This is a genomic window from Nitrosomonas halophila (assembly GCF_900107165.1).
Taxonomy (GTDB): domain Bacteria; phylum Pseudomonadota; class Gammaproteobacteria; order Burkholderiales; family Nitrosomonadaceae; genus Nitrosomonas; species Nitrosomonas halophila.
On the sequence record NZ_FNOY01000001.1, the window covers coordinates 1 to 115,343 of the forward strand.

The following is a 115,343-nucleotide window of genomic DNA, read 5'->3' on the forward strand; positions in this document are numbered from 1 at the left end:
GCTGGAAATCGGCGCATGCCTCGGCATGAAGAACATCGGAAAGCCGTGTACGGGAGAACTGTACGCACGGTTTGATGAGGGAGGGCAGGCGCAAGCCTGTTCTCTACTCTACCCCTTGGGGATATACTTTCGCCGGATTAACCGGCTTCGGTATTCATCCCGCCTCAGACGCTCTACCAGCCGTTTGATGTTCTCTCCCAGGTTCTTTCCATACTGGGCGATGGTCACCTTGTCGACACCAGGCGCACCCCGTTTGTTCAGGTTGTGCCAGGCTTCATGCAGCAAGGATTCATTCAAACTGCCGTAGAGGTTTTGGAATCGGTGGGCTTTCGCAGTACCCGCCTTGATGGATAATGCCTGCAAGAAGGTTGGCTCGACGTGCTCCGGCCCGACTTTGTCCGGCGCGAGTTGCCTTTGCAGTCTTCGTATGATTGTCACCCCCTTCTCCATGTGATCGGCTCTACCGTCTCGGAGTACTATGAGGTGATCCGACTTCTCGAACGCCTTCAAGGCCATTTCTGTTTGTCGCAGTTCTGGACACTTTACCTCTCCTTAGGAGCATTCGGGATCTCCCGCGTTCATGACGCATCTCTTGTTACATGCCGTAGCTTGAGAACTCCGCCGGCTCTTTCCAGGCTCACCAATACGCCCAGTCCATTTAGGTTTCACGCACGTTACCACGCTGACCAATCCGGAACGACTTTTCGAAGCGATACCAACTCTAAGGGGCTGCGACCCCATCCGGCCTATAACATACCCTGTGTACGCTTCACCTCTTTTGTTCGCGCGTGCCGTAGCTTGCACCACAGTCACCGCTCCGCCAGAGGCGCAACACTCGGTAATGGTGGGTGGTTAACCCTTACCATGCCGGGACTTGCACCCGACCAGATACGCCACGCTTTGCGCGGCGCACTAACGACGAAGCTCACCGGCGGCGATGGGGCGCAGCGGAATTTCCGTCCGAGTGTAGCGCCTTATTCTGTGCCTCATGCATAGACAAGCCGGCGCCCTTTAGGTGCAGGAATGGGATCCCCAAATTCCCGTGCCGTATCAATCCATAGGTGCATGGCTTCTTGAGCATTCTCCAGCGCCTTTTCCGGAGAGGCGCCATGCGCCATACAACCCGGCAGCTCAGGCACATCTGCGACGAAAGATTGGTCTTCATCGCTCCAATAAATGATCGTTTCATACTTATACATGACTATTCACCTGCCAAGTGATATTTCAGTACTATCTCGCGAACCTGCCTTACCTGGTAGGGCTTGACCTTGTTTCCGGACCACTGGATGTTTATCTTCTCCTCAACGCCTTCCTTTCGGTAGATGTGATGGCTGCCGCGAATTCGTTCATCAAACCCTAAGTTAAGCAGCATTCCTCGAATATCATCAAATGCAATATTTGCATCTGATGTGCCTCGTAGGAGCTTCTCCATTATTTTATCGTATTTTCCCATCCCGGTTCCCTTGATGTTCTAGTACTCCGTTCCGCCAAACCGCTTACATGAAATCGCGCCTTCGCCTGTCATGCGTTGTTGCAAATCCTCGCCATGGCTACGGCTATGACTGCGGTTTGCGCCTAGCCTGGCAGGCGAATCCATCGATTTCATTTGTAAGCTAATTGACGGAACGGAGTGCTAGGCACCGAACGACTGAATTAAGCCGCGTTGCGAAGCGGCGTCGGCTTGAATGAATTGTGTACGCCCAGCATGGGCATGAACTAATGAGGTGAAAGTCCTCTGTAGGAAGGTCACCATCCTTAGCGGCTAATGCCGTTATTAGATGCCAACTACTAGCGAATGGCAAGGGCCAACAATTGACAGGGCCAACAATTGACAATGGCAGGACCGTCAAGAATTAAATTCCCTGGTGGTTTGTATCATTTAATCCCATGTTGTTTGCATAAGTGTTGGCACGTATTTTATTAGTCAGCATTTTTCATTAATGTGTTCTGACAAAAAAATATGACGATATGATTTTGTCTTTATGCCGCTAATTTTTTTCTGGTCAATCTTAATTGGCAGGCATGCCGGGCTAAAAATTGCTGATGAGGTGATTCATGCGTAACCCAGACGAAAAGAATGGCGAGCACACCCGCACCAAGAATACGCGTGATCGAATTGCCAAATGCATGATTTATGGCAGCCTTGCCGTTCTGTTGGTTCTGGCGGCCATGGCTATTTTAGTAGTGGCCATATTTGACCCAAATGCCCTAAAAGAGACGTCGCAGAATATCTTTAACGGTTTACTGCCGTTGTTTGGCGCCTGGGTTGGGGCTGTGCTGGCCTTCTATTTCTCAAAAGACAATTTTCAGACTGCCAGCGAATCTGTCCGGGATACAGTTCGAGAATTTAACCCACAACTTGAGAAACTGCGTCAACGCCAGGTCAAAGATGTCATGGTGCCCATCGGTGCTATCAAGTACAAAAAGTTGGAGCCGGAGCAGGGTGAAGAGAAGTTAATGATCAAAACACTGGTCGATTCCCTTAAAGAAGGCGAAGTGTCGCGCATACCGGTGCTCGACGAGAACAATGTGGTCCGCTATGTCCTCCATCAGAGCATGCTCTACAAGTTCATCGCCAAGAAGAGTATGGAACCGGGCGAAGGCTTTCAGTACGACAAAGCCACCTTGCAGGATTTTCTACGCGTTGAGGGAATGAAAAAGATGGTTGCAAGCACGTTGGCATTTGTGGCGATTGACCGCAACCTGGCCGATGCTAAGTCCTCAATATTCACCTTCCCCAAACAACGCGGCGATCCGAGATTGCGGGTGTAGCAGCACCGTCAGCAGCAAGTAGCATCAATTTCGTTAGTTTTACCCATCCTTGTGTCGCCGTTCGGGTGACGCAAGGATGGGGGCTGGATGTCTAAAGTTGAGTCATATAAAATAGCGGTCAAGCAAGATTCCCGGAATCATTGCTCGCCCGGCCGGTTGTTTTGTAACATTTCTGCCGCATGTGTGCGCGTGACCGAGGTGATTGTTTCACCCCCCAGCATGCGGGCGATTTCCTCGATTCTTGCTGGCGGGTCCAGATTCAGAATATGGGTGGTGGGTGAGGGTGCGGTTTGGGTGCCAGTGGCTTTGGACACTTGCCAGTGTTGATCGCCCATGGCAGCTACCGGGGCTAGATGGGTGATGCACATTACTTGACGCGATTGGCCTAATTGCCTGAGCAGCTTCCCGACCTTTTCCGCCGCTTGTCCGCCGATGCCTGCATCGACTTCATCAAAAATCAGCGTGGGTGTGATGCCGCTTTGGCTGGTGATGACCTGGATTGCAAGACTGATCCGGGAGAGTTCGCCGCCAGATGCTGCCTTGTTCAATGGGCGCAGGGGTAAGCCAGGGTGCGCCGATACCTGAAATTCGATTTGCTCCAGGCCATGTTGGCCGCCTTCTGGCAATGCTGTCAAGGCAACTTCAAAGCGGCCGCCGGCCATCGCCAGGGTTTGCATGATTTCTGTCACCGATCTGGATAGATGGCTGGCGGCGGCATGGCGCGCTTTGCTTAATGTGCCCGCGAGTTGTGCATATTCGTTCCAGGCAGCTTGTTCGGCATTGATGAGGGTTGCGCCGTCGACCACGCCTTCCAGTATCTGTAAGCGTTGTTGTGCAGTTGCCAGCAGCTCGGGTATGGCTTCGGGGCTGATGCGGTACTTGCGGGCCGTGCCGTGAATGGCTGCCATGCGGGTTTCCACTGCTTGCAAGTTTTGCGGGTCCAGATCCAGGCGCTGCTGGTAATGTTTTAGTTCATAGGCGGCTTCCTGCAGCTGAACCTGTGCTGATTCCAGCTGGGCGCAGATCGGTTCGAGGGTGTGATCGATGTCGATCAAGGCCTGTAGACGGCTGGTCACTGAGCTGATCTGGGACAATGCGGCTGTTTCTCCTTCGGACAAGGCTTCCAGGCTGTATTGTGCGGTTTCCAGCAAGCTTGCAGTATGCGCCAATCGGTTATGGTCGGCCTGAAGCGCCTGCCAGTCTTCTGCTGAGAAATTCAGGGAAGACAATTCCTGCACCTGCCATGTCAGGTGCTCATGTTCCTGCAGGCTTTGAGAACGGTGTTTTTCCCAGGCGAGTCTTTGGCGATGAAGCGCCTGCCAGTGCCGGTGAGCGGCGGCCACTTGTCGGGCGAGCTCGGTTTTGCCGGCCCAGGCATCAAGCAGTTCACACTGTTTCTGGTTTTGTAGCAATGATTGATGGGCATGCTGCCCATGGATATCGATTAGCCACTCGCTTATGGTACGCAGTTGCTGCAGGGTGACCGGGGTGCCATTGATAAAATTGCGTGACCGCCCATTGGCTTCAATCACCCGGCGGAGTATACAGCTGTCCGGTGTGGCATCGAGCGCATTGGCATGCAGCCAGGCTTGGGCGGCAGAGAGCGCGTGCAGGTCGAATTCTGCGGTGATTTCCGCGCGTTTGCAGCCATGCCGGATTTGTCCGGTTTCGGCCCGCCCACCCAATGTGAGTACTAAGGCATCAATCAGAATCGATTTGCCAGCACCGGTCTCGCCGGTGAGTACGGTAAAGCCGGGTTTGAAAACCAGCTCTATGCGGTCGACTATAATGAAATCACGGATAGACAGGCTCAGAAGCATGGTTGCTGATCAGCCGCCGTTTTTCTGCAGAATGCCGCTCCAGCCAAGCTTTTCTCGCAGCATGCGGTAATGGCTGTAATGGATGGAATGCATCAGCCTGACTGTTTCCGGGTAGCGCCGGACCACAACCCGGTCATGTTCACCGAGATCAAACCAGGAATGGCTGTCGGCGTAGATTTTGGTTTCGGTCGTGTAATGAACCTTGATATCAACCACTGCATCGGCGCCGACCACGATGGGGCGATTGCTCAGGGTATGTGGGCAGACCGGGACTAACGCCATCAGGTCTAGCCCAGGATGCAGGATCGGCCCGCCAGCCGAGAGGGCGTAGGCAGTTGAACCGGTGGGTGAGGCCACGATCAAGCCATCCGAGCGCAGCGAATACACATATTCATCGTTAATGCGCACTTCAAATTCAATCATGCCGCTACTCACGCCACGGTGCAGTACAACATCATTGAAAGCGAGTTCCTTGTAAACGCATTCCTCGTTGCGCATGACCTCGGTTGCCAGCAGCGTGCGGTTTTCCACAACGTACTGGCCTTCCAGCATCATAGCCAGCGTGTCGTACATGGTTTCGACAGTCAGATCTGTCAGAAATCCCAGTCGCCCTTGGTTGACTCCAATCAGGGGGACATTGTATGAAACCAGTGCACGGGCAATATTGAGCATTGTGCCGTCACCGCCGATTACGACCGCCAGATCTGCCTGTTTGCCAATTTGTTCCAGGGTCAAGGCTGGGTAGGCAAGATCCTCGATATGGGCGGCAGTCAGGACATCCAATACTACGTTGAGATCTCGCTCGGAGAGAAATTGTGCCAGACTTAGCAAAGGTGTCGTAATATCCGGGTTTTTGTGCTTGCCGATCAATGCAATTGTTTTGAATGGAATGGCCATCTGCCTTCGACTTTGAAATAAGTTCGTTTAATTAAATGAGTGGTCAGGAATTGCCCGTGGGCGGATTGTGGTGCGCATTTCCAAGTGGAGCACAAGTTTGAGAATATTAACGCAGCAGCTACTAAAGGTAAAAGTAAGTTGATAAATGTTAAATGTGCCCTTATCTGAAACTTGGGCAATTTTAACTTCGTGGCCACCCATCTGACGGCACCTATTGGTGTAGAATAAACCGATGCTCAATGAACGTGCAAAAATACTACTTAAAACTTTGGTTGAACGTTATATCCATGAGGGACAACCAGTTGGTTCGCGTTCACTCGCCAAATTTTCAGGTCTGGATCTCAGCCCGGCCACTATCCGTAATGTGATGACCGATCTCGAGGAGATGGGCTATGTCGCCAGCCCGCATACCTCTGCCGGGCGCATGCCGACAGCGCTTGGCTATCGTTTCTTTGTTGATTCCCTGCTGATCGTCAAGTCTTTGGATGAGACGCAGATCACTACCCTGGCCAATCAGATGCATCCGGACAATCCCTCGCGGCTGGCCAATGTGACTTCACAGTTGCTTTCAGATCTGACCCAGTTTGTTGGGGTGGTCATGACGCCCAGAAGAGCAGGTGGGGCAGTGTTCCGGCATATCGAGTTTATGGCATTGACCGAGAAACGCATCCTGCTGATTCTGGTGACGCCGGAAGGCGATGTTCAGAACAGGATTATTTTTACGGATTCGGTCTATAGCCAGTCTGATTTGATCGAGGCTGGGAATTTTCTCAACCAGAATTATGCGGGCTGCACCCTTGAAGAAATCCGGACCCGCATACAGCGCGAGCTGGTGCAATTGCGTCATGATATGACTCGCCTCATGAATGCGGCCATTGAGGCTGGCAGCGATGCTTTCCGCGAGAGCAGCGAGACGGTGATCATTTCCGGGGAACACAAGCTTCTGGATATCCGGGATTTGTCCGAGAATTTGGCAGGTCTGAAGAAGCTATTTGAATTGTTCGAGCGGAAATCAAAATTGCTGCAACTGATGGAGCTGAGCCGTCAGGCGCATGGCGTGAAAATCTTCATTGGCGGCGAGTCTGATGCCACGGTGCTGGAAGAAGTGAGCGTGGTGATGGCTCCGTACGAAATAGAAGGGGAAGTGGTGGGAACAGTGGGTGTGATTGGTCCGCGGCGCATGGCCTATGAACGTATTATTCCGATTGTTGATATCACAGCCAGGCTGTTTTCGAGTAATCTGGCGCAACATTGAAGATCGATTCTAATCATTATCGAAGCGAGCAAATAATGCAACCTGAACCCGCCTACCAACATGGCTCGATGAACCGGATCGGTGTCTTGCTGATCAATTTGGGCACACCCGATGCGCCGACAGCCAAGGCTTTGAGGCCCTATCTCAAGCAATTCCTCAGCGAACCGCGGATTATCGAGCTGCCACGCTGGTTGTGGTGGTTCGTCCTGAACGGCATCATCCTCAACACACGCCCCAGGAAATCGGCGGAGAAATATGCGCAGATTTGGATGCCGGAGGGCTCGCCACTGAAAGTACACACCGAGCGCCAGACTGAATTGCTGTTGCAATTACTGGAAGAGCGCATCAAACCGGCACCGGTGGTGGAATATGCCATGATGATCGGGGCGCCATCGATCGCAGAGAGATTGCAGCGGATGAAAGAAAGAGGATGTGATCGCATTCTGGTTTTGCCGCTGTTTCCGCAATATTCCGCCAGCAGCAGCGGCTGTGCAATGGACGGGGTATTTTCCGAGTTGCGTCGCATGCGGAACATTCCGGCTGTGCGTACAGTGAAACACTACCATGATGATGCCGGCTATATCGAAGCCCTGGCCCAGAATGTTCGTGAATATTGGGACAAGCATGGCCAGCCGGACAAGCTGATCATGAGCTTTCATGGCGTGCCGCGCAAGACGCTGGACCTGGGCGATCCATATCATTGTGAATGCCAGAAAACAGGCCGGCTGCTGGCGGAGGCATTGGCGCTCACGAGCGATCAATACCAGGTATGCTTTCAGTCGCGTTTTGGTTTTTCGGAATGGTTGGGTCCCTATACCTCGAAAACGCTCAAGGAGCTGGGCAAGCAAAAGCTCAAGCGGGTTGATGTCGTGTGTCCCGGCTTTGTGGCGGATTGTCTGGAAACTCTGGAAGAGATTGCTATCGAGGGAAAAGCGGCTTTCATCGAAGCGGGTGGTGAAGACTTTCATTATATTCCCTGTCTCAATGAGCATCCTGACTGGATCCAGGTTCTTGGCGACATCACTCACAGGCATCTTGCCGGCTGGCTGGAGCAACAGGTTTCCGAGGAAGCTGCCGAATTGTCCCGCAAGCTGGCGCTGGAGATGGGTGCGCAGGAATAGCCTGCAAATCTGAACCATGCTGGCCGAGCAGGAAGCCCTGATCCGGGCGGGATGCTTTCTCGGCATCTTGATCCTGATGGCATCCTGGGAAGTCTATGCGCCCAGGCGCAAGTTGACCATTTCCAAATGGCTGCGTTGGCGTAACAATTTGTCGCTGACGGTTTTGAATACCATTCTGATCAGGCTGGCTTTCCCTGTGGCAGGCACCGGCATGGCGGTTTATGCCGCGAGCAATCAATGGGGCTTGTTCAATCAGCTTGAATTGCCGGCCTGGCTCATGGTTGGCTTGAGCCTGGTGTTGCTTGATCTGGTCATATATGGCCAGCACCTCGTGATGCATAGCTATGCGCCTCTGTGGCGTTTGCATCGTGTGCATCATGCTGATCTGGATATCGATGTCACGACTGGCGCGCGTTTCCATCCGCTCGAAATGCTGCTTTCGATGCTGGTCAAATTCTGTGCCATCCTGCTTTTTGGTGTTTCTGCCTGGGGTGTGCTGCTCTTTGAAATCATTCTCAATGCGATGGCTATGTTCAATCATAGCAACATCCGCTTGCCTGGCGCGATAGATCGCCGCCTACGAATTTTGATTGTGACGCCCGATATGCATCGCGTCCATCATTCAACTGTGCCACACGAAATGCACAGTAATTTTGGCTTCAATCTCGCCATCTGGGACAGAATATTCGGCACCTATCGTGCCCAGCCACAGGCCGGTCACATCGGCATGACAATCGGTCTGGCTGAATGGCGCGATCCGGGTTTATGCAGCCGCTTGGCCAATATTCTCATGATGCCCTTCCGGCGCTGACCCGTTGCCTGCCCGGCGGGAAATTCATAATATTTGCTTGCTTTTTTATCCTTATATGATAGTTTTGATTACGCAAATAACCTGATTCGCTGGTACAAATAAAATGAAGCTATTCACTAATTTATGTTTGGCACTTATCCTGGCCGCTTGCGCGACATCGCCTACGGGCAGAGCGCAGTTCGCATTCATGCCGGATGCCGAATTGAATAGCATGGGGCTGCAGGCCTTTGAAACGCTCAAACGGGAAAATCCAGTGAGCCGCAACACGGCGCAGATCGAATTTGTCCGTTGTGTCACGGATGCGCTGACCAGGGAAGTCGGCGGCGAATGGGAGGTGGTCGTCTTCGAGGACCGTTCACTCAACGCATTCGCATTGCCGGGTGGAAAAATCGGTGTGCATGCGGGTTTAATTGACTTGGTAGACAACCAGCATCAGCTGGCCACCATCATCGGCCATGAAATCGGGCATGTTCTTGCCCGGCATAGCAACGAGCGGATGTCCCAGCAAGTGGGTACGAAAATGGGGCTCACCCTCATTCAAGCCGTGACCGCGCCACAGACTGCCATGGGGCAGACGGCTATCGGTCTGCTGGGAGTGGGCGCGCAGTATGGCATCATCATGCCGTTTAGCAGGCTGCACGAAAGCGAGGCCGACATGATCGGCCTAGATTTGATGGCCAAGGCAGGATTCAATCCGGCAGAAAGCATCACCCTCTGGCAAAAAATGACCCAAGCCAGTCAGGGGCCGCAACCCGTCGAATTTCTTTCCACCCATCCTTCTCACAACACGCGTATCCAGGATTTGCAAGCCCGCTTGCCGAGAGCGCTGCAGCTACAACAACAGGCGAATGCGGCAGGAAAGCATCCTCGCTGCTTCAAATAATCATGCTTGAGCGGCAGCATAGGCCTGTACCGGGCAATTATTCTTCTCTATTCTTTTCTCATCCGTAGTGGATAGTCGTTTATACCAGGAAAACCATAGGGTATAAATTCCTATTTTGTTCAAAGAGTTATAGAATACCTACCAAGAACGGCCTAAAAACAAGTATCATTCGCGCTACATTTATACGCAAAACCGTTAAACCAGTATTCTTAATTGATCTTATTATATTCAAGGAGATAGCAACAAATGTCGCAAAAGCACCCTGTTATCGCCGTGACCGGATCGTCCGGCGCTGGTACCTCCACAGTCAAAACCAGTTTTGAGCATATTTTTCGCCGCGAGCAATTGAAAGTGGCTGTTGTGGAAGGGGATAGTTTCCATCGCTACGACCGGGAGGCCATGAAGCAGGCGGTTGAGGCGTCAGAGAAAGGGGGCGGACGGCCAATCAGTCATTTCGGCCCGGAAGCGAATGAATTCGAGAAGCTGGAAACGCTCTTCAGAGAGTATGGCGAAACGGGTTCCGGTCAAACACGCTTGTATTTGCACAACGATCAGGAAGCTGCGCCCTACAACCAGAAGCCAGGCACCTTTACGCCCTGGAAATCGATCGAACCGGGCACGGATTTGCTGTTCTACGAGGGCCTGCATGGGGGTGTAAAAAGCGACACCGCCGATGTGGCGCAATTTGTGGATCTGCTGGTGGGTGTGGTGCCCATCGTCAACCTCGAATGGATCCAGAAGATTTATCGGGATACGGCGGCCAGAGGCTACTCTGCCGAAGCCGTGACCCATACCATTTTGCGCCGCATGCATGATTACGTGCATTACATCACGCCGCAGTTTTCGCGCACGCATGTCAATTTCCAGCGTGTGCCAACGGTAGATACTTCCAATCCTTTCATCGCGCGTGAAATTCCCTCATTGGATGAAAGCATGGTTGTCATTCGCTTCCGTGATTATCATGGCGTGGATTTTCCCTTCTTACTCAATATGATCGGCGATTCTTTCATGTCCCGTCCGAACACGATTGTCGTGCCGGGTGGCAAAATGGGCATGGCGATCGAACTGATTCTGACACCGCTGATTCTGGATCTGGTCACAAAAAGCAAAAAGTAACATTCATGATTTTCCTGTTTCACGCTGGTTGCTGTGCAGGAAATTCGAATATTGCTTCCATTCATATGACATCGTTACTTTCCGGCCTGAACCCGGAACAGCTCGAAGCCGTCACCTGGCCACACCATTCCGCATTGGTGCTGGCGGGTGCCGGTAGTGGCAAGACACGGGTACTGACCACTCGGATCGCTCATTTGCTCCAGACCGGTCAGGCGCATCCGCAAAACATCCTGGCTGTGACCTTCACCAACAAGGCCGCCCGGGAAATGATCACGCGCATTGCCGCCATGCTGCCTATCAATATACGCGGCATGTGGATCGGTACTTTCCATGGCTTGTGCAACCGGATGTTGCGCATGCATGCTGAGGATGCGGGGTTGCCCCAGGCTTTCCAGATACTGGACATGGCAGACCAGCTGGCAGTCATTCGGCGCATGTTGAAGGAACGTTCGCTGGATGAAAAATCTTTTCCACCCAGGCAGGTTCAGTGGTTTATCAACAGTGCCAAAGAGGAGGGCTTGCGCGCATCCCGGGTCGAGACACAGGACAGCTACCGGCGCAAGCTTGCCGAGTGTTATCAGATTTATGAAGGGATCTGCACCCGTGAGGGTATTGTCGATTTTGCCGAATTGCTGTTGCGCAGTTACGAGTTGCTGAGCCGCAACGAGCTTTTGCGCGATCATTACCGAGCGCGTTTCAATCATATTTTAGTCGACGAGTTTCAAGACACCAATCGTTTGCAATACAAATGGCTCAAATTGCTGGCGGGGGCAGATTCGCCACAGCGGGCGGCTATTTTCGCTGTTGGTGACGATGACCAGAGTATTTATGCATTCCGGGGTGCGCATGTCGGCAATATGAAAGATCTGGAGCGGGATTTTGCGATTTCCAAAGTCATTAAACTGGAACAGAATTATCGCTCACATGGCAATATTCTGGATGCAGCCAATATATTGATCAGCCATAACAATGGGCGCCTGGGCAAAAATCTATGGACTGCTGAGGGGCATGGCGAGCCGGTTCGTGTTTATCATGCGATCACGGATATTGAGGAAGCGGCCTTTATTGTGGATGAGATCAAGGCATTGCAGGCCGATGGCTTGGCGCTTTCGAATATTGCGCTCCTCTATCGTTCCAATGCTCAGTCACGGATTCTGGAGCACAGCCTGTTTAATGCATCGATTGCGTACCGGGTGTACGGTGGCATGCGCTTCTTTGACCGGCAAGAAATCAAATATGCGCTCGCCTATTTGCGTATGATTGCTTTCCCGGATGACGATCATGCATTGTTGCGCATCATTAATTTTCCGGCGCGAGGCATTGGTGCCCGGACACTGGAGCAGCTGCAGGAAGAGGCCGGTGCCGCAGGCAGCAGTCTATGGCAGGCAGCACTGAAGCGATGTGATGGAGCAGGAGACACAGCGGCGCGCCGGGCAAATGCATCTGGCAAGAGTGTCGCGGGTTTTGTGCATCTCATACAGACCATGCAGCAGGCCTGTGCCGGCCTGTCGTTGCCTGAAATCGTTCACCATGTGGGAGAGATGAGTGGCTTGATGGCGCATTATCAGGCCGAGCGCGAAGGCGCCGAACGCTTGGAAAATCTGAAGGAATTGATCAATGCGGCAACCAGTTTCGTGCACGAGTCTGAGGATGACAGTCTGCTGGCTTTTCTTTCCCATGCGTCCTTGGAAGGGGGGGAGCATCAGGCTGGTAGTTACCAGGATGCCGTTCAGCTGATGACAGTGCATGCAGCCAAGGGGCTGGAATTTCATTCAGTCTTCATCAGCGGCCTGGAAGAAGGGTTGTTTCCTCATGAAAATAGCCGTCATGAGGCAAATGGCCTGGAAGAGGAGCGGCGCCTCATGTATGTGGCGATGACGCGCGCGCAACGGCGCTTATATCTGAGTCACGCCCAGAGCCGCATGTTGCATGGGCAGACGCGGGTGAATGTGCCGTCACGATTTGTTGAAGAGATTCCCGGTGATTTGCTAAAGAGGCTGCGGCCAGATTCCAGAGCAGACATCGGGTCACAGCCATTTTTTATGAGTCCGGCAGATGATGCCAGACCTGTCCGCCGTGCGGCAGGAAGCACTGCGAGCAATGCATCCAGCCGATCCGTGGCCGCTATGGCTGCGCATGCGCCGGGCCTGCGGATCGGTCAGCAGGTCTCGCACACGAAATTCGGGCCGGGTACCATTATTGACTACGAGGGAAGTGGGGCGGATATGCGGGTGCAGGTATGTTTTAGCCATGCTGGCACCAAATGGCTTTCACTTGCGTATGCCAAACTGACGCCTCTGTGAGTATTGCCGGTCCTGGCTCCTGGATTGGCTGTTCCAACCCGCTGACTGAAGACAGGGTTAGGTCAACAGTTGCGTGCTTGTTGAACTAACCCTGTCTATAGCGGTATTCCCATCATCGGGATGCCGGTTTAGCGCTGTTCTATCTGACTGGTGTCCTCTTTGTTCTTATGCTCGTCTGGGGCGGAATCCGTGTTGCTATCCTCATCGTAGTGAAAGAGATCCTTGTAACTCACGTATACGGAGGCGAAGGTGACCGGGAACCATAAAATGAAGCCCAGTCCATAGGGGATTGATGCCAGAAAAGCGAGAAAAAGCAGCGTGATGAAATATATCTGGAAAGCAAAGATATTTCTCAGGCAAGCAAAAAAGCTTTTGCGCATGGCAATGACGGGCGGCATATTCTCGAACATTACCAGCATGGGGGCGAACCAGACGGCCATTAACAGCGGGATGATGAGCAGCAGGGCAAATAGAAAGGCGGACAAGGCATCATCCATCACCGCAGGCAACTCGCTCTCGTCGAAACGCTTGCCATAGAGCCACATGTCGACGACAGCATCTCCTCCAAGCAGCATGAAAACACCGATGATCAGGACATCGCCAATCAGATAGAGTCCACCTATCGTGATCAGTGCCGAGGTGTTCTTTTTGAAACCGACAAATAGGTATCCCAGGTCCAGCTTACCGGTCAGATCCAGTTGTCTGCACCCGACCATGATGCCGGCCACAAAGACCGGCATGGTCAGTGTGCCGACAAAACTTCCCAGCAGCGGGATAAGGCCGAGCGTGGCACCGATCAGCAGGTAAGTGAAGCATAGCAATATCCAGTTGAGGGGCGCCTGGCGAAAAAAATAGAAACCGCTTACTATCCACTGTAATCCCTGTTTGCCGCGTACATATCGCGCATCCATCTGTATGTTCCTCCTGTAATGTAAAACGACTCATCTGCGAGCATTGATAGGTGTCAGGACGAGCCGGTAAGCAGAATACCTAGAAACACAAATCATGTTTCTACCGTGTTTGAAAATCGGTTTCAGAGCTAGAGATGCGGCAACATGCTCGGGTTGGTCAAATGATATTCCAGAATTTTTCTAAAATGCACTGGGTCTTTTTTGTGTGTCAATTCACCCGGGCGGGGCAAATGATAATCATACAGGCGCGATATCCAGAAGCGCAGTGCTCCGGCACGTAACATCTGCGGCCAGGCATGGTGCTCTTCAGCATTTAATGGACGGATGGTGTGATAGGCCACTATAAATGCCCGGGTGCGTGCCTTATCCAGCATTTCATTTCCGAGCATGCACCAGTCATTGACGGTAATGGCGAGGTCGTAGAGCAGCGCATCGTTGCAAGCAAAATAGAAATCGATAATGCCACCGATGCCGGAAGATGTAAACAGAACGTTGTCGCGAAACAAATCTGCATGAATGATGCCTTGCGGGAGCCTGCCCGTGGGGTGTGCGGCCTGGTATTCCAATTCCGCCTCAAGCAGCTCATGCTCAGCCGGTGCCAGAAAAGGGCTGATGTCTTGGGCCGTTGCTTGCCACCAGTCCAGGCCACGTGGGTTTTCATTTCGATCTGAATAGGATAGGCCGGCCAAGTGCATTCTTGCCAGCAGCGCGCCGATCTGGGCGCACTGTTTCTCTGTGGGGTCAAGCATGGACCGGCCAGGCAGGAAAGTGACAATGCAGGCGGGTTTGCCGTTCAGCCAGCTGAATAAAGCGCGATTATGCGGCGCAACCGGTCTGGGGCAAGGAATGCCGTGACTGGACAGATGCGCCATGAGATTGAGGTAGAAGGGCAGCTCAGTATCGGTCAGTTTCTCAAACAGGGTGAGAATGTATTTTCCTTGTGTGGTCGTGACAAAGTAGTTGGTGTTTTCTATTCCTGATGAAATACCCTGTAAATCGATTAATGTGCCCAGTGAATAATTGTGCAGCCAATTGCTCAGTTGCGTTTGGGTGACGGGAGTAAAAACAGACATGAATGGAGCAATGAGAAAAGCGTTAGCAGGTTAAAAGCAGCCGGTTTGGAACAATTTGGAAAAGCTTGGATTATGTACGCAGGCCATTGAAGAGAATCAGAAGCGAAAAATTTCCCACATTGGCACACTGACATCGGAATCCATAATATCCCCCCGGTGGGGGCCGCCAACCGCACCCCGGCGGTTCAGCAGATAATAAGGCTTGCCGATTCGTGGCGTAATCTTGATCATGTAAAGATGGCCATTGATGCGATATTCTTCAATTGTTTCATCTTCGCCTTCGCGTATGGTGATTTCAGGCTCCAGGGATGGATCAAGTCCCAGATCGGGCAGCGGGATCTCCTCTTCAGAGGGGGGGTCGGGTAATTCCGGTAAAGGCACCAAATCATCGGGCTGTGGCCGGGGTTGCGCCTGGACCGATGAGGTCGCCCAGATCGAACTGGCAAGAAGCAGCAGGATGGTCACCGATCTCATGCAGGGCACTCCAAAATATAGAAAATCTAAACAGGTTGTGGGGAAAGAGATCTGAGCCTATCCTAAAGATTCAGCTGAATATCGCGCTCGGTTGCCGTGGGCTCAAACCCGGATGTTTCGTAGTAGCGGAAGATCGCATCGACCACCTGGGTGGGCTCGTCGATGATTTGGATGAGGTCCATGTCTTCTGGCGCGATAAAGTCTTCTGCAACCAGTACCTGACGAAACCAATCGACCACACCCTGCCAGAAATCCGAGCAGACAAGAATGATTGGCATCTTGCGGGTCTTGCCGGTTTGCACCAGCGTCAGCGCTTCCATCAATTCGTCGAGTGTGCCGAATCCGCCTGGCATGACGACATAGGCGGTGGCAAATTTGACGAACATATATTTGCGCGCAAAAAAGTGGCGAAAAGTTTGGCTGATGTCCTGGTAGACATTGCGGTGTTGTTCATGGGGCAGCTGAATGTTCAGCCCCACACTCGGCGATTTGCCAAAAAAAGCGCCTTTGTTGGCTGCCTCCATAATGCCCGGGCCGCCACCGGAGATGACCGAGAATCCGGCATCCGACAATTGTCTTGCAATCGCTTCGGTTAATTTATAATGTGGATGGTCGGGGTGCGTTCTTGCGCTGCCAAAAATGCTGACGGCCGGTTGGATGCATTCCAGTCGTTCTGTTCCCTCGACAAATTCCGCCATGATCCCGAAAACTCGCCATGATTCCTTGGCTGACCAGGGTTTTTCCAAGGTCAATGCATTAGCCAGTTTAGCTTGCAAGCTCATAAAGGTCCTTTTTGATGAAAATGCTTTTGTTGGTCGACGGCTCTTCTTACTTGTACCGCGCTTTCCACGCTTTACCGGATTTGCGCAATCGTCACAATGAACCCACCGGCGCGATTTATGGCGTGCTGAACATGTTGCGCCGCCTGCACAAGGAGTATCACCCCGATTATAGCGCGTGTGTGTTTGACGCAAAAGGTAAAACATTTCGAGATGAGATCTACCCGCAGTACAAGGCGCATCGTCCACCGATGCCGGAGGATTTGTCCAGGCAGATTGCACTCTTGCATGAATGTATACGCGCGATGGGTTGGCCGCTCTTGATGGAAGAGGGTGTTGAAGCCGATGATGTGATCGGCACGTTGGCCAGGCTGGCTGCCAATGAGCAAGTGCAATGCATTATTTCCACAGGTGATAAGGATATCGCTCAACTGGTGGGGCCGGGGATTCAATTGGTGAATACCATGAATAACGAGCGATTGGACGAATCGGGGGTGTTCGATAAATTTGGCGTGACCCCTGCCCAAATTATCGATTTCCTGGCGCTAGTGGGAGACAGTGTCGACAACATTCCTGGGGTCGAGAAAGTGGGGTCCAAGACAGCAGCCAAATGGCTAAAGAAGTATGGCACGCTGGATAATCTGATTGCCCATGCCGATGAGATCAGTGGGGTAGTGGGCCAGAATCTGCGCCAAAGCCTGCCCTGGCTGGAGACTTCGAGGAAGTTACTGGCTATCAAATGTGATGTGCCGCTGGAGATTGACTGGCATAACCTCGTGACGGACGCCATGGATACGGAAAAGCTGGCAGCACTCTACGAACGCCTTGAGTTCAAAAGCTGGCTGCGCGAGCTCAAGCAAACCCAGGCCACGAATGGCAGTGATCCTGCCATGCCTGATCTCGATCCTGCAGTCGTACAGCCAGCGCATACCGAATTGGATCTGGACTACCAGACCATCTTGACCGAATCCCAGCTGGAGGACTGGCTGCAGCAGTGTGAACATGCTCAGCTGGTCTCGGTGGATACCGAGACAACCAGCCTGAATCCCATGGAGGCAAGGCTTGTGGGGCTGTCACTTTGCATACAGCCGGGCCAGGCGGCCTACCTGCCGCTCGCACATCATTATCCGGGTGTGCCGCAGCAGCTGGACAGTAAGCGGGTGCTGGAACGGCTGCAGCCTTGGCTGGAGAACCCCGATCAAGCCAAGCTTGGCCAAAACCTGAAATATGACAAGCATGTGCTGGCCAATCATGGCATAGCGCTCAACGGGATAGTCCATGATACATTGCTGCAATCCTATGTGCTGGAATCGCATCAGTCGCATGATCTGGATAGCTTGGCTACCCGCCATCTGGGTGTGCAGACTATTCACTACGATGAGCTGACCGGCAAAGGCGCGAAACGCATTGGTTTTGAGCAGGTGGAAATTGACCGGGCTGCGCGTTATGCAGCCGAAGATGCGGATATTGCATTGCGTTTGCATCAGTTTTTGTATCCGTCCATCCGCAGCGATGACCATCTTGAGCAGATTTATCGGCAGATCGAGATGCCGCTGCTGGATATTCTGTTCCATATCGAGCGTCATGGCGTGTTGCTGGATGTCGACTTGCTGCGCGCGCAAGGCGGTGAGTTGGCCCGGCAACTGGCGGCGCTCGAACAGCAGGCCTATTCGATGGCCGGACATGCCTTCAATCTGAATTCGACCAAGCAGATACAGGAAATATTGTTTGGACAATTCAAACTGCCGGTCATCAAGAAGACGCCCAAGGGTGCGCCCTCTACCGATGAAGAGGTGCTTCAGCGGCTGGCCTTGGATTATCCTTTGCCCAAGATTCTGCTGGATTACCGCAGTCTGGCCAAACTCAAATCGACCTATGTCGACAAATTGCCGCAAATGGTGAACCGGCAAACCGGGCGTGTCCATACGCATTATGCCCAGGCTGTGGCAGTGACCGGGCGCCTGGCAAGCAACGACCCCAATCTGCAGAATATTCCCGTCCGTACGCCCGAAGGCCGGCGGATTCGTGAAGCATTTATCGCCCCTGTAGGTTGGCAGATCATTTCTGCCGATTATTCCCAAATCGAGTTGCGCATCATGGCGCATATTTCCCAGGATGCGGGGCTGCTGCAGGCTTTTTCTGAGGGGCAAGACATTCACCGTGTGACTGCCGCAGAAGTTTTTGGTGTGCCGGTCGAGCAGGTCAGTGCAGAACAGCGCCGTTACGCCAAGGTGATCAATTTTGGCCTGATCTACGGCATGTCGGAATTTGGATTGGCGGCACAGCTGGATATCGACCGCATGGCGGCACGTACTTTCATCGATCGATATTTTGCCCGTTATCCGGGCGTGGCCGATTACATGCAGCGCACGCGAACCGAAGCCAAGCAGAATGGATATGTAAAAACCGTGCTGGGGCGGCGATTGCAATTATCGGATATTCGCAGCAGTCAGCACAACCGGCGCATGGGTGCGGAACGTGCGGCAATCAATGCGCCCATGCAGGGTACGGCGGCCGATATCATCAAGCTTGCCATGATCGCCGTGCATGGATGGTTGGTGCAGGCGCAACTGCAGAGCAAGCTCATCATGCAAGTGCATGATGAGCTGGTGCTGGAGGTCCCCGTTGGCGAGGTTGCTCTGGTCAAGGAGAATCTGCCCAAACTAATGGAGAATGTCCTCGAACTGGATGTCCCACTGCGGGTCGAAGTAGGTGTGGGAAATAATTGGGATCAGGCACATTGATTCAATCTTATCAATTGTTTATAAAAAAATTATGAAATTCCTTGACTAATGGATGACATCTCTTTAGATTGATCTAGTTAGAAAGTGGAATTATTTAGGAGGGGTTATACCAAGATGGATATCGCATCGATATTATTAACCGGTTTAATTGACTTGCCGTGGTGGGGATATATTGTTACAACGCTGATATTTACCCATATCACTATCGCAAGCATCACCATATTTTTGCATCGCCACCAAGCGCACAGAGCATTGGATTTGCATCCGATACCCAGCCATTTCTTTCGTTTCTGGCTTTGGTTGACGACCGGTATGGTAACCAAGGAATGGGCCGCCGTTCACCGGAAGCATCACGCTAAATGTGAAAGCGCAGATGATCCGCATAGCCCGCAAATTTTCGGCATCCAAAAGGTGCTGGCCGAGGGCGCCGAGCTTTACAAAATTGAAAGTAAAAACAAAGAGACGCTGGAACGCTATGGGCATGGCACACCCGATGACTGGATGGAGCGTAACGTATATACCAAGCATAGCGTAGCGGGTATTGCGTCGATGCTGGTCATCAATGTACTGCTATTTGGTCCGATCGGACTGACTATTTGGGCGGTGCAAATGATGTGGACACCGGTGATGGCAGCCGGCGTGATCAACGGTATCGGTCATTTCTGGGGTTACCGCAATTTCCGTTCGGAGGATGCCAGCCGTAACATCGCGCCTTGGGGAATCCTGATTGGTGGCGAAGAGTTGCACAATAACCACCATGCCTATCCGACATCAGCCAGATTATCCAATAAGTGGTTTGAGTTCGATATCGGCTGGATGTATATCCGAATACTGGAAATAATGGGACTGGCCAAGGTCAAAAAAGTCGCACCCAAATTACAACTGAACAAAAGCAAGACCGAATGCGATCTGGAAACATTGCAGGCTGTCATTTCTCATCGCTATGAAGTGTTGGCCAAATATACTCAATCCATGAAGGCGGCCTTCAGTAAAGAGCTGGCACACTTGCAGGGGGTTGCTGCAGAACATGGTGTGGATGGCCCAACCTTGAAAAACTGGGTATTGGCCGATGCCAAGACCCTGAAGGAAGAAGAGCGGGATAAGCTGACGCAGGTGTTGAGTCATGCGCAGATGCTCGACAAGCTCTACCATATGCGAGAGGAGCTTTCGATGATATGGGAGCGTTCTGCTGCGACCAAGGATGAATTGCTCAAGCAATTGGAAGACTGGTGCCGCCGTGCAGAAGAAAGTGGTATCGATTTTCTGCAAAACTTTTCTCGCAGACTGCGCTGCTATGCATAACCATCGTCTTGCATGATACAAGACAATAAAAAACCCGCTTCGGCGGGTTTTTTATTGTCGGTTTTCTGACTCTGATGGACTGGCCTCTGATGGACTGGCTATTGGGGCGCAGGCTCAGGTTATTTCAGCTTGGTCTCTTTGTATGCCACATGCTTTCTTGCTACCGGGTCATATTTCTTGAGCTCCAGTTTTTCCGGATTGGCTCGTTTGTTTTTGGTCGTGGTGTAAAAATGACCTGTTCCAGCCGACGACTCTAGTTTTATCTTCTCACGCATAGCTTATGCCTTTTTCAAAACTTTGCAGCAATTAATCAGATGTGCTCTCCACGGGCGCGCATATCAGCCAACACTGCATCAATCCCGTTTTTATCGATGGTGCGCAGGGCAGCATTGCTCAGGCGCAGACGTATCCAGCGATTTTCGCTTTCCAGCCAGAAACGACGCGACTGGAGGTTGGGCAGGAAGCGACGTTTGGTTTTATTGTTGGCATGGGAAACATGATGGCCACTCATGGGCCGCTTACCTGTGACTTGACATACACGCGCCATGATACATACTCCTGTATTCTGAAAACTAAAGTCGGGCATTATAGCCTGATTTGCAATGATTTTTCAATTTAAATCAGGCCGCGTTCAGCAAATGATACGACTGCTTCGCTGCCTATGACAAAGTGATCCAGTACCCGTATGTCGACCAGCGCCAGCGCCTGCTTGAGCGATTGGGTCAGGGTTTCATCTGCTTGACTGGGTTCGGCGACCCCAGAGGGGTGGTTATGTGCAAAGATGATGGCTGCGGCATTATGAAATAAAGCCCGTTTGACCACCTCGCGGGGATATACGCTCGCCTGTGTCAGGGTGCCGCGGAAGAGTTCTTCGGTTGCAATGGTGCGATGCCGGGCATCCAGGAAAATTCCGACAAATATTTCGTGTGGCTTTCCGCCAAGGCTCAGACGCAAATAGTTGCGTACCGACTGAGGAGAATCCATGATGTCTCCACTCTTGATTTCCTCGGCGAGCGCACGCCGTGCCATTTCCATCACTGCCTGCAGTTGGGCAAATTTGGCTGGACCCATGCCGGGTAGCTGACTGAACGCATCTAAATCGGTGCTGCATAATTTTGTCAGGCTGCCAAAATGGGTGAGTAGCTCTCGTGCCAGTTCGACGGCATTTTTGCCGCTCACCCCCGTGCGCAGAAAAATGGCGAGCAACTCCGCGTCGGATAACGCTGGAGCACCTTTTTCAATCAGCTTCTCGCGTGGGCGTTCGGAGGCGGGCCAGTCTGAAATTGCCATGTGGAATTTAATCCTGTAAAAGAAGTCTCTTACCCTAACCACCTCAGTGGGTCGTGGTTTGGTATGGGTTGCTGTTAGGTTTATATGACACTGCATATGGGAACGGCTGATTTCTGAAAAAATGAATAGCGCCGCACTATCAATGCTATGTTTGGCGAAACAGGGAAGTGCGGGAGAAATAACCCGCTGCGGCAGATGGCTGGCACAAAGTGTGCTCTGTGTCGCGCTGGCAGAAGGCCGGGAAGAGGTGCAAGCCGGGACGCCTATGGCGGAAGCCGGTTTGCTGGCTTTAACGATTAGGATATTCGATAACTATATGATGAGACAGGTATGGCTTTAGCGCGTCCGCTTGCAGGGAGACGCCTGTTGCTGGGCATAACAGGGGGCATCGCCGCTTACAAGGCTGCGGAGTTGGCTAGATTGCTGGTGCAGGAAGAGATGCAGGTGCAAGTCGTGATGACCGAATCGGCCTGTCGTTTTGTGGGCGTGGCCACATTGCAGGGGTTGACGGGCAAGAAAGTCTACACCGAGCTATGGGATGACAGCGTTCCAAACAATATGGCACATATTGGCCTGTCACGTGAAGTGGATGCCATTCTGATCGCGCCAGCGAGCGCGGACTTTATTGCCAAGCTCGTGCATGGCCTGGCCGATGATTTGCTGTCGACCCTTTGCCTGGCACGCAGTTGTCCGCTGTGGGTGGCGCCAGCCATGAATTTGCAGATGTGGGAAAATCCTTCGACCCAGCGTAATCTTGCCAGACTGCAACAAGACAATATCGCTGTACTGGGGCCCGCCAGCGGCCAACAGGCATGCGGTGAGACCGGTGTGGGACGTATGCTGGAAGCCCGGGAACTGCTGACGGAAATTTATCGCCACTTTCAACCCAAATCCTTGAGCGGGAAACGGGTCTTGATCACGGCGGGGCCAACCTTTGAAGCGCTGGATGCCGTCAGGGGGCTGACCAATCTGAGTTCTGGCAAAATGGGGTTGGCGGTGGCGCAGGCTGCAGGTGATGCCGGTGCGCAGGTGACGCTGATCTGCGGCCCGGTTTGCTCGCCGCTGCCAGCGGTTCATCAATGCATCAGCATCGTCAGTGCAGCTGAAATGTTTGCCGCCGTGAAAGACGCGGTGCAGGATAACGATATTTTCATCAGTATCGCGGCTGTTGCCGACTACCGGCCAGCCGAATCTTTCGAGCACAAACTCAAAAAGACTGCTGCCGATCTGACATTAACTTTGGTGCCCAATCCGGATATTTTGCAGCATGTGGCCAGTCTGCCGAATGCACCTTTCTGCGTGGGGTTTGCGGCAGAAACCGAGGCCATCGAACAGCATGCCGCCGAAAAACGCAAAAAGAAAAAACTGCCTCTGATTGTCGCGAACGATGCGCGCTTGGCGATTGGATCAGATGACAATGCGTTGATTCTGCTGGACGACGCGGGCACCCACCATTTGCCGAAAGCCGGCAAGATGCAGCAGGCCCGGCTACTGATCGATCACATCGCACATTTATACAACCAACATACAAAGAAGCATGCATGCAATGAAGAACGTTGATATCAAATTACTGGACGCGCGCTTGCGTGATTATCTCCCCAGCTATGCCACACCCGGGTCGGCCGGACTGGATCTGCGCGCCTGTATCGATGACAAAATGGAAATTCGGGCGGGGGAGACATACTTGATTCCAGCCGGTATCGCGATTCACTTGGCTGATCCGGGATTGGCTGCCATGGTGTTGCCGCGTTCCGGCTTGGGACATAAGCATGGGATTGTGCTCGGGAACTTGGTGGGGTTGATCGATTCGGATTACCAGGGGCAAATCCTGGTTTCCTGCTGGAACCGTGGACAGTCGAGCTTCGAGCTCAATCCGCTGGAGCGGATCGCACAGCTGGTGATTGTGCCGGTTGTCCAGGCAAGTTTCACACTGGTGGAGAATTTTGATGCCAGTCAACGAGGCGAGCAAGGGTTTGGGAGCACGGGGAGATGCTGAAGCTTGTTGTGCCGGGTTTGTTGCTGCTTGCCAGCAGCTTGCTGTCGTTGAGCCACGCCGGTCAGGGCGTGCTACCCGTTATAGAACTTGAAATTGCGCAATATTCGATTACAGCCGAGGTCGCGAATACATCGGCCACGCGCGCAGCCGGGCTGATGCACCGTACCCATCTGCCCGAGGATCATGGCATGCTCTTCGTTTTTCCCACTGCTGCCATTTACAGCATGTGGATGCAAAATACCCCCTTGCCGCTGAGTGTGGCTTTTCTGGATGAGGCGGGTGCCATCATCAATATCGCCGAGATGGCTCCCAACACGCTGACGGCCCACCGGGCCGAGAAAGCGGCTAAATATGCATTGGAGATGAATGCCGGCTGGTTTGCCGCCAAGGGCATCCAAGCAGGAGATGCGGTGCGGGGAATCGAGGGTGCCGCGAACGCCCGCTAGGAAGCTGACCGGATCCTATGTCCTGGTTATGACCGTTGGGGGAGGCGTTCGGAGATGGCAGCTTCAGCTTCCTTCGCGAGGGGTTCCGGTCAAATGTCATGCCGCAAGGATAGGGGCCGCTGGCTTGCTGGTTTAGCGCATTTGCGGAAACATTCCCTTGACTGCGCGCATCATTTTGGACATGCCGCCTTTGTTCATCATCTTCATCATCTTGCGCGTTTGTTCAAACTGCGACAAGAGACGGTTGACTTCCTGTACAGAAACGCCCGAGCCGGTGGCAATTCGGCGCTTGCGCGAGGCCTTGATGATTTCTGGCTTGGTTCGTTCTTGTGGCGTCATGGCATTGATGATGCCTTCAGTGCGATTGATGATTTTTTCGTCTACGTTCATGTTCTGCGCGGCCTGGCTTAACTGATGGGGCAGTTTTTCCAGCATGGCGCCCATGCCACCCATTTTTTTCATTTGCTGAAATTGCTGTCTGAAATCATTGAGATCAAATCCCTTGCCTGATTTCATTTTTTTCATCAAACGCTCGGCTTCTTTCTTATCTGAAGTCCGTTGCGCTTCCTCGATCAACCCCAGCACATCCCCCATGCCCAGTATGCGTGAAGCCATGCGATCAGGATAAAAGGGTTCCAGTCCGCTCAGTTTTTCGGCTACCCCGGCGAATTTGATCGGTTTGCCGGTCACATGCCGGACCGATAGTGCCGCACCGCCGCGCGCATCGCCATCGAGTTTGGTGAGGATCACCCCGGTCAGGGGCAAGGCGTCCGAGAACGCCTTGGCAGTATTGACTGCATCCTGGCCTTGCATGGCATCGACGACAAACAGCGTTTCGACCGGTTTCAGCAATTGTTCCAATTGCGTGATTTCTTGCATCATCGCCTCGTCGATCCCCAGGCGTCCGGCGGTATCGACGATCACGACATCATGGTGATGGCGGCGGGCATAATCCAGCGCAGTGGTGCCGATTTGTGCTGGCTGCTGGCCAGTCTGTACCGGGAAAAATTCGGCGCCCGTCTGCTCGGCCAGTAGGGCCAACTGATCGATAGCAGCCGGGCGGTAAATATCGCAAGACACCAGCAATACTTTTTTCTTCTTTTCTTCCATCAGCCACTTGGCCAATTTGCCGCTGCTGGTGGTTTTACCCGCACCCTGCAACCCTGCCATTAGAATAACGGCAGGTGGGGCAACGTTCAGACTCAGTTCAGCCTTTTCTCCACCCATAATGGCAATCAATTCCTGATGGACAATGCCGATCAGAGCCTGTCCGGGTGTCAGGCTGTCCATGACCTCATGGCCAATGGCTCTTTGTTTGACTTGCTCGATGAATACCTTGATTGCTGGCAAGGCAACGTCTGCTTCGATCAAGGCCATGCGCACCTCGCGCAAAGCTTCTTGAATATTGCTCTCGGTCAGGCGTGCTTCGCCGCGCAATGTTTTGATTACGCCGGAAAGTCGTTCGGTTAAATTATCAAACATGCGTGCTCCTGGTTAAAATCCTGTCTTCAGACTGGTGGTAGTGACGGCTCTGGTTAGGGCTCGTTAATGAATAACTTGAGCATACGCTGGGGTTGTTGCGTATTCGGGCATCTGCGGCGTTGCGAGGCTTGCGAATGGAACGACCATTCGGCTGCGCCTCTCGCCTTGCATCTTTCCCGAATACGTAACAACGTATGCCCAAGTTATTCATTAACGAGCCCTTAAACTTTATAGAATAGCAAATTAGCGCTTCATGTTTATTCAATCGCAAGGTAGACTGCTATAGTCTTTGCCAACTAATCCTATTGATTATTAATGTCTAGCATTCTAACTTATCTCAGTGCTTCTTTGCTTTACGGGTTTGCCGGATGGTATTTCTGGCGAACCACCCAGAGGCATGGATTCGCCATGCATGACAATGAAGCTAGCGAAACCTCTGGTATGGCGTTGAGGCATACGATCATGCTTGCGCCGCTGGCATTTCATGGCCTGATTCTCCATCAGTCTATGTTCGAGAATGAGGCACTCAGCTTTGGAGTCGGAAATGCCGTGTCATCCATCGTCTGGCTCACTGCCCTGATCTACTGGATCTCGGGCTTTTTGTCATCCTTGCAGGGATTGCAGAATCTTATCGCGCCGATTTCGCTGACAGCAGCCATCGCTGTTTTGGCGCCATTGGTATTTCCTTCCGTGCATCCCCTAGCGCATACTGAAATGCCGGTTTTCAAGGCGCATTTGCTGGCGGCTATGCTGGCTTACAGTCTGTTTACGATTGCCGCCCTGCATGCATTGCTGATGACCATCCTGGAAAGGCGCCTGCATCATTCGGCGGTGTCTTCGCTCCTTACGCGGCTGCCACCTCTCCTGACCATGGAAAAAATGCTTTTCCGCTTGGTCTGGACTGGATTTATTCTGCTGAGCCTGACGCTATTCAGCGGTGTCGTATTCTCGCAAGAGTTGTTTGGTCAGTCGGTTCCGTTTACGCACAAGACATTGTTCGGTTTTATTTCCTGGGGAATTTTCGCAGCGCTTCTCGTGGGCAGGCATCTCTACGGCTGGCGGGGACGCATCGCGATTCGCTGGATGTTGACCGGCTTCGTGGTTCTGCTTCTGGCATATATCGGCAGTAAGTTCGTACTCGAAATCATCCTGGATCGCTGACAAGCGACTGACCAGATCTACCTGGGTATTTGAATTCAAGGTAATCGATGACAGCGGGTCAGCATAAAGCGCAATCGACCGTTCCGGAGCGCGATTACCAGGCAAGATTGATCATGCCGTTCGCAGTGCTGGGGATACGCATCGAAGAGGACTGGCTGACCGATATCGACTATTTGCCGTTGCACACCCCCGCGCTCAAGCCGGTCAGTCCGTTCGCAGCCGAGGTCTGTCGTCAATTGCTTGCCTATTTAGATGATCCCAAGTTCGTCTTTGATTTGTCCTTGCACATCGGCGGCACGCCGCATCAGCAACGGGTCTGGCAATGTATCCAGGCGATACCGCCCGGTGCCACCTGCAGTTATGCCGAGATCGCTCACAAGCTGCATTCCGCTCCGCGCGCTGTCGGCCAAGCCTGCGGCGCCAATCGTCTGCCCATCATCATTCCATGCCATCGTGTCATCGCCAAGAATGGCAAACTGGGGGGATTCATGCATGCCAGTGATGGCATGCCACTGACAATCAAGCAATGGCTGCTGCAGCATGAACGCGTCTGAAGCCAATGCCAAACTGCTGGATGAATTTGTCGACGCCTTATGGCTGGAAGACGGCTTGGCGCGCAATACGCTCGTCAGTTACCGTACGGATTTGGCAAAACTGAGCCACTGGCTGCTGCGGCAACAGCGGGCAGATGGCTTCTTGACCAGGGTGGCGCAAGCCGACCTGCTGGCTTTCCTCGCCCATAGAATCGCGCAAGGGATCAAGGCCAGCACAACTGGCAGAGAGCTTTCCTGCATGAAGCGGTTTTACCGATATTTGCTGCGGCAAGGGAAAATTGCGGTCGACCCCACGGTCAATATCGACAGTCCAAAAAATTCCCGGCAGCTGCCAATGAGCCTGACCGAGGCGGAAGTGGAAGCGTTGCTGGCTGCACCGGATATCCAGCAAGCACTCGGACTGCGTGATCGTGCCATGCTGGAAGCACTCTATGCTGCGGGTTTGCGGGTCTCGGAATTAATCGGTTTGAAGATTTCCCAGGTGCGGCAGGATATGGGGATCGTACATATCCTGGGCAAGGGCAGCAAAGAGCGCCTGGTGCCTTTGGGGGATGAGGCATTGCATTGGCTTAACCTGTATATGCAGCAGGCCCGGCCGGCAATACTTGCCGGCCGGCATAGCAGCATGGTATTTGTCACCGCGCGGGGGGATGCCATGACGCGCCAGGCCTGCTGGTATATGATCAAGCGCCAGGCCAGTCAGGCAGGCATTCGCAAACCATTGTCGCCGCATAGCCTGCGGCATGCATTTGCGACCCATTTGTTGAACCACGGTGCAGATTTGCGGGTGGTGCAGCTGCTGCTGGGCCATACGGATATCTCAACCACGCAAATCTATACCCATGTTGCGCGAGAGCGCCTCAAACGCCTGCACGCCGAGCATCATCCTCGAGGATGAAGGGTGCTAGGCAATGCGGCGTATGCTACATGTCTGGCATGCCAGGGAGTCCGAAGAACCCGGCGCGCCAGTGTTCGCTGGCATCATCCGGGATTTCTTGCTTTTCCGGCTGAACGGTTGCCGCGTGCGGTTTTCGGGGCACGGGGCCGTTGCGGCCTTGCCGCATCAGTCCTTGGTTTCAACCTGTATCAACGGTTCGGTGTTGTTGGCTTCCACATGCCGAACCCGTTTGCGCGGTCTTTTGGGAGGTGCCTGCACTGTCGGCGTATCGGATACTTTGTCAGCCGGGGTCTCAATCATAATCAGTCCGCTCTGGGAAAGATCAGGCAGCACCATTTCCTGGTGAGCCGCCGGCTTGGCCGGTTCGACGGCGTCCATTTGTTCGGCAGCAGGCTGTTCGATTTCAACAGATGCTTCCTGTTGCGGCTCAGCCGCTGCGGTTACGCTTTCTGCTGCCAAGAGTGGAATAGGGCTATCTGCTGGCGTCGGCTCTGGTATATCCACACTCTCGGCTGAGGCAGCTGCCGGAGCTGATACCGGTTGCTCGGCCAGGGCAGCGGGGGCTGCGATGGGTGTTGAGGGTTCGGTGACAGCATCGTCAGTGCTTGCCGGGGCAGCTTGATCAGACTCAGTCGTTTTGTTATTGAGACGCGCACGTTCTGCCCGGTCGCGATGCAGTCCTCCGCGGCGACGGCGCGGCCGTCCACGTTTCTCGCTCGTTTTTTCATTTGCCTGGTTGATGATGGCAGGTACTGCTTCTTCCCTGACAGGTTCTGATTCTAAATCAGCCGAAACTGCAGTAGCCGCCAGATCCTGCAATGCGTCGGGAGAGCTGACTGGCTGATGACGACGGGGCTTTTGTCCATTGCCGGAGACCTGGTCATCGGTTTGTTCGCGGAGCAATATGCCGCTCGCTTCCGATGGCGATGCACTCTCGGCCATTTGCTGCTCTGAGAGTTCGCTGGTCAACACAGCTTTGTTGCGTTTGCCACGGTTGCGATCGCGACGACTTTTGCTGCGCTCGGCCCGCGGGGGGCGTTCCGGTGTGGGATCCTGAGCGGGTTCTGCTTCAGGCAGCTGATTGTGAGCAGGCCTGAACAAACTGAAAAACTTGTCGAGAAACGAATTCTGCTCGCGCGGTTTGTCTTCGCGTATCGGCGCAGGCTGGTCGGGCTTGATGCCGGTGACGGCGGCCTTGGGGCGAGTCGCCTTGACTTCTTGGGAAGCTGCTGGTGGCAGAATTTCCTCCGAAATTTTTTCTACCATCTCGTAGCTGGGAGGCAATTCTGTTGACTTGATATCCTCATGGCGCAGTCGGGTGATGACGTAGTTAGGCGTTTCCATGTGGATATTGGGAACCAGAATAATGCCAACCTTGAGGCGTGCTTCGAGCAAGTGTATTTCCGATCGTTTCTCATTCAGCAGAAATGTCGCAACGTCGACCGGTAGCTGTACCTGGAGCAGGCTGGTATGCTCCTTCATCGCTTCTTCCTGAATGATCCTGAGAATGTGCAATGCTGAAGAATCGGTGCCCCGGATATGGCCGGTACCATGGCAGCGGGGGCAGGGAATGTAATTACCTTCGCCCAGGGAGGGCCGCAGGCGTTGCCGGGATAATTCCAGCAGGCCAAAGCGTGAAATCTTGCCGACCTGGACGCGTGCCCGATCCAACCGCAAGGCCTTGAGCAGGGTTGTTTCCACTTCCCGCTGGTTGCGGGTGACTTCCATATCGATAAAATCGATGACCACCAGTCCACCCAGGTCCCGTAAACGCAATTGCCGGGCGACCTCATCGGCTGCTTCCAGGTTGGTGTTGAGTGCAGTGGTTTCGATATCCGAGCCCCGAATGGCACGGGCTGAATTGACGTCGATGGAGACCAGTGCTTCGGTATGATCGATAACCACCGAGCCGCCCGAGGGTAGTGTCACCTGGCGAGAATAAGCGGTTTCAATTTGATGCTCGATCTGGAAGCGGGAAAACAAAGGAATATCATCTTGGTAGAGCTTGAGCCGGTCAACGTTGGCTGGCATCACATGTGCCATGAATTGATAGGCCTGCTCGAATATTTCGGGATTGTCGATCAGAATTTCCCCGATCTCGGAGTGGAAATAATCACGAATGGCGCGAATGACCAGGCTGCTTTCCTGATAAATCAGGAAAATGCCACTCTGATGATTGGCCGCTTCCTCGATTGCACGCCAGAGCTGAACCAGATAATTCAAATCCCATTGCAGTTCTTCCTCGCTGCGGCCAATACCAGCGGTGCGTGCGATAATGCTCATGCCGCTCGGCACGTTTAGGTGTGCAATCACTTCGCGCAGTTCAGCCCGCTCTTCAGCGCTGATGCGCCGCGAGACTCCGCCACCTTGGGGGTTGTTGGGCATCAGCACCAGATAGCGGCCTGCTAGTGAGATATAGGTGGTGAGCGCTGCCCCTTTGTTGCCACGCTCGTCCTTATCAACCTGTACGATCAGCTCTTGGCCTTCGCGCAATAATTCGGAGATACGGTGGTTTGCTGTCTCAGCACTTGCACCAAAACAGGTGGGAGCAATTTCTTTATAGGGCAGGAATCCGTGGCGTCCCGCGCCATAATTGACGAAGGCAGCTTCCAGACTGGGTTCAAGACGGGTGATGGTTGCTTTGTAAATATTGCTTTTTCGTTGTTCCTTGCCTACGGTTTCGATGTCGAGGTCGATCAGTTTCTGACCATCGACAATGGCGACGCGCAACTCTTCAGGTTGGGTCGCATTGAATAACATGCGTTTCATTTAGTGCCTCCCGCGCTCGGTTTTCACGGGCAGACCTTTCGTTCACTGTCAGTGTGGCATCCTAATAGTTTTCGCATATATGCGCTTTTTGTTCGGATAATTGGGCCATGATACGGATCATATATTGGTATCCTTGGGAAATTGACCAATCGATAGTTGCCACTCGGTGTTTTCACTCTCAGACCGATAGGGCCGATCATGCGAACGATACGGGGTATATCAGAACAAATGACCTCTATGCTGGAGCGTGGAACCAGGAACTTGAATCTATGTGTGCTTTGAGCGCGCAAAATTAATATATATAACTATCGCTACTTCACGTGGTGAGCGACATTAACCAGACAAAAACCGGTTTTTTCCAGCATTTGATATTCGAAAATTCGGGTCCACAACATTATTGACTGTGCAATCACGTCATGAAAAATAGATATAGGAATTCAGGTGTGAAAAGTATAGGTAAAAGCGGGGCATTCAGTAAAGCGATTATGCCAGATATTATGCCAAAACGTGTGGCTGTAGAACATATCGACGAAGCCTCGGATGGCCAGCGCATCGATAACTTTCTTTTCAGGCATCTGAAAGGCGTGCCCAAAAGTCATATTTACCAGCTGCTTCGTAGCGGACAGGTGCGCGTCAATAGCAAGCGTATCGATGCGAGCTACCGTTTGCAGTGCGCTGATAAAGTACGCATTCCGCCCGTCACCCGCACGGCCAGAAGCGTCGCTGGCAAACCGGAGCGATCGTTGAAGTCGTTTGATGTGCTTTATCAGGACGATTGGCTGCTGGTCATCAACAAACCAGCTGGCATGGCGGTGCATGGCGGCAGCGGAATCAGTCACGGTGTCATCGAGCAATTGCGCTTTCAGCATCCTGACTGGAAGTTTCTGGAGCTGGTGCACCGGTTGGACAGAGAAACTTCGGGGGTATTGCTGTTGGCCAGGAAACGGCATGCGCTGCTGGATCTGCATCGGCAAATCCGCGAGGGAACGGTTTGTAAACACTATTGGGTATTGGTCCGCGGCAAGTGGCGCAACCAAAAACAGAACGTTAAATTGCCACTGAACAAATATCTGACGGCCGAGGGGGAAAGACGCGTCGCCATTGCCACGGGCCAACCTAACCAGCATGCAGTACAGCAGGCACATACTGTGTTCACCCTGCAGCAAGCCTGGGAACACTTCAGTCTGTTGAAAGCGGAACTAAAGACCGGGCGTACCCATCAGATTCGCGTACACTTGGCGCACCTCGGTTTCCCGATTGCCGGGGATGATAAATATGGGGACTTTCAGTTGAATAAGCAATTGCTGAAAGGCTGGCAAGGATTGACCTTGAAGCGCATGTTTTTGCATGCCGCGACATTTTCATGTAGGCATCCAGCAACCGGAGAGTCCTTGCATCTGGAGGCGCCCTTAACCGGGGATTTGCAGCACTTTCTGGCGCAATTCGAGAAGAGTAAAGACTAAGATTGGCTGTAAACTTCACCCGCTGAGAAAATCAATAAAAAATGAAGTAATCAAACGGAACACCGGAATGGATCAACAGATTTTTGGAAAAATACAAAAATTGGAAGCAGTCGAGCGGAGGGTGCAGGCGCATGCTCAAATCATTTCATCAGGGGAGCAGAAAAACATCGCCAATGTTGAGCTGGTGGCCTATATCGAAGCGATCGAACGGCTTGCCTTGGTGTCAATTACTGACCGCAAAGGGCGCATCCTGCATGTCAATAATATTTTTTGCCGGGTCAGCGGTTATTCGTTCAGCGAGTTGTTGGGGCAGGATCACCGCATTCTGAACTCGGGTACCCACCCAAAAGCCTTTTTTGTCCATATGTGGCGCGAAATCGCGTACGGCCGCATCTGGCACCAGGAAATCTGCAACCGTACCAAGCTTGGGGAATTGTATTGGGTCGACTCGACGATTGTTCCAATCAAGAACGGCAACGATCACATTGACCGTTTTCTCTCGGTCAGGGTAGATATCACTGCGCGCAAGGAACGGGAAGCGTATCTGGAAAAACGCCTCAAGGCCAGAGACCATTTGTTCGAAATACGGCGTGAAATTTTGCGGGCACAAAATATTGAGTCGCTGATTGCAACGATTTTGTCGCGCACAGTATTGGCCATGCAATTTCCTCAAGCGGCCGTGAGTACGATTTATCTCGATGGAAAGCGCTATTCCTCCGATGTCACTGATCAGGTGCTGCCAAGCGGCCCGTCCGCCCTGCAAAACGAGATTTGTGTCAAGCGCAAGGTGCGTGGCTGGATTCAGGTCGCTTACCGTGAACCGAGACCATTTTTGTTGCCGGAAGAACGGGATCTGGTGCAGTCGGTTGCGGAAGATTTTGGCGCTTGGCTGGATCGTCAGGAAACCGAAGCCTATGTGCGCTATCAGGCAGACCACGATGGATTGACGCAATTACCCAACCGGCGCTATTTGAAGCGCAAACTCAAGAAGTTAATCGAAGCGCGGCGTCGGGTAATGGCAGAGCGGCGTCAGGAAGAGAGCCGCTTCGCGATCATGTTCATTGATCTGGACCATTTCAAAGCCATCAACGACACGCTCGGGCATGAAATGGGGGATTTGTTGCTCAAGGAGGTGGCTGCTCGATTGCTTGCCTGTATGCGCCATGAAGACATTGTGGTACGTCAAGGCGGGGATGAGTTCATCGTTCTGATTCAAAGAGTGCAAACACTTGTTGATGTGGAAATCATTGCCCAGAAACTGGTCGAGCAAATGATGCAGCCTTTCTGTATCGAGAACAAGATGTTGCGCGTCGGTGCGAGCGTGGGCATCGCCATGTTCCCTGAAGACGGCCAGGATGTCAAAATGCTGCTCCGGTGTGGTGACCTGGCCATGTATCAGGCAAAGCACGCCGGGCGAAATGGCTACCGGTTCTTTTCCCGGGAGCTGGACAAATTGATGGCCGAGCGGCACAGAACCGAAGTTGCTTTGCGCAGGGCGCTGGACAACAGCGAGCTCGTACTGCATTTCCAGCCGATTGTCGATGATATCAATGCCGGTATTGCATCCATGGAGGTGTTGTTGCGTTGGCAACATCCGGAAGATGGACTGGTGCCGCCTGCCAGATTCATTCCGCTGGCCGAGGAAACCGGGCTGATCGTGCCCATCGGAGCCTGGGTAATTCGAACCGCCTGTCTGCAGATCAAGACATGGCAGCAACAAGGGCTGATCGTACCCAGACTGACGATCAACCTGTCCGTGCGGCAGCTGGGCATGAAGGATTTTGCCGGCGATGTGATGGCCATCCTGCAAGAAACGGGTGTGGCAGCAAACCTGATCACGCTGGAAGTGACTGAAAGCATGCTGGTGGAGAATGTCAGCGAGCTCGCAGCTGTTTTGTGCAGCTTATCGGCTTTGGGTTGTAGAGTTGCGATTGATGATTTTGGAACCGGCTACTCCTGCATGAGTTCTCTCAAGCACTACCCGATTGATTTTCTAAAAATAGACCAGCATTTCGTCAGGGATATCTGTACGGACGAGAATGATGCTGCCATTGTGACCGCCATCATTGCAATGGCACATGGTCTGGGGATGGAAGTGGTGGCCGAGGGCGTGGAGTCAATTGAACAGCTCGATTTTCTGCGGAAAAAGCATTGCAGATTCTATCAGGGCTATCTGTTTTGCAAGCCGCTGCCTGCTGCTGAAATCATCCACTTGCTGCAGAAGCAAACACTTTTTTTAAATTGACTGGCATATTCCGTGGCCACGCTCGCCCCTGCCCTGGATTGGTCGCCAGCCTTGCCCGGCCGGATGCCGGGACAATTACTGAATCGTAACCGGGTCCGTTTCGGTGGCCGTTCCAGTTGTTGCGTGCTCTGTCTGGAGCGATTCCAGCAAGGGTGTCAGGACCGGCCAGACATTCTCAAGAATTTTTTGCTGCGCCTGGGCATTCGGGTGTATGCCATCGGCCAGAAAATACTCACGCTGGTCACCGAAGCCTTCGAGCAGGAAGGGAACCAGCGGCAGCTGATAATGTCTGGCTAAACGTAGGTAAATTTCACGAAACTTCCGTGTATGAGTTATGCCATAATTAGGCGGCAGTTGCATGCCGGCCAGTAGTGGGGCAGCATTATATTGTTTGCAGGCCAGGATAATCGCTTCCAAATTATCATAAATGGATCGAATCGATTTGCCCTGCAGTCCGTCGTTTCCACCCAGCGCAACGATGACGATGTCCGGCTGGTGAGTATTGAGCGCCTGTTCGATGCGTTTGCGTCCACCCAGGGTGATTTCTCCACTGATGCTGATATTGACAACCTCGTGATCAGGAGACTGCGTTTTCAATTGCTGCTTGAGCAAGGAGACCCATCCGGATTCCGGCGGCAATCCATAGCCTGTCGATAAACTGTCCCCCAGCACCATAACCGTCAAACCTGTTCCTGACCAGGCCGGATTAAAGGGAAAGGTAGCAAATAAACATAATACAATGAGCAAAAATTTTTTCATGGCAAAGCATCTCTCAACTGAGCAGTCAACGCTTACAAACAACAGTCAGCCTATCATACAAGCCTACGATCTGACCAGGGAGGTCGATACCGGCGAGACCATGCTGACCATTTTGCAGGATATCAACTTACAAGTCCGCGCAGGGGAATCGATCGCGGTGGTGGGCGCTTCGGGTTCCGGTAAATCGACCCTGCTTGGCTTGCTGGCAGGACTGGACGTGCCGACTCACGGCACGGTTTACTTGGATGGAGAAGATATCTTCAAGTTAGACGAAGATGAGCGTGCCGAGTTGCGCGGCAGGTTGCTGGGTTTCATGTTTCAGTCATTCCAGTTGCTGCCCTCGTTGACCGCGCTGGAGAACGTGATGTTGCCATTGGAACTGTCTGGCGCCAGCAATGCCCGCGAGGCCGCTCAGGTTTGGCTGACGCGGGTGGGGTTGGAGAATCGGGTCAAGCATTATCCCAAACAGCTTTCAGGGGGAGAGCAGCAGCGTGTGGCGATTGCGAGGGCATTTGTGACGCAACCCAAAATGCTGTTCGCCGACGAGCCGACCGGTAATCTGGATGCAGCCACAGGTGCGCAGATCATCGAGCTGATGTTCGAGATCAATCGCGAGCAGGGCACGACGCTGATATTGGTCACGCATGACGAGCATCTCTCCGCGCGCTGTTCGCGCATCATCAAACTGGTTGCCGGGCGGGCCGTCGATTGATGGCGTGGATGCTGCCAAGCATCTTGCATAATGAATATTTTTGTGAACAGTGAGTGGTTGCCAGCCAGCCAATGCCGGGAGCGCGGGCTTGCCTGTCAGCAAACCTGCGTGGCTGCAGACGCGTGCCATGTGGCGCGCAGTGCACTCTTCCAATCTGAGGTTTACTTGAAATGAATATGATCAGACTCTCCGCACGGATGTTGTTACGAGACTGGCGCGCGGGAGAATTGCATATCCTGACCCTGGCGCTTGTCATTGCTGTCAGTGGCGTCGCGACGGTTGGTTTTTTCTCCGACCGGGTGCAGAAGGCGTTGGTGCGCGAGAGCAACCAGTTACTGGGTGGCGACTTGCTGGTCACATCCGATAGCCCCTTGCTGCCCGCCTATGCCGAGCGGGCACGCAAGCTGGAGCTGGAAACGACCAGCCTGACCCGCTTCCCCAGCATGGTCAGCTTTGAAGACAATAACCTGTTGACGGGCATCAAGGCGGTGGCGCCCGGTTATCCGCTGCGGGGCGTATTGAAGCTGGCCGATCCGCCGACTGATGATACGGCCATCCGGCCAGTCCGGATGGCGCATGGCATTCCCCGGCCAGGCACAGTCTGGATCGACGAGAAAGTCATGACAGGGTTGAAAGTGACGGTGGGGGACAAGATCGAAGTGGGTGCCCTGGAAATGATGGTCACAGCCCTGGTGGCCAGCGAACCGGATCATTCGGTTGGATTCGTCAGCATGAACCCACGGTTACTGATGAACGAGGAGGATCTGGCAGCCACCCTGCTCATCCAGCCCGGCAGCCGTGTCAGCTATCAATTGCTGGTGGCCGGAGACGAGCATCGGGTGGCCAAGTTCAGACGCTGGATCGATGACAGGCTGGCGCCGAACGAACGGGTCGAAGGGATCCAGGACGCACGCCCGGAAATACGCTCGGCACTGGACCGTGCCAGCAAGTTCCTGAGTTTGGCTGCTCTGGCCAGTGTCGTGGTGGCGGCTGCTGCGGTCGCGTTGGCCACGCGCCGTTTTATTCAGCGTCATTTGGATGGTTGTGCCGTCATGCGCTGTCTGGGCGCAACCGAGTCGGATTTGATGCGCCTGTATTTATACTATTTTGTGATGCTGGGGACGGCCGCGAGCTTGCTGGGCTGCGTGTTTGCCGGATTGGCACAGGAGGTGCTTTCGCACTGGCTGGCTGAGTTGATCGGCATCCAGTTGCCGCTGCCAACGGCATTGCCCGCCATGCAAGGCATGCTGACCGGCCTGGTGTTGCTGCTGGGTTTTTCCCTGCCTCCGCTGCTGAATTTGCGGCAGGTGCCGGCCTTGCGCGTGATCCGGCGTGATCTGGAATTGACCAATGTACATAGCCTGGCCGGCTATGGATTCGGGCTGGCCATGCTGTCGACATTGTTCATCTGGAAGGCGGGCTCGCTCATGCTTGGCATCATGATCATGCTGGGCTTTCTGCTGGCGATAGTTCTGTTCGGACTGTTCGGTTTGTTGCTGATCAGACTGTTCTTGCTGGCCCGCCCGCAGGGATCGAGCCCCTGGAGCTATGGCCTGGCCAATATCCGCCGGCGGGCGATTCCCAGTCTGGTGCAGGCGACTGCATTGGGACTGGGGTTGATGGCCTTGCTGACGTTGACGCTGACGCGCAATGATTTATTGCAGGACTGGCAGTCCCGGCTGCCGGAGGAGGCGCCCAACCGCTTCCTGGTGAACATTCAGCCGGATCAGCAGGCAGCGTTGATGACATTTTTCGATGAGCACGCGATTGTGCGGCCGGAAATTTTTCCGATGGTGCGCGCGCGCTTGATGAAAATCAACGACCAGGCTGTCAGCCTCGATGATTATCCCGATCCGCGCGCCAAACAAATGGTCAACCGGGAGTTCAATCTATCCTGGACGGATACGCTGCAACAGGACAATGAAATTGTGGCGGGCCATTGGTGGAAGGCAGACGTTATTTCATCCGAGCCGGAGCTGTCGATGGAAGTGGAGTTTGCCAAGACCCTCGGCCTCAAACTCGGTGACCGACTGACATTCTATACCGGCGGGGGAGATTTCTCAGCCACGATCACGAGTTTGCGCACGGTGGACTGGGATACCTTTCATGTCAATTTCTTTGCCGTGGTGCGCCCCGGGGTGCTGGATAACTATCCGGCCAGCTATGTCACCAGTTTCTATCTGCCGTCCGAGCGGGCAAGAATCCTGCAGGATCTGGTACGCGCGTTTCCAAATATTCTGATTATCGATGTCGCGACCGTGATCGAGCGGGTGCAAAGCATGATCGAGCAGGTCACGCGCGCAATCGAGTTTGTGTTTCTATTCACCTTGCTGGCGGGGTTCGCTGTCATGTATGCCGCGATCGCCTCGACACAGGATGAGCGCATTTATGAAGCGGCAATTTTCCGCACGCTTGGGGCAAGAAAACAGCAGCTTGCGCGCGCCTGGGCGGTGGAATTCGCGATTCTGGGCGCGCTGGCCGGAATTTTTGCAGCGGCGGGCGCGAGTGTGCTCGGCTACCTGATCGGTAAATATGCCTTGCATATCACCTATACCCCCAATATCTGGATAGGGCTGGTCGGCATACTGGTCGGTGTGGTGGGTGTGACCGTGGTGGGCCTGCTGGGCACGCGTGCCACGCTCTCCGAACCACCGTTGCTGACGTTGAAGAAAATCGCCTGAGGCACTTATGCTGGAAACCTGCTCCAGCTGTAGAAGGTACAGCTGGAGCAGGAGATCATTCAAGACATACGATCAAGAGAACTGCCCTGCACGGGGTTCTCGCTGCGTCTGCCGGATTTGGATTGCATCAGTAATTGAAATTCGGCAAATCACCGATACCACCCATATCATTTGGATCAATGAATTGTCCACCAATATTGATCCAGGTTTGGCCGGTATAGGCATCGTGAATCGATATGGCTTCGGTCTGGAAGCAATCAGGCACCCGATCATTGCGCATGGTGGTTTGGGTGGCATGGGTGATGCTCGAATCAGTAATAGTGATTCCGGGATCGCTTGCGAAATCTTCCATCACTTCGTCAGTCACGTCCAGGCAAATATCTGTGTTGATTGTTAACGGAGCCTGGTCAGGTGACGCATTGATGACACAAACTGCAGTATTGCCCGAAAATGAATCGGGAATATTGCCAGGCCCATTGTTAAATGTGACGCCCCCCCATTCGGATTTCAGAACATCGACCGTAGTCAAAATTGAAATGCCGGTCGGTGCCGCTACTTCTTCCTCAGGCGCTTCGCAGAAATCGGTGTCTGGCGGCAGCTTGATGCATTGGCCATTGGTCGTGATGTTCACGGTATTGCCGCTCTGGGTATAAACAAAACCAGCCGGGATATCGTCGGTCTTGCAGGCGGGGATGCTGCCATCGCCACCGGATTGGGTGATGTCGGCCAGAAGAGTCGATACCGGGCTGATTTGGGTTGGGTTGTCATAGCCCCAGGGGCCGCCCAATACATACACATTCTGATCTTGCGTATTGATGCCGGCGTAAATATTGGTCTGCGGATAATAGCGGAACCGCCAGGGATCGAGTGAGTGGGTGGCCTGGTGGGTGGGGAACAAATGCGGGAATGTTCTCTCTGCCCAGTTGAGCAGGGTTTCGGTATCGCTGCTGAGATCGGCGAATGCGCTGGAGGTTTGTCCAATCAGTACGCTGGCGCAGGCGGCGATGAGAGATGCCTTGATTGTTTGCTTCATGTTGATGGTCTCCATCGGTAGTTAAAAATAGTATATCGACAACGAACTTGTCGCTTGGCTGGAAAAAAGCGTATGGTGACAGGTTCCCGGCAGCAACAGTGTGGGATATATACTATGTTTCGGGTTTTATTTCCAGATTATGAAACCAGAGGAGGCTGACATGACGGCAAACAATGATGCGATGCGCGAAGCCATTATCGAAACCGCGATGGTGCTGGCGGCACGTTCATCCTGGGAGGCATTGCGCCTGCACGAGGTGGCGGAGCAGCTGGCGATTTCGCTGGATGATATCCGCTGCTGTTTTCGTGAAAAGGATGAGCTGATCGATGCCTGGTTCGACCGGGCCGATAGCCATATGCTCAGGGAAGCCGAGTCGGCCGGATTTCTCGAACTGGCGCCGGCCGAACGGGTTCAGCATCTGATCATGGCCTGGTTGAATGCTCTGGCCGTGCAGCGCAGGGTTACCCGGCAAATGATCGCTTCCAAACTGGAAATTGGCCATATCCATATCCAGGTGCCCGCCATCATGCGCGTCAGCCGGACCGTGCAATGGATCCGTGAAGCCGCTCACCGCGATGCCACGTTTGTCTGGCGCGCGCTTGAGGAAAGCGCGCTGACCAGCATATATCTCATGACCTTTTTTTTCTGGATGCGGGACGAATCCGAAGATGCGCGCTATACCAGCCAGTTTCTGCAGCGTCACCTATCGATGCTTCCTTGGCTGGCGGGTTCTAACCAGCGTGCGCATCATGCCAATGGGCAGGCTGTTTCCCGTCCACGTCAGCTCCCGTTACAGCTCGATTGATCTGATCGGATCAAACTTCCTGTCAAGGCGCTGAACAGGCATGGATCCCGTCACGCATATCCTCAGTGGCGCACTGCTGGTGCGGACCGTGCAGCCGGCCGGCCCGGTCCGGTTGCGGCGGCAGCAAATACTGGTGGGGGGTGTGGCGGCAGCTTTTCCCGATATCGATATCGTTTTGCGATTGGTCGATACCCTGACCTATCTCAACTGGCACCAGGGGCTGACCCATTCCTTGCTGATGCTGCCCGGCTGGGCATGGCTGCTGGCGCATTTGTGTGCCAGATGGCTGGGGCAGCGTGCCGCCTGGCGCAATTTTTTCATTCCGGCCTGTCTCGGGCTGCTGATTCATATCCTGGGCGATCTGGTGACGGCCTATGGTCTGATGCTGTTTGCGCCAATTTCCAGCAGCCGCTTTGCCTGGCCGCTGGTTTTTGTCATGGACCCATGGCTGACAGGGCTGATCATCCTCGGGCTGGTAACAAGCCTGTACAGGCCGGCCAAGCGTGCCTGCGCCATGCTTGCATGGCTGGGCGTGGGCGGGTATCTCGCCTGTGCGGGGTGGCTGCAAGCGGAAGCGGTCCGTGCCGCTGAGGCATATGCCGTGCAACAAAGGCTGGCACAGCATACAGTCAGCGTATTGCCGCAACCATTGTTGCCGTTTAACCGGATGCTGATCGTTGCAGAGGATGACCGGTTGCATGTGGCCTTGATCCACTTGAGGCGTGACGCGCCAGCCGAACCCGTCGATGGCGGGAACTGGTTGCGTCAGATGGCGGCTGCCTATCGTCCGCTGACGATGGCCGACTGGCAAGTATACGGTTTATACGCCGCGCCTTCCCCGGCTGAGGCAGCGCTGGCCCGGCTGGCCTGGCAGCAGCCGACGATGATCCCGTTCCGCAACTTTGCAAAATTTCCGGTTCTGGATGGCATCGACTATACTGGCCCGGGTACCTGTATCTGGTTTATTGATCTGCGCTTCAAGTTACCAGGCTTGCCGCCGTCTTTTCGTTATGGCGCTTGCCGCGAGGATGAGCGCTCGTTCTGGTATTTGAAGCGGCAGCGTGGCGCATTCTGGATCGATTGAATTTGAGCCCGGAAGCTGAGAGGGTGATCGGCTGCACTGGTTCGCTCGTTCCATGCACACCGATCCATGCAACGGAGGTTTCCGGATTGCATTATTTTTATGAAAGCGATTTATATGACCGAATTATCCGCCATCAAGATTTTGATTCTCGATGATGATCCCTTCATACTGAAGATTCTGGCGCGCATGCTGGAAAAACAGGGGGTGGTGCATATCAGTTGCTGTGAGCGGGGCGAGGATGCACTGGTGCTGATCGATGACGCTGAGCGTCGGCCCGATCTGATTCTGCTCGATCTCAACATGCCTGGCATGGATGGCATCGAATTCGTGCGTCATCTGGTCGGCCGCCGCTATGTCGGCAGCCTGATTCTGGTCAGCGGCGAGGATGAGCGCATGCTCAGAACAACCGAGAAGCTGGTGCAAGCGCACAAGATCACCATTCTGGGTTATTTGCAGAAACCCGTGCAGCCCGAGGCATTGGAAGCGTTGATGATCAAGCTGGCGCCTCCCGTGCAGCAGCGTGAGCGTGCGAGCGGTGTCAAGAAAACCTATGATGGCCCAGCTGTCGAGGCTGCCATCGAGGCGGGTGAGCTGGTCAACTATTATCAGCCGAAAGTCCGGGTCGATACCGGCGCGCTGGCTGGTGTGGAAACGCTGGTGCGTTGGCAGCATCCCGAGGATGGGATCATTTATCCCGATCAGTTTATTGGTGTGGCGGAGAAACATGGCCTGATCAATGCCCTGACGCAGAAGGTGCTCGAGCAGGCTTTCGCCCAGGCTAGGCTATGGCAACAATCGGGCTACGAATTGAAAGTGGCAGTCAACGTATCGATGGATAACCTGGCATCGCTCGATTTCCAGGATGTCGTGGTGCGATTGGCCGCCAAGTCTGCTATTCCACCGAACAAGATCGTGCTGGAAATCACTGAAAGCCAGCTGATGGGCGACGTGCGTGTTTCACTCGAGATTCTGACCCGGTTGCGCCTGAAACGTTTTCATTTGTCGATCGATGATTTCGGCACGGGCCATTCCTCGCTCGCGCAGCTGCGTGATATTCCGTTCGATGAGCTCAAGATCGATCAGGGATTTGTGCACCGCGCCTGGGAGAGTGAAACGCTGCGTGTAATTTATGATACCAGTCTTGCCCTGGCCAAGCAGTTGAACATGGAAACGGTCGCGGAAGGCGTGGAAGACAGGGGGGACTGGGAATTGTTGCGTCAGACCGGCTGCGATCTTGCGCAGGGCAATTTCATCGCCAAGCCGATGCCGGCCGATAGGCTCAGTCATTGGATGAAAGAGTGGCAGACCCGGATCGAAACCGAGTCGCTGGTGGCCAAGGATTGATCATTGCGCAGCCGCTGGGTTTGCGCCGGTTGGCGGTAAGTGGCTGGCTGATTTGCGATCCAGCACCACGAAATGGTATGTCAATCCGGATGTATCATCCTGCTGGATTTCGCGCGAAATTTCTTGCCAGGCATCGCGCGCGTAGGCCGGAAAAAAAGTATCTCCAGAGAATGCCTGCTGTATTTCAGTGAGATATAGTCGGTCGCAGTAGGGCAGGGTTTGCTGGTAAAGCTCGGCCCCGCCGATGATGAAAATCGTTCGCGTGTCTTCGCCAAAGCGTTCGAGTACCGCTTCCATCGAGGTTGCAATTTCGACGCCTGGCAGTTGCAAATCCGGCTGACGGGTGAGCACAACATTCACGCGCCCAGGAAGTGGCCGCCCGATCGAATCGAATGTGCGCCGCCCCATGACGATGATCTGGCCCATGGTCAGCGCCTTGAAATGCTTGAGATCTGCGGGCAGGTGCCAGGGCAGCGCGTTGTCGCGGCCGATCACCCGGTTGGCCGCGACTGCGGCCAGGATGGCAAGCTGGGGCCCGGTCATACCGCGACCGGCGCATGGATGGGGGGATGGGGATCGTAGTGCTGCAAGCTGAAGTCCTCGTACTTGAAATCGAAAATATTGGTGACTGTGGGATTGAGCTGCATGCAGGGCAGCGCTCTGGGTTCTCGGCCGAGCTGCAGCCGGGCCTGATCGATATGATTCAGGTACAAATGCGCATCGCCAAAGGTATGAATAAACTCCCCAGGTTGCAGTTGGCAGCATTGCGCGATCATGAGTGTCAGCAGTGCATAGGATGCGATATTGAAAGGCACGCCCAGGAAAATATCCGCGCTGCGTTGGTATAACTGGCAGGACAGTTTGCCATCCACGACATAAAACTGAAACAGTACATGGCAAGGCGCTAGCCGCATTTTGCCGAGATCGCCGACATTCCAGGCGGAGACCAGCATCCGGCGTGAATCAGGGGTTTCCCTGATCTGCTGAATGACCTGCGTAATCTGGTCGATCGAGTCCTTGTCCGTAATCGTCCATGAGCGCCATTGATGGCCATAGATCGGCCCCAGATCTCCATTCTGATCTGCCCACTCATCCCAGATGGTGACCTGGTTCTGCCTGAGATACTGAATATTGGTGTCGCCGCGCAGAAACCACAACAATTCGTGAATGATCGATCTGACGTGACATTTCTTGGTGGTCACCAGTGGAAACCCCGCCTGCAGATCAAAACGCATCTGATAGCCAAAAATGGACAAGGTGCCGGTGCCGGTCCGATCGGTTTTTTTACGGCCATGCTCGAGCACATGCCGCATCAAATCGAGATATTGACGCATGAATAGCCCTGGTTGATAGTTACCTGACGTGTATCATACACGACTGGGCGTATTATCTCGCTCCAGGAATGGGGCGCAGGCGTATGCAAGCGCGTTTCTGCCCGGGCAGTGAGCGATAAACACGAAAGCCGATCGCCTCATAACGGCGGGTCCATTTCCTGTTCAACATTCATGCGAACAACAGCTTCATTGATCGTGGGCACACATAATTCCATGAACCGGTAAGCATAACTGCGCAGATAATGGTTCTGCCTGACAGAAATATAGGTGGTATTTTGTTCGAATAGATCGGCGCCATTCAACCTGACAAGATGGGTATCTTTTTCGGGGATGAACGCGACCGAAGCGATAATTCCTACCCCGAGGCCAAGATTCACATAAGTTTTGATGACATCCGCATCCAGGGCTGACATGGCGATATCGGGGGTAAGCCCGGCGCGAATGAATGCCTGATCGATCCGGGAACGGCCAGTGAAGCCTTCATGGTAAGTGACGATTGGAAATTCCGCAATTGCTTCCAGAGTGAGGCCGGGAACGGAGCACAAGGGGTGTCCGGTGGGTACAATGATAATGTGATGCCAGGAGTAATAGGGGAAGGAAACCAGGTATTTGGTATCCTTGAGCGCTTCGGTCGCAATGCCGATATCGGCCTGATCACCGAGCAGCATGGATACGATTTCACCCGGACTGGACTGATGCAGCACAAGATGCACTTTGGGAAACGCTTGTTTGAATTGAGTGATGACGGCAGGGAGCGCATATTGCGCCTGGGTATGGGTGGTGGCAATGATCAATTGTCCCGTGTCATGACAACTGAATTGCTCGGCCAGCCGTTTGATATTGCGGGTGTCCAGTAAAATGCGCTCGACAATTTTGATCAGCGCCTTGCCGGGCTCGGTCAGACCGGTGAGCCGCTTGCCTCTGCGTACGAACAATTCAATATTGAGTTCGTCTTCCAGATCTTTGATATGCTTGCTGACACCTGACTGTGAAGTGAACAGCTTGTTGGCCACTTCGGTCAGATTGAAGTTCTGACGAACGGTTTCGCTGATGATACGAAGTTGTTGAAAATTCAATGTGCGTCTCGCTGATGTTGGCTGTATGGGTTAAATCGTATGGCAGATCAATTCAAGGGATGTGTGTGCAATGCATGTTTCCCGGCAAAGCGATCAAACTGCTCTGAGGCAGAGCCAGCTAGGAGGCAAGCAAACTTTGGTTGGCTGGATCTGGAAAGAAATCCAAGCGGCGAGGCCGGATATAAACCTTATCCCCTTTTGCCAGCTGTAACGCCCGGAAGCGCTCCTTGCTCAATTCGACCTGGATGGTGTCCTGGTTTTGATGATTGTTCCGGACAAGTTCCAGTTTGACCACGCGGCCTGTAGAAAGCACATGTACAACGCGTGCCGCAAGCGCCGGTTCACCGTTGATTTCCCGTTCCACTTCAATCTCATGTGGCCGCACATAAGCAATGGCTTCAAACGCATCGGCCTCGGCATGTTCCGGCGCGTGAATTTCAATATTATCAATCCATGCTCGGCCACGCTGTACCCGGCCATGAAATAGATTGACGTGACCCAGAAATTCGTAAATGAATGGATTGGCAGGCTTTTCATAAACCTCGTCGGGGGTGCCGATTTGTTCGATACGGCCCTGGTTCATCACTACGACTCTGTCAGCGACTTCAAGGGCTTCTTCCTGGTCATGGGTGACGAAAATGCTTGTGATATGCATATCATCGTGCAATTTGCGTAACCAGGCGCGTAATTCCTTGCGTACCTTGGCATCGAGCGCGCCAAACGGTTCATCCAGTAACAGCACTTTGGGCTCCACTGCCAGCGCCCGCGCGAGCGCGATACGTTGCCGCTGCCCGCCAGAGAGCTGATGTGGATAGCGGTCTGCCAGCCAATCCAGTTGAACCAGTTTAAGCAAATGGGTGACGCGTTGATCAATTTCCTGGGAAGTGGGGCGATGCTTTTTCGGGCGAACCCGCAAACCAAACGCCACGTTTTCAAAAATGGTCATATTCCGGAACAGGGCATAGTGCTGGAACACGAAACCCACTTGGCGATCGCGTACATGCTTGCTGGTCGAGTCTTCGTTATTGAACAATACCTGTCCGCTATCCGCTGTTTCAAGTCCGGCGATTACCCGCAGCAATGTGGTTTTGCCTGAACCGGAAGGGCCAAGCAAGGCAAGCAATTCGCCGGGTTTGATAGCGAGATGGATATGGTCAAGTGCAACGAAAGATCCGAATTGTTTGGAAAGATTGCTGATTTCAATGCTCATGGTTAATTTCTCGTGGTTGATGTTGTTTTGCGAGGCGGTGTTCCACCAAAGTTTTGGCTGCGAGGGTTATCAGAGCGAGCATTGCCAGCAGCGAAGCGACTGCAAAGGCGGCTGCAAAGCTGTATTCGTTATAGAGAATTTCGACATGCAGCGGCAGGGTATTGGTGCTGCCACGTATATGGCCTGAGACGACGGATACGGCTCCGAATTCGCCCATCGCCCGTGCATTGCAAAGAATGGTGCCATATAGCAACCCCCATTTGATATTGGGAAGCGTGACCCGCCAGAGCGTCTGCCAGCCGTTTGCACCCAGTATCACAGCAGCTTCTTCCTCTTCTGTTCCTTGCGCTTGCATCAAAGGAATGAGTTCGCGTGCAATAAACGGTACGGTGACAAAAATGGTCGCCAGGACAATGCCTGGGACAGCAAATATAATCTGAATGTCATGTGCTGCCAGCCACGGTCCTAACCAGCCTTGCAACCCAAAAACCAGTACATAGATCAAACCGGCCACGACGGGAGAGACCGAGAAAGGCAGATCGATCAGCGTGATCAGTATGTTTTTTCCACGGAACTCAAATTTGGCGATCGCCCAGGCAGCCGCAATGCCAAATATCAGATTCAGTGGGACGGCAATTGCCGCGGCGGTGAGGGTCAGTCGCATTGCCGCCAATGCATCGGGCTCGGTGATGGCAGCATAATAAACATCCCACCCTTTTTTGAGTGCTTCATGGAAAACCGCTACCAATGGCACGAAAAGAAACAATGCCAAAAAGGTTAGGGCGAGCCCAATTAATATCCAGCGTACCCAGGCGGACTCTTCGGCAATCCGTGCGCTTTGCAGCCTGCCGGAAGATAGCGTTTGTGCAAGTGTCGTCATGAGAGTTTATTTCCGTTTTATGCCAGCGAGTTGCGGTGGCGATTCCACCATTGCAGAACATTGATAATCAATAACAGCGCAAATGAAATTACCAGCATCACGACGGCGATAGCCGTCGCACCAGTGTAATCATATTGTTCCAGCTTGGTGATAATCAGCAGTGGCGTGATTTCTGAAATCATCGGCATATTGCCCGCAATAAAAATCACTGATCCATATTCACCAATGGCACGCGCAAAGGCCAGTGCGAAGCCAGTTGTCAATGCAGGAAGAACCGTTGGGAAAATAATGCGTTGAAAGGTTTGCAGGCGTGTTGCGCCCAGCATGGCGGCGGCTTCTTCCAGCTCTGGTTCAATATCTTCCAGTACGGGTTGCACGGTACGGACAACGAACGGCAATCCAATGAATGTCAGCGCGACGAAAACGCCTAGGGGCGTGTAGGCGATTTTTACGCCTAGCGGTTCCAGGTATTGACCGATCCAGCCGTTGCCTGCGTAGATGGCGGTGAGCGTAATGCCGGCCACAGCAGTCGGCAGGGCGAAGGGGAGGTCGATCAAGGCATCCACAAAGCGTTTGCCCGGAAATCGATATCGTACCAGCACCCAGGCTACCAGCAATCCAAACACAGCATTGACCAATGCCGCAGCCAAAGAAGCGCCGAATGTCAGACGGTATGATGCCACGACCCGGGGTGCGGTCACTGTCGCCCAGAATTCTTGCCAGCTAAGCTCTGCTGTTTGAATAAACGTCGCTGAGAGAGGGATCAGAACAATCAGGCTCAGATAAAGCAGGGTGAACCCCAACGCCAAACTGAAGCCTGGCAAGACACTATATTGTTTAAAGGTACTCACAATCTGAACTCCTGGTGATCAAGGTGTCATAACTGGCCTGCAGTACAGTTAGCAAACTGGAACAAGTGATGTTTGCCGGTATGAGCGAACGACTGCGTCAAATTGGCTGTTATCAATACTCGTAAATTTTGTCGAATAAACCGCCGTCACTGAAATGAATCTTTTGTGCGTTTTGCCAGCTACCGAATGCTTCATCCACTGTAACCAGGTTGAGTTTTGGAAACTGATGGGTATAGCGCGCTGCAATTTTCGGGTCACTGGGGCGGTAGAAGTGTCGTGCGGCAATTTCCTGGCCCTGCTGGGTGTAGAGATATTCCAGATAGGCCTGTGCAACATCTCTTGTGCCATGTTTGTCGACGTTCTTATCGACGAGTGTTACCGGTGGTTCGGCAAGAATGCTGATTGAAGGAAGGATAATTTCGAATTTATCCGGGCCGTATTCCTTGATGGCCAGAAAGGCTTCATTCTCCCAGGAAATGAACACGTCCCCGATGCCGCGCTCAACAAAAGTTGTGGTTGACCCGCGTGCGCCGGAATCAAGTACCGGGACGTTTTTATAGAGTTTTGCCAGAAAATCGCGAACCTGGGTTTCATTGCCATCATATTTCCTGAGCGCGAAGGCCCATGCAGCCAGGTAATTCCAGCGTGCGCCGCCAGATGTTTTGGGATTGGGGGTGATGACGGCGACGCCGGGTTTGATCAAATCATCCCAATCTTTAATTCCTTTGGGATTTCCCTTGCGGACCAGCAAAACAATGGTCGAGGTATAAGGGGAGCTGTTATGAGGCAGACGACTCTGCCAATCCTTGGGGATCAGGCCAGATCGTTCACTGATTTCATCGATATCATAGGCAAGCGCCAGGGTGATGACATCGGCCGGCACACCGTCGATGACCGCCCGCGCTTGCTTGCCGGCGCCCCCATGTGATTGTTTGACGGATATTTTTTCTCCGGTTCTGTTTTGCCAATCCTGGATGAACGCTTGATTGAATGCCTGATACAACTCCCGGGTTGGGTCATAAGAAACATTGAGAATGCTCCTGTCGGCCAGTGCGTGGTGACTGACAAGCAGGCTGGATGCAACCAATCCGGCGGATAGCCATATACTGAATTTCATAAGAATGCCTTTCATGAGAAATGGATATTATTTAAATGCGCTGACTGATACTTCTACATAGAAAAAATTACTGCCGGAAGCGGTTTCACCTAACGTGGCCAGTTGCCGGTTCTTGACAAATTCACCATTGAACCAGCGTGAGTAACCCACAGTGGCGTTGACATGTGACGTCAATTTATAGATTGCCCGGAGATCGATGGCGTGTCCGAGAAAATCGCCGCTGTTGCCAGTGCGGTCACGATTGCCGCCTCTGCCGTTGAGCAGATTGTTGAAACGATCAGTTTTGCTGGCTAACCAGAACCCGTTGTAGCCACCGTCGATTCTTAGATCAGTATGCGGTTGAAATTCAAGCCTGATTTTGGGTGCTTTGATATTCTCCGGTACAAAATAATCATCTGCTGACCAGGGGCGCGCAAACCCGAAGAATCTTTCAAAACGATTGTTTACATTGTAGTTGGGATCACGATCACCGCTCACAAAGCCATAGAAAGCACTGATGCGCGGTTTCCAGCTCAGTTGCTGAAAGGTATGGCCGAACTCCAGGAAATAAGCCCAGGCCGCTTTCTTCTGTCCGTTATCGCGCCCAAACTGATAAACTGTGCTCAGGTCAAAGTCTATTTCGGTGCCGGGCAATACCCCATAAGCGCGCAGGGCAGGAGAATGAATTTCCCGTTTGGCTTGTGTGCCTCCCTTGTCGTCTTGCATGAGGCCCATGTAATAGGGTTGCAAGGTGACGACCTCGGACCATTTGCGCCAGTGACCGATCGCACCGTAAAACCATTGGCTTTTGTTGCGACGGTCAAATTCGTCTATGAGCCTTATCACCAGCTGCATGCCCCATCCATCGATTTCCCAGTCATTGGCTTCCTGACCAAGCGTGACGCGAAACCCTTCGAAGTTATTGGTGGTATTCCGCCACTGGTTATTGCCCAACAAACGCCGGTCTAATGCTTCCCAGGCCATGCGGCCGCCCCGGATTCTGATGGGGCGATGATTCCCTAAATCATCTTGCCCTAATGCACCCCTAAAATAGAGTTCGCCATAAGTTTGAATCAATTCAAATTCATTCCAGTCCCGATTGTCTTTTGGAAACTTGCCGTGATAGCGACGCGCATCCTCAAATTCAACCACGAGCCGCAAAGGATCCAGAATCTCCCTGATGCCTACATAGGCCCGGGTTCTCAGTAAAACGGGATGATCGGTAGTGATCCGGTCACGGCGAAGATCATTGTTACGCAATTCATAGCGAACGCGGTGATCCAGCCCAACATCCAGCCAGTAGAGATCCTTGAAGGCATCAATGCCGGTTTTTGCCAGATTGCGCACGTAGCGGGGCGGATCGGTCTCGGGATGCGTGCTGTAGCTGCGCGCACGTTGGTAAAAAGTGCCAGGTTTGGCGTCCTGTACCGGATTGCCGGCAGCGGTTGGCGTGTGTATGACGCCAGCTGAACGACCGGTATTCGTTAATTGGTTTTGAGCAGTCTGCAACATGTTTTGTTGAGTTGTTTGATCAGTTGATCCAGTAGTGATTATGTTTTTTTCTGCCTGAACGGAACCGGCAGTTAAAAAGCTGTTAGCCAGCAGAATCCAGATAAATCTGGCATGCTTCATTTGTTACCCCCTTGATTCTGAAGGAAAGCGCTTCCGGTTTTCCGGTCAGGTCGTATCCAGTTGTGGTGACCTTTCTCCTCCAGTTATCTGGTCGGGGTAAAACTCAAATTTTTCCAGGCATGGTTGGGCGTGATTGAGTTTGTTGATTTGTCATTCGATTGATGAGTTAACCCGGATGGCCAATGCGAATTTTTTCTCGACATTCGATTTGAACGACTTTTCCCTCATGGATGACGATTTCAACCGATCCATACTTGATCTGTTGAATCGCGCGAAAGATTTGCTGTTCAATCTCAACAGGCGTCTGTTTCCGTTTTGTTGGAGCAATGCCGATAGTCATGATGTTTGGAATGAATGTTTATCGAGTTGCGACAAAATATCAGTTTCTTTTTATTGTTTGAAACAATAAAAATTCATTTCTTTATCAGAATTAAAGATAAACAGGCGTAGTCAATTTTGATGGTTTGGCAAGATGGGGAAAGATTTCGTTGGATTGGTGGGGGTGTGAGGCAAGTGGCGAGAGAGGGGGATGGATGCTGTTTGATTGCAGTCTTTCTTTATTGCTTGCCCGGCTGCTTTCTTATGACAAGGCGCTATGATTCAGGCGGGTAAAGAGGAGGGCGTGTGTTGCAGATTTTCAGAAAAGATTGGGAAAAGGGTTCATTCGTGCTTCCAGGTGCCTAGCAGCGCGCCACGGGTGGCCAGGTCATGCAGCAACTGGCCACCCGTTTCAATGACCCGTTGCGGATTGGGATGGTTGATTTCCGTTGCAATTTGCCTGAGCGCTGCCTGACCGGTCGGCTGTTCGGTTTGAATCAGCTCCAGCAAGCGTGCCGTGACTGGATTGAGGGTGGCGAAATGCACTGCATCCTCGGCATCGCGGTACAGCAGGTAACAGTGCATGTGATGGTCCGGGGCTGCGGGTTTGAAGCGGGGACCGATACGGTGCACCGGATAGGCATAGCAGGCGAGCCGGGAGCCGGGATGGAGAACCGGACGCTCTGTCAGCAAATCGCCATCGGGATCGATTTGTTCTGGATCGGGCTCTGCCTCGGCGATCGAGACCGACAGCTCCAGCCATTCATAGTGCATCAGCTGGACAAGAAAGGGCAGCGCGGTAAAGTCGCTTGCGGCGATACCGGCCTCCATCCAATCGAGAAATGCTTGGGGAATATCCCGAAACAGGGGGGAATGACAGCGGTGTTCCCGAAAGAAACGGCGCACTGTCCGCTTCCAGGCTCGTGTGCTCAGCAGTTCGCGGGTGACCGGATAACAGGCGAGTAAGAAACTTTCCAGGTTGTTGAACAATAATTGTTCATAGACGCGCATGCGGCGTGCCGTCGCACCGGGTGGGCGGGGCGCGTTGCGTGGATCGCGGATCCTGGCTGCGAAAGCGTTCTGGTAAGCGGCGTGGCCAAGGGTTTCAGGCTGCATGGTTGACCTTGGCTGCACGGGATTGCAATCTCCGGATGGTTTCAATTTCAGGCAGCAAATCGGCGAGTGGGGGAATGTTGAAATCGCGTTCCAGCAGCGTGGGCCGCTTGCCCTTGCAGGCATAGGTGTATGCGAGCAGCGACCATACCGGATCGATGACCGGCGCGCCATGGGTGTCTATGATGAGATCATCGGCTTCGTGGTAATGCCCGGCCACATGCAGGTAAACGATGCGCGCCGAGGGCATGGCATCGATGAAGGCATGTGGATCGTAGCGATGGTTGATGGCGTTTACGTAAACGTTGTTGACATCCAGGTGGAGATCGCAATCGGCTTCGTCGAGTACCGCACGAATGAAATCCTGCTCGTTCAACTCGGCTATCGACGGCGTGACATAATAGGACGCATTTTCTAGCGCGATCCGCCGTTCAAGAATATTTTGTGCTTGGCGGATTCGCGTCGCGACATGCTGGACCGCATCGCTCGTGAAGGGTATGGGTAGCAGATCATATAAATGCCCGTCGTCGCCACACCAGGACAGATGCTCGGTAAACAATTCGATTTGATATTGATCCAGAAAGCGTTTGACGCGTTTCAGAAACGCCGTATCCAGCGGTGCGAACCCGCCCAGATTGAGGGAGAGCCCATGCGCCACAATGGGGCGCTGCGCTGCGATAGCTTCGAGGTCGCGTCGCCGCCGTCCTCCCATTTCCATCCAGTTTTCTGGGGCCAGCTCAAAAAAATCGATGGCATTCGGGATATCGGTTCTGAGACCGGAAAGATGCTCCCGTCTCAGACCGAGGCCCGCGCCATGCAGAGATAGCGCATGCATGATCGCACTCCGGCTGGATTATTTATTACCGCCGCATTTACCTTCGCCACATTTACCTTCCCCGCATTTGCCTTCTTTGGCTTTTTTTGCGCTGTCATCCTTGGCTTTGTCGCCGCCGCATTGACCTTCCTTGGCTTTTTTGCTGTCCTTGGCGCCACCGCACTTGCCTTCGCCACATTTGCCCTCGCCGCATTTGCCTTCCGCACCCTTGGTGGACGCTTCGGCTATGTTATAACCTTGGGACAGGGATTGCATTTCGAAAGGGTTGTCCGTGGCATGGGCGAGACCCATGGTGCCGAGTGCGGTCGTGAGTGCGATAGCCAGTGGGGTGTTGGATTTTTTCATTGATTTCTCCTTTCGAGATTGTCAGATTAAAAATAAAAACATAGGTGCCGCTATCTATAGCCATCGGGTGACAGCCGACACCAACTTTGCAACAAACTCATAGCATAAGGCAATCAGTCTGGACTATGCTAGCGGACTTGTCCAGTTGACCTGCCCATAGTTTGCAGATTCCGGTTGTAGCCGTGGCGTTTCATTATGATTGCATGACGAAGCAGGATTGATTCGCAATGTTGACATGTGAATAATCCTGAAAATCTCTTTCAAGCAGATATAATACCGTCACAATGACATTCGATAAAGATGATACCAATCAGACCTCATTCGATGAGCCAGCGTTACTTAGAGTCCTATTGAAAGAGGGGCGGATCACATGCCATGACTCGATCCGGCAATCCGCTTATATAGACAACTACCAGGAAACTAATGCTTGCAACACTAATACAAAACGAAGCTTCATTTGATGAATCCACTCCAATCACGCATCTCCTGATAGTCCTGCCCAAGCTCGACAAGATTCCCGGCAAATATCGATTGCCAGGTGAGCAAATGCTTAGTGATGTGCTCCAGCGCCGTGCTTTGCCATTGAGCAGTCTCAGCGAGAAACCGCTATCCGCCACGCTCCCGAACGGTGCACTTTGTACCTGGGTCATGGTGGATTCCGATCAGTCCCATTTTGAACAACAGACCTGTATCCGCCAGGCGTTACAGCCTCTGCTGGAGGAGAGCCCGGTGGAAATCAGCCTCGCGGTCTACGGCAGTATGCTACAGAAACGGCATCTGGCCGGACTGGCTGTTTATATCGCCTGGATTAACGGTGCCGTCTTGCCGGTACGCAAGCGCAAGGCTGACCGTAAATCTTTGGAAAAAATCACGCTCTATGGCTTCGAGGATCCGGATGGATTTTCTTTATTGCGGGCGCAGGCGGAAGGCAACTTCCTCGCCAGAGGGCTGACCGTATTGCCCCCGAATGAGTTGACGCCCAAAACCTATCGCGAGCAGATCAAAAAACTAGCCGCAAATGAGAATTGGCAGTATGAAGAATATGATCTGACGCAATTGCGGGAAATGGGCGCTGGCGCATTTGTGGCGGTAGCACAAGGCAGTCAAACCAAGGACGCTGCCATCGTGCATTTGCGCAGGCAGGTGAATGGCGGACAAAAGGACCGGACCATCGCCTTGGTGGGTAAGGGTATTTGTTTCGACACCGGTGGACATAATCTGAAACCCGCACGCTATATGTATGGCATGCATGGGGACATGAATGGCTCCGCTGTCGCACTGGGCGTGCTGCTGGCGGCTACCCGGGCCAACCTGCCAATCAATATCGATTGCTGGCTGGCGATTGCCCAGAACAGTATCGGCCCTGATGCATTCAAGCAAAACGATGTGGTTACCGCCTTGAATGGGATGACAGTCGAAATCGTCCATACTGACGCCGAGGGCCGTCTGATCCTGGCGGATACGCTGGCGCTGGCTGCCAAGGAAAATCCGGATCTGATCATCGATTACGCTACCCTGACGGGCAGTATGATTACCGCACTGGGAGCGCGCTACAGTGGGGTTTTCACGAACCGTGATTATCTGGCACAAAATGCAGTGGCCATCGGCAAATCGAGTGGTGAGCGTGTTTGTATTTTTCCGGTGGATGAGGATTATAAAGCCGATCTTGAGAGCAAAATCGCTGATATTAAGCAATGCCTGATAGAAGGTGATGCCGATCATATTCTGGCCGCATGTTTTTTGCGACATTTCGTCAATGACATGCCCTGGTTGCATATGGATCTCTCGGCTTGTCATCACAAAGACGGGCTGGGAGCAGTAGGTACAGAAGTAACCGGTTTCGGTGTCGTTTGGTCCATCCACTTCCTGCAGGAAATTCTCAAGATCATGAACAAGGGTATCGGTAAAAACCGTTAACCGGCTGGGTAACCTGGAAGTTGCGAGATGTTTGTGAAAATGCTGGCTGTCAGCGATCATGCTGCATAGCTGGTGTGTGCCGGTACGCAAGGTTGTTGCTTGAAGTGCCTGGATGCGAAACTTTAGTTCGTGATGGATATCATAAACGGTCAGCCGGGGTTCCCGGGTTAAATGTCAGTCTGCTAATTTTTGGAGCCGCTGCGATGAAAGAGGAAATAAAAGAACGGTTGCAAAGAACCGAAACCTGGATGCGCGCATTCTTTATGCTGCTTTTTGTTTTTCTCCAGGGAATAGTGAAATTCCTGGTGCTAATGGTGGCCGTCTTCCAATTCGGGTGTGTGGCGCTGACTGGTCATACCAATGCGCAGTTGCTGCGACTGGGCCGCCAGCTGGCGGCATATGCCTATCAGATCATCTCGTTCTTGACATTCAATACTGAGCAGCGCCCTTTCCCTTTTTCTGCCTGGCCGAGTGAAACGGAAGCGCCACACGAACATGTGAATCAGGACCGAACGGACTGATTGATTGCCTGTCCTGCTGCGGAGAGAAATTCAAAAAACGATTAAATGGCGTCCATAAATAAAAATGATCAGAATCAGCAGGGTAACGAACCATCCCAGTACATAGATGACCGAAGCGCGCCTGGCTTTTTCTTTTTCAAACCAGATGCGTGGCCGGATTCCTTTAACGAAGAAAACAATCCGGCTTGCCAGGTTGACGCTTACGATATTGACTGCCAGCAGCAGGCCGGCGCCGATCGCAAGCTCGGTTGCGCCCCGTTCCAGCATCAACCCTAGCGTTGCGGCAGGCGGGAGCAGGGCCACGGCAACCATCACTCCGACCAGCACACTAGACAGACTGGTGGTCAAAGAGAGGGCTGCTGCGGCACCGGAAGCAAGGGCCAGCACAACCGAATCCAAGCCGGGTTCGGTGCGTGACAGCAGCTCATGGCTGGTTAAATCAGCAGGATAAAGCACTCCCAATCCCGCAGACAAAACCACCACCAATAGAATGCCGGCAAACAGCGTGCGTGCCGATTTTTGTATCAAGGTGATGTCACCCAGGGCGGTGCCGAGACTCAGGGCTAAATTGGGGCCGAGTAACGGCGCGATCACCATGGCACCGATCACGACTGCGATATTGTTTTCGATCAGGCCTATCCCGGCAACCAGTGTTGACAGGATGACCAGGACCACAAAATTAAAATCGAGCCGTGCGCTTTTCTCAACATCCTGATAAATCGCCTCGCGGGCGGCTGTGGCAGAGCCTTCCTGTTTGCGCCTCTCTTCATCCGGTTGGGGCAGAATGGACTCGACGGACAAGACTACAATTTTGGCAGTGGGCTGCGCGCCCAGAATGCTTTGCAGTGTATCCAGCACTGACTGAAGCTTGTCATCACTGACCAGTATGCGCATCGATTGCATGCCATCCTCACCGGTGACACCCAACCGGAAATCCTGTGCATGGGCTTTTTCTGCTATCGCGGCGACGGTATCCGCATTGCCTTGATTGGCGATGACTTCGATATATTTCATTGTGGCTGTTGCCTTTTTAGCAATCGGGAGCGAATTGTTCTGGATTTCGCAGCCAGGCTGCCTTGTGCTGGGATAACCGCGCAGTCCGCTTGGTGGAGCGAATGAGAATTGTTGCTGCGTATCGCATAATACGTAGAGCATAGCAAATTAGACAGGGTTCGTGGGGAATCGGAAAAGTACTGCTGATCCACAGACGTAGTCTCTAGCCCGCCAATGCCGGTAGGATCTGCCTTTTCCGTGAGACGATTCCGGGTAGAGTCACAGTATTTGCGTTTGTTGATACGGAAAACGAAGTGGATATGATTCGTTTTGTCCAGTCGTTGTAGGTGAATACAGTAGCTTCCCCTTTTAGGATATCAACTATGAAGAATAGAACGTCGTCTACGTCTGACTCATTTTCTACACAGTCGGCAATCGCTTCAATGATACCTGCCTGCCGGGCTAATACCGAGTCGGGAGTGGTGGTCTCCAGTACTGATACCCGGATGTTGGTATCTCCGACGGCGTACTTCTTACTGTCCATCGTAATCAGTTCTTTATCAGAAAAGCAGGAGATATCGGACTTGGCTTTAAATAAATTATCGGCCAAATTATCGATCGAGATCTCGAGGGCGTTAGCGAGAGTCCGGGCAACTTCCTGGTCATGGGAGGTGGTGGTGGGAGAGCGAAAAGCCAGGGCGTCGGAGAGGATGGCGGACAGCATCAATCCGACTATGGAGTGAGGAAGGTCATTGACGCGGAGGCCCATCAGGTCGTAGATGATGGTAGTGGTACACGCGAGGGGACGGATGGTGACACGGGGCGGCGCTTTGGTGGACAGCCCGCCGATTAGTTTGTGGTGGTCGATAATTTCGACGATGGTTGCATCGCTAATATTTCCGGGCAGTTCTTGTGGGTTGTTGGTATCTACGATGGTAACCTGATCTTGTTCGGTGATGTCTGGGAGGAGGGGGGGGGCGAGATGTCGAAGCGTTCCAGAACAAATCGTGTCTCGCTGTTAAGCTCCCCCAGTATAAAGGGAGAGGCCTCCAGGCCACATTTTTCTTGCAGATACCATGCCCACACAATAGCGGAGCAAACGGTGTCGGTGTCGGGTGATAGGTGTCCAAAGACTTTCAACATAGGTATATGTTGCACGCTATAGAACGTGCTGATGATAGTATCGTAGAGAGATGGTTTGATGAAGTGTTGATATTGAGAACCGGGTTATATTTTGTCTGCCGATGCGTTATCCACGCAGCAAAGCGCACATCGAGGTCACGCATATTCAGGCAGCCTTGTGTTGGGATAATTACACACTGCAGTCCGCTTGGCTGAGGAAAATAGGTTGAATATTGCTGGAAGTACCGGAATGTATACAACGCACTGCATTTTGGCACATGTTTCTCAATCCTGCTTGACAGGGTGAATAAAATTGCGCCATGCGATTCAGCTATTAGGCTGGGAGTTGTTCACGGGCTTGCTTGGGAATGAATTTAATGAGGGATTGCCGGTCCATAGATTGGTTAGCACTCTCTTTAAAGGAGTGCTAAAATTTACAGCGAATTTCGCAACAGTATTATTTGCAGAGAGCAAAGGAGGATCAATAGAATGAATGATACTTTGGCTTTGCCGGCAGTGAATGGAGGAAACCTGGAACACTATATCCATGCAGCCAATAGCTTTCCCATTCTAACCCGGGAAGAGGAAACATCCCTGGCGAAACGTATGCGGGAGGAGGGCGATATCACGGCCGCTCACCAGCTGGTACTGTCGCATTTACGTGTCGTGATAGCCATTGCGCGAGGATATCTGGGTTACGGCCTGCCGCATGCGGATCTGATCCAGGAAGGCAATGTCGGATTGATGAAAGCGGTCAGGCGTTTTGACCCCGAGCGGGGCGTGCGCCTGATTTCATTTGCCATCCATTGGATCAAGGCAGAAATTCATGAATTTATCATGCGTAATTGGCGTTTGGTCAAAATCGCCACGACCAAGCATCAACGAAAACTTTTCTTCAATTTGCGCAGTATGAAAAAAAGTCTGGACACGATGAGCCAAGCCGAAGTGACTGCCGTCGCAGAACAACTGGGTGTCAAGGCTGAGGAAGTGATCGAAATGGAGACTCGGTTCAGTGGCAGGGATATTTCACTGGAGCCGCTGTCGGACAATGAAGATGAGGTTTGTGCCAGTCCCATTACCTATTTAACCGATGGTTCAGACCCATCCAAGGTGTTGGAGCAGGAAGAGCTGGAGCAAATCACCCATGCACGGCTGAAGGATTCGCTGGAGCATCTGGATGCGCGCAGCCGTCGTATCATCGAGGCGCGTTGGCTGCGGGAAGAGAAGAGCGCGACCCTGCATGAGCTGGCCGATGAGTTGGGTGTATCGGCCGAACGCGTGCGCCAGATCGAAGCCAAAGCGATGCAGAAAATGCGTGCAATGATCGTTTCTGGATAGGGCCGGTAAGACCCTATCCAATGAGTTCAGGATGATCGAATCCGTGCGCCATGCCTAATTTGTGTGTTTGTTTGAGTGACTATTGCAGGCGTGAGCAGCTAGAATGTCTAGGAGGCTGTCCGAGAATAGCGAAGTAATCTACTGCGGACGAACCTGCCAGGCGAGATTTTCCGATCCTGTTCGTTGAATAGAACCACTATTTGCCTCAAGTGATCGAAAAATCCCGCTCAGCCAGCTTCGCCCTCGCTACGATCGCTATTCTTGGACAGCCTCCTAGAAGGGATTGATTGCAAGATCTGATAGACCAACAACCCAATGGAACCGGCCAGCAGTAGACTGGCCATTATCTGACTCATCCAATGGCCTCCCAGCACGACGCGTGCCATGGTGCCTGCGATAAGCAGGAGAATGGCCGCAGTGGCTGCGGCAGACTGAACCCACCCGCTTCGTGTGTTAGCGATCAGAACGGGTATAAAAATTGCCCCATATACCAAAGCGAAGGTTGAGGGCAGTCCGGACGAGGTGCTGACAGACGCCACCTGAACCAATTCGGGCAACGGTCTTGGGACATGAATCAGCGCCCGCAAGGCCATATCGATTATTTTGGCAGCGAAGAAAGTGATCGCCACGGTTCCGGTTCCGCGCCAGCCAGCACGTGTATAGGCTAATAGGCCGCCCAAAACCAGTGCCAGCCATACCAGCGGCTGCTTTGCTGTGCTGGTCATGATATGTGCCCAAGCTGGCCCGCTGCCGAACAGGCTTTGTAGCCCTTGTGTGAGAAGGATATCGCCCGGCAGCGGCCCCTGAATCAGGATGCTGCTGGCTCCCAGTATGGTGCTGAGTGCTATCGTCAGGGCTATGGGTGAAAAATTGAAATGACACGCTCTCATGCTTTAGTTTCAGTTGAGTGCAAGCAATGCGTCCACCACATTTCTCGGCAGCCACCCTCATGGGTAGGGTGCGCTTGTGCGCCATAAAATTGAATCGCTGTTGCCCTTTGAGGGCAATTATTATCCATCAAAGGGCAGGAGCGTCAGTTATCACATCTCCCTGGATATCCGAGATCAATGTGCTAAACGGTATCGATATGGGCTATCGGTTATGTTCCGTTTCAGGAATTTCCTCGGCTGCAATGAGCTGGAATTGATTGTTGCCGATAAAGTTGAGTTTCGCTTTGTAATATTTCCCGAACGCTTTGACGCGCTGAATATTCAGTATCCCGTTGTCAGCCAATACTGAATTTTCATCGAGATCGACTGCTGCAGAAGCTGCTTTTTCAAAGCCCTCATGTTCCAGTCCGCGATTGAAAACGATGGCAATCGGGGCCGTTGCAATAGAAACGGAAACATCGCTGTTAGGCTGAGATTCAAACAATCTCAGCTGTATGCGGTATGCGCCAGTACTGCCGCCTTGTGCATTGGAAGCGTTGAGAATGAAAAAATCGAGGTGTTCATGTAGACCTCCCGAGCTATCGATTTCTCCGATGATCGCGGGTATATCGCTGACTTCACCCGCACCAAATTCTATGATATTACCCCGCGCATCGATGACTTCAACCCGCTCTCCATCTGGAACATGTGGAATCCACTCGCTTCCATTCCAGAAATGAAGCCGGCCAACAGGCTGGAAGCGTAGCCAATTGCCCGGAGTGAATGCGCCTTTCGCGACATTGATATCCACCCCGGGACTGCTGGTTGCATAAGGGCCCCCTCGCAGATCGCCAAAATCTGTTTCGAAAAAATTGCTGTTCACAAATATTTCTGCTCCGATTCTCCAGGGTTGGATGTCGTTCTCATGCAGATGGTTTTCGTCATGATCATGGTCATGATTTCCTTCTGCAACGGCAAGCGAGAAAAATAGACTGACCCCCAAGGCGGTCGATAAAACAATAATCCTTTTCAACATAATAAAATCCTCCCAAATTGTTTGAAATAAGTGCTGGCTACCTCAATGAATGTGTTGGATTGCTGATATTCTCCTTTTTTACGACGATTACTCAAAAACTGGATCAGTTTCTTCCAGGCGCTCCAGTTGGAATCTGGCATCTCCCATGTTGCGCAGAGTAGCTTTGTAGAATTTCTCATGCACATAGACCAACGGGATTTCCAGTATTCCAGTTTCGGTGTTGTAGCGTGCCGGGGCAGCATAGCGAGGCCGGTCGAGTTGTAGGGTATTCAGGACGAATACCGCCTCATCCTGATACTGCATCTGTGCACGGAAATGCAGATCGTTTGCCTGGATATCGTTCAGGCTTAGGATGCCGCTATGTCCGTCGAAGACCGTTGCCATATTCAGCGCCGTGGCGGGTTCGATAATCGGGCGCTTGCAAAGCCGGAGCGTGCAGAGCTCTTTGGCCAAGAGGGCGTCATTGCGGTCGATGACCCCATCGCCATTGACATCGAATCGAATATTATCCGGACGCAGGGGCTCGCTATTCTGTGCCGCCAGCAGAATCAGCGCGACATCGATTCGATCCACATAACCATTCAAATCCACGTCGCCGGGAATGGATACAGGCGTGGCCGGAGGGAGCGGTGGGGGAGCGATGCTTGAAGAGTCGCCGATCAAGGCCAGCAGAGCGGCAGCAAATGCATTTTCGTCCAAGCCAGCATTAAACAGGATGAGAAAAGGTTCCGAAGGGTAGTAACGGGCGTTGGAGGTGACCTGCATTTCGATCAGATAAGCGCCAACCGGGCCGCCTATTTCGCCTTGCTGGTTTTCCAGGAAGAAGCTGAGATGCGTGTGGAGGACGCCGTTATTGTTGGTAATGTCGACGACCAATTCAGGATTGCCATGAATCCCGTCTGCGGCAAACACAGTACTGCCATCCGTGCCGAAGCTGCCTTCGCTGAAGCAAAACAATTGCCCGGCACATTGAGAATAGTCGCTGATGACTTGGCTGCTTGCTTCCAGCCCACCGAACAATTTGATTTGAAAGCCGTCAGGTGGATTTCCCCAGGAGGAGAATGCCGGATCCCAGTATTTGAGCTTTCCCAGTGCGCGATAGCTGATCAGTTCATTGGGAAGCAATGCGTTCCGGACTGACTGAAAGCCCGGGTTTCTGGTCCGGAAATCACCCCCGGAAAAATCCCGGAAATCAGCCAGAAAAATGAATTTGCCTGTTGCCGCTTCTCTGGGCAAGGTGCCTGCCGGTAACTGAAGCGATTCCGCCAGCCGGCCAAGCTCACAGCCGACCACGCCCGGCGTACGGCAATACCCGGTAAACAGTGCGTTGCCTTGTCCCCAGACTTCCACATCCAGGTGTGGGGCGGCGGCCGCCTGATTGAACATCAGTGCCGCAACGATCGCGAATAAGGCCGGATGTAACATGCTTAGAAGGTTGCCCGTAATCCGAATACCAAGCTTCGGCCAGGTTCGGGTGCAAAATTTCTCAAGAATGAAACCGCGCTGCGTATTTCTTGGTTCAGCAGATTGGTGCCTCTGACAAATAGCCAGAGATCCGCCCATTTCCCCAGACCCATTTGATAATCCGCGCTTGCAGTCAGTAGATGATAGCCTCGGGTACGGGTTTCATTTTCACCCGGAAAGTTTTGTGCTTCCGCCCGGGTGTAACGCAGGGCGGTATGCCATTTTGCATGACTGAAACCAAGCTCGGCACCATAGCGCAAAGGTGGCAGGCGCGGGATGTCGTCGCGCCCACCCTGCACAAAGCGGCCGCGAACGTAGTCGGAAAATACAGTCAGCAGCACATCGCCTTGGGCAAGCCGGTAAAGCCTGGCTTCGAGCTCGGATTCATAGCCGATAAATTCTGCATTGCGTTGATCATAGGCAAAAATTGATACACATTCCGCCTGACTGACGCATCGCTGGCGAATGACTTCATTATCAATTTCATAGACCAGCCCGGTGTTGCGTTGGTAAATAAAATTATTGGCCCGGCTGTAGTAGCCATTGACTCGCAGACCGAAGCGTTCCTTCTTCAAGCTGAAGCCCAAATCGATCATGTTCATGGTTTCATTGGTCAGTTGCACATTGCCGATATCAAAGCTGCGTGTGGACAAGTGTGGGCCCAGCGACAGTAATTCCTGAATATCCGGCGAGCGCTTGCTGTGGTTGAACAGCAGCATGACTGAGGTATCTTTCAGTGGATGCCACTGCACTGAGGCGGAAGCGGATACTGCCCGGTACTTCATTTCATCTGGCAATGGGATGGGGGGCAGGGCACTGCCGCGTAGCGATAACTGGTCCGCCCTGGGATTTATCCGGGATTGTTCAAAGCGGAGGCCGCTGCTAACTGTCCAGTTGTCCCAGGCATATTGCTGCGTCGTATACAAGCCAAGCGACTGCTGCCGGGTTTCGGGAACGAAAGTTTCGACCCCCAGTGCGGCAAAATCCCGGTTGATCCATTGCACGCCGACTGTGCCGGTCAAGCGCTGGAAAAAATTATGGTCGATTTCAAACCGTCCTTCCCCGACATCATTTTTGAATAGCGTAAAAGGCGTGCCACCTTCTATTTCCGTGTGCTGATAGTCCACCAGTCCATAGCGGAAACCGATGCGTTCGATTCCCCGAACTGGCTCATACCACTCGCCTTTGAAGTCGTAGCGCGTTTGCCGCATATTCATGCGGATACTGGGAAATAGTGCCTGCGGGCCAAAAATATCCTCGAATCCGGTTAAATCATCCAGTTGCGGGAGAATCAATTCCAAACCGTCCAGATGATTTGGATCCAGCCCATGACTGCCTTTGGGTACACCATAACGGTTGTCCATATGACTGATCGACATACCAGCCATGGCGCTTTGTCCCAGCCAGGATATTCCGGCAAATCCTCCTGTACTTTTGCTATCGGTATTGGGAATCTTGCCGGTTACATTTTGTACGTCCGATAAGCCGAACTGTTGTTGTATGAAAGCTTCGTCGATGGGTTTGCCGGGAATCCGGATGTCGCCCCGGTCGCGCAAGAAGCCGCCCAGGCTCAATGCCAGCCAGTCCTTGCCCAAATTCAATTTGAAGGCAGAGTTTGTGCCATGTCCATTGGTATCGTAGCGGCTCTCTATGGAACCGTCGATGAGATTCTGGGGGGCGCGTTCTGGAATCCGGTGGTCTTTGACATCGACTATGCCTCCAATAGCATTGCCACCGTATTTGATGGTTTCTGGCCCCCGGATGATACGGATTTCTTCAGCAAACAATGGCTCGATAGCCACGGCATGATCTGGGCTGAGGCTGGTCGCGTCATGACTGCCAATGCCACTTTGCAGCATGCGCACCCGCGAACCGGTCAAACCTCGAATTACCGGCACACCTACTCCGGGCCCGTAAGACGCGTTGCTGAGTCCCAGTTCTTTATCGAGGGTTGTTCCCAGTGTATCGCCTTGTTGCAAACGCAATGACCGGCCTTTCAGAATGCTGGTGTTCGATTTGAGCGGCTGAGGAAGCGCGGTCCCCATTATGGTCATGGGTTCAAGCGTCATGACGGGTGTTTGATCGGCTGACTCAGGCAACGTTGTCCTGGGAGAGGTATCGCTGATTTCATCATCTGCCAAGGCATGATGAAAGGCTCCGATGGCCAATAAGAAACCCGTCGCTATCTGCCAATGCCGAAAGCATGCGCGTGGCAGCCGCTGAAACCTGATTCTGAGAAATAACGCTGGTAGACAATTATCCATAAATATGTCATTTTTACCTATATGTTATGTTATAACATAACTCTATGCAAGCGTGCTATTACCTGATGGCGTGGCAGCGGGAGTCTTGAAATACCCATTCCGCTCGGTTGTGCCTTGCCCCCATGGCTTGAGAACCGTGCTTGCCGGCCCGTTCAATTTAGAGGTGTCCTGAATTGATTTCGGGAGGGAATCATGCGAGGATCGCGTTTGACGTTTTCCGGATCATGGCATTTCTGCAGATGCGCTTGAATTTGATGCGTACGCATGCCTCGCGCATGGGATCTATATTTTAATATTGATGCAGCGATCAACACAGCCGGATAGCCGCTCATGGTTGTTTTTACCTAGCATTTCATCGTCTCGGAGATACAAAAAATCTGGTAGGCTCATAACGGATCGAGCACGATCATAAAAAAGTGGGACCGGCATGAGTATGGTGTCAGCAAGACTTCCTCCCGCGCTGGCCAGTTACATGCTATTTCGAGTTTAATGCGATGCGATCACCCCAAGAAAATTTATTCCATCACCAGGATACGCTTGCCCAGTTGCATGAAAACCGACCGCTTTCCGATAAGCTGCGTGTTCTGCATCAACTGATCAGCGAGGATTTCCCGTTCATAGAGCGCTTGTCTATCGCGCTGCTGGACGAGGCAACAGGCATACTCAAGACTTATACACATAGTACTGCTGGCGGTACGACGCCTTTGATGGCCTATGAAGCTTTGCTCGATGACGCGCCTTCCCTGCGTGAAATCATCGACCAGCGCCGTCCACGACTGGTGCAGGATCTCGCTATCTTCCGCGAAGGTACGCACTATCATACCCAAAAGATCTGGGAAAAAGGCTATCGGGCCAGCTATACCATGCCGCTCTATCAGAGCGGTACCTTTATCGGATTTTTGTTTTTTAACTCCCCTGAGGCGCATCCTTTCGTTCCGGCGGTGTTGCGTCAGCTGGATATTTACGGCCATTTGATCGCATTGGTTGTCATCAATGAGCTGACTGCAATCAGAACATTGCTCTCGGCCGTTAAGGCGGCGCGCAGTATGACCCACTATCGTGATCTGGAAACGGGGTCGCATATCGATCGCACTGCACATTATGCGCGTCTGATTGCGCTTGAGCTTGCGCCCAGCTATCAGCTCACCGATGAACAGATTGAACATATCTTTCTGTTTTCTCCGTTGCATGATATCGGCAAAATAGGTATTCCAGACAGTATCTTGCGCAAACCGGGGAAGCTGAATGAGCAGGAATTCGAAATCATGAAAACGCACCCAGCAAGGGGCAGGGAAATCATCGATGAAATCCTGCGAGACTTCAATCTGGGTACCTTCGGGCATGTGGGCATCTTGCGCAATATTGCCGAATATCATCATGAGGCCATCGATGGCAGTGGTTATCCGAAGCAGTTGAAAGGGGACGAAATCCCCATCGAGGCCCGCATCAGTGCCGTGGCGGATATATTCGACGCTTTGACTACGCGCCGTGTCTACAAGGAAGCCTGGTCCAATGAGGAAGCGTTCAGCATGCTGCAGCGACTGGCGAACGATAAACTGGATCGGGATTGTGTCGAAGCCTTGCTTGGCAATGTGGACAAGATCGTTGCGATTCAGCAACGATTCCGAGATCAAGAGGAAGAATCCTCCTGACGCTCAGAGTGACCACCTTTCGCAGCACTGGAACGCAATTGATTGTTCATGGCGGTGTGTGGGTGGCCAGGCTGGGATCGCACACGAGGTCATTCGCCCTGGACGCCGAGGGAACGTACTTTGGTGAGCCACTGCTCCCGTTGCCTATCGTTCAGTGTGTCTACTCTCCCAATGAGGGTGTCCTTGATCGGTGCTATGCCGCAAAAACCGAGAATATTCCGCTTCATGCCTTTCAGGCTATGGGCGAAGAAATACCATCGATAGATGAAGGCCGGCATGCCCATGGTGAGGATGATGCGTGCGCTTTTGCCAGCCAGCAATTTCTGCCATGGTCCGGATGCGGACGTTTGCTTGGCCGCAAACCCTGGCCTGAGCACCTGCTCCAGAAACGCCTTGAAATAGGCGGGCATCGTGCCAAGCCACAAGGGATAGATCAAGACCAGATGCCCTGCCTGCTGAATGATTTGCTGTGCGGCCCGTATCGATTCGGGGGGCGCGCAATGATCAAAATCCTGCTTGGATCGTAGCACCGGGAAGGTAATGTGCGCTGTTTCTATGATTTCCACCTTGTGACCAGCCGATTGGGCGCCCTGGGCATAGGCCGCTGCCAGTGCATGACAGAAATGATTGCCCTCGGGATCGGGATGCCCCTGGATGATCGCGATCTGTTTGCCCATCGTGTCCCCCCTGGTAAGCGCCCAACCGAATGCGGCAGCATCCGTCGTGCGGGGTGTGTTGACGCATCCTGCTGAAAATAAGACAGCGGCCTATTATTCTATTCCTTGATTTTATCTGGCAGTTCCCACAAGAAACGGCCTGCATTGCGCAGCTGGCGACGCAGCAACGCCCAGTCGCTGGCACGTTTGTCCGCATCCAGGCAACGCAACAGCCTGACCCTGAGTGCGGTATCTTGCTCAGCCAGCATGGCTGCCCAGAACGTATCTTTGACATTGTAGACTTTTCCTTCCTTCAGGCAAACCGGGATGACCTGTGTGACGGGCACCGATAGATCCGCCGCGACGGCTGCGACAGCGGCCCGGATATTGGCCGCCTTGACGTTCAGCTGGTCGGTCAGGTCATAGGGCGGTTGCCATTCATTGGCGGGCCGCAGCAGATCAATATGACTGACTGCCACCAATAGTGGCGGTGGCCGCCGGTTCAGGCGGGTTGCCTGGGCAGCGCGCAGCGCGTCCAGTGCGCGACGTTCAATTTGCCGGTCTGGCCGGTTGGCTGGTGTCACCCACAAGATCAGGTCTGCTTCCAGCGCAGCTGTTTGCATTTGATGCGCATCATAAAATACGCTGTCACATCCGGGGCTATCGTATATCAATGCCTGCGTAAAACCATCTCGCTGGAGAAGAGCGGGTGACAGTTCATATGTCGTATCCGGCAGAATATCTGTCGCCGCAATGAGTTTGCCATACAGCGCATTGATCAGACTGGATTTGCCGGCATTGGTGCGGCCCAATACGAGTATATGCAACGGCTCTGCAAGCTTGTCTTCAGCCTGCTGGGCGCGTTCCAGGTCGAGAGCCGATGTGAGGGGCGGTGTGGCGGCTGGCGTCTGCAGATCGGTGGACGCAAGGGGTTGGCGTCGGCTGTACAAATCGATGGCATAATAGCCGACTTTGCGTATATAAGCGCGCAGAAACCAACGCTGGAATTCATTGCGGGCCAGCGTAAAACTGCGTTCCCGGAACAATCGCCAGAATTCACCAAACAGCGCGTTGATTGGATTGACCACAATCCTGCCGGCACGATAAACGTTGTACGCTTGCTCCGCTCTGGATTTCCAGCGTTTTGCCCGCAACAGGTCTCCAAGTGTCAGCCGATCACTAAAAGGAATGTTTTCTGTGACATCCCGGCGTAAATCACGGCTGGCCTGCTCGATGATCAGGAGTGTATGCGGCACGGTCAATTCCAGTAAAGGGCGCTCGGTATCCGGGAAGTAATAGCTGGAAACGGTATGGAGTGTACGCCTGCCCAGTTCGATGATCCAGCCGGTTTGGTCCAGAGGCCAGTCCTGCGGGTCGCAGCTGTCCGCCAATGTTTCGACTTCCTGCCAGACATCGGCGGCGCGTGGTGGCCAATCCGGATTGGAGTCGGTAAACAGCTCGTTCAGCAATTTGCGGCGGCGGCGTACCGACCAGATTTGCAAGCCGTATGCAAGCCCTCCACAAACGGCCATGACGATCAGCCAGGCAATGAGATGGCCCGTTTGCCACAGCCAGAACATACCCAACCCGAACAAGGCGAGCGTGGGCAATCCTAGCAATGCCAGGGCAACAAATTGCAGCGGGTCGATACTGCGCAGCAATGTTTTCATTTTGGTTGGTCGCGTAATCGTTCACTCATCAGTGTACGGCCCTTTTCCAGCGATTCGGCATAGATACGGCGCATGACTGCGGGATCGACATTCAGCCCCTGCTTGCGCTGATTAAAAAAGTAAGTGGATGCCTTGCCCAGCGCATAAGTGGTTGCGCCACTTGCACTGGCACCCCACACGGCCCCGGCAGTCTGTCCCAGGATGGGAATCAGTTTGGTTACGGTGCGTCCTATGAATCTGGTCAGGTAACTGGTGGCGATGCCGGTTCCCAGCAGGCCAAGAAACTCGGATACCGTGCGAGTATCCCAGCGTTGTGCGTACAGCACTGCGAGGCTGTGTAGTAGTTTGGCCTGGACGGCCGTGACGGCTACCAGATCCACTGCTGGCAGGGCGCCAAGCCCGGCAGCGGTCAGCGCATAACCGACAATATGTTGATGTGCGGTATGGGCATACAGGTCGCGGACAGTCTGTTCGTCACTCAGTTGATGCTGCAAGCCGAGCGGCAACAGTGATTCGATCGCCTGCCATAGTCCTTCCAGGCCGTAATCGCTGGGCTCAAATCCGTCTTCGGGCAAGGTCAAATCAACGGCTATCCAATGGATGGGAGCGAACCCAGGCAGCTTTTGCGCAGCGGCGCGCTGGGCAAGCAAGGCACGTTTTAATTCGGCCGGTAGTGTAGCCGGCCAGGGTTCATGTCCATAGGGCCAGGGAAGGATGTGTTTGCCGGCAGCTGGATAAAGCTCGTGCAGGCCGGTCTGGACCATGAGTAGCGGCCATTCCGGGTGTTGTAAACGGATGTCGTGCAGCACATCGAACAAGACCTCCTGGCGTAAATCGGCCACTTTCATCACGGCCAGCAGTAAGTGTGCCTGCGAGGCGCAAAAGCGGATGTCATCGGCTGGATCATAGTCAACTTCACCCAGTCCGCGGGTGTCGAGGAAACGGACAATCGGCATTTCGCCAGGAAAATCGTAGAACCGGGAATGGCGGGTGCAGGACTGAAAGCCGTTGCCGATTTGTGCGGTTTCGCTGCCTGTCAATGAGCGGATGATGGATGTTTTGCCAGCCTGCGTTTTTCCCAGCAACCAGAGTACAGGCACTGGAACATGCTCTCGCGCTGTACGCAGCGAGGCCTCCAGGGCAGCTTCATCGATCTTGGGATCGAGCAGCAGAGACTGGAGCTTTTTCCAGTAATCTTGCCAGTTCTTGAAGTAGTCGGAATTCATTATCATAATTTCTTGGGCTGGGTCAGCTGCGATAGGTCGAGGCGCTGGCATGGCTGGACAGGATGCTGTCCTGCAAGCCAGTCATGCCATGTTAGGCTGTCGCCTTCTCCCGGGATAAGCGGCCGGTATGGTATATTTGATTTTTATATGATCATACGTCAGCCATTCCGTATAATCCAATCTCTTGAATTTTCATACGCCAGACAGATTCTATTGCCCTGACGTTTCAATTGGACTTGCCGGCGTGTGTCATGTTCGCCTATTTCAATCTCAAAGCACAAAATTTGTGTCAGCTACGGGCAACGGATTTTCCAGAATGGTGAGGCCAGCCCGATTCCGCTAGGTGGCTGTCCGAGAATAGCGATCGTAGCGAGGGCGAAGCTGACTGAGCGGGATTTTTAGATCATTTGAGGCGAATAGTTGTTCTATTCAACGAAAAGGATCGGAAAATCCAGCCTGGCAGGTTCGTCCGCAGTAGATCAGTCTATTCTCGGACAGCCTCCTAGGTTGAATCGAATGCCGTGTGTGATGTCATATAGACTATGTCTCTGTACAATTTCAGCAGGGTGCATGCAACTTGAGATCATCCCGCATCGGTTTTTGAGAGTGTGTCAGCACACGCCCTGCGTCCGATGGTTCCTGCTGCATGTAGGGCGAATTGCATGCGCCACACTGACACTGCAAAGAGTTCATGCGTATTAAACAACAAAGTGCTGGCAAATGAATCCGGTCGGAGTCTATGGCTATAACCCATGTCTGCCGGAACATGCGGGTGTTATTCCACATCCGGGCCAGGCTTGCCTTAATTGATTGATCAGACTTTTCTATGCCATTTATTACTCTTGAGAATGCCTGCTTAGCTTTTGGCCACCATGCCTTACTCGATCATGTCGCGTTGCAGCTTGATTCCGGCGAGCGTGTGGGGCTGATCGGCCGCAATGGGAGCGGCAAGTCGAGTTTGTTGCGTGCCTTGGCCGGGGAAATCAAACTGGATGATGGCCAGCTATGGGTGGCGCCCGGCATGAATGTGGCTTATGTGCCGCAAGAACCGATATTGGATGAGACGCAAACGGTATTCGGGGAAGTTTCACGGGGGCTGGGTGCGCTGGCCCAGACATTGCTCGATTATCACGCGGTTTCACATGCCTTGGGCGAGGCGGATGCGGATACCGAGGCACTGTTGGCGCGCATGCAGAATCTGCAGGGTGTTCTGGAAGCACAGGAGGGTTGGCTCATTCATAACAGGGTACAAACGGCAATCAACCGGCTCGGCCTGGCCGAAGATGCGATCATCGGAACACTGTCGGGGGGCGCGCGCAAGCGGGTCGCGCTTGCACGCGCCATGGTCGTGTCGCCAGACATTTTATTGTTGGATGAGCCGACCAACCATTTGGATTTTTCCTCTATCGAATGGCTGGAGGAAATGCTGCGCGATTTTTCCGGCAGTGTCATTTTTATCACGCATGACCGGCGGTTTCTGGACAATGTGGCTACCCGCATTATCGAACTCGATCGAGGGGATCTGAAGAGCTTTCCCGGCAATTTTTCTGGCTATCAACAGAAAAAAGCTGAAATACTGGAAACTGAAGCAGTTCATAATAAGAAATTCGACAAGTTTTTAAACCAGGAAGAGGTCTGGATACGCAAAGGCGTTCAGGCCCGGCGCACCCGGAACGAAGGCCGGGTAAGAAGGCTGGAAGCACTGCGGAAAGCGCGTGCTACCCGGCGTGAGCGTGTTGGCGAAGTCAGTTTCAAGGTGGAAGTCGGTGAGCGTTCGGGGCAATTGGTGGCAGAACTGGCACATGTAGCCAAAAGTTTTAGTGGCAAACCGATTATCCGAGATTTTTCCTGCCGGATTGTGCGTGGAGACCGCATTGGATTGCTGGGCCCAAACGGTGCCGGTAAATCCACCTTGCTCAAGCTTATTCTGGGAGAGCTTCGGCCGGATGCCGGCACCATTCGATTGGGAACCAAGCTATCGGTTGCCTACTTTGATCAGATGCGCACGCAACTGGATGATGAGCTGACCTTGGTTGAAGCCATTAGCCAGGGCTCGGATTTCATCGAGATCGATGGGGAACAGAAGCACGTTATCAGCTATCTGGGGGATTTTCTGTTTTCGCCTCAACGCGCCCGTTCACCTGTGAAGTCGCTTTCCGGTGGTGAACGCAACCGCTTGCTGCTGGCGCGATTATTTACTCGGCCGGCCAATGTGCTGGTCCTGGATGAGCCCACAAACGATTTGGATATTGAAACCCTCGAATTGCTGGAATCCTTGCTGCAGGACTACAGCGGCACATTATTTCTGGTCAGCCATGATCGGGCCTTCCTCGATAACGTCGTGACGCAAGTCATTGCATTTGAAGGGGAGGGGATCCTGAGCGAATATATCGGCGGTTATCAGGAGTGGTCACAGTGGAAATCTGCTGCGCAGTTGTCGGAAAAGCGTGAACGAAACGCAGTCAAACCAGCTGCCAAGCCGGTAAGCGACAGAAAAGGCGGGGCGAATGATGAGGTGAAACTAACTTATCTGGAAAAACGCGAACTCGAAGCTTTGCCGGAGAAAATCGATGTACTGGAGCGAGAGCAGACGCTGATCGGCCAGCGTTTGAGCGATCCCGCAATTTACCGTAATAACCCTGATGAGGTCAAGGTCTTGCAGGCGCGAGCAGCTGTCCTGGAAACGGAACTGTCAGCCCACTTCTCGCGCTGGGAGGCCCTGGAGAGCAAGCAATCGGCAGCCGAATCCACCTGCCATCAGACTTAATCAAGAATAATTTCCCTATACACAACAGGGAGATAGCCTGGTCATTCATTGACTAAACCAGATCCATCGTTTAAAGTTCCTGTTTTTTTGAGAGGAGGATGCACAAAGTGAAAAAGTCAGCAGCCGTTAAACTACTCGTTGCTTCTGGCATGATTCTGTCATTTTCAGGCATGGCACAAGCTGCTGAGGATACGGATTCAGTCAAAAGCAAAATTGTTATGTGCCAAGGTTGCCATGGCATTGCAGACTACCGTACCGCATATCCGGTTGTTTACCATGTTCCCAAATTGGGTGGACAGCATGCAGCTTATTTGGTCAAAGCGTTGAAGGATTATCGATCTGGTGAGCGCAGCCATCCGACCATGGTTGGCATTGCAGGTACGCTTTCCGATGAGGATATCGATGCACTAGCCGCTTATTATGCGGGTAATTGATCTTTCTTCTTAATGCAAGGATTATGAATATGAGAAACTATGTAGTGGCTGCGGTAAGTGGATTGGCATTAATTTTATCAGGGCAAGTGGTTGCAGCGGATGTGGAGGCAGGTAAAAGAAAGGCGCAGGAAGTCTGTGCATCCTGCCACGGACTGGATGGCAACAGCCCAGCCCCGAATTTTCCTAAAATTGGTGGCCAGGCAAGAACCTATCTTGAGAAAGCATTGAATGACTACAAGAGTGGTGAGCGCAAAGATCCGATCATGGCAAGCATGGCCGCAAATCTGAGTAAGGAAGATATCGAGAATTTGGCTTTCTATTATTCCGGTCAATCAGGTTTGCATGTAAAAAGATAAGCCAGGGTCTTGTCGGGCAGTAGGCTGTATTGATTACTGCGGTACCTGGAGCGGAATGTACTTGAATGGTGAGTACATTCCGTTTTTTATTGATTAAACCATTTATCCATACAGTTCAGATAAAGCTGTGCATCCGGCGCCGTTTGGTGGCGCTGCGCTTGCCAGAGCATTTCTGCCAGGCATTCCATGGTGTGATGCATCGCTGTATGCTCATCACCTGTTTTTGCTCGGATTTGTTCGAATTTCTGGCGAATGCCAGCCGGTTGATCGATGGCAAGTTGTTCCTTGATGGCCACATGCATGATCATGTGTAGAAAAGGATTGGTTTCTCCCATTTCGGGTAGAAAATCCTTGTCGAGATAGTGTTCCCTATCCTGGAGCATGGCATGGTATTCTGGATGCTGAAGAATCACTTCCAGTGCGATAGTCTCCATACCCGAAAGTGGTTCTCCTGCGCGGTATTTGCGCCAGGTATCGAAGAATAATTGCCGAGCCTGATCTCTGGAGGGATTGAACATCATGCCGCTGGAGGTGGAGGTGAATCAAAGTTTTGTGCCAAGTTTTTATCCTTAAACTCGCATAAATCAACAATCAGGCATAGATTGCAAGCAGGCTTCCTGGCCTTGCAAACATAACGCCCATGCAGGATCAGCCAGTGATGTGCATCGTGCCGGAATTCGCTCGGTACGAGTTTAGCTAGTTTTTGTTCAACGATCAGCACATTTTTGCCTGGTGCAATACCGGTTCGATTGGCGACCCGGAAAATATGGGTGTCGACAGCAATGGTGGGTTCGCCGAAAGCGGTATTCAGGATGACATTGGCTGTTTTCCGGCCAACTCCTGGTAATTGCTCAAGTTCCGGACGGCTGCGGGGGACTTCGCCTTGGTGTTGCGTTATCAGCATCTGACAAGTGGCCAGTATGTTTTTTGTTTTGGTTCGAAACAATCCAATTCGCTGAATGAACTGGCTGAGCCCGGCTTCCCCCAGGGCGAGGATTTTCTCGGGCGTATCCGCGACCGGAAACAGTTTGCGGGTGGCCAAATTGACGCTCTTGTCGGTCGCTTGTGCCGAGAGAATGACTGCTACCAGCAACTGAAAGGGTGTCGTGTATTCAAGTTCGGTGGTCGGGTGGAGGTTCGCGTTTCTGAAACGCGTGAAAATTTCATGGCGCTTGGCGGCGTTCATGCTGATATCTCAGTGATATGGACAATGTGGCGCGAAACGATAGCCGCTGTGAGTGAGGGGGGCATATGAACAAGAGCTGCTACCCCGCCGGTTGATCAAAAATAACATGCGCATGCGTTCAATGCCAGACTTTATACTCTATCGAAATCTATGCTTGAGGTTTTGCAAGGTGGCCGGGAAGCTTCGCGCGGGCGCGCTCCATGGCAGCCTGAATAATGGCTTGCTTGCTAGCTGGCATGTCCTGGGCGGTTTGGGCAGTACTTGCCGTGACCCGCTTCTGTTGCAATTTGTTCGCGCGCGTTTGCTGGTCGCGAGCCAGCCGTTGTAATCGGAAATGGTACCGCTCTCGCGCCCGATCTGCCAATTGTTGCTGAATTTCGGGTGTCGCAGGCTCTGCGACTTCTTGCATGCTGATACAATCCATCGGGCAGGGGGCAATGCAGCGTTCACAGCCGGTGCATGCCTCGGACAGGACGGTGTGCATTTGCTTGGCTGCGCCCACAATTGCGTCGACCGGGCAGGCGCGTAAACAAAAGGTGCAACCGATGCATTGCGACTCGTCTACCACGGCAACCGCTTTGGGTTTGGGATGGCCATAAGTGGTATCGAGTGGTTTGGGAGCAATATTTAAAATGGCTGCCAGCTTTTGTACGCCAGCGTTGTCACCTGGCGGGCATTGGTTGATATCGGCCCGGCCTTCGGCAATGGCTGTCGCGTAGGGCTTGCAGCCATCGAACCCGCATTGCCCGCATTGGGTCTGCGGCAAGATCGCGTCTATCCGTTCGATGAGTGTGAATTTATCCAGCATAAATCTAGTGGGCACAGAGTGCCGAGACAGTATCCTGTACTAAGCCCGGTCCCTGGTATATGAGGCCGGTGTAGAGTTGAACGAGGCTTGCGCCAGCTTCCATTTTGGCTCTGGCGTCAAGCGGGGACATGATACCACCTACACCTATGATGGGAACGGCTTGTTGCAACAGGCTTGCAAGTGTATGCACCATTGCCGTGCTGCGTTGAGTCAATGGCGCGCCACTTAGGCCGCCACCTTCTCTGGCATGGGGGAGGTTGCCCAATCCTTCGCGTGATATCGTCGTATTGGTCGCGATCACTGCATCCAGTCGATATTTTAGCAACAGCGAGGCAATCACCTCAAGTTGGGAAGCATCCAGATCGGGTGCGATTTTGATTGCAAGTGGCGTATAGCGGCCATATTGATCGCTCAAGCGGGCTTGCTCGGTTTTTAAGGCGCTGAGCAAAGATTCGAGCTCGGTGCTGTTTTGCAACTGCCTAAGCTGTGAAGTGTTGGGTGAAGAAATATTGATGGTGACATAGCTTGCATGCATGTAAACCTTACGCAAACCAATCAGGTAATCCTCGGTTGCCTGTGCCAGGGGTGTATCAAAATTTTTCCCAATATTGATCCCCAAAATGCCACGATAGTTTGATTGCAGAACATTTTGCACCAGTTTATCCACGCCTTCGTTATTGAATCCCATGCGGTTGATGATGGCTTGTGCGGGGGGAATGCGATATAGCCGTGGCTTGGGATTGCCCGGTTGGGGGCGAGGTGTGACTGTGCCAATTTCGATAAAACCAAATCCGAGTGATGCCAGGGCATCGAGGTAGGCGCCATTTTTGTCCAGGCCTGCAGCCAGCCCGACCGGATTGGGAAAATCAAGCCCCATGACGTGACTTGGCTTGCAGTCAAGGGAGCACTCGGGAAGTAATCCAAGCTTCCCGAAGAGCTTGAGGCTGTCGAGCGTAAGTGTGTGTGACGTTTCGGGATCGAGCGAAAACAAGAGCGGTCGGAATAGATTGTACAGCATGGGTTGGTTTTTAATAGGAGTGAGCCGCATCCATGGATTGCCATTGGCCATCCAGCAAGCATTGCAAGGGTTGAAAATTGGCTTTATAACGCATTTTTCGATTTTCCGCGATCCAGTAACCCAGGTAAAGATAGGGCAAATTCTGGATCTGGCAATGGGCCATTTGCCACAGGATGCTGTATGTGCCGTAGCTTGATCCGATGACATCCGGGTCGAAAAAGGTATAGACCGAGGAAAGTCCATCCGGTAATTGGTCGACAATACTGACCATGCGCAATTGTTCGCCCTGGTGGAAAGTGATCAATCGCGAGTCGACATTGCTTGTCAGCAGAAAGTCGCTGTACTGTTGATGGTCGTCATGATCCATGCTGCCGCCTGCATGTCGCCGTTTCTGGTAGCGCTGATACAGCGCAAGATGTTCGGGATCAAAATGCAGCGCATGCTGGACAGCCTGCAAATGCCGATGTTGTTTCCAAATGCGGCGTTGTGTCCGGTTAGGTTTGAACTGATCGACCACAACTCTTACGGGTATACAGGCGTGGCATTGGTCGCAATCCGGACGGTAAATAAAGCTGCCGCTGCGGCGATAACCCTGCTTGATCAGTTGCGCATAAATCCTGCTATCCAAAGTATCGCTTACCATTGCAATTCGCGAGCGGGCAAGCCGGTCCGGTAGATAGCTGCATGGATAATGCCTGGTTACATAAAAGTCCATCAGCTGGTATAGGAAATTATCCTGGAATCTTCAGTTTTCCAAATAAGTATAATCGAAATGCCACCGTCCATTTCGGCCAGGTTCGCGGATGAGCTCTTTCAGTCGTTGCACGAAACAGGATCTGGGAATTTCCCGCGCGCCCATCGAAGCGAGATGGGCTGTTTTCATCTGACAATCGATCAAGCCAAAGTTCCAGTTCTCTAGTTGTTTGACTAAATGCACCAAGGCAATTTTGGAGGCATCGGTGATCCGGGAGAACATCGATTCACCAAAAAACATTTGGCCAATCGCCACGCCATACAAGCCGCCTGCCAGTTCCCCATTGATCCAGGTTTCAACCGAATGTGCAATCCCTTGGCGATGCAGCTCGCTGTAAGCAGCAATCATCTCGTGGTGTATCCAGGTTCCGTCCTGCTTCCTGCGCGGCGCGGCACAGGCCCGTATCACACTGGAGAATGCGTGATCGGTTCGGATCTCGTAACGTTTCTTTTTCAATGTCTGGCGAAGGGAGCGGCTAACTTTCAGCTCATTGGGAAACAATACCATACGTGGGTCAGGGCTCCACCAAAGTATCGGTTCGCCATCGTTGAACCAGGGAAAAATGCCCCGGCGATAAGCAGAGAGCAGGCGTTCAGGTGACAAATCTCCCCCGGCTGCCAATAGGCCATTGGGTTTGACCAGGGCGTGCTCCAAGGGCGGGAAAGGGGTGTCAGACGAGAGTATGTGAATCATTGCCAACTTATGGTTTACAGATGGGTGTTAGAAAATGCAGTTATCTTGACATAGATCAAAGGGTAGGGCCCGGTATTTCTCTATTATGCGTACTCGTATCAGCCAATATAACTAAAAGATCAATAAGGAGAATCAAGTGAAGCAGTTTTTTCCCAGAAAGCGATCAACTTCCGGATTTATGATCGGTGCGTTCGGAATCATGGCAGCGATGGCTTCGCCACAGGTTCTTGCTCAGGATGCAGCAACGCGATTATTGGAAGAGCAAGTCAGAACGCTGGAACAGCAGCTGCAGTCTATCCGGGGTGAACTGGATAGGGTGAAGACTGATACAGCCAAAGATGCCCGGAAAGTCAGAGAATTGGAGCAATCGGCCGTTTCCTTTGGTAATGTGGAACGTAAAAGCAAGCATATGGTGTTTTTCCGGGGTGGTTTTGCGCATAACGACAACAAGCGCAATGGCGTTTCGATTCAAAGTGCGGTGGCGCCGGTCGGTGCACAGGATCGTGCTGGAAAGGATGCCTGGTATGTCGGCGCCGGTTTTGATTTCAATCTGACGGATGATGTCTGGGGAATGATGTCCGGCACCAGTGTATTCGCCGAACTCATGTTTGAATACAAACAGTTCAGCAATAGTGTACTCGGCAATGCGCTGGCCAACGAACCGACTCAGTTGGCCGGGGGAGCACTCAATCCACGCAAGGTGACTGTCAGTCAATTCACATTGACGGCTGCCCCCAAAATCAAATTCATGGAAGGAAGTAAATTCAGACCCTGGGTAATTCCGGCTGGTCTGGCGCTGCATGTCATCAGCCCTCCTTCGGAATCCATTACGGTCTTGCAGCCTGGCGTCATGTTTGGGGTGGGTGCTGATTACAATGTCTGGAAGGAAATTTTTATCGGTGCGGATGCCCGTTATCAGCTGGCTGGCGGCAAGCTCGATGGCGTCAACGTGAGTGGGCTGACGGTCGGTGGATATGTCGGTATTGGATTCTAGCATATCGGACACCTATTCTAAATGGAATAGATAAGAATGTTTTTTCATGGTAGTTGTTGCTCGTGATATCGATCTCTCCGTAAATGAGCAACATTTCTCTCCTCTAGTTTCGAGCAAGGTCAGGACAAACGAAAGATAGATTTTGTGACGAAGCCTTTACACCCCGCATAAGTATTTGTGGGGTGTTTTTTTATGTACGCACGGCATGGGTGCGCGCTTTGTCCGAAAAGCATCTGGATGGCCGCGGCCCGTTGAGCCTCGCCAAGACGGCGGTTGAAATTGCGGATGGCCATTGTTTTCTGCCGTCTTTGCGAGCGCAGCGAAGCAATCCAGTGCAACGTCAGACTTGATGCCGAGTCGCTTGCCAAGCTGTTTACGGTTTGGAAAAAATATTCGTATCCACATACATCATGCTACGGCACGATCACTCAAATTCAGAATTTCCAAACAGTTTCTGAGAATGGGTGAAGAAATATGTTGGTTCGGTCCGGTACGGCGATAGCAAAGCGGGTGGTGAAAGATTCTCGCTGCTGACGGAGAGGCATTATGATCAACGTCTACTCCAGTAAGCTTTGCCCACCCCGCCTGCCATGACCTCAATACCCTGAATCACCAGGAATGCGCGCACAAAAAAAGCCTACCAAGTATCCCCTGGTAGGCTTTTTGCGGGGTAGCGCGCTGATTACAGCAATGGAATAATCAGCAATGCCACGATGTTGATGATTTTGATCAACGGGTTGATGGCCGGGCCAGCGGTGTCCTTGTAGGGATCGCCGACCGTGTCACCGGTTACGGCAGCTTTGTGTGCTTCGCTGCCTTTGCCGCCATAGTTGCCATCTTCAATATATTTCTTTGCATTGTCCCATGCGCCGCCGCCGGCAGTCATGGAGATGGCGAGGAAGATACCCGTGACGATCGATCCCATCAATACACCGCCCAGGGCCTGCGGACCCAGGAATACGCCGACCAGTATCGGGATGAGTACCGGTAGCAATGATGGGATAATCATTTCCTTGATTGCCGATTTGGTCAGCATATCGACTGCACGCGAGTAGTCTGGTTTACTGGTTCCTTCCATGATGCCCGGAATTTCCTTGAACTGACGACGTACTTCGATGACAACCGAGCTCGCCGCACGGCCAACTGCTTCCATGGACAATGCGCCAAACAGGAAAGGCACCATGCCCCCGATAAAGAGGCCGATAATCACCAGATGATTGGATAAATCAAAGGAGAGTGAGAGTACTTTGCCCATATGCTCGAGGCCATGCGTATAATCGGCGAATAACACCAGGGCAGCCAATCCAGCCGAGCCGATGGCATAGCCTTTGGTAACTGCTTTGGTGGTATTGCCAACCGCATCGAGTGGGTCTGTAATGGCACGCACGGATTCCGGCATGCCTGCCATTTCGGCAATTCCGCCTGCGTTATCAGTGATCGGGCCATAAGCATCGAGTGCCACGATGATTCCGGTCATGGACAGCATGGCAGTTGCAGCAACTGCGATACCGTACAGTCCGGCCAGCGAGTAAGCGATGAAAATACTGATACATACCGCCAGCACGGGTGCCGCTGTTGCGCGCATGGATACTCCCAGGCCGGCGATGATATTGGTAGCATGGCCGGTGGTGGAGGCATTGGCGATGTGCTGCACGGGCGGGTATTCAGTCGAGGTATAGTATTCGGTGATGATGACCATCAGACCTGTCAGCACTAGGCCAATCGTTGCGCTAGCAAACAGTCGCATGACCAGCTCGCCGCCGCCTACTTCGACGTCGCCCAGTGTCAGGGTTGCGTCACCCATGAACCATACGGTTACTGGCAGGTAAGCAAAGAATGCAATCCCGCCGGCCACTGCCAGTCCACGATAGAGCGCATTCATGATTTTGCCGCCCTCACGCATTTTGACGAAGTAGCAGCCAATGATCGAGGCGACAATGGATGCTGCGCCCAGCATCAGGGGATAAACGATGGCATTGCCTGTGTTGGTCTGAAAGAGCAGTGCACCCAGCAACATGGTCGCGATGATCGTGACGGCATAGGTCTCGAACAAGTCGGCCGCCATGCCTGCACAGTCACCCACGTTGTCGCCCACGTTATCGGCAATGACCGCAGGGTTGCGTGGATCATCTTCAGGAATGCCTGCTTCAACTTTACCGACTAGATCCGCGCCGACGTCCGCGCCTTTTGTAAAAATGCCGCCACCCAGCCGGGCAAAGATGGAAATCAGTGAGCCCCCAAAGGCAAAACCGATCAGTGGACGAATGATTTCACTGATCGACGCACTTTCATCTGCACCACTGAATAACATAGCTGTATAGCCAGCGACACCCAGCAGTCCGAGTCCAACCACCAGCATGCCAGTCACGGCCCCACCACGAAAAGCGATGGCCAGTGCTTCATTCAATCCGCTGCGCGCCGCTTCGGCGGTACGTACATTGGCTTGAACTGAGACCGTCATGCCCATGAAGCCGGCCAAGCCAGAAAGCGCTGCACCAAGGGCGAAGCCGATGGCAACATCCCAGGAAAGGGCGAGGCCGATGGCAAGAAACAGGATCACGCCCACCATGCTGATTGTCATATACTGACGTTTAAGATAAGCCGACGCGCCTTCCTGCACGGCAGCCGCAATTTCCTGCATGCGTGCGTTGCCAGCGGATTGTGCGTAAATACGCCGAATCCACATGCCACTGAAAATCAGGGCAAGCATCGCACTGAGGATTGCTATCGTTAAACCGTTTGCCATAAAGAAACTCCAATTAAAATCAGACCAACCCAAATGTATGCGGAACTAGGCCTGATAGCCCCGCATCAATCCACAAGCTAAATCACAATGCAGCCAAGCCGCATATTTTATCGGTTCAGCTGCTTGATACATAACAACTTAAATCTACATTTTTAAATTTTGAATTCATCCAGTTTTTTGTCGACCGCTGTATTTTTCAGTCTGACATAATCGGGCAACCCATTTTTGTAGGGAGGGTAGTCTTCTCCTTCGATCAGGGGCGCGAGGTATTCGCGGCACTTGTCCGTAATGCCAAGACCATCCGCGCTGATAAAATCAGCTGGCATCATTTTTTCTACATTGGCCACCTTGGAGAGCTCAGCCATACCTGTTTTCCAGGCATAGGGCGAACTCGAAGTGCGGTCGATGGTGGGCATCACTGAATTATGGCCAGCAATTGCATATTCCACGGCTGCCTTGCCCATGGCATAGGCCTGTTCCACATCCGTTCTGGAAGCGATATGGCGCGCCGAGCGCTGCAAATAATCGGCAACGCCCCAGTGATATTTCAGTCCCAGGCCATCCCGGACGATATTTGCCACCACCGGTGCCACGCCACCTAGCTGTGCATGACCGAAAGCGTCACGCAATCCTTGGTCGGAGAGAAATTTACCGTCGCCCCCTTTCACGCCTTCAGAAACGACAACCGTGCAATAACCATATTGCTTGACATAGTGGTCGACTTTTGCCAGGAATTTTTCCTGGTTGAAAGCGACTTCCGGGAACAGGATGATGATTGGAATTTGGCAATCCTCGCTGGATGCCAGTCCGCCCGCTGCTGCGATCCAGCCCGCATGCCGTCCCATGACCTCGAGAATGAATACCTTGGTCGAAGTTTTGGCCATGCTGGCAACATCGAAACTCGCTTCACGCGTCGAAACCGCGATATATTTTGCGACCGAACCGAATCCCGGGCAGCAGTCCGTGATGGGTAAATCGTTATCTACCGTTTTGGGAACATGAATCGCCTGGATGGGATAGCCGAGGGTGTTGGCTAACTGAGAAACTTTCAGGCAGGTGTCGGCCGAGTCGCCGCCACCATTGTAGAAAAAATAACCAATGTCATGCGCCTTGAAGACGGCTATCAGGCGTTCATATTCACGCCGGTTGTCTTCCAGGCTTTTCAGTTTGTAGCGACAGGAGCCAAAAGCGCCTGATGGCGTGTGACGCAGGGCTCGGATCGCTTCGGCGGATTCTGCGCTCGTATCGATGAGATCCTCGGTCAGTGCTCCGATAATGCCATTGCGACCCGCGTAAACTTTACCAATTTTATCCGGGTGCGCACGTGCTGTTTCCAGCACACCGGCAGCTGAGGCGTTGATGACGGCAGTTACGCCACCGGACTGAGCATAAAATGCATTTTTTATCGCCATGTTTTTCGTTTCTCCTGGTTAGTCAAAACCTTATTGTTACTCACTGGCATAAGCAGAGCATTCAGCTAGTGAGCGCTCGTGAATAAGTCTACTACATGATCGAATCACTGCATTGGTCAACACGCCATCGGATTATTTCAAGGTCCAGAGAACATCACGAGCAAGTTTTTGTGGTTTATTTGAGTGCCGTGAGGATGTCGTTGCGTATGGTTTCGACATTGCCGGTCCCGGCCACTTTGATGTAGCGAGGGGCATGCTGTGTGCCGCTCGCTGCCCACTCGAGATAATAGTCGACGAGGGGGCGTGTCTGCTGGTGGTAGACCTCCAGACGCTTGCGTACGGTTTCTTCGCGGTCATCGTCACGCAGAATCAGTGCTTCTCCAGTGATGTCGTCTCGGTCAGCTACCTTGGGTGGGTTGAACGCGATATGATAGGTGCGCCCAGATGATGGGTGTACGCGACGCCCGGACAGGCGTTTTATGATCTCGGCATCAGGCACATCGATCTCGACAACATAATCGATAGCTACCGCAGCGGCCTTGAGCGCATCAGCCTGGGGAATGGTGCGAGGAAATCCGTCAAACAAAAAACCGTTGGCACAATCGGGCTCTTGGATACGTGCTTGCACGAGGTTGATGATAATGTCATCCGAAACCAAGCCCCCGGATTCCATGATCTTTTGGGCCATGATGCCCAGTTCCGTACCTTCCTTGACAGCGTTACGGAGAATGTCTCCTGTAGAAATTTGTGGAATGGCGAAATGCTCCCGGATGTAAGCTGCCTGTGTACCTTTGCCCGCTCCCGGCGCGCCTAGCAAAATAATACGAATGGCTAATCTCCTTAATTTTTACCGAAAACGAACGATAATTTTTATGATTTATTTTTGAGCCAGCGAAAACAAAAATTTTCTGGCTGCGGCAAGCTCTGGATTATATCGCAGGTCAGCCGGTTGCTTGAAGTTTTTGGCGATATTCCACGGTTTGGCGTGTCAGTTGGCGTTGTATTGCTCTTTTTTATTAGGCCGTCGAATGTGCGATAATTTAACAAGCTTTTCTCAGGGATAATTATGGACGAAAATAGAAATAAAGCACTCTCAGCAGCTCTTGCCCAGATCGAGAAACAATATGGCAAGGGTTCAATCATGCGGCTGGGTGACAACGATGTGGCCAATGATATTCAGGTGGTGTCTACCGGTTCACTGGGGCTGGATATCGCGCTCGGCGTGGGCGGGTTGCCACGTGGACGGGTTGTCGAGATTTACGGGCCGGAGTCTTCCGGCAAAACCACTTTGACTTTGCAAGTCATTGCCGAAATGCAGAAGCTTGGCGGGACGGCCGCGTTTATCGATGCCGAGCATGCGCTGGATCCGCAGTATGCGCAAAAGATCGGTGTCAAGGTACAGGAATTGTTGATTTCCCAGCCGGATAATGGCGAGCAGGCATTGGAGATTACCGATATGCTGGTGCGGTCCGGTTCGGTGGATGTGATCGTGGTCGATTCTGTCGCCGCATTGACACCCCGGGCCGAGATAGAAGGTGAAATGGGTGAGCCGCAGATGGGGTTGCACGCCAGGCTCATGTCCCAGGCGTTACGCAAATTGACCGCCAATATTAAACGCAGTAATACGATGGTGATTTTCATCAATCAGATCCGAATGAAAATTGGTGTGATGTTTGGCAATCCCGAGACGACGACCGGCGGCAATGCACTGAAATTTTATGCTTCGGTGCGATTGGATATCCGCCGCACCGGCTCGATTAAGCGGGGGGATGAGGTGGTTGGCAATGAAACCCGGGTTAAAATTGTTAAAAACAAGGTGGCACCCCCCTTCAAGCAAGCGGATTTTGCCATTTTGTATGGCGAGGGGATTTCACGTGAGAGCGAAATAATCGAGCTGGGGGTGTTGCATAAACTGATCGAGAAATCTGGCGCCTGGTACGCTTACAATGGTGAAAAGATTGGGCAGGGTAGGGATAATGTGCGCGACTATCTGAAAGAGCATAAGAATATCGCACGTGAGATCGAGGAGAAAATTCGGGCCGCGGTTAACTTGGTCCAAGGCCAACCGACTCAAACGGAGCCGGTCTCCCCTCAAGCATGAATGCCAGGTTGAGCCTGCATGCTCGCGCTTTGGGTTATCTTGCGCGGCGGGAACACTCGCGACAGGAGCTGGAAAAAAAATTATCCGCTTATGCGCAAGTGCCCGCGGAATTGACAGTGCTGTTGGATGACTTGGAGCAGCAGCGGCTGTTATCGGACGAGCGGTTCGTCGAACAGATGGTTCACGCACGCCGATTGAAGTATGGCAGCAAGCGGATCCAGCATGAGTTGCGCATGAAAGGCATTGCCGAGCATTTGATTACAGCGGCGTTACAAGATCTCAAGCAAACCGAAGTATCCCGTGCGCATGCCCTGCTGCGTAAAAAATTTGGTATGCCGCCGGCTGATTGGAAGGCGCGGAGCCAGCAAATCCGTTTTCTGGCAGGCAAGGGTTTCTCGTCCGAGGCCATCAGTCGCGTATTGTCGCGTGATTGCGAAATGGAAAACTGAGCCCCATGGTGCGCAAAACAGATCCTGATTAAAACAGTATCCGGAAGGTGGTTACATAAAATATCAATATGAAAAGCAGCGAAATCAGACAGAAATTCCTCGAGTTCTTCGAGTCACATGGACATGTGATTGTACCTTCCAGCGCACTTGTGCCGGGCAATGATCCCACCTTGCTGTTTACCAATGCCGGCATGGTGCAGTTCAAGGATGTCTTTCTGGGTCAGGATAAGCGCGCCTATGTCCGTGCCGCCAGCGCCCAGCGTTGTGTGCGTGCAGGCGGCAAGCACAACGATCTGGAGAATGTCGGCTATACCGCCCGTCACCATACTTTTTTTGAAATGCTCGGCAACTTCAGTTTTGGTGACTATTTCAAGCGTAACGCCATCCTGTTTGCTTGGGAGTTTCTGGTCGATACGCTCGGTATTCCCAAAGACCGGTTGTGGGCGACTGTTTATGCGGAAGACGATGAAGCGGCCGATATCTGGCTGAATGAAGTCGGGATCATGCCTGCCAGGCTGGTGCGTATCGGCACTTCGGATAATTTCTGGCAGATGGGAGATACGGGGCCATGTGGTCCGTGTTCAGAGATCTTTTATGATCATGGGCCGGAGGTTGCCGGCGGTCCGCCAGGATCAAAGGATGCAGAGGGCGATCGCTATATCGAAATCTGGAATTTGGTTTTCATGCAATATAACCGCGATGCCAGCGGCCAATTGCATCCGTTGCCGAAACCTTCGGTGGATACCGGTATGGGTCTGGAGCGTATCGCTGCTGTCATGCAACAGGTGCATAGCAACTACGAGATCGATTTGTTTCGTGATCTGATTGCAGCGGCGGCCCGGGTGACGAATACTCAAGAACTGTCGAGCAATTCGCTCAAGGTGATTGCCGACCATATCCGTGCCTGTGCATTCCTTGTCACGGATGGTGTCATTCCCGGCAATGAAGGCCGGGGATATGTGTTGCGGCGTATCATCCGCCGCGCGATCCGTCACGGCTACCGATTGGGGCAGAAGCAGCCTTTCTTCCATTTGCTGGTCAATGATCTGGCACATGTCATGGGGCAGGCTTATCCAGAACTGATGGCGGCACAAGAGCATGTAACGGCAGTGCTCAGGCAAGAAGAAGAGCGTTTTGCGGAAACGCTGGATAATGGCATGGAGGTGCTGGAAGCAGTCCTGCGTCAGGAAAAACAAATGCTTGGCGGCGAGCTTGTATTTCGCTTGTACGATACTTTTGGTTTCCCGGTCGACCTGACTGCGGATATCGCCCGAGAGCGGGGGGTAGCCATTGATCAGGCTGGCTTTGAGGCGGCCATGGCGCAGCAACGGGAGCGCGCGCGTGCGAGTGGAAAATTTTCGATGCAGGCCGGTCTTGAATACACTGGCCTGCCCACTGAATTTCATGGTTATGAAACCCTGCAGCAGGATGCGCAGATTCTGGCGTTATACAAGCAGGGCAGCCACGTAGAGTTTATCGAGGCGGGCGAAGAGGCCGTGATTGTGCTTGAGCGTACGCCTTTCTACGCCGAATCAGGCGGGCAGGTCGGTGATCGTGGTGAATTACTGGCCAGCAGCGGGACTTTTGCTGTGGAGGATACGCAGAAAATCCAGGCGAATGTATTCGGCCACAAGGGACTGCTGCGCAGCGGTCGGATGGCGGTTGGCGATGCGGTTGTGGCCAAGGTCGATCCCAGCGCGCGTATCCATACTGCCTATAACCATTCCGCAACACACTTGCTGCATGCAGCCTTGCGCCAAGTGCTGGGCAAGCATGTCACCCAAAAGGGCTCATTGGTCGATGCGAATCGGCTGCGTTTTGATTTTTCGCATCACAGCGCCATGCAAGCCGATGAAATTCGCGCAGTGGAAAACCTTGTCAATGCGCATATTCGCCAGAATCACAGGGTTGCAACACAATCGATGGCGTATGATGAAGCGGTCAAAAAGGGAGCCATTGCGCTCTTTGGTGAAAAATATGGTGATACGGTGCGGGTGGTGGAAATGGGGGCATTTTCGACCGAGTTGTGCGGTGGCACCCATGTCGCACATAGTGGCGATATCGGTTTTTTCCGGATCGTTGCAGAGTCGGGTGTCGCCGCCGGTATCCGCCGCATCGAGGCCGTCACCGGAGACGCCGCTCTGGCGTACAGCCAACGGCAGGAGCAACAGCTTCTGGAAATCGCCGGCGCACTAAAAGCCGCGCCGCAGGAAGTCGCGTATAAATTGTCGCAGATACTGGATCACGTCAAACAGATGGAAAAGGAGATTGCTATCTTGCAATCGAAACTGGCGGGGTTGCAGGGGTCTGCTTTAATCGAGGATGCGCAGGAGGTCAAAGGGGTTCGAGTGCTGGCCGCCAAGCTTGAGGGGGGCAATGCAAAGACCATGCGGGAAGCATTGGACAATTTCAAGCAAAAATTGAAATCCTGTGTTGTGGTGCTGGGAACAACCGAGAACAATAAGGTTTCGCTTATAGCCGGTGTGTCAGATGATCTAACAGCGAAACTGAAGGCGGGTGATCTGGTTAATTTCGTGGCGCAACAGGTAGGAGGCAAAGGTGGTGGGCGCGCGGATATGGCGCAGGCAGGTGGCAGCATGCCGGAAAAACTGCCGCAGGCATTGGCGAGCGTGCCTGGTTGGCTCGAGCAGAAATTGTAGGTGTATGCCAATCTGCGGTGGTGCGCCTGAATCATTGACCTGATGAACCGGGGTGTGCGTTTCTTAAGGTGCTTGACAGCAACCGAACACTATGCAAGGGAAACGCCAAGGCGCGGTGCTGCACGGGGGTCCATACCAAGCAAATTGCCTTCTGCAGCGTCTGCTCAACTGATGAATTTAGGTTAATATGGAAAGTGGATCGCGGAGAATGTTGCTCAAGTATGGGCTGTTGGCCAGCCTGGCAAGCTGCTTCTCCGTTCGAGCATACCCAGTCATGGCAAAAAAGAATTTCCCGGTAACGCCCGCCGAAATTGAGGGGCCGTTTTATCCCATGAGCCGCTTGAGTGATCAGGATCATGATTTGACGCGTATTGGCGACCGGCAGGCTCTCGCGCAGGGCAGACATATATTGCTGACAGGGACTGTGACTGATACTCAGGGCGGTCCCATCAGGGGGGCGCAGGTAGAAATCTGGCAAGCCAATGCAGCCGGGCGCTATCAGCATCCTTATGATCCCAATCCAGCACCAATCGATCCGGATTTTCAGGGATATGCTGTTGTATTGACGGATGCAGAGGGTGCTTTTTTATTCAGAACAGTATTTCCTGGCGCCTATCCCGCAACGGTCAATTGGGTGCGGCCGCCGCATATCCATTTCAAGGTTGCTCACCCGGATTATATGCCGCTTACAACCCAGATGTATTTCCCCAATCATCCGCTCAACGCAAGCGATTTATTGCTGAATGACAAAAGTGAGCAAGAGCGCGCATTGATGATTGCCCGCCCCAAGGCATCGGCTGGCGATTTAAAGGTATTCGAGTATTTTATTGTGCTCAAGAAAATGCCAATGGATTCATCAAGCGGTGCCCATGGCAAGTAGGCACTTATCAGCACATCACGGGTAGTAGAGATTGCTTGGCTAGTATTGCCCGGCGGGCGATGCGGCTGCGCAACTTATCAAGTTTCATCTTCCTGGAATCAATACTATTTTATTCAATCATGACAACAACTAAACACTCAAAATTGATCATTCTCGGTTCAGGGCCTGCTGGCTATACGGCAGCGATTTATGCTGCCCGTGCCAATCTCCATCCGGTTGTCATTACCGGGCTTGCGCAAGGTGGTCAACTCATGACGACGACCGATGTGGATAACTGGCCGGCCGATGCCATGGGCGTGCAGGGTCCGGAACTGATGGAACGTTTTCAAAAGCATGCAGAGCGTTTCCAAACGGAAATCGTGTTTGACCATATTCATACTGCTAAATTGTTGGAGAAACCATTCACGTTGGTCGGCGATCAGGGAACCTATAGTTGTGATGCCTTGATCATTGCCACGGGTGCGTCCGCAAAATATCTCGGCCTTCCTTCGGAGGAAGCATTTATGGGCAAGGGGGTTTCAGCCTGTGCAACTTGCGATGGCTTTTTTTACAAAGAGCAAGATGTGGCCGTGATCGGGGGAGGCAATACCGCCGTGGAAGAGGCATTATATCTTTCGAATATCGCGCGCAAAGTGACCGTGGTACATCGGCGAGACAAGTTTCGTTCAGAGAAAATCCTGATAGATAAGCTGATGGACAGAGTTAAAAGCGGCAAAATTGAATTGGCTCTGAATCAGGTATTGGAAGAAGTCCTCGGTAACGAATCCGGCGTGACAGGCATTCGCGTCCGCCATACTCAGGAAGACGCGGTGCGTGACCTGGATTTGCAAGGGGTGTTTATCGCCATTGGCCATCATCCCAATACCGATCTTTTCCAGGGGCAGCTGGACATGCATAATGGCTATATAGTGACGCGTGGCGGAAATGAGGGCAATGCCACCGCGACGAGCATACCCGGCGTATTCGCTGCGGGAGATGTGCAGGATCATATTTACCGCCAGGCTGTTACCAGTGCGGGTACCGGCTGCATGGCGGCATTGGACGCTGAAAGATACTTGGAGAATGCCGATTGATGGGAAATTCGGCATCTTCGGTATCAGTATGAAAAACGGTTCGATCATGGTGCGACCGAGTACTGCCGACGAACTGTTTTCTAGGGCTGAAGGTAGGGCAGGAAGTGTTTCTTGTGGCAGATCAAACATGCAACAGGCGCCACTGCAGATGTACGGATGAAGGCAGGCAATCAACCATCCGGCCTTAATAAAGAGGCTGAGCTGGATGATGCAGCATTGTTTCGAGAGGCGATGCGAGGCGTAAAGCCCTTGCAGACATCCGCCAGGGTGGAACACGACCGGCCAAAACCGAGACCCGTTCCCCGACCCAAGAGAGCGGCGCCCAGTGTCCTGGAAGATACGTTTTCCGATCACTATGCATTCGAGATGGCCGAGGAGGGAGAGTGGTCGTTTGTGCGCCCCGGCCTCCAGCGAAATGGTTTGCGCAGATTGCGAAGCGGCTATTGGCATGTCCAGGCCGAACTGGACTTGCATGGTTTGACGAGAGAGGCGGCGCGTAGAAAGTTGGCCTGGTTCCTGGAGAGATGCGCACAACAAGGGTACCGATGTGTGCGCATCATCCATGGCAGAGGGCATGGGTCGAAGGACCGGCAGCCGGTGCTCAAGGCTCTAATTGGCGGCTGGTTGGCACAATGTGAGGCGGTGCTTGCTTTTTGCCAGGCTAGGCAGGAAGATGGAGGCGGCGGAGCGATGATGGTATTGTTGAAGAAAGGCTGAAATCGCACCAAATGACTTGAAACGCTATCCATCGCTATATTATTCGTTATAGTTTTTCCCGCCGGCGAACTGCTTTATTAAACCCGTCAGCAGCTTGTCAGGTCCATCAATACGCGTTTTCCACTCGATAAGCTCTGGATGGTCATCCTCGACTTGCTGCCATATTCCCAGCCAGGCACGGGCTGTTTCGGTCTTGTTATCGGCCAGGGCAATATCCATTTCGGCACGGACCAAGGCCCGAAATTCGCTAATGTGCAATTCTGGCCTTTTTAGCAGCGGCTTCAATAGATTGCGTGCAGCTTCAAGCTCCTTGTCTTTTAATTTCATCCTGGCCAAGCCAACGCGAGCAAAGAGATAATCGGGGAATCGTTCATGGGTCTTTTCTATTAGCTTCCGCGCTTCCTGGTGGCGTCCTTGCTTTTCATAAGCAACTGCCAGCTGGTTGTAGGCTGTGTAGAAGTCAGGTGCTTCGGCAATAATCTCCTTCAACAGCTTTTCGGCCGCTTTCGGTTTTTCATCCATCAGTAAATCGTATGCAGCTTGGTGTTTATCCATCACGGCTTCAGAAACCCCTTCGACCCATTCGGGCTCATCGGTAATTTGAAACCCCATCATGAACAGTTCTGTTTGCTTGCCACCGATCCACATGGGTATGGTTCTATCTTCTGGTAGCATGGCTGGATGATCCTGGTTGATGAACTGGGCGGCTTCCAGGCGTAGGCTATCGCTGCCATGCGGGCTCTGAGCAAAATCATACAGCAGCTGCAGCAGTTCGGGGGAAGCGACAACCCGAATAAGGTTGAGAGTAAATTGACGCGCATGTCGGTCGCCGCGCTCTAATATATGGGGGAACAGTTTGACTAAATACGGCCGTTCCGCCAGCATGGATTTCATGGCTCGTTCAATTTCCCTCGCACTCAGATGTTGGATATCTTTCCCCATACACTGGCCCAATTTCAATAGCTGCCGGAAATTTTGAGGAAGCCAGTATTCGAGCGGCCAGTACCAAGGCACATTGCGTTCACCGGCAGGTAGCGGTTTCTCAGCCAAGCTTTCTTGCGCCATGCTAAATCCCGGGTGTAGTTTCACGGCTTGTTGCCATAATTGCCATGCTTTTTTTTCATTACCCAGCCGGTAGGAAGCGACGGCTGCCAGATGCAGCAGAACGGGGTGGGTTTCGTGACCCTTTGTTTTTGCTCGCTGATATACCGCCCACACTTTTTTATCATCGCCGAGAAAGGCGAATGCTTCAGCCTGTTTTGGCTCAAAATCAGGATTGTTGCTGTCGATTTGCTGCAGGCGGTGGGCATAGGTTTGTGCTTGATCGAGCTGTGCCGTCAAAAAGTGATAGCGCACCAGATTGCTCAGGGCATGGAAGTTATCTGTATCTTGTGCGATTACCTTTTGCGCTGTGGCGATTGCCTGGTCTACATCCCCCAGCATGTACTGAGATAGGCTGAGGTTATTGAGAACGGGCGCGAGGTTGGGGATTTTTTCCAGCAGCTGCTCAGCTATGCTGATGGCTTCTGCTGGGTGCCCCGTCTCGGTTAAGAACCGCATCCGGTCGTGCAGCACCCTGAGTTTAAATTTTTCTTCTTGGGTGAACGCTAGGTCACCGATTAATTCATCAGTTTCCTGTTTTAAAAAAGGTTCGGTTGTCTTTATAAAAGATCGAGCTTGCTCTTCATATTCGGAATCTGGGTACTGGGCGACCAACTCTCTGGCGTAGTGCCAGGCAAGCCCCGGGTAGAATAATTGGGTGAAGACGGCCATCAGGTTATTTAACGTGAATTCCCTATCCTCACCGCGCTCCAGCGGCAACAATCGCTCGTTGTAAAAGGCAAAGTTGTGCCAATTCTGTATGGTGTGACTTACATCGACCAAAGCGTACAGCACTGGCTTGCTACGAGGATGCTTGGCGACCAATGCCAGCAATTGCTGCTGGGCAACGTCTGCCTCGCCTTTGTCGCATAATTTCATGGCAGCGGCCACGTCACGTAATAGTTTGGCCGATGACTGTGACTGTTTTAGCGGCCGTTGTCTTTTTGATTTTGATTTTGGCATAAGTCCTGGAGTTTGCGATTATTCAAGCATCATTTATGCGGCTTATTTGGTTGCTTTGGGCGGTATGTGCTGACCAGCGGGTACGTGCCTTGCTTGGTGTATCCCGATTCTGGCCGTATTGTAAAGTAAGTGGTGGTGATAAAGTCGTTAGAATTCAACCCGGCTATAGCCAAGGAGTGTCCCTGTCGCATAGGCGAGATCGATCAATGCTGCCTGATAATCCCTGACGGCATTGATTTCCTTTATCTGCGCTTCGCCCAATAGGGTGAGCATTTCCAGGACTTCCGTCATCGTCCTCAGGCCTTCCTTGAATTGCTTGAGTTCGGCTTCGTAGTTGATGCCGGCCAATATTACCTGTTGCCTGGTGGCAAGGATGCGCTGCCAGTTTTGCTCAACCTGGTCAAACACATCATAAATTTCCCTGAGGACAACTTGTTCTTGCAGGGTTTTCGTGGTCAAGCGCTGTATGCGTTGCTGCACGGCTCTTTGCAGTTGCATCCGGCGGGCCTCGTTGGTCATGGGCAATTCAAAACGCAGGCCAATCGACCAGTCGTTAAAGCGGTTGCGGACGACATCTTCGTATGTCTGACTGAAGCTGCCACGGGAATTGGATAGTGCACCATAGCTATAATCCAGGGTGAAAAGTGGCAGGGTTTGATTTTCCAGAAATTCTATTCTGGTGAGATCGGCTGCCAATCTCAGTTCCAGCTCAAGCAATTCCAGCCGGCCATCGAGCGCCAGTGAGGCGATCTGTTTGCGATCGAGGTTATAGTAAACCAATGTCGGGGTGGTAGTCGGCACAATATGGATGTCTGAGTCGATTGTGTAGGTTTGATCATTGAGTAGAAATTTTAATTGGCGCTGGTTGAGCTTGAGTTTGGTATTGGCGATGATCAGCGACTCGACCCGGTCAGTCACCCCAATTTCGGCACGGCTGATTTCAATGGCCGCGGTGAGTCCTTCATCAACTCGCCTTTGCACCATGGTGAGATTCTGGTTAGCCAGCTCATATTGTTGTCGCCTGACATCCAGCTCAGCCCAGGCAGCGTATAGCTCCCAATAAGCCTTATCAATGATCGAAATGACCCGTATCGATTGCAGCCGGGTTCTCATATCAACTGCTCGCCGTTCATAGTGAGCGATATTGATGCTGGCTTCATTCACGGCAATACCAGCATTTCTTAACAGCGGCTGGCTGATGGAGAAGCGCAGTGCGCTGCGAAATTCATCCGAATCCAGCTGACCTTTGGTTATCTTGCGTTCAATCGGCGAGCTGAGTGTTACGACACCTCCTGTGCGAAGTGGAATGGCGATGCCCGCTTCAGCGTTAAGTTGTTCAATTTTCTGTGGTTCGAGCGAGAGTTTGACCCGTTGATCATCGAGCAATGGATTGGAAGAGGAGAGCTTGACATTATCACCGCCAATACCGGGTGCGTCCAAGTGCCTCAGATTGGCATTGGCAAAAATGATATTGTCGAATTTTGCCCGCTCTTCTCCAACGGCAGTCTCGGCAATGACAGGTTCGATATTGGCGATTTTGAGAGAGAGATTGTTTTCCAGGGCAATTTTGCGAATTTCTGGAATCGATAAATTATGCTGATCAGAACGCTTTTCCCTATCATCCATTTGGCTAGTGACACCGGACAAGGCCTTGTGAACATCTATTTTGAGGGTTGATTTATGTGCCGGCAGGGGGATCAAAGGCTTGGTTTCAATATGATGTTCTAGGGTAGCGTCGATTTCGGTTGCAAAGTCACGCAATAACAGACTCTCCTCGCGATTCAGGCGCTGTGTGGCCCGATTGTCGCTATCCACGGCCGGCTGGTCGTCCGGATGGGTGCGCATGGCGGCGAATATCAGTAATAATGCTAAGAGTAATCGAAAGACAAGGCCTCTATGACTGCTAAAAAGAGGTTTCATCTGAGTAAGCTTATATTATCAACTATAAAGTATCGTGGCTCAAAATATGGAAATTCTGTCCGAAATCCGTAAATAGATTCTAGTTGCAGTTCTAGTTGAGCCAATGGAATTTCAGGGTGGAAATGGCTCATGAGTACATAAACAGCCAGGTTTGAGCGCCTATCAATCAATGTGAAATCTCGCGTTTTAGGGGAGCAAACTCGGCTGTTTTTACCTTGGCGGCAGGACTCGTTCTAGATTGATGTAGTGACGGGTCAGGTAATCTTGGTGGGAAGTCGTTGAAAATACGCCAAATTTCATAGCCCACCGTGACTTCTTCCAGCAATATCCAGCCTTTCGCAGTCGCACCTTGCCGTAGGAAGCGGTTTGACGGCCAGGTTTGTACGGTTTCATCCGGTACTACCATAATCCGGAAATTACCAGTGCCATCATCATTGGTATCCACAAAAGATACTACGCCACCGAATGTGCCCAAAGCCACACTCGGCCAGCCGGCAATCTGAATGGCTGGCCAGCCCTCGAATTCAATCCGTACCTTGCTGCCCGGGCTGATCAGTGCGGCATCCAGGCCATCGACCATCAGCGCAACCGCCCGTTGGTGAGTATCCGGGATAATGGTCAACAGGGGTTGTCCTTGTGTGACGACTCGGGACTGGGAGTTGATCGGTACCCTGAAAACGGTTCCGTTTCGTGGCGCTCTAACAAGCTGTGCTTTCTGTCTGGACAGATTGGTTTCTGCTGTGGCCAGGCTGATGCGACTGTCGGCAATTTCGGAGCGGATTCTGTTGGTTATCGCGTTAACCGCATCAATCGAGGTTTGTGCGTCTGCGCGTACCTGTTGCAATTCCGCTTGGGTGGATTTTTCTTCTGCGAGCGCAGAGTCATACTGTGCCCGAGTGCTGTTCAAGTGACGTCTGGCAATGATTTCATCGCGTTCGGCAATTTCTTTGTCCCGTTTCGATACCAGGCCATCACTTAACAGCCGCTGCATGCGTTTCAGCTGAAATTGCGCGGCATCCAGTGTTGCCTGCGCGGAAACAATATTTTCTGATGTGGCCAGCACTTTTTGCTTGGCAATATCCATTTTATATTGCGCAGCGGCGATCCGGGCATCTCGGACGGCCAACAGATTCTGAAGCTGTATCTGATAAGATTGCAGTTCATCTTCTTTTGCCTTGAGCCGATTCTGGCTTGCCTCCAGCTGTGCCCTGAGGCGATCTTTGAATAGGGGATCGATATCGCTGATTTCGACCAGGATGTCGCCCGCCACGACTTTCGACCCTTCCAGTACATGCCATTTCTGGATGGTGCCGCTGACCGGTGCATCGACTGATTGCATGCGTTCCTGGGGAATATATGCCGTCACAAAACCATGAGCGACAATGTTCTGTTGCCAAGGCAGAAAAAGCATTAATAACTGGATAATAAAGAATGAGACACTCAGGAACTTGGTGAGTGATTTGACAAATGTGGGCGTTTCTACTTCTAGCAGCGCAGAGTACCGTTTGCTGGCGGGTGGGTTTTTCATGTTCGACGGTATTTTGCTTCCAGGGATATGACGCGCTCGCATTGATTGGCAATGGCACTGGAGCGCGTCAGAATGACCAGAGTAAACGGCTGATTGCGTAGCACGGCAAGGGCTTTGTCCAGAGATTCCTGTTCCAGTGTGTCCAGTAGCTCATTGATCAGTAGCAAGGCGGGCTGGGCGACCACTGCGCGTGCAATCATCAGTAGCTTTGCTTGATCTCTAATCAGCGGCGCACCGGAGAAATGCAGCTTGGTTTCCGCGCCGTGCTCGAGACGGGTGATTGCGTCAAGCAAACCCAACTGCTCCAGTACTGCTGATATGTTCTCGATATCCGTATCGGGTTTCCAAATTTTTACATTATCGCGGATTGAGGCTTCTATAATTTCCACTTTGTGGAGGAGTACGATATGTTTGCGAATTGCCTCGATATTGAGTAAATTGAGATCAATGTTGTTCAGTTGCACGCGTCCATGCACGGGTTGCCGCAAGCCCACAATCACTTGGGCGAGTTTGGATTTGCCGCTGCCGTCAGCACCCAGAATGGCAATGTCCCTACCCGCTTCCAGCTGGAAGGTGATATCGTTTGTGATCACCCTGTCACTAGCGGCTTCTGTGCAGACTTCAAATAATTCAAGCTTGAGCGGACCAGTGATTTGAACCGGGCTGCCATTTGTGCGTTCCTGGGGAAGATCCTGGATGATGCCAAGTTTATCCAAGCCTGCAAGCAAGTCATAATAATACTCAAGTTGACCAATAAAGCGCAGAAAGGAAGCCATGACAGTAAAAATGATCAGTTCTGCTGCCACGAACTGACCCAGATTAATTTCACCTGTGACGACAAGCACTCCGCCCAATGCTAACATGGTTGTGCCGCCTACAGCATAGATGAAGACGCCTCCAATTAATTGGGAGAAGAGAATTCTGAAGTGGCTTTGACGTTTTTCCAGGTAATGCTTTGACAAGACATCGACATGCTGCATGGCGAAACCCTCGCCGGAAGAGAATCTGAAGGTATTGAGACTGCGCGCGATAGTCTCCAGCCAGGCAGCGAGCGAGTATTTGGCATGTGATTCACTGATGGCTGTCATCTCTCCTCTCCTGCCAATGACAAAGACGATAAACAGAATAACCATAATGATTATGATGGCCATCACACCGAAATAAACACTATAAAAAATCAAAAGCACACTTCCGGTCAAGCCTTGGAATATGGTTGCTACGCCAGTTGTAAGGAGTGTGCCCAATGATTTCTGAACGGTGGTGACTTCAAAAAATCGGTTGACCAGCTCAACCATATTGTTGCGTTCATACATATGCAGGCGCGCCATGCTGATTTTCTCAGCAATATTAAAGGCGGTGCGGACGAAAAGTCTTCTCTGAATAAGTTCGACGACATAAAATTCCAGCGCATACAAAAAACCTACCAGGGAGAGAAACACAAAAAGCATGAACGATATGATCACCAAAGGCTTGATCAAGCTTCCCATGGTGACGGTATTGATAAAGGTCTGGATGGTTATGGGAACAGCAAGGTTGATCAAGCCTACACCTAGCATGAGCGCCATCAGGATGATGATATCGCTTTTTTCCAACCGAAGAATATCTGCCATGCGGGCAGTCGGCCGAATTTTGCTGCTGGGGTGATGTGTGCTCGCCATAAAGTTTTCTTTTTATCTCATGGAATCAGTTGGTCAGAATATACTTTGCATGTGCCGAGGGCGGTTCGATTGCAAAGGCTAGGGAGCAATGGTTCTTTGTTCGTTTCGATAGCAATTGCGGGTTCCGAAGTCGCTGCCGATTATGGCCGGACGAGGCAGCGCTGGGTATCCGAGCGGGCAGGTTAAACCGGGATAGTCCTGATGAAGAAACCGTTACTATCATCTGATCCGAGTGGCGGTTGATGAGAATACTTGCACAGTAGCGCGTGAGAGCATCTTTTTTGGGTTGCCGTCACATCCTGTTACTAATGCATTTGTGGTAACAAATGCAAATGTGGGTTTCTCCGAGACAGTCCCTCACCGCAAGCCGGCTTCAACATGACTATGCGCTTGTGTATTTGCATACTATGTATGTCTTTGAACAAGTGTCGGTTGATATTGCCTGGTCGATTTTAAGTGCATAGGGTGTTCACTCGGGAGCATTCTTGCTGCACTTTGGACGCATCAAGGCCGCAGTCCCGAGTCCAATTGCTGTTGCGCATCCTATCATAGTCTGCATTTTAGGGGGCGCAGCCACTGTGTCGGAATGCAACTACACGTATCTGAGGATAATGCTCAGGGCATTAGCTCTGGCGCCTCTTTGAGCAGGAATTCCTTAAATGTTTTTGCTACATTGGAGAAACGTTTATTCTTCCGGTGCACAATATGCCAGTGGCGCATGATGGGAAATCCTTGTACATCCAGAATCTTGAGGCGATTCGTAATCAACTCTAATTCGATCGTATGGCGTGACATGATGCCCAGACCCATGCCTGCCTGAACAGCCTGTTTGATGGCTTCAGAGGTATCGGTTTCCATGCCTCGGTTGATTGTAATTTGCTGCTCCGCGAAGAAACGTTCCATTGCATTGCGTGTGCCCGAACCCGGCTCGCGCACGAGAAAAACTTCCTGCGCCAGCCGTTTTACAGGGATTTTTTGCTGCCCGCACAAGGAGTGGTTGGGTGGGGCAATAATTACCAATGGGTTTTCCATGAATGACTCGGAAACGATATCCAATCCATCGGGCGGCTGTCCCATGATAGCTAAATCGGTCAGATTGTCCGCCAGCTGTCTGAGGACATTTTCGCGATTGGAAACGTTGAGGCTGACAGTGATGCCCTGATAGCGCTGACAAAATTTGGCTAATAGATGGGGCGTAAAATAGTTGGCCGTACTGACCACGGAGATATTGAGTTTCCCGCGTTCCAGTCCTTTTAGTTCATCCAGTGCAAGCTCCATGTCGGCGATCAGCTGCGCAATGGCGCGGCTGTATTGATAGAGCTCTTGGCCGGCTTCGGTCAAATAAATGCGCTTACCCATCTGTTCAAATAACGGCAGCCCAACCAGGTTCTCTAGTTGTTTGATTTGCAGAGAGACTGTCGGCTGGGTAAGAAAGAGTTCTTCGGCTGCGCGCGTAAAGCTTGAATGGCGTGCGACCGATTCGAAGACTTTCAGTTGATGCAAGGTAATATGCGACATAGGGCTAAATGAGGAGTGTGAGTTGCAATATAGGAAATTTTTATGATAACCATCGGAATTATTAATTAGTCTTATTGATAAGTACAACATATAATCCAGAACCAGAATTACAAATGGTTCCTTTTAATAATTCTCCGCTCTCTGGTTGCCGGGATTGATGCCGGGTGATCTGCAGGGCTTTCAATGATAGGAAATTGCAAGATGGCTGCTAAAACATACAGTGCCGGTGTAAAAGAATACCGACAAACCTACTGGATGCCGGAATATACGCCTTTAGATACGGATCTTCTGGCTTGTTTCAAAATCACCCCCCAACCTGGTGTCGATCGTGAGGAAGCGGCTGCAGCGGTTGCGGCCGAGTCATCAACAGGTACCTGGACCACCGTCTGGACCGATTTGTTGACCGATCTGGATTACTATAAAGGACGCGCCTATCACATTGAGGACGTGCCTGGAGACGATACCTGCTTCTATGCGTTCATCGCCTATCCGATCGATTTGTTTGAAGAAGGTTCGGTGGTCAACGTGTTCACCTCGTTGGTCGGCAACGTATTTGGCTTCAAGGCGATACGCGCGTTGCGTCTCGAAGATATCCGCTTTCCAATCGCCTATGTCAAGACATGTGGCGGCCCGCCCAATGGTATCCAGGTTGAAAGAGATGTCATGAACAAATATGGCCGTCCGCTGCTGGGTTGTACGATCAAGCCGAAGCTGGGGCTTTCCGGAAAAAACTACGGCCGGGCTGTATACGAATGCCTGCGTGGCGGCCTTGATTTCACCAAGGATGATGAAAACATCAATAGCCAGCCATTCATGCGCTGGCGTCAGCGTTTTGACTTCGTGATGGAAGCTATCCTGAAAGCCGAGGCGGAAACCGGCGAACGCAAGGGCCATTACCTGAACGTGACCGCGCCCACACCGGAAGAAATGTACAAGCGCGCCGAGTATGCAAAAGAAATTGGCGCGCCAATCATCATGCATGACTACATCACTGGGGGCTTCTGCGCAAATACCGGACTGGCTAACTGGTGTCGTGACAATGGTATGTTGCTGCACATCCATCGTGCGATGCATGCTGTACTCGATCGCAACCCGCATCATGGTATCCACTTCCGTGTATTGACCAAAATTCTGCGTTTGTCAGGTGGCGATCATCTACATTCAGGTACCGTTGTGGGCAAGTTGGAAGGGGACCGGGAAGCGACGCTTGGCTGGATCGATCTCATGCGCGAATCATTTGTGCCAGAAGACCGCGGACGCGGCATTTTCTTTGATCAGGACTGGGGTTCCATGCCAGGTGTATTCCCTGTTGCGTCGGGCGGTATCCATGTTTGGCACATGCCTGCGTTGGTTGCGATTTTCAATGATGACTCCGTATTGCAGTTCGGTGGAGGGACGTTAGGCCACCCATGGGGGAATGCTGCTGGTGCTGCTGCCAACCGTGTTGCACTCGAAGCTTGTGTGCAAGCGCGTAATGAAGGCCGCCAAGTGGAAAAAGAAGGGAAGGAAATCCTGACTGCCGCAGCACAGCACTCGCCAGAACTCAAGATCGCGATGGAAACCTGGAAAGAAATCAAATTTGAGTTCGATACTGTCGACAAACTGGATGTTGCGCACAAGTAATTTGTTTGTAGGGATCATGGATTCATGAGACGGCCCAATGCACCGGCTGTATGGTGAAATCATGAATTCTGATCCAGTCTACTTCAATAAAAAAGGATACTGACATGACCGTTCAAGCCTATAAAGTAACAAAAAAATACGAAACCTTTTCCTATTTGCCGCAGATGACACCCGATCAGGTGCGTCGGCAGATTGCCTATGCCATCAGCCAGGGATGGAATCCTGCAGTTGAGCACACTGAGAAAGGTGCCGCCGCAACCAGCAATTTCTGGTATATGTGGAAACTGCCGCTGTTTGGCGAGCAATCGGTTGATGCCGTGCTGGCCGAACTGGATGCCTGCCACCGCGAATTTCCGGATCATGTCGTGCGCTTCCTTGCCTACGACAACTATACCCAAAGTCAAGGGACAGCTTTTGTCGTTTATCGCTGAGCGAATTTCTATTCAATCAACAGTTAGAGGTACGTGATGAGGCAAGACACTGAAAGCACTGCTGGTGCTACCTTGTCAGGGCGTGATCTGGCTTTGCGGCGACGCCAGGTTATGGCGCAATATGGCAAGGCTGGTCTGACTAATCGGGGCTCGATTCGGCAACCAGCCGTTGCACGCAAAACTAATACTTCAGCATCTGCTGTGCCGTCAGTCGAATGCGTCGCACCTAATTCTGACGCTGCGCAGATCAGGCCGGTTGTGGATGTGGCAAGCGGCCGCAGCATCAGCCGCGCTCGACGTAGTGCCATGAGTCAAAAAGGAAAGTCCGCAATCAAATCTGCATCATCGAATATGAGTGGACGTACACGCGCGGCTCGGCAACACGTTGCAGTCCAGGAGACTCCAGTCATGGCTGAATCAGAGGGTTTGACCCAGTCATGTGGTTGTCGCGCCTGTGAGTGCGGCAATGAGGCGTGCGATTCGGTCAAGGCGAATGCCGCGGCGAGCATGAGTCAATCCAGTAACGCCATGGGATTCACGGTCGGTGGTTTAGACGTGAAACCAGCAGAGGATTTGAGCGGGCGCGCACTGGCCCGGATTCGTCGTGCCGCCATGGCGCAGGAAGGCAAAACGGGTCTGAAACGCGTAGCGCAGGTGGCCAAGATTTCTGCAGCAGGCGTTTCCGCATTGAATGTGAAGCCAACCGATAATGTGACAGGGCGCATGCTCGCGCGTGCTCGCCGTGCCGTTATGGCACAAGAGGGCAAGACTGGACTGAAACGAATCGTGCAGGCAACCAAAATGACTGCTGCGGTATCAAACAAACCTCGCCAGGCAGCAGTGACCAAAGGCGCGACAGGTCGTCAGGTGGCGATGCAACGTCGATCGGCTCGGTCCACTGAAGGACTGGCCAATACGGGTCCTAAAGGATCGCGTTCAAGTGGTCGTACGCGTTCGGCTTCAGATCAGCCGGTTCCGCCCAAAGTTGAGGAGGGCCATACCCTATCTGGGCAGACAGTCACCGGTACCATGGTGGAGCGTAGCCAGAAAATTACCGGCAATGAGCCTGGATCCTGCCGGGCGGTTACGGGTACGGAATATATCGGGCTTGAACAGTTCGATCAGATTTGCCATACGCAACCGCAACCCGGTCCTGCAAAAGTGGGTGTCAGCACAACACTGAGTGAGCATAAAGTCACGGGAACTGAAGTGGGCCGCTCACTCAAGGTGACGGGTGATGAACATGGTGCTTGTCGCAATGTGACTGGCACGGAATATTTATCCACGGAGCGTTTTGACGAGTTTTGTGCGAGTCGCCCAAGTCCAGCGCCTGCCAAGATCGGTGTAGTGCAAACTGACAAGGGCAAAACTGTCACAGGCACTCAAGTGGAGCGTCCTTCGAGAACGACTGGCGGTGAATCAGGCGCCGATCGGGCAATTACTGGCACGAATTATGCGCAGCTTGCCGTTGATACAGCGCCGGAAAAAGTGGCGACTACCCATACCTTCCAAGGAAAGGCCGTAACGGGTACCGCTGTGGGTCATACGGCTAGAATTACTGGTGATGAACCTGGAATTTGCCACAACATTACCGGTACGCAGTATCTCGCCGCAGAGCAGTATCAGGATACTTGCAAGATCGATCCGCCGGAGATGTCACGCAAGGTCAGTGTCATGTCGTCGCGTGGCCATCAGGCTGTCTCTGGTTCAGAAGTAGGCCGATCCAGCAAGGTGACCGGTGACGAACCAGGCTCTTGCCGTGCCATTACTGGAAGTCAGTATTATACTGCATCCGATTTTGGAGACTTGTGTGCCACCAATGAGGCGCGCAGGATGCGTGCGGCCCAGAACATGGTGAATCGCAGCCCAAAGGAAGTCGGTGACGTCAGAGGGGAGAGCCTGCCTGTCACCGGATCAGATTATGCCGACGCTGGCCAGAAGACCGGCAGTGTTAGCGATGCAGCCTCTCCGGTATCTCATGTTGCGGTCGATCAGACCTGGAAGGGTCAGCCCATTTCCGGTAGCAATGTTGGGCGTTCTAACACCGTCACCGGGAATGAGTATGGCAGCTGTTCACCCGTCAGCGGGACGCCTTATATCGGCCGTGGTCAGTACAACAGTTTCTGCGAACCTGCTGAAACGCTTGCTCAGGAAACACGGACACGCGATAGTGCCGTCATACCCGCTGCACTGGTGACAGGAGACCGTCCTGGTGCGGGTGGTTCGGCTATGACCGGTGATGAACGTGGTGCTTGTGAGCCAGTTACCGGAACACCATATGTCGGGGCGGACAATGTTGCTGGCCATTGTTTGACCAGTAACCGCTTTATTTCTCAGGATCGCGCCCGTGTCGAGCCACCCAAACCGCCTGCGCCGGCCGATTTCAGTATCAAGTCGCCAGCTCAGCAAGCCTGGGAGCGTCGTACAGGTTTGGGAGATATCACTGGAACAGCTTATAACAGCGAACGCATCACCGGGCCGGTCAATAAAGCCAGTGGCCTTATTACTGGAACACCCGAGTTCCGTCATCTCGATACCAGAAACGTGATGGTCGAGCAGGAAGAAAAACTGGCGGCAGCCAGACGGCTGACCGGCGAAGGCAGCCAAGCAGGCACTCGTATTACTGGTGATGCCTGGCATGCGCAAAGCCGGGTGACCGGTACTGAAGGGGCTTCTTCATTGATGCGTAACATGTCAATGCGGGGAGAACCGCGCGGTTTCGGTGCCAATGCGCAGCAATTCCGTGAAATTGAGCGTCCGTCCATTCCGGAAAGCCGTATTACTGGATCGGCGGGCAGTGCTGTGCGCGGTGCTGTGGTGACCGTTTCAGGTGGCGCGCGCGCGTAAGGAGAGTGAGGCATGAATACGCGTAAACGATTGGCTGCCATGCGTCGCGCAGGGGCTTTTCCCCAAGCAGGCTCACCGCTGAATCCGGCGTGTGTCATTGGCCCTGATCAAAGATGCGAGCATCCGCTGGTTGATCAGGCGCTTAATCAGCACTTATCTGCGTATGAACAGCAGGTGCGTGGTCGTTTCGCCGTTATCGTGGGAACTTTGAAAACCATTTCGGCTTTTCAACATGAGCTGGATTTTGTGTCGCGTGCGCAGGCTATTGCACTCGATAAGCTTGGCTATCAGCTGCCAGCGGATTTGCTGGGGGAGGCCTGGGTATCAGGCCTGAATCTGCGTGCGCTGTATTCATACTGCATTTTCTGCAGTTTTAAAGAATGCATAGAAAACGCAGACGCTGACCAGGCTCCATGGCGCGGGCGTATGGCACTGGATATGGCATTCCTGCGTGCTTGTGGCTACCACACTCTGGATATCAGTCCTTGTGCAGATGGCCGCTTGCAGGGTCTGCTTCCTTTCGTGCTGCGGCTTGTTCCGGATGAAGCTGTGTATGTGAAGGCTTATGCTGGCGCCATGTTTGATGTTGAGATGGATGTTGCCGACTGGGCGCATCGTGAACTGGAACGGTTGACCGGTGGAATACCGGGTGGAGAAGACTGCAATTACCTGAAGGTGGCCGTATATCACTTCAGTAGCTCGAATGTGCAGCAGCAAGGTTGTGCTGCGCATGGCAGCAATGATCATAAAGCTGTCGAATCTGCGCTGGTACGACTCAACGAGCTGCGCGTGGCAATTGAGAACACATATGGACGTGGCGCTGCACCCGAAATTCTGTTGATTGGCGTTGACACCGATATCGATGCCATCCGTGTGCATCTCCCGGATGCGGAAGGCGATGTCAATCCATACCGTTATGTGGATAGCGGTGAGGTATATCACAAGACGCTATCCATGACGCCGGATGCCGCACGGCAACAGATTGCGGAAATGATTGCCGAAGCGGAGCGTTCTGAAGGATGGGCGCAAGGCAACGGCAGAATGTCCGATGGCATGCGAAGACTGGTGCAGCAATTACTGGAGTCCAATCTGTCGCAGATCGAGTATGTCGTGCAATATCATGCTGGACGTTACTCGGTTATCGGGCATAACGAACGCTTCATTTGTGTAGGTGAAGCGATGAGCGAACTGCAGTTGCGCAATAAGTTCTATTTCGCACATCTTGACACCGTTGAGGAAGGTGCGACGGATATTGATGTCGGGATCAAGATATTTACCGGCCTCAATATCAAGCACGGCTTGGCCGTGCCAGTATTGATACATTTTCATTATTCTTCAAGAGTGCCAGGTTCGCGTGAACGCGCCATTCATCGCTGTCGCCGCATCAAGGCTGCAATCAGGGGGCGTTATGCGCACCTGTGCACACAAGGCCTGCTTGATTGCCAAATTGCGGTTAGCGATCGTGCAGGCAGTGAGCGCTGTACGTTCATTGAAGATGAAATCCAGGATGCTGGGCATTAATTTGGTTGGTTTGCCGAGGTAGTTATGAGAATCATGAGAGTTGAAAAAACACTGGTATCGACCAATAGAATCAGGGAGATGGGGCATCGTCCCTTGTTGGTGGTCAGGGACAAAGCCGGGGGAACACCGAGTGTTGCAGTCGATGCAATCGGTTGTATTCCTGGCGATTGGGTGATTTGTGTTGGCTCTTCGGCTGCGCGCGAGGCGGCAGGCAGCAAGGATTTCCCAAGCGATTTGACCATCGTCGGCATCATCGATCAATGGGATGAAGAGAAGAACGGCTAATGGAGATCATGCGCGTCAAAGACGAATTGGTATGTACGCGCCGTGTCGAGGGGCTGAAAGCTGCATCCTTGCGTGTACTTGAAAGCCAGGCAGGCAAGTTGTTGGTGGCAACCGATCCTGTCGGTGCACCGATTGGTAAATGGGTCATTACCACCAGTGGCAGTGCCGCACGCTTGGCGATGCCGGATGTCAAGATTATGACCGATCTGACGATCTGCGGGATTATCGATAATTGGAGTGAGTAGGGTAGAGATTAGAGAGAGGATGTTGGACACAATCCATATTTCCTTGATCGAGTAATAAGCATTACGTAATTTTAACTTTATTAAAAGGAGTAACAAAATGGCTGAACATATGGGAATTGCACTTGGGATGATCGAAACCCGCGGCCTGGTACCTGCAATCGAGGCGGCGGACGCCATGACCAAAGCGGCTGAGGTGCGTTTGATCGGACGTCAGTTTGTGGGCGGTGGCTATGTGACCGTGCTGGTGCGTGGTGAAACGGGTGCCGTCAACGCAGCCGTGCGTGCGGGCGCCGATGCCTGTGAGCGTGTGGGTGATGGCCTGGTGGCAGCACATATTATCGCGCGTGTGCATAGTGAAGTGGAAGGCATTCTGCCGACAGCCCCTTCTGCCTAATTTTATTTTATCGTAGCGAACGTTTCTTTTAGGAGTTTTTACAAAATGGCTAGTATGACAGGAATTGCTCTTGGCATGATTGAAACCCGCGGCCTGGTGCCTGCAATCGAGGCGGCGGACGCCATGACCAAAGCGGCTGAGGTGCGTTTGATCGGACGTCAGTTTGTGGGCGGTGGCTATGTGACCGTGCTGGTGCGTGGTGAAACGGGTGCCGTCAACGCAGCCGTGCGTGCGGGCGCCGATGCCTGTGAGCGTGTGGGTGATGGCCTGGTGGCAGCACATATTATCGCGCGTGTGCATAGTGAAGTGGAAGGCATTCTGCCGACAGCTCCCTCTGCCTAGATTTTATTTCCGTAGCGGCAAGCGTTTCTTTTAGGAGTTTTTACAAAATGGCTAATATGACAGGAATTGCTCTTGGCATGATTGAAACCCGCGGCCTGGTGCCTGCAATCGAGGCGGCGGACGCCATGACCAAAGCGGCTGAGGTGCGTTTGATCGGACGTCAGTTTGTGGGCGGTGGTTATGTGACCGTGCTGGTGCGTGGTGAAACGGGTGCCGTCAACGCAGCCGTGCGCGCGGGCGCCGATGCCTGTGAGCGTGTGGGTGATGGCCTGGTGGCAGCGCATATTATCGCGCGTGTGCATAGTGAAGTGGAAGGCATTCTGCCGACCAAGCCCGATGCCAGCGGTGGCGGGCGCGACGCAGAAATAACTTCGACTCGCAGCTAAGCAAAAGAATCTATGAGTGTCGACTCGCGTACGCTGGGTTGGTTGACAAGAGCACTCACTCATGAAATGAGCGCTGTTCAACAATATCTTGCGCAAAGTGTGCTTGCCCGTTTATGGGGAGATATCGCACTGGCAGAAAAGCTGCGCCATGAAGCGGCCGAGGAGATGGAGCACGCCGAACGGTTGATGGAGCGGCTTATTCAGCTTGGTGTGGCGCCCTCTGCTACCAATCTGGCACCTGTACGGCTTGGCCGGAGTCGCGATGTGCTGCTGGCCGTGGATCGCGCACTTGAGGTCGATGCGGTGCGTCTCTATCAAGATGCGCTGGCGCACGCACAACGTATGCATGACACCGATACCGCTGCTTTGCTGGAGTCTATTCTGCACGAGGAAATCGCACATGTGAACGAAATTGACGACATGAAAATGGAGCAGACCAACCATGACTGAGTTGCCGGAAGGATGGGAAGCACGGAACCAGCCGCCAACTTTGTTCAGGCGTTTCGAATTTGAGCGCTACAGTGGAACGCGCAATTTTCTCGACGCACTGGCAGCTTTGGCGGAAGAAACCGGTCTGCATCCACAGAATATCAATTTTTCGAGTACTTACGTCAATATCACGCTGGATGCGAGCCAAGAAGGTGGACTGAGCGAGGCAGAATTTGGTTTGGCCACGCGAATCAATCTGCTTTACGAGCAAACGGAAAATTGAGCATGTCTGCAAATATCATTGCTGTGATCAATCAGAAGGGTGGTGCAGGTAAAACCACGCTTGCAATGAATTTGGCTGCCGGTTTGACGCAACGTGGCAATACGGTCGTGCTGGATATTGATCCCCAGGGCTCTGCCAGGCAATGGGCGAGTATGGGTAAGGGGAATTTTTCCACGCCGGTGGAGTCGATGAGTGAAACTTGGGATGCGCAAGGCTTGCATCAACACTACCCAGCTTTTCGCTATATTGTGCTTGACTGTCCACCTTCACTGGAAAAACAAGCGACACATCAAGCGCTGCAAACCTGCGATATTGCGTTAATTCCCGTTTTGCCTTCGCCGATCGATTTGTGGGCAACTTTGCAGCTGTCGCAAGAAATAGAAGAGATCAAAAAGACCAATCCGGCTATGCGGGCTTATTTGGTCATTAACCAGCTGGAGCTAAATAGCGCACTTTCGGCTGCCATGCAGGATGTCCTTGCAGATTTTGGCATCCCGGTTCTGAATGCCATGATTCGCCGCCGTGCTGCTTATCGCAGTGCGGCGCTGGAAGGTGTCTCTGTTTATCAATTGGGGAAGCGTGGTATGCGGGCTGCAGAGGAAATTGAAGCAATCATTAACGAGGTAATGCCATCATGAGTGAACTGAAAGATAAACTCTCGACCAGCGTGCAGCAAGCAAAAGGGACGCTGCGATCCAAAACTGAAAGTCCTGCTCCGGAAGCGCAGACTGCCGCTAAATCAACGCCTTCTGCCAAATCGACGCCTAGTAAGCCAGCGCCTGCCAAACCGGCTGCAAAATCAGCCACCAAGCCTGGTTCTGCTACAACTTCAGCCAATGACATACAGGCCAGTCATAACACGCTGTTTCCAGAACGTGTTTGGCCGGATTGATCAGCGTAGCAGGAGCTTTTTATGCGTAACGATAACTTGACCCGAACCTATATGCCACGTCATCGAGCACTGGCGCGTGCAGCCGCAGCGTATCAGCCGGCTGAGCATGCTTCCGCAAGTTCGGCCTTGTCCGAAGCATTGGCGCAATACTATATCAAGCAAGAGCCTTACTATCGCCTGATCAACGACGAGGTTGAGCTTTACGAAGCCGCTTATTCTGTGCGCATGCCAATCATGCTGAAGGGGCCTACCGGATGCGGTAAGACACGCTTCGTGGAATACATGGCCTGGAAACTTGGTAAACCGCTGATTACAGTCGCTTGTAATGAGGACATGACGGCGTCGGATCTGGTCGGCCGATATCTGCTAGATGCCAGTGGCACTCGTTGGCAGGATGGTCCGTTGACCGTCGCTGCCCGCCATGGTGCGATTTGTTATCTGGATGAAGTTGTGGAAGCGCGCCAGGATACCACTGTGGTGATCCACCCCTTAACTGATGCGCGGCGCATGCTTCCACTCGAAAAGAAAGGGGAAGTGGTCGAAGCACATCCGGATTTTCAGTTGGTGATCTCCTATAACCCTGGTTATCAGTCACTAATGAAGGATCTCAAACAATCAACCAAGCAGCGTTTTGGTGCGCTCGATTTTAACTATCCCGAGCATGCTGTCGAAGCAGAGATTGTTGCCTATGAGTCAGGCGTGAGCCTGGAAATTGCCAAGAATCTGGTACATATCGGTGAACGTGCACGCAATCTCAAGGGGCATGGCTTGGATGAGGGCCTTTCCACACGCATGTTGATCTACGCCGGTTCCCTGATCAGCAAAGGTGTGTCGCCATTGGCAGCCTGCCGAGTGGCATTGGTGCGTCCGATTACCGATGATCCGGATATGCGGGATGCCCTGGATTCGGCCGTCACTACCTATTTCTAGATTGAATGCGTGCTGGTAAAAGCTACATACATTGGGCATAAGGCAAGCGAGTCATCCACTTCAGACTACTAAGCCTCAATGTCTCAGCAAGCCGCTATGATTGATAACCAATCTATTGAGATGGTTAGAACAAGTGATGATCTTCATGTTCACGCCATTGGTAACAATAGCACGGGCCGAATTGCACGATTCCCGCGATATGGGACTGGATAGCAACGTCTGGGAATGGCATCGCCATTCAATGCCGTTGCGCCCTGAAAGCCGGACACTGCGGCCCGCTCAACTGAGGAATCGAGCTTAAATGGCTATCCATCTCGAAGAATATCAAGAGCTTCTGAATGATTTACCCAGTAAATCTCAGGAAGTATTGCGCGCCGCCTGGAATGAGGCAGCGCGGGTATTTTCTGCACGAGGCCTGGACAATTATCTCAAGGGAGCCCTGGCGTTGCACAGCTTGGGGCGTGGCGAGGAATTAGTGGTCACTTTTATTCAGGAGATGCCACAAGTCGCGCGTGCCATTGGCGAAGATGTGTTGCCGGATGTAGTGAATTTCCTGTTATCCATGGCCTCGAAGACTTCTGGCCAGGTACTGACTCTCGTTGTCGGCACGGCCCCACTTGCCGCGGAGAGGCTGGGTGACGAAGAACTTTTCCGTAATTACCTAAACGTTCTCTCGATCATGCTGGCACAGGCGCCGCGGGGCTTGCGTCCCATGCTCGAGAATCTGGACCAATTGCTTACCCAGCTTACCCTGGGCGGCCTGCGGCGCTGGGTGCAATGGGGCGCGCAAGCGTACAAAACTGATTTTGAAGGCCAGGCGCGTTTTTTCTCCCTGCAGAGTCCGGACGCGCTCTCAGTGCTGCAATCCGAGCGCAAGGGTACTTTGTTTGTGGATGTACAAAGACGGCTTAATATCTATTTACGCGCCATGTGGGGGCGTGATTTCTTTCTTCGCCCCACTGCGGGCGACTATGAAAGCCGAGAAGGCCTCAAACCCTATATCGAGCGTTTTGTGATCCATATCGCCGATGCCTATGACGACTACAAGTATTTGGACGAAGCGACCCCTCCCGAGGCTGTGATTCCTGCGCTCGAGATCTATCGTGCGGTTGTCAATCACTGTGCGGCACACCTGGCCTTCACCAAAGAACCGCTTTCCATGCAAATGCTCAATACGACCCAGATGGCCATCATCGAGGTGATTGAGGATGCCAGAGTCGAAACCCTCGCTTGCCAGCAATTTCCTGGCATGCGTGCTAACTGGTTGGCGTTCCACCCCGTTGCGGATTACAGTGAGCCGAAGACGGTTGGCGATTTGCTGAATCGACTGGCCAGGGCGCTGCTGGAGGAAAACAGCAGCGATCCACACCCGTGGGTACAAAAAGGGCTGGAGCTGTTTCGCATGGAGGAAGATTTGTCCAGCAATCAGATCAGCTGGAACATCGGTATCGAGCTTGCGCATCACTTGGCACAGATAGCCTTGCCAGAATACAGTCCACGTACCGATGGGCTGCGCGCAGTTTACCGAGATGATAACCGTACCGTCTGGGAATCAGCTGAATACAGCGAGTTGGAAGCATTGGAGGCGACCTGGGGGCCGAAACAGATCCGGAAAAAGGTCAGCGTGATGGAGATGGTGAATGCGCTGGACTGTGAGTTCGCTGGCGATGATGCCCAGGAAATCTGGGTGTTGCCTACCGAGTTTTATCTCGATCAGGAAGGGGTGACCATCAATGCTCTGGAAGGCAAGGCGCCTGTTTCCGATCCTCATCATTACCATGAGTGGGATTATCAGATTCAGCTTGAGCGACCCAGCTGGACAACTGTGCTGGAGCGGCGGCCCAAGTTAGGCGATCTGGAACTGATCGAGAATATTATTGAAGATCATAAACCAGTCATCTCGCGCCTTAAATTTTTGATTGAATCCATGATTCCCCAGGGTATGCAACGTATACGCCGGGTAGAGGATGGCGACGAGCTGGATATCAACGCTGCCGTGCGGGCGATGCTGGACATACGCATGGGGCAGCAGCCCGATACCCGCATCATGATGCGTTACAAGCGTAACATGCGGGATCTGGCGGCGATGGTATTGCTGGATATGTCGGAATCATCGAACGACAAAGTACGGGGCCAGGATTATTCGGTGATGGATCTGACCCGGGCCGCAACTGTGCTTTTATCTGACGCACTGGATCGCATTGGTGATCCCTTTGCCCTGCATGGATTCTGTTCCGATGGCCGGCATGATGTCCATTATTACCGTTTCAAGGATTTCGGTGAGCCTTACAATGATATGGTTAAGGCGCGGCTTGCAGCCATGCAAGGTTCCTATTCCACCCGGATGGGGGCGGCCTTGCGTCACGCTGCTTCGTTTCTGAAACAGCAGCCCAAGAATAAAAGAATCCTGTTTGTCATTACCGATGGTGAGCCCGCCGACAATGATGTGCGCGATCCGCAATACCTGCGTTTCGATACTAAACGGGCCGTCGAGGAGCTGGCGCGTGAAGGTATCACAACCTATGCCTTGTCGCTGGATCCTCATGCTGATCAATATGTATCCCGCATTTTTGGTCCCAATAACTTCACCGTGCTGGATCACGTGGAAAAACTGCCCGAGAAGCTGCCAATGCTGTATATGGGCCTGACGCGCTGAAGCATCCATGCATATCACTTTACGCACTTTTGTTTTTATCGACTCCCTGCAGCCCCAGCTGGCGTCGTATCTTGCCACCTCTTCTCAGGGTTTTCTGCCTATTCCGGGCGATGCCTGCATGTGGATAGAAGTGGCGCCGGGCATGGCAGTCCATCGCCTATCCGATATTGCATTGAAAGAATCCAACGTGCGGATGGGCGAGCAGGTTGTCGAGCGCTCATTCGGTTCCATGGAGATTCACTACCGTAGTCAGAGCGAAGTCCTTGAGGCTGGCAGCATCATACTGCGTGAACTGAATACATCGCTTGAAACCCGCATGCCGTGCAAAATTTCATGGAATGAAATTATTCGGGCCATTACTCCGGACCATGCCACGCTCATTAACCGGCAACTGCGCAAAGGCTCCATGATCCTGCCAGGCAAGAGCATGTTTATCCTGGAAGTAGAGCCGGCTGGTTATGCTGTTTATGCCGCCAACGAGGCAGAAAAGGCCGCCCATGTGACATTGGTGGATCTCAAGCCCTTTGGAAATTTTGGCCGGCTGACCATGATGGGTAATGAAGCCGATGCAGAAGAAGCTGCTTTTGCCGTCGGACGCGCGATTGAGAATCTCAACCAGAGAGCACGCAAAGATTGAGGGCGTCATGAACATGCTGCTGTGTTGGATCCCATGATGATTGGTTTCCTATGATGAAATACGCCGAAGTTTGGCTCTGATAGAGAGATTGCTTATGGAAATTAATTCCATCACCAAAAGATTGCTGTTTAATACCATCCGGGTGGATACCGTCCTAGAGGACGGCAGCGAGGGTTCTGGCACGGCATTTGTCGTGAACCACGTGCATGCGCGTGGCGCGCATAATTTTATTGTCACGAATCGCCACTTGGTCGAGAGTGTACGGCGTGGCGGTTTGGTTTTTACGCAGAAGCGCAATGGTCAACCGGCGTTTGGGCAGCGCTTCCAGCTCAATATCGAAGATTTTTCACATGCCTGGTTCATGCACCCTGATCCAGAAGTTGATCTTGCCATCATTCCATTACGGCCGCTTGAACAATCCGCGCATGATCAAGGCGTCGACTTATATTACCACACGATAGATAGCCGTCTGGCGTTGGATACGCCGGCCCAGCACACACTCGATGCGCTGGAGGAGGTGCTGTTCGTTGGCTACCCGAGCGGCGTGTGGGATCAGGTCAATCTTATGCCTATCCTGAGACGCGGAACCACCGCGACGCCGATCGCACTCGATTTCGAGGGCAGGCGGGAATTTCTCATTGATGCCGCGGTATATCCAGGATCGAGCGGGAGTCCAGTTTTTGTATATCAGTCTGATGCCATGCGGCCGATGCATGCTGCCAGCAAAAAATTTCTGTTTGCCGGCGTGGTCGCAGCGGTATTTTTCCGGGAAGAAGCCAATCACCTGGTGCCCGTACCGGTACCAGCCAACAATCATAGCATGGTGATGGGTTCGGAAATGATAGACCTCGGGCTTGTCATCAAGGCCCGAGCAGTCATTGATCTAATCAACATTTATTTAGGTAAATGGTTGGACTGACGAGGAATGCTGTGTTGTTACTTCTATATGTTGGTTGTTTGTTAGCTTGAAAGAGCAGTAAAAATAACGACCATAGCACAAATAAAATAAGCATACGGTATGCTATAAATAATTAAATTTACATCAGAATACATAAGAAATAAATGGCTATCAGTTATGTTGCACGAATACGCTTTACTATAACAACCTATCGGTTTGTATTACGTAAACGACCCGTTACTCCAGATGATATTGTGACCCAGATCATGACTAATATCTGTCTAGCTCAATTTCTGAAGCTAGATAACTTTATAAATATTGATTTTCTCTATAGCTGAAACTTCTATTGTATTGAATAAGACGTGCAAGATTGCTTATAGATCACTTGATTTTGATTTTTCTGACTT

104 protein-coding genes are annotated in these 115,343 nt (G+C 52.6%); 53 read left to right on the forward strand and 51 right to left on the reverse strand.

Annotated elements, in window-relative coordinates; translation table 11 throughout:
• Positions 1–108: 108 nt before the first annotated feature.
• The 3 genes from BLV85_RS00005 to BLV85_RS00015 form a co-directional block, all read right to left on the reverse strand.
• Positions 109–438 carry a hypothetical protein gene (locus tag BLV85_RS00005; RefSeq protein ID WP_176973870.1) on the reverse strand — a complete coding sequence of 110 codons (330 nt, stop codon included), beginning with the start codon at positions 436–438 and terminating at the stop codon, positions 109–111.
• Between the two features lie 548 nt (positions 439–986).
• Positions 987–1,199 (reverse strand): type II toxin-antitoxin system HicB family antitoxin, encoded by a 213-nt coding sequence (locus BLV85_RS00010; protein ID WP_090410826.1) that lies wholly within the window; start codon positions 1,197–1,199, stop codon positions 987–989.
• Between the two features lie 2 nt (positions 1,200–1,201).
• Positions 1,202–1,453, reverse strand: coding sequence for a type II toxin-antitoxin system HicA family toxin (locus BLV85_RS00015; RefSeq protein ID WP_090410828.1), 252 nt, complete (start codon positions 1,451–1,453; stop codon positions 1,202–1,204).
• Positions 1,454–2,055: 602 nt separating this feature from the next.
• On the opposite strand from BLV85_RS00015, the gene BLV85_RS00020 reads away from it, so the two are divergent.
• On the forward strand, positions 2,056–2,772 hold the full coding sequence (locus tag BLV85_RS00020) for a hypothetical protein (RefSeq protein WP_090410830.1): 717 nt from the start codon (positions 2,056–2,058) through the stop codon (positions 2,770–2,772).
• A gap of 137 nt (positions 2,773–2,909) precedes the next feature.
• On the opposite strand, the gene recN is transcribed toward BLV85_RS00020, so the two are convergent.
• Both recN and BLV85_RS00030 read right to left on the reverse strand, forming a co-directional pair.
• Positions 2,910–4,592: a DNA repair protein RecN gene (gene recN / locus BLV85_RS00025; RefSeq protein ID WP_090410832.1), complete on the reverse strand. Its 1,683-nt coding sequence runs from the start codon at positions 4,590–4,592 to the stop codon at positions 2,910–2,912.
• 9 nt (positions 4,593–4,601) lie between these two features.
• Positions 4,602–5,489 carry an NAD kinase gene (locus BLV85_RS00030; RefSeq protein WP_090410834.1) on the reverse strand — a complete coding sequence of 296 codons (888 nt, stop codon included), beginning with the start codon at positions 5,487–5,489 and terminating at the stop codon, positions 4,602–4,604.
• 232 nt (positions 5,490–5,721) lie between these two features.
• Between BLV85_RS00030 and hrcA the strand changes: the two genes are divergently transcribed.
• From hrcA to BLV85_RS00060, 6 genes are all read left to right on the forward strand, one after another.
• On the forward strand, positions 5,722–6,744 hold the full coding sequence (hrcA, locus tag BLV85_RS00035) for a heat-inducible transcriptional repressor HrcA (protein WP_090410836.1): 1,023 nt from the start codon (positions 5,722–5,724) through the stop codon (positions 6,742–6,744).
• A gap of 35 nt (positions 6,745–6,779) precedes the next feature.
• On the forward strand, positions 6,780–7,865 hold the full coding sequence (gene hemH, locus BLV85_RS00040; RefSeq protein WP_090410838.1) for a ferrochelatase: 1,086 nt from the start codon (positions 6,780–6,782) through the stop codon (positions 7,863–7,865).
• Positions 7,866–7,881: 16 nt separating this feature from the next.
• Positions 7,882–8,676, forward strand: coding sequence for a sterol desaturase family protein (locus BLV85_RS00045; protein ID WP_090410840.1), 795 nt, complete (start codon positions 7,882–7,884; stop codon positions 8,674–8,676).
• A 103-nt stretch (positions 8,677–8,779) separates the two neighbouring features.
• Complete coding sequence (locus BLV85_RS00050) at positions 8,780–9,559, forward strand: M48 family metallopeptidase (protein WP_090410842.1); 780 nt, start codon at positions 8,780–8,782, stop codon at positions 9,557–9,559.
• A gap of 246 nt (positions 9,560–9,805) precedes the next feature.
• Entirely contained in the window at positions 9,806–10,675 is an 870-nt protein-coding gene (locus BLV85_RS00055) for a phosphoribulokinase (protein WP_090410844.1), read from the forward strand.
• A 65-nt stretch (positions 10,676–10,740) separates the two neighbouring features.
• Entirely contained in the window at positions 10,741–12,978 is a 2,238-nt protein-coding gene (locus tag BLV85_RS00060; RefSeq protein ID WP_090411022.1) for a UvrD-helicase domain-containing protein, read from the forward strand.
• Positions 12,979–13,106: 128 nt separating this feature from the next.
• Here the strand turns inward: BLV85_RS00060 and BLV85_RS00065 are convergent, their stop codons facing one another.
• From BLV85_RS00065 to BLV85_RS00080, 4 genes are all read right to left on the reverse strand, one after another.
• On the reverse strand, positions 13,107–13,889 hold the full coding sequence (locus tag BLV85_RS00065) for a BPSS1780 family membrane protein (RefSeq protein ID WP_090410846.1): 783 nt from the start codon (positions 13,887–13,889) through the stop codon (positions 13,107–13,109).
• 128 nt (positions 13,890–14,017) lie between these two features.
• Entirely contained in the window at positions 14,018–14,962 is a 945-nt protein-coding gene (locus BLV85_RS00070; RefSeq protein WP_090410848.1) for a homoserine kinase, read from the reverse strand.
• A 96-nt stretch (positions 14,963–15,058) separates the two neighbouring features.
• Positions 15,059–15,436: a DUF2782 domain-containing protein gene (locus BLV85_RS00075; protein ID WP_090410850.1), complete on the reverse strand. Its 378-nt coding sequence runs from the start codon at positions 15,434–15,436 to the stop codon at positions 15,059–15,061.
• Positions 15,437–15,498: 62 nt separating this feature from the next.
• A complete protein-coding gene (locus tag BLV85_RS00080) occupies positions 15,499–16,218 on the reverse strand; it encodes an LOG family protein (protein ID WP_090410852.1) in 720 nt (239 codons plus the stop codon).
• A gap of 14 nt (positions 16,219–16,232) precedes the next feature.
• On the opposite strand from BLV85_RS00080, the gene polA reads away from it, so the two are divergent.
• Entirely contained in the window at positions 16,233–18,959 is a 2,727-nt protein-coding gene (gene polA, locus BLV85_RS00085; protein ID WP_090410854.1) for a DNA polymerase I, read from the forward strand.
• 114 nt (positions 18,960–19,073) lie between these two features.
• Positions 19,074–20,261 (forward strand): DesA family fatty acid desaturase, encoded by a 1,188-nt coding sequence (locus tag BLV85_RS00090; RefSeq protein WP_090410855.1) that lies wholly within the window; start codon positions 19,074–19,076, stop codon positions 20,259–20,261.
• A 119-nt stretch (positions 20,262–20,380) separates the two neighbouring features.
• On the opposite strand, the gene rpmG is transcribed toward BLV85_RS00090, so the two are convergent.
• The 3 genes from rpmG to radC all read right to left on the reverse strand — a co-directional run bounded on the left by rpmG (position 20,381) and on the right by radC (position 21,551).
• Positions 20,381–20,536, reverse strand: a complete 156-nt coding sequence (gene rpmG / locus BLV85_RS00095) for a 50S ribosomal protein L33 (protein ID WP_090410857.1) — start codon at positions 20,534–20,536, stop codon at positions 20,381–20,383.
• A 35-nt stretch (positions 20,537–20,571) separates the two neighbouring features.
• The gene (gene rpmB, locus BLV85_RS00100; protein ID WP_090410859.1) at positions 20,572–20,808 is read right to left on the reverse strand and encodes a 50S ribosomal protein L28; all 237 of its coding nucleotides are present in this window, start codon (positions 20,806–20,808) and stop codon (positions 20,572–20,574) included.
• A 68-nt stretch (positions 20,809–20,876) separates the two neighbouring features.
• Positions 20,877–21,551: a RadC family protein gene (gene radC / locus BLV85_RS00105; RefSeq protein ID WP_090410861.1), complete on the reverse strand. Its 675-nt coding sequence runs from the start codon at positions 21,549–21,551 to the stop codon at positions 20,877–20,879.
• Between the two features lie 330 nt (positions 21,552–21,881).
• Here radC and coaBC point away from each other — a divergent pair, with 330 nt between their 5' ends.
• From coaBC to BLV85_RS00125, 3 genes are read left to right on the forward strand one after another with little or no spacing between them, the layout of a single operon-like run.
• Positions 21,882–23,111, forward strand: coding sequence for a bifunctional phosphopantothenoylcysteine decarboxylase/phosphopantothenate--cysteine ligase CoaBC (gene coaBC / locus BLV85_RS00115; RefSeq protein WP_090410865.1), 1,230 nt, complete (start codon positions 21,882–21,884; stop codon positions 23,109–23,111).
• Positions 23,098–23,547, forward strand: a complete 450-nt coding sequence (gene dut / locus BLV85_RS00120; RefSeq protein ID WP_090410868.1) for a dUTP diphosphatase — start codon at positions 23,098–23,100, stop codon at positions 23,545–23,547. Before coaBC ends, dut begins: the two co-directional genes overlap by 14 nt.
• Positions 23,541–23,993 carry a DUF192 domain-containing protein gene (locus BLV85_RS00125; RefSeq protein WP_090410870.1) on the forward strand — a complete coding sequence of 151 codons (453 nt, stop codon included), beginning with the start codon at positions 23,541–23,543 and terminating at the stop codon, positions 23,991–23,993. The genes dut and BLV85_RS00125 overlap by 7 nt, the downstream gene beginning before the upstream one ends.
• A 132-nt stretch (positions 23,994–24,125) precedes the next feature.
• Here the strand turns inward: BLV85_RS00125 and ffh are convergent, their stop codons facing one another.
• Positions 24,126–25,475 (reverse strand): signal recognition particle protein, encoded by a 1,350-nt coding sequence (gene ffh, locus BLV85_RS00130; protein WP_090410872.1) that lies wholly within the window; start codon positions 25,473–25,475, stop codon positions 24,126–24,128.
• Positions 25,476–25,790: 315 nt separating this feature from the next.
• On the opposite strand from ffh, the gene BLV85_RS00135 reads away from it, so the two are divergent.
• Genes BLV85_RS00135 through xerD form a run of 3 tightly spaced genes read left to right on the forward strand, consistent with a single transcriptional unit; the run spans position 25,791 to position 28,088 of the window.
• Positions 25,791–26,636, forward strand: coding sequence for a cytochrome C assembly family protein (locus tag BLV85_RS00135; protein ID WP_090410874.1), 846 nt, complete (start codon positions 25,791–25,793; stop codon positions 26,634–26,636).
• 47 nt (positions 26,637–26,683) lie between these two features.
• Entirely contained in the window at positions 26,684–27,190 is a 507-nt protein-coding gene (locus tag BLV85_RS00140; protein ID WP_090410876.1) for a methylated-DNA--[protein]-cysteine S-methyltransferase, read from the forward strand.
• Positions 27,177–28,088: a site-specific tyrosine recombinase XerD gene (gene xerD, locus BLV85_RS00145; RefSeq protein ID WP_090410878.1), complete on the forward strand. Its 912-nt coding sequence runs from the start codon at positions 27,177–27,179 to the stop codon at positions 28,086–28,088. The genes BLV85_RS00140 and xerD overlap by 14 nt, the downstream gene beginning before the upstream one ends.
• A gap of 165 nt (positions 28,089–28,253) precedes the next feature.
• Here xerD and BLV85_RS00150 read toward each other — a convergent pair whose 3' ends face one another.
• Positions 28,254–30,857, reverse strand: coding sequence for an Rne/Rng family ribonuclease (locus tag BLV85_RS00150; RefSeq protein ID WP_090410880.1), 2,604 nt, complete (start codon positions 30,855–30,857; stop codon positions 28,254–28,256).
• Between the two features lie 497 nt (positions 30,858–31,354).
• Between BLV85_RS00150 and BLV85_RS00155 the strand changes: the two genes are divergently transcribed.
• Both BLV85_RS00155 and BLV85_RS00160 read left to right on the forward strand, forming a co-directional pair.
• Positions 31,355–32,320, forward strand: a complete 966-nt coding sequence (locus tag BLV85_RS00155; RefSeq protein ID WP_245725015.1) for an RluA family pseudouridine synthase — start codon at positions 31,355–31,357, stop codon at positions 32,318–32,320.
• A 67-nt stretch (positions 32,321–32,387) separates the two neighbouring features.
• Positions 32,388–34,565, forward strand: coding sequence for a bifunctional diguanylate cyclase/phosphodiesterase (locus BLV85_RS00160; RefSeq protein ID WP_090410884.1), 2,178 nt, complete (start codon positions 32,388–32,390; stop codon positions 34,563–34,565).
• 75 nt (positions 34,566–34,640) lie between these two features.
• Here the strand turns inward: BLV85_RS00160 and BLV85_RS00165 are convergent, their stop codons facing one another.
• Entirely contained in the window at positions 34,641–35,324 is a 684-nt protein-coding gene (locus BLV85_RS00165; protein WP_245725016.1) for an arylesterase, read from the reverse strand.
• On the opposite strand from BLV85_RS00165, the gene BLV85_RS00170 reads away from it, so the two are divergent.
• Both BLV85_RS00170 and BLV85_RS00175 read left to right on the forward strand, forming a co-directional pair.
• The gene (locus tag BLV85_RS00170; protein ID WP_218132741.1) at positions 35,323–36,036 is read left to right on the forward strand and encodes an ABC transporter ATP-binding protein; all 714 of its coding nucleotides are present in this window, start codon (positions 35,323–35,325) and stop codon (positions 36,034–36,036) included. The two genes, BLV85_RS00165 and BLV85_RS00170, sit on opposite strands and share 2 nt — an antisense overlap.
• A gap of 170 nt (positions 36,037–36,206) precedes the next feature.
• Entirely contained in the window at positions 36,207–38,717 is a 2,511-nt protein-coding gene (locus BLV85_RS00175; protein WP_090410890.1) for an ABC transporter permease, read from the forward strand.
• Between the two features lie 127 nt (positions 38,718–38,844).
• Here the strand turns inward: BLV85_RS00175 and BLV85_RS00180 are convergent, their stop codons facing one another.
• Positions 38,845–39,750: a hypothetical protein gene (locus tag BLV85_RS00180; protein ID WP_090410892.1), complete on the reverse strand. Its 906-nt coding sequence runs from the start codon at positions 39,748–39,750 to the stop codon at positions 38,845–38,847.
• Between the two features lie 160 nt (positions 39,751–39,910).
• On the opposite strand from BLV85_RS00180, the gene BLV85_RS00185 reads away from it, so the two are divergent.
• From BLV85_RS00185 to BLV85_RS00195, 3 genes are all read left to right on the forward strand, one after another.
• Entirely contained in the window at positions 39,911–40,555 is a 645-nt protein-coding gene (locus BLV85_RS00185) for a TetR/AcrR family transcriptional regulator (protein ID WP_143032271.1), read from the forward strand.
• 40 nt (positions 40,556–40,595) lie between these two features.
• Entirely contained in the window at positions 40,596–41,639 is a 1,044-nt protein-coding gene (locus BLV85_RS00190) for a metal-dependent hydrolase (RefSeq protein ID WP_090410894.1), read from the forward strand.
• Between the two features lie 99 nt (positions 41,640–41,738).
• Positions 41,739–42,983: an EAL domain-containing response regulator gene (locus tag BLV85_RS00195; RefSeq protein ID WP_245725017.1), complete on the forward strand. Its 1,245-nt coding sequence runs from the start codon at positions 41,739–41,741 to the stop codon at positions 42,981–42,983.
• Here BLV85_RS00195 and BLV85_RS00200 read toward each other — a convergent pair whose 3' ends face one another.
• The 12 genes from BLV85_RS00200 to BLV85_RS00255 form a co-directional block, all read right to left on the reverse strand.
• Positions 42,984–43,526: a dihydrofolate reductase gene (locus tag BLV85_RS00200; protein ID WP_090410896.1), complete on the reverse strand. Its 543-nt coding sequence runs from the start codon at positions 43,524–43,526 to the stop codon at positions 42,984–42,986. It lies immediately after the preceding gene.
• Complete coding sequence (locus BLV85_RS00205) at positions 43,523–44,317, reverse strand: thymidylate synthase (RefSeq protein WP_090410898.1); 795 nt, start codon at positions 44,315–44,317, stop codon at positions 43,523–43,525. The genes BLV85_RS00200 and BLV85_RS00205 overlap by 4 nt, the downstream gene beginning before the upstream one ends.
• A 137-nt stretch (positions 44,318–44,454) precedes the next feature.
• Positions 44,455–45,393, reverse strand: a complete 939-nt coding sequence (locus BLV85_RS00210; protein WP_090410900.1) for a CysB family HTH-type transcriptional regulator — start codon at positions 45,391–45,393, stop codon at positions 44,455–44,457.
• Between the two features lie 118 nt (positions 45,394–45,511).
• A complete protein-coding gene (locus tag BLV85_RS00215) occupies positions 45,512–46,603 on the reverse strand; it encodes a sulfate/molybdate ABC transporter ATP-binding protein (RefSeq protein WP_090410902.1) in 1,092 nt (363 codons plus the stop codon).
• Positions 46,593–47,483, reverse strand: coding sequence for a sulfate ABC transporter permease subunit CysW (cysW, locus tag BLV85_RS00220; protein WP_090410905.1), 891 nt, complete (start codon positions 47,481–47,483; stop codon positions 46,593–46,595). The genes BLV85_RS00215 and cysW overlap by 11 nt, the downstream gene beginning before the upstream one ends.
• Before the next feature lie 17 nt (positions 47,484–47,500).
• Complete coding sequence (cysT, locus tag BLV85_RS00225) at positions 47,501–48,334, reverse strand: sulfate ABC transporter permease subunit CysT (protein WP_090410907.1); 834 nt, start codon at positions 48,332–48,334, stop codon at positions 47,501–47,503.
• Between the two features lie 112 nt (positions 48,335–48,446).
• Positions 48,447–49,451: a sulfate ABC transporter substrate-binding protein gene (locus BLV85_RS00230; protein WP_090410909.1), complete on the reverse strand. Its 1,005-nt coding sequence runs from the start codon at positions 49,449–49,451 to the stop codon at positions 48,447–48,449.
• Between the two features lie 27 nt (positions 49,452–49,478).
• Complete coding sequence (locus BLV85_RS00235) at positions 49,479–50,942, reverse strand: alginate export family protein (RefSeq protein ID WP_245725018.1); 1,464 nt, start codon at positions 50,940–50,942, stop codon at positions 49,479–49,481.
• Positions 50,943–51,228: 286 nt separating this feature from the next.
• Positions 51,229–51,402 carry a YezD family protein gene (locus BLV85_RS00240; RefSeq protein WP_090410913.1) on the reverse strand — a complete coding sequence of 58 codons (174 nt, stop codon included), beginning with the start codon at positions 51,400–51,402 and terminating at the stop codon, positions 51,229–51,231.
• A 320-nt stretch (positions 51,403–51,722) separates the two neighbouring features.
• Complete coding sequence (locus tag BLV85_RS00245; protein ID WP_090410915.1) at positions 51,723–52,496, reverse strand: HvfC family RiPP maturation protein; 774 nt, start codon at positions 52,494–52,496, stop codon at positions 51,723–51,725.
• Positions 52,486–53,328 carry an HvfB family MNIO-type RiPP peptide maturase gene (locus BLV85_RS00250; protein WP_090410917.1) on the reverse strand — a complete coding sequence of 281 codons (843 nt, stop codon included), beginning with the start codon at positions 53,326–53,328 and terminating at the stop codon, positions 52,486–52,488. The genes BLV85_RS00245 and BLV85_RS00250 overlap by 11 nt, the downstream gene beginning before the upstream one ends.
• An 18-nt stretch (positions 53,329–53,346) precedes the next feature.
• A complete protein-coding gene (locus BLV85_RS00255) occupies positions 53,347–53,673 on the reverse strand; it encodes an HvfA family oxazolone/thioamide-modified RiPP metallophore (protein WP_090410919.1) in 327 nt (108 codons plus the stop codon).
• Positions 53,674–54,096: 423 nt separating this feature from the next.
• Here BLV85_RS00255 and BLV85_RS00260 point away from each other — a divergent pair, with 423 nt between their 5' ends.
• Together BLV85_RS00260 and BLV85_RS00265 are read left to right on the forward strand one after the other, a co-directional pair.
• Complete coding sequence (locus BLV85_RS00260) at positions 54,097–55,590, forward strand: M17 family metallopeptidase (protein WP_090410921.1); 1,494 nt, start codon at positions 54,097–54,099, stop codon at positions 55,588–55,590.
• 203 nt (positions 55,591–55,793) lie between these two features.
• On the forward strand, positions 55,794–56,111 hold the full coding sequence (locus tag BLV85_RS00265) for a DUF4389 domain-containing protein (protein ID WP_090410923.1): 318 nt from the start codon (positions 55,794–55,796) through the stop codon (positions 56,109–56,111).
• A 30-nt stretch (positions 56,112–56,141) separates the two neighbouring features.
• Here the strand turns inward: BLV85_RS00265 and BLV85_RS00270 are convergent, their stop codons facing one another.
• Both BLV85_RS00270 and BLV85_RS15760 read right to left on the reverse strand, forming a co-directional pair.
• On the reverse strand, positions 56,142–57,125 hold the full coding sequence (locus tag BLV85_RS00270) for a TIGR00341 family protein (RefSeq protein ID WP_090410925.1): 984 nt from the start codon (positions 57,123–57,125) through the stop codon (positions 56,142–56,144).
• Between the two features lie 202 nt (positions 57,126–57,327).
• The gene (locus BLV85_RS15760) at positions 57,328–58,110 is read right to left on the reverse strand and encodes a DHH family phosphoesterase (RefSeq protein ID WP_281245696.1); all 783 of its coding nucleotides are present in this window, start codon (positions 58,108–58,110) and stop codon (positions 57,328–57,330) included.
• A 605-nt stretch (positions 58,111–58,715) separates the two neighbouring features.
• Between BLV85_RS15760 and rpoH the strand changes: the two genes are divergently transcribed.
• Positions 58,716–59,564 (forward strand): RNA polymerase sigma factor RpoH, encoded by an 849-nt coding sequence (rpoH, locus tag BLV85_RS00280; RefSeq protein ID WP_090410927.1) that lies wholly within the window; start codon positions 58,716–58,718, stop codon positions 59,562–59,564.
• A gap of 227 nt (positions 59,565–59,791) precedes the next feature.
• On the opposite strand, the gene BLV85_RS00285 is transcribed toward rpoH, so the two are convergent.
• The 4 genes from BLV85_RS00285 to BLV85_RS00300 form a co-directional block, all read right to left on the reverse strand.
• Positions 59,792–60,454 carry a phosphatase PAP2 family protein gene (locus tag BLV85_RS00285; RefSeq protein WP_090410929.1) on the reverse strand — a complete coding sequence of 221 codons (663 nt, stop codon included), beginning with the start codon at positions 60,452–60,454 and terminating at the stop codon, positions 59,792–59,794.
• 202 nt (positions 60,455–60,656) lie between these two features.
• Positions 60,657–61,469: a hypothetical protein gene (locus BLV85_RS00290; RefSeq protein WP_090410931.1), complete on the reverse strand. Its 813-nt coding sequence runs from the start codon at positions 61,467–61,469 to the stop codon at positions 60,657–60,659.
• A gap of 87 nt (positions 61,470–61,556) precedes the next feature.
• Positions 61,557–62,894, reverse strand: a complete 1,338-nt coding sequence (locus tag BLV85_RS00295) for a dockerin type I domain-containing protein (protein WP_090410933.1) — start codon at positions 62,892–62,894, stop codon at positions 61,557–61,559.
• 2 nt (positions 62,895–62,896) lie between these two features.
• A complete protein-coding gene (locus BLV85_RS00300; RefSeq protein ID WP_090410935.1) occupies positions 62,897–65,197 on the reverse strand; it encodes a TonB-dependent receptor in 2,301 nt (766 codons plus the stop codon).
• 494 nt (positions 65,198–65,691) lie between these two features.
• On the opposite strand from BLV85_RS00300, the gene BLV85_RS00305 reads away from it, so the two are divergent.
• Positions 65,692–66,849, forward strand: a complete 1,158-nt coding sequence (locus BLV85_RS00305; RefSeq protein ID WP_090410937.1) for an HD-GYP domain-containing protein — start codon at positions 65,692–65,694, stop codon at positions 66,847–66,849.
• A gap of 89 nt (positions 66,850–66,938) precedes the next feature.
• Here the strand turns inward: BLV85_RS00305 and BLV85_RS00310 are convergent, their stop codons facing one another.
• From BLV85_RS00310 to BLV85_RS00320, 3 genes are all read right to left on the reverse strand, one after another.
• Complete coding sequence (locus BLV85_RS00310; protein ID WP_090410939.1) at positions 66,939–67,526, reverse strand: NAD(P)H-dependent oxidoreductase; 588 nt, start codon at positions 67,524–67,526, stop codon at positions 66,939–66,941.
• 98 nt (positions 67,527–67,624) lie between these two features.
• Positions 67,625–69,175, reverse strand: coding sequence for a GTPase (locus tag BLV85_RS00315; protein ID WP_090410941.1), 1,551 nt, complete (start codon positions 69,173–69,175; stop codon positions 67,625–67,627).
• A complete protein-coding gene (locus BLV85_RS00320; RefSeq protein ID WP_090410943.1) occupies positions 69,172–70,401 on the reverse strand; it encodes a YcjF family protein in 1,230 nt (409 codons plus the stop codon). Before BLV85_RS00320 ends, BLV85_RS00315 begins: the two co-directional genes overlap by 4 nt.
• Before the next feature lie 826 nt (positions 70,402–71,227).
• Between BLV85_RS00320 and BLV85_RS00325 the strand changes: the two genes are divergently transcribed.
• The 3 genes from BLV85_RS00325 to BLV85_RS00335 all read left to right on the forward strand — a co-directional run bounded on the left by BLV85_RS00325 (position 71,228) and on the right by BLV85_RS00335 (position 73,958).
• On the forward strand, positions 71,228–73,168 hold the full coding sequence (locus BLV85_RS00325) for an ATP-binding cassette domain-containing protein (protein WP_090410945.1): 1,941 nt from the start codon (positions 71,228–71,230) through the stop codon (positions 73,166–73,168).
• Between the two features lie 98 nt (positions 73,169–73,266).
• Complete coding sequence (locus BLV85_RS00330) at positions 73,267–73,602, forward strand: c-type cytochrome (protein WP_425433767.1); 336 nt, start codon at positions 73,267–73,269, stop codon at positions 73,600–73,602.
• A complete protein-coding gene (locus tag BLV85_RS00335) occupies positions 73,599–73,958 on the forward strand; it encodes a c-type cytochrome (RefSeq protein WP_425433768.1) in 360 nt (119 codons plus the stop codon). The genes BLV85_RS00330 and BLV85_RS00335 overlap by 4 nt, the downstream gene beginning before the upstream one ends.
• Positions 73,959–74,044: 86 nt before the next feature.
• Here BLV85_RS00335 and BLV85_RS00340 read toward each other — a convergent pair whose 3' ends face one another.
• The 6 genes from BLV85_RS00340 to aat form a co-directional block, all read right to left on the reverse strand.
• Positions 74,045–74,476 (reverse strand): DUF1841 family protein, encoded by a 432-nt coding sequence (locus BLV85_RS00340; protein WP_090411027.1) that lies wholly within the window; start codon positions 74,474–74,476, stop codon positions 74,045–74,047.
• Positions 74,476–75,144 carry an endonuclease III gene (gene nth, locus BLV85_RS00345; protein ID WP_090410950.1) on the reverse strand — a complete coding sequence of 223 codons (669 nt, stop codon included), beginning with the start codon at positions 75,142–75,144 and terminating at the stop codon, positions 74,476–74,478. The genes BLV85_RS00340 and nth overlap by 1 nt, the downstream gene beginning before the upstream one ends.
• Positions 75,145–75,292: 148 nt before the next feature.
• Positions 75,293–75,967 (reverse strand): RnfABCDGE type electron transport complex subunit B, encoded by a 675-nt coding sequence (locus tag BLV85_RS00350; protein WP_342706974.1) that lies wholly within the window; start codon positions 75,965–75,967, stop codon positions 75,293–75,295.
• A complete protein-coding gene (locus BLV85_RS00355; protein WP_090410954.1) occupies positions 75,957–76,970 on the reverse strand; it encodes a quinone-dependent dihydroorotate dehydrogenase in 1,014 nt (337 codons plus the stop codon). Before BLV85_RS00355 ends, BLV85_RS00350 begins: the two co-directional genes overlap by 11 nt.
• Positions 76,971–76,980: 10 nt before the next feature.
• Entirely contained in the window at positions 76,981–77,685 is a 705-nt protein-coding gene (locus BLV85_RS00360; protein ID WP_090410956.1) for an arginyltransferase, read from the reverse strand.
• A 30-nt stretch (positions 77,686–77,715) separates the two neighbouring features.
• On the reverse strand, positions 77,716–78,417 hold the full coding sequence (aat, locus tag BLV85_RS00365) for a leucyl/phenylalanyl-tRNA--protein transferase (RefSeq protein WP_090410958.1): 702 nt from the start codon (positions 78,415–78,417) through the stop codon (positions 77,716–77,718).
• A 136-nt stretch (positions 78,418–78,553) separates the two neighbouring features.
• On the opposite strand from aat, the gene BLV85_RS00370 reads away from it, so the two are divergent.
• Positions 78,554–79,411, forward strand: a complete 858-nt coding sequence (locus BLV85_RS00370) for a porin family protein (protein WP_342706975.1) — start codon at positions 78,554–78,556, stop codon at positions 79,409–79,411.
• 682 nt (positions 79,412–80,093) lie between these two features.
• Here the strand turns inward: BLV85_RS00370 and BLV85_RS00375 are convergent.
• The 3 genes from BLV85_RS00375 to adk form a co-directional block, all read right to left on the reverse strand.
• On the reverse strand, positions 80,094–82,157 hold the full coding sequence (locus tag BLV85_RS00375) for a sodium-translocating pyrophosphatase (RefSeq protein WP_090410962.1): 2,064 nt from the start codon (positions 82,155–82,157) through the stop codon (positions 80,094–80,096).
• Between the two features lie 152 nt (positions 82,158–82,309).
• Entirely contained in the window at positions 82,310–83,569 is a 1,260-nt protein-coding gene (locus BLV85_RS00380) for a 6-phosphofructokinase (RefSeq protein ID WP_090410963.1), read from the reverse strand.
• A gap of 175 nt (positions 83,570–83,744) precedes the next feature.
• The gene (gene adk, locus BLV85_RS00385) at positions 83,745–84,398 is read right to left on the reverse strand and encodes an adenylate kinase (protein WP_090410965.1); all 654 of its coding nucleotides are present in this window, start codon (positions 84,396–84,398) and stop codon (positions 83,745–83,747) included.
• A 237-nt stretch (positions 84,399–84,635) separates the two neighbouring features.
• On the opposite strand from adk, the gene recA reads away from it, so the two are divergent.
• The 6 genes from recA to BLV85_RS00415 all read left to right on the forward strand — a co-directional run bounded on the left by recA (position 84,636) and on the right by BLV85_RS00415 (position 91,449).
• Positions 84,636–85,670, forward strand: coding sequence for a recombinase RecA (gene recA, locus BLV85_RS00390; protein ID WP_090410967.1), 1,035 nt, complete (start codon positions 84,636–84,638; stop codon positions 85,668–85,670).
• A complete protein-coding gene (recX, locus tag BLV85_RS00395) occupies positions 85,667–86,119 on the forward strand; it encodes a recombination regulator RecX (RefSeq protein WP_176973872.1) in 453 nt (150 codons plus the stop codon). Before recA ends, recX begins: the two co-directional genes overlap by 4 nt.
• Positions 86,120–86,187: 68 nt before the next feature.
• Complete coding sequence (gene alaS, locus BLV85_RS00400; RefSeq protein WP_090410969.1) at positions 86,188–88,779, forward strand: alanine--tRNA ligase; 2,592 nt, start codon at positions 86,188–86,190, stop codon at positions 88,777–88,779.
• Positions 88,780–89,053: 274 nt separating this feature from the next.
• Positions 89,054–89,659, forward strand: coding sequence for a dioxygenase family protein (locus BLV85_RS00405; RefSeq protein ID WP_176973873.1), 606 nt, complete (start codon positions 89,054–89,056; stop codon positions 89,657–89,659).
• 119 nt (positions 89,660–89,778) lie between these two features.
• A complete protein-coding gene (gene trxB, locus BLV85_RS00410; protein WP_090411031.1) occupies positions 89,779–90,732 on the forward strand; it encodes a thioredoxin-disulfide reductase in 954 nt (317 codons plus the stop codon).
• A gap of 111 nt (positions 90,733–90,843) precedes the next feature.
• Positions 90,844–91,449 carry a Smr/MutS family protein gene (locus tag BLV85_RS00415; RefSeq protein WP_245725019.1) on the forward strand — a complete coding sequence of 202 codons (606 nt, stop codon included), beginning with the start codon at positions 90,844–90,846 and terminating at the stop codon, positions 91,447–91,449.
• A gap of 39 nt (positions 91,450–91,488) precedes the next feature.
• On the opposite strand, the gene BLV85_RS00420 is transcribed toward BLV85_RS00415, so the two are convergent.
• The 5 genes from BLV85_RS00420 to BLV85_RS00440 form a co-directional block, all read right to left on the reverse strand.
• Positions 91,489–93,384 (reverse strand): tetratricopeptide repeat protein, encoded by a 1,896-nt coding sequence (locus BLV85_RS00420; protein WP_176973874.1) that lies wholly within the window; start codon positions 93,382–93,384, stop codon positions 91,489–91,491.
• A gap of 276 nt (positions 93,385–93,660) precedes the next feature.
• A complete protein-coding gene (locus BLV85_RS00425; RefSeq protein WP_090410975.1) occupies positions 93,661–95,358 on the reverse strand; it encodes a TolC family protein in 1,698 nt (565 codons plus the stop codon).
• A 241-nt stretch (positions 95,359–95,599) separates the two neighbouring features.
• On the reverse strand, positions 95,600–96,961 hold the full coding sequence (locus BLV85_RS00430) for an HlyD family secretion protein (RefSeq protein WP_090410978.1): 1,362 nt from the start codon (positions 96,959–96,961) through the stop codon (positions 95,600–95,602).
• On the reverse strand, positions 96,958–98,619 hold the full coding sequence (locus BLV85_RS00435) for an ATP-binding cassette domain-containing protein (RefSeq protein ID WP_090410981.1): 1,662 nt from the start codon (positions 98,617–98,619) through the stop codon (positions 96,958–96,960). The genes BLV85_RS00430 and BLV85_RS00435 overlap by 4 nt, the downstream gene beginning before the upstream one ends.
• Before the next feature lie 615 nt (positions 98,620–99,234).
• Positions 99,235–100,137 carry a LysR family transcriptional regulator gene (locus BLV85_RS00440; protein WP_090410983.1) on the reverse strand — a complete coding sequence of 301 codons (903 nt, stop codon included), beginning with the start codon at positions 100,135–100,137 and terminating at the stop codon, positions 99,235–99,237.
• A gap of 201 nt (positions 100,138–100,338) precedes the next feature.
• Here BLV85_RS00440 and BLV85_RS00445 point away from each other — a divergent pair, with 201 nt between their 5' ends.
• The 17 genes from BLV85_RS00445 (at position 100,339) to BLV85_RS00525 (ending at position 114,957) form a co-directional block, all read left to right on the forward strand.
• Positions 100,339–101,760, forward strand: coding sequence for a form I ribulose bisphosphate carboxylase large subunit (locus tag BLV85_RS00445; RefSeq protein ID WP_090410985.1), 1,422 nt, complete (start codon positions 100,339–100,341; stop codon positions 101,758–101,760).
• A 104-nt stretch (positions 101,761–101,864) separates the two neighbouring features.
• On the forward strand, positions 101,865–102,191 hold the full coding sequence (locus BLV85_RS00450; RefSeq protein ID WP_090410987.1) for a ribulose bisphosphate carboxylase small subunit: 327 nt from the start codon (positions 101,865–101,867) through the stop codon (positions 102,189–102,191).
• Between the two features lie 408 nt (positions 102,192–102,599).
• Positions 102,600–105,038, forward strand: coding sequence for a CsoS2 family carboxysome shell protein (locus BLV85_RS00455; RefSeq protein ID WP_245725020.1), 2,439 nt, complete (start codon positions 102,600–102,602; stop codon positions 105,036–105,038).
• 12 nt (positions 105,039–105,050) lie between these two features.
• Positions 105,051–106,559, forward strand: coding sequence for a carboxysome shell carbonic anhydrase (locus tag BLV85_RS00460; RefSeq protein ID WP_090410992.1), 1,509 nt, complete (start codon positions 105,051–105,053; stop codon positions 106,557–106,559).
• A gap of 33 nt (positions 106,560–106,592) precedes the next feature.
• Complete coding sequence (gene csoS4, locus BLV85_RS00465; protein ID WP_245725021.1) at positions 106,593–106,844, forward strand: alpha-carboxysome shell vertex protein CsoS4; 252 nt, start codon at positions 106,593–106,595, stop codon at positions 106,842–106,844.
• 8 nt (positions 106,845–106,852) lie between these two features.
• Positions 106,853–107,089, forward strand: a complete 237-nt coding sequence (locus tag BLV85_RS00470; RefSeq protein ID WP_245725022.1) for a carboxysome peptide B — start codon at positions 106,853–106,855, stop codon at positions 107,087–107,089.
• A 97-nt stretch (positions 107,090–107,186) separates the two neighbouring features.
• Positions 107,187–107,483 carry an alpha-carboxysome major shell protein CsoS1 gene (gene csoS1 / locus BLV85_RS00475; protein ID WP_090410998.1) on the forward strand — a complete coding sequence of 99 codons (297 nt, stop codon included), beginning with the start codon at positions 107,187–107,189 and terminating at the stop codon, positions 107,481–107,483.
• Between the two features lie 45 nt (positions 107,484–107,528).
• Positions 107,529–107,825, forward strand: a complete 297-nt coding sequence (gene csoS1, locus BLV85_RS00480) for an alpha-carboxysome major shell protein CsoS1 (RefSeq protein WP_090411001.1) — start codon at positions 107,529–107,531, stop codon at positions 107,823–107,825.
• A 47-nt stretch (positions 107,826–107,872) separates the two neighbouring features.
• The gene (gene csoS1 / locus BLV85_RS00485) at positions 107,873–108,211 is read left to right on the forward strand and encodes an alpha-carboxysome major shell protein CsoS1 (RefSeq protein ID WP_090411003.1); all 339 of its coding nucleotides are present in this window, start codon (positions 107,873–107,875) and stop codon (positions 108,209–108,211) included.
• A gap of 12 nt (positions 108,212–108,223) precedes the next feature.
• Positions 108,224–108,661, forward strand: a complete 438-nt coding sequence (locus BLV85_RS00490) for a ferritin-like domain-containing protein (RefSeq protein ID WP_090411005.1) — start codon at positions 108,224–108,226, stop codon at positions 108,659–108,661.
• Positions 108,654–108,923 (forward strand): 4a-hydroxytetrahydrobiopterin dehydratase, encoded by a 270-nt coding sequence (locus tag BLV85_RS00495; protein ID WP_090411007.1) that lies wholly within the window; start codon positions 108,654–108,656, stop codon positions 108,921–108,923. The genes BLV85_RS00490 and BLV85_RS00495 overlap by 8 nt, the downstream gene beginning before the upstream one ends.
• A 2-nt stretch (positions 108,924–108,925) precedes the next feature.
• Positions 108,926–109,561 (forward strand): ParA family partition ATPase, encoded by a 636-nt coding sequence (parA, locus tag BLV85_RS00500; protein WP_090411009.1) that lies wholly within the window; start codon positions 108,926–108,928, stop codon positions 109,559–109,561.
• The gene (locus BLV85_RS00505) at positions 109,558–109,815 is read left to right on the forward strand and encodes a hypothetical protein (RefSeq protein WP_090411012.1); all 258 of its coding nucleotides are present in this window, start codon (positions 109,558–109,560) and stop codon (positions 109,813–109,815) included. Before parA ends, BLV85_RS00505 begins: the two co-directional genes overlap by 4 nt.
• Positions 109,816–109,836: 21 nt before the next feature.
• Positions 109,837–110,745 carry a CbbQ/NirQ/NorQ/GpvN family protein gene (locus BLV85_RS00510; RefSeq protein WP_090411014.1) on the forward strand — a complete coding sequence of 303 codons (909 nt, stop codon included), beginning with the start codon at positions 109,837–109,839 and terminating at the stop codon, positions 110,743–110,745.
• Between the two features lie 301 nt (positions 110,746–111,046).
• Positions 111,047–113,401, forward strand: a complete 2,355-nt coding sequence (locus tag BLV85_RS00515; protein WP_090411016.1) for a nitric oxide reductase activation protein NorD — start codon at positions 111,047–111,049, stop codon at positions 113,399–113,401.
• A gap of 7 nt (positions 113,402–113,408) precedes the next feature.
• Positions 113,409–114,038: a hypothetical protein gene (locus BLV85_RS00520; protein ID WP_090411018.1), complete on the forward strand. Its 630-nt coding sequence runs from the start codon at positions 113,409–113,411 to the stop codon at positions 114,036–114,038.
• Between the two features lie 94 nt (positions 114,039–114,132).
• Positions 114,133–114,957: a S1 family peptidase gene (locus BLV85_RS00525; RefSeq protein WP_090411035.1), complete on the forward strand. Its 825-nt coding sequence runs from the start codon at positions 114,133–114,135 to the stop codon at positions 114,955–114,957.
• The last annotated feature ends 386 nt before the right edge of the window (positions 114,958–115,343 follow it).

Excerpts from the sequence above, each read along its gene's own strand:
- BLV85_RS00010 (WP_090410826.1), bottom strand. The coding sequence starts at position 1,199 with ATGTATAAGTATGAAACGATCATTTATTGGAGCGATGAAGACCAATCT.
- BLV85_RS00015 (WP_090410828.1), bottom strand. The coding sequence starts at position 1,453 with ATGGGAAAATACGATAAAATAATGGAGAAGCTCCTACGAGGCACATCA.
- BLV85_RS00020 (WP_090410830.1), top strand. The coding sequence starts at position 2,056 with ATGCGTAACCCAGACGAAAAGAATGGCGAGCACACCCGCACCAAGAAT.
- recN (WP_090410832.1), bottom strand. The coding sequence starts at position 4,592 with ATGCTTCTGAGCCTGTCTATCCGTGATTTCATTATAGTCGACCGCATA.
- BLV85_RS00030 (WP_090410834.1), bottom strand. The coding sequence starts at position 5,489 with ATGGCCATTCCATTCAAAACAATTGCATTGATCGGCAAGCACAAAAAC.
- hrcA (WP_090410836.1), top strand. The coding sequence starts at position 5,722 with ATGCTCAATGAACGTGCAAAAATACTACTTAAAACTTTGGTTGAACGT.
- hemH (WP_090410838.1), top strand. The coding sequence starts at position 6,780 with ATGCAACCTGAACCCGCCTACCAACATGGCTCGATGAACCGGATCGGT.
- BLV85_RS00045 (WP_090410840.1), top strand. The coding sequence starts at position 7,882 with ATGCTGGCCGAGCAGGAAGCCCTGATCCGGGCGGGATGCTTTCTCGGC.
- BLV85_RS00050 (WP_090410842.1), top strand. The coding sequence starts at position 8,780 with ATGAAGCTATTCACTAATTTATGTTTGGCACTTATCCTGGCCGCTTGC.
- BLV85_RS00055 (WP_090410844.1), top strand. The coding sequence starts at position 9,806 with ATGTCGCAAAAGCACCCTGTTATCGCCGTGACCGGATCGTCCGGCGCT.
- BLV85_RS00060 (WP_090411022.1), top strand. The coding sequence starts at position 10,741 with ATGACATCGTTACTTTCCGGCCTGAACCCGGAACAGCTCGAAGCCGTC.
- BLV85_RS00065 (WP_090410846.1), bottom strand. The coding sequence starts at position 13,889 with ATGGATGCGCGATATGTACGCGGCAAACAGGGATTACAGTGGATAGTA.
- BLV85_RS00070 (WP_090410848.1), bottom strand. The coding sequence starts at position 14,962 with ATGTCTGTTTTTACTCCCGTCACCCAAACGCAACTGAGCAATTGGCTG.
- BLV85_RS00075 (WP_090410850.1), bottom strand. The coding sequence starts at position 15,436 with ATGAGATCGGTGACCATCCTGCTGCTTCTTGCCAGTTCGATCTGGGCG.
- BLV85_RS00080 (WP_090410852.1), bottom strand. The coding sequence starts at position 16,218 with ATGAGCTTGCAAGCTAAACTGGCTAATGCATTGACCTTGGAAAAACCC.
- polA (WP_090410854.1), top strand. The coding sequence starts at position 16,233 with ATGAAAATGCTTTTGTTGGTCGACGGCTCTTCTTACTTGTACCGCGCT.
- BLV85_RS00090 (WP_090410855.1), top strand. The coding sequence starts at position 19,074 with ATGGATATCGCATCGATATTATTAACCGGTTTAATTGACTTGCCGTGG.
- rpmG (WP_090410857.1), bottom strand. The coding sequence starts at position 20,536 with ATGCGTGAGAAGATAAAACTAGAGTCGTCGGCTGGAACAGGTCATTTT.
- rpmB (WP_090410859.1), bottom strand. The coding sequence starts at position 20,808 with ATGGCGCGTGTATGTCAAGTCACAGGTAAGCGGCCCATGAGTGGCCAT.
- radC (WP_090410861.1), bottom strand. The coding sequence starts at position 21,551 with ATGGCAATTTCAGACTGGCCCGCCTCCGAACGCCCACGCGAGAAGCTG.
- coaBC (WP_090410865.1), top strand. The coding sequence starts at position 21,882 with ATGGCTTTAGCGCGTCCGCTTGCAGGGAGACGCCTGTTGCTGGGCATA.
- dut (WP_090410868.1), top strand. The coding sequence starts at position 23,098 with ATGAAGAACGTTGATATCAAATTACTGGACGCGCGCTTGCGTGATTAT.
- BLV85_RS00125 (WP_090410870.1), top strand. The coding sequence starts at position 23,541 with ATGCTGAAGCTTGTTGTGCCGGGTTTGTTGCTGCTTGCCAGCAGCTTG.
- ffh (WP_090410872.1), bottom strand. The coding sequence starts at position 25,475 with ATGTTTGATAATTTAACCGAACGACTTTCCGGCGTAATCAAAACATTG.
- BLV85_RS00135 (WP_090410874.1), top strand. The coding sequence starts at position 25,791 with ATGTCTAGCATTCTAACTTATCTCAGTGCTTCTTTGCTTTACGGGTTT.
- BLV85_RS00140 (WP_090410876.1), top strand. The coding sequence starts at position 26,684 with ATGACAGCGGGTCAGCATAAAGCGCAATCGACCGTTCCGGAGCGCGAT.
- xerD (WP_090410878.1), top strand. The coding sequence starts at position 27,177 with ATGAACGCGTCTGAAGCCAATGCCAAACTGCTGGATGAATTTGTCGAC.
- BLV85_RS00150 (WP_090410880.1), bottom strand. The coding sequence starts at position 30,857 with ATGAAACGCATGTTATTCAATGCGACCCAACCTGAAGAGTTGCGCGTC.
- BLV85_RS00155 (WP_245725015.1), top strand. The coding sequence starts at position 31,355 with ATGCCAAAACGTGTGGCTGTAGAACATATCGACGAAGCCTCGGATGGC.
- BLV85_RS00160 (WP_090410884.1), top strand. The coding sequence starts at position 32,388 with ATGGATCAACAGATTTTTGGAAAAATACAAAAATTGGAAGCAGTCGAG.
- BLV85_RS00170 (WP_218132741.1), top strand. The coding sequence starts at position 35,323 with ATGGCAAAGCATCTCTCAACTGAGCAGTCAACGCTTACAAACAACAGT.
- BLV85_RS00165 (WP_245725016.1), bottom strand. The coding sequence starts at position 35,324 with ATGAAAAAATTTTTGCTCATTGTATTATGTTTATTTGCTACCTTTCCC.
- BLV85_RS00175 (WP_090410890.1), top strand. The coding sequence starts at position 36,207 with ATGAATATGATCAGACTCTCCGCACGGATGTTGTTACGAGACTGGCGC.
- BLV85_RS00180 (WP_090410892.1), bottom strand. The coding sequence starts at position 39,750 with ATGAAGCAAACAATCAAGGCATCTCTCATCGCCGCCTGCGCCAGCGTA.
- BLV85_RS00185 (WP_143032271.1), top strand. The coding sequence starts at position 39,911 with ATGACGGCAAACAATGATGCGATGCGCGAAGCCATTATCGAAACCGCG.
- BLV85_RS00190 (WP_090410894.1), top strand. The coding sequence starts at position 40,596 with ATGGATCCCGTCACGCATATCCTCAGTGGCGCACTGCTGGTGCGGACC.
- BLV85_RS00195 (WP_245725017.1), top strand. The coding sequence starts at position 41,739 with ATGAAAGCGATTTATATGACCGAATTATCCGCCATCAAGATTTTGATT.
- BLV85_RS00200 (WP_090410896.1), bottom strand. The coding sequence starts at position 43,526 with ATGACCGGGCCCCAGCTTGCCATCCTGGCCGCAGTCGCGGCCAACCGG.
- BLV85_RS00205 (WP_090410898.1), bottom strand. The coding sequence starts at position 44,317 with ATGCGTCAATATCTCGATTTGATGCGGCATGTGCTCGAGCATGGCCGT.
- BLV85_RS00215 (WP_090410902.1), bottom strand. The coding sequence starts at position 46,603 with ATGAGCATTGAAATCAGCAATCTTTCCAAACAATTCGGATCTTTCGTT.
- cysW (WP_090410905.1), bottom strand. The coding sequence starts at position 47,483 with ATGACGACACTTGCACAAACGCTATCTTCCGGCAGGCTGCAAAGCGCA.
- BLV85_RS00230 (WP_090410909.1), bottom strand. The coding sequence starts at position 49,451 with ATGAAATTCAGTATATGGCTATCCGCCGGATTGGTTGCATCCAGCCTG.
- BLV85_RS00235 (WP_245725018.1), bottom strand. The coding sequence starts at position 50,942 with ATGTTGCAGACTGCTCAAAACCAATTAACGAATACCGGTCGTTCAGCT.
- BLV85_RS00240 (WP_090410913.1), bottom strand. The coding sequence starts at position 51,402 with ATGACTATCGGCATTGCTCCAACAAAACGGAAACAGACGCCTGTTGAG.
- BLV85_RS00245 (WP_090410915.1), bottom strand. The coding sequence starts at position 52,496 with ATGCAGCCTGAAACCCTTGGCCACGCCGCTTACCAGAACGCTTTCGCA.
- BLV85_RS00250 (WP_090410917.1), bottom strand. The coding sequence starts at position 53,328 with ATGCATGCGCTATCTCTGCATGGCGCGGGCCTCGGTCTGAGACGGGAG.
- BLV85_RS00255 (WP_090410919.1), bottom strand. The coding sequence starts at position 53,673 with ATGAAAAAATCCAACACCCCACTGGCTATCGCACTCACGACCGCACTC.
- BLV85_RS00260 (WP_090410921.1), top strand. The coding sequence starts at position 54,097 with ATGCTTGCAACACTAATACAAAACGAAGCTTCATTTGATGAATCCACT.
- BLV85_RS00265 (WP_090410923.1), top strand. The coding sequence starts at position 55,794 with ATGAAAGAGGAAATAAAAGAACGGTTGCAAAGAACCGAAACCTGGATG.
- BLV85_RS00270 (WP_090410925.1), bottom strand. The coding sequence starts at position 57,125 with ATGAAATATATCGAAGTCATCGCCAATCAAGGCAATGCGGATACCGTC.
- rpoH (WP_090410927.1), top strand. The coding sequence starts at position 58,716 with ATGAATGATACTTTGGCTTTGCCGGCAGTGAATGGAGGAAACCTGGAA.
- BLV85_RS00285 (WP_090410929.1), bottom strand. The coding sequence starts at position 60,454 with ATGAGAGCGTGTCATTTCAATTTTTCACCCATAGCCCTGACGATAGCA.
- BLV85_RS00290 (WP_090410931.1), bottom strand. The coding sequence starts at position 61,469 with ATGTTGAAAAGGATTATTGTTTTATCGACCGCCTTGGGGGTCAGTCTA.
- BLV85_RS00295 (WP_090410933.1), bottom strand. The coding sequence starts at position 62,894 with ATGTTACATCCGGCCTTATTCGCGATCGTTGCGGCACTGATGTTCAAT.
- BLV85_RS00300 (WP_090410935.1), bottom strand. The coding sequence starts at position 65,197 with ATGGATAATTGTCTACCAGCGTTATTTCTCAGAATCAGGTTTCAGCGG.
- BLV85_RS00305 (WP_090410937.1), top strand. The coding sequence starts at position 65,692 with ATGCGATCACCCCAAGAAAATTTATTCCATCACCAGGATACGCTTGCC.
- BLV85_RS00310 (WP_090410939.1), bottom strand. The coding sequence starts at position 67,526 with ATGGGCAAACAGATCGCGATCATCCAGGGGCATCCCGATCCCGAGGGC.
- BLV85_RS00315 (WP_090410941.1), bottom strand. The coding sequence starts at position 69,175 with ATGAAAACATTGCTGCGCAGTATCGACCCGCTGCAATTTGTTGCCCTG.
- BLV85_RS00320 (WP_090410943.1), bottom strand. The coding sequence starts at position 70,401 with ATGAATTCCGACTACTTCAAGAACTGGCAAGATTACTGGAAAAAGCTC.
- BLV85_RS00325 (WP_090410945.1), top strand. The coding sequence starts at position 71,228 with ATGCCATTTATTACTCTTGAGAATGCCTGCTTAGCTTTTGGCCACCAT.
- BLV85_RS00330 (WP_425433767.1), top strand. The coding sequence starts at position 73,267 with ATGCACAAAGTGAAAAAGTCAGCAGCCGTTAAACTACTCGTTGCTTCT.
- BLV85_RS00340 (WP_090411027.1), bottom strand. The coding sequence starts at position 74,476 with ATGTTCAATCCCTCCAGAGATCAGGCTCGGCAATTATTCTTCGATACC.
- nth (WP_090410950.1), bottom strand. The coding sequence starts at position 75,144 with ATGAACGCCGCCAAGCGCCATGAAATTTTCACGCGTTTCAGAAACGCG.
- BLV85_RS00355 (WP_090410954.1), bottom strand. The coding sequence starts at position 76,970 with ATGCTGTACAATCTATTCCGACCGCTCTTGTTTTCGCTCGATCCCGAA.
- BLV85_RS00360 (WP_090410956.1), bottom strand. The coding sequence starts at position 77,685 with ATGGACTTTTATGTAACCAGGCATTATCCATGCAGCTATCTACCGGAC.
- aat (WP_090410958.1), bottom strand. The coding sequence starts at position 78,417 with ATGATTCACATACTCTCGTCTGACACCCCTTTCCCGCCCTTGGAGCAC.
- BLV85_RS00375 (WP_090410962.1), bottom strand. The coding sequence starts at position 82,157 with ATGGCAAACGGTTTAACGATAGCAATCCTCAGTGCGATGCTTGCCCTG.
- BLV85_RS00380 (WP_090410963.1), bottom strand. The coding sequence starts at position 83,569 with ATGGCGATAAAAAATGCATTTTATGCTCAGTCCGGTGGCGTAACTGCC.
- recA (WP_090410967.1), top strand. The coding sequence starts at position 84,636 with ATGGACGAAAATAGAAATAAAGCACTCTCAGCAGCTCTTGCCCAGATC.
- recX (WP_176973872.1), top strand. The coding sequence starts at position 85,667 with ATGAATGCCAGGTTGAGCCTGCATGCTCGCGCTTTGGGTTATCTTGCG.
- alaS (WP_090410969.1), top strand. The coding sequence starts at position 86,188 with ATGAAAAGCAGCGAAATCAGACAGAAATTCCTCGAGTTCTTCGAGTCA.
- BLV85_RS00405 (WP_176973873.1), top strand. The coding sequence starts at position 89,054 with ATGGCAAAAAAGAATTTCCCGGTAACGCCCGCCGAAATTGAGGGGCCG.
- trxB (WP_090411031.1), top strand. The coding sequence starts at position 89,779 with ATGACAACAACTAAACACTCAAAATTGATCATTCTCGGTTCAGGGCCT.
- BLV85_RS00425 (WP_090410975.1), bottom strand. The coding sequence starts at position 95,358 with ATGCGCACCCATCCGGACGACCAGCCGGCCGTGGATAGCGACAATCGG.
- BLV85_RS00430 (WP_090410978.1), bottom strand. The coding sequence starts at position 96,961 with ATGAAAAACCCACCCGCCAGCAAACGGTACTCTGCGCTGCTAGAAGTA.
- BLV85_RS00435 (WP_090410981.1), bottom strand. The coding sequence starts at position 98,619 with ATGGCGAGCACACATCACCCCAGCAGCAAAATTCGGCCGACTGCCCGC.
- BLV85_RS00440 (WP_090410983.1), bottom strand. The coding sequence starts at position 100,137 with ATGTCGCATATTACCTTGCATCAACTGAAAGTCTTCGAATCGGTCGCA.
- BLV85_RS00445 (WP_090410985.1), top strand. The coding sequence starts at position 100,339 with ATGGCTGCTAAAACATACAGTGCCGGTGTAAAAGAATACCGACAAACC.
- BLV85_RS00450 (WP_090410987.1), top strand. The coding sequence starts at position 101,865 with ATGACCGTTCAAGCCTATAAAGTAACAAAAAAATACGAAACCTTTTCC.
- BLV85_RS00455 (WP_245725020.1), top strand. The coding sequence starts at position 102,600 with ATGGCTGAATCAGAGGGTTTGACCCAGTCATGTGGTTGTCGCGCCTGT.
- BLV85_RS00460 (WP_090410992.1), top strand. The coding sequence starts at position 105,051 with ATGAATACGCGTAAACGATTGGCTGCCATGCGTCGCGCAGGGGCTTTT.
- csoS4 (WP_245725021.1), top strand. The coding sequence starts at position 106,593 with ATGAGAGTTGAAAAAACACTGGTATCGACCAATAGAATCAGGGAGATG.
- BLV85_RS00470 (WP_245725022.1), top strand. The coding sequence starts at position 106,853 with ATGCGCGTCAAAGACGAATTGGTATGTACGCGCCGTGTCGAGGGGCTG.
- csoS1 (WP_090410998.1), top strand. The coding sequence starts at position 107,187 with ATGGCTGAACATATGGGAATTGCACTTGGGATGATCGAAACCCGCGGC.
- csoS1 (WP_090411001.1), top strand. The coding sequence starts at position 107,529 with ATGGCTAGTATGACAGGAATTGCTCTTGGCATGATTGAAACCCGCGGC.
- csoS1 (WP_090411003.1), top strand. The coding sequence starts at position 107,873 with ATGGCTAATATGACAGGAATTGCTCTTGGCATGATTGAAACCCGCGGC.
- BLV85_RS00490 (WP_090411005.1), top strand. The coding sequence starts at position 108,224 with ATGAGTGTCGACTCGCGTACGCTGGGTTGGTTGACAAGAGCACTCACT.
- BLV85_RS00495 (WP_090411007.1), top strand. The coding sequence starts at position 108,654 with ATGACTGAGTTGCCGGAAGGATGGGAAGCACGGAACCAGCCGCCAACT.
- parA (WP_090411009.1), top strand. The coding sequence starts at position 108,926 with ATGTCTGCAAATATCATTGCTGTGATCAATCAGAAGGGTGGTGCAGGT.
- BLV85_RS00505 (WP_090411012.1), top strand. The coding sequence starts at position 109,558 with ATGAGTGAACTGAAAGATAAACTCTCGACCAGCGTGCAGCAAGCAAAA.
- BLV85_RS00510 (WP_090411014.1), top strand. The coding sequence starts at position 109,837 with ATGCGTAACGATAACTTGACCCGAACCTATATGCCACGTCATCGAGCA.
- BLV85_RS00515 (WP_090411016.1), top strand. The coding sequence starts at position 111,047 with ATGGCTATCCATCTCGAAGAATATCAAGAGCTTCTGAATGATTTACCC.
- BLV85_RS00520 (WP_090411018.1), top strand. The coding sequence starts at position 113,409 with ATGCATATCACTTTACGCACTTTTGTTTTTATCGACTCCCTGCAGCCC.
- BLV85_RS00525 (WP_090411035.1), top strand. The coding sequence starts at position 114,133 with ATGGAAATTAATTCCATCACCAAAAGATTGCTGTTTAATACCATCCGG.